Genomic DNA, 114,618 nt, shown 5'->3' on the forward strand with positions numbered 1-114,618 from the left:
TCGCCGTTCTCGCGCGGCACGAGGTAGAGCGGGCCGCCGCGCACCACGGCGCGCACGGTACGGGACAGGAACGGTACGCCGCCGGGCAGTCCGTCCGGCATCCGCAGCCGCAGCACCTGGCCCTTCACCGGACGGACCGGCGGCAGCACCTCCTCGGGAACGCCCGCCAGCTGCCCGCTCCGGCTGCCCGCGGCGAGCACGACCTGACCGGCCGCGATCCGGCTGCCGTCGGCCAGTTCGGCGCCGGTGGCGCGGCCCCGCCCGACGGTCAGCCGCTCGGCGGCGGCGCGGTGGAAGGCGACCCCGGCCCGCTCACAGGCGGCCAGCAGCGCGGCGGCCAGCCGGCGCGGGTCGACCTGGTGGTCCCCGTCCACGCGCAGCCCGCCGCGCACGCCCGGCGCGAGCATCGGCTCCAGGCGCCGGCACTCGCGCCCGGTCAGCCACTCGGACTCCAGACCGCTGCGGCGCTGGAGGGCGTGCAGATCGCGCAGGTGGGCACGGTCGTCGGCGTCCAGCGCGACGGCCAGCGTGCCGCACCGCCGGTACCCGAGGTCCAGACCGCTCGCCCCGGCCAGCTCGGCGGCGAAGTCCGGATAGCGGCGCGCGGAGGCCAGGTTGAGGCCGAGCAGCGTCTGCTCGCCGTAGTGCAGCTCGGTGACGGCGGCCAGCATCCCGGCCGCGACCTGGGCGGCGCCGCCCCCGGGGTCCGGGTCGGCGACGGCGGTGCGCAGCCCGCGCTGGGCCGCCCGCCAGGCGGTGACCAGGCCGATGATGCCGCCGCCGATGACCAGTACGTCCGGGCTTCCGCCGGGGGTTCCCGGCGTCTCCGCGGACGGCTGCGCGGCCGTCGGTACCGAGGATTCCGCTGGAGTTCGTGCCGATATCCGTACGGATGTCTGTGCAGGTGGATGCATGGGCGTCCAGCCCCTCCCTTCGCCGGCATGACCCGGATCAGGTTCGTACGGTCGGAGGCCGCGTCAGCCTCCCTCTCAGCCCGGTCGCGTCCGGGCTCCCGCGAGTGCGTTCACGGCAACCCTAGTACGGGCCGCCGACGCGCCGTAAGGGAGCGCCGGGACCGGGGACGGGCCCGGACCCGGCGGGTGACGGGCCGTGACGTTGTGTCATAGATCTCGTTGCGCGGTGCTGCTGGTCGCGAGACACGCCGTCCTACAGTGATCGGGTGAGCGAGCAGACCCAGCCCCAGGACCCTGACCGCGCGCGCCAGGACCGCGAACAGGCCGAGCGCGCCGCCGAACGCGCCCGGCGCGTCGTCATCGCCGGCGCCGGCCTGGCCGGTGTGCAGACCGCCGTCGCCCTGCGCGAACAGGGCTGGCGCGGCGCGGTCACGGTGCTCGGCGACGAGCCGCACCAGCCGTACGACCGCCCGCCGCTGTCCAAGGCGGTGCTGCTCGGCAAGGCCGACGGGTCCGCCTTCGACGTGGACTTCGAGGCGCTCGGCATCGAGCTGCTCCTGGGCCGGCGTGCCATAGGCCTCGCGGGCGCCTCCCGGGTGCTGGAGACCGACGCCGGGCCGCTCCCGTACGACCACCTGGTGATCGCCACCGGCGCCGAACCGGTCACCCTCCCCGGCTGCGACGGCCGGCCGGACGTCCACCTCCTGCGCACCCTCGACGACGCCGAGCGGCTGCGGCCCGTACTGACCGGGCAGCGCGAGGTCGTGGTCGTCGGCGCGGGCTGGATCGGCGCGGAGTTCACCACCGCGGCGCGCGAGGCGGGCTGCCGGGTGACGGTCGTCGAGGCCGCCGACCGGCCGCTGGCCGGCGCGCTGCCCGCCGAGGTCGCCGCTCCCATGGCGGCCTGGTACGCGGACAGCGGCGCCCGGCTGCGCACCGGCGCCCGGGTCGCCGCCCTCACCGACGGCGCGGTGACGCTCACCGACGGCACGACGCTGGCCGCCGACGCGGTCGTGGTCGGCATCGGCGCCCGGCCCGCGACCTCCTGGCTGGCCGGCTCCGGCGTCGAACTGTCGCCCGAGGACCGTTCCGTCCTGGCCGACGAGCGGCTGCGCACCACGCTGCCCGACGTGTACGCGGTCGGCGACTGCGTCTCCTTCCCGTCCGCCCGGTACGGCGGCCGCCTGCTGGTCCACCACTGGGACAACGCCCTGCACGGGCCTCGCACGGTCGCCGCCACCATCGTCCGCGGCGCCGCGGAGGGGCCGGTCTACGACCCGGTCCCGTACTTCTGGTCCGAGCAGTTCGGCCGCTTCGTGCAGTACGCCGGGCACCACGCGGGCGCCGACGAGACGGTCTGGCGCGGCGACCCGCAGAGCGCGGCCTGGTCGGTGATCTGGCTGCGCGAGGGGGTGCTCGTCGCGCTGCTGGCGGTCGGCCGGCCCCGCGACCTGGCCCAGGGGCGCAAGCTCATCGAGCGGGGCGCGGTGCTGGACCGGCGGCTGGCGGCGGACGCTTCGGTACCGCTGAAGTCGGCAGTGCTCTGACGTCCGTGCCACCTCTCCGGCGCGCTCGGGGGCGGTCCGCGCGCGGCGCTTCCGGGCGCCGTGGGCTGCGCCGATGGCGATGCCCGGGTACCGGCTGTCAGTGCGAGGTGGCAGGCTTGTCCTGTGACCGAGATTGACGCAAAGATCGATGGACTCGTCCCCGCCTGGCTCACCCTCCCCGACATCGCCGAGATGATCGGCGTGGAGGTGACGCGTGTGCGCCAGCTGGTGAAGGAGGGCCAGCTGATCGCGGTACGCCGTGGCGAGAACCGTGCCCTGCATGTGCCGGCCGACTTCATCAAGGACGGCAAGGTCGTCAAGGGCCTCGTCGGGACGCTCACGCTCCTGCGGGACGACGGCTTCGCCGACGAGGAGATGCTGGAGTGGCTCTTCACCGCCGACGAGACGCTGCCCGGCACCCCCGCCCAGGCCCTGCGTGAGAACCGCGGTACGGAGGTGAAGCGCCGGGCTCAGGCGCTCGCCGTCTAGACCCGCTCCCGGCTGCGGGGCGCGTCCGTGCGTTGTGCGTGTCCGCAGTCGTACCACCGTCGCGCTCGCACCCGCGGCCGCGACCGTCTTCGCACCACTGGCGTACGGGCCGGAAGGCCCGGCCCGTACGCCGCAGACCTGGGGGGACCCGCCCGATGACCACCGCACGCCACGCCCTGTCCGACGCCCGTCTCTACCTGTGCACGGACGCCCGCAAGCGCCAGGGCGACCTCGCGCAGTTCCTGGACGCGGTGCTCGCCTCGGGCGTGGACATCGTGCAGCTGCGCGACAAGGGCATGGAGGCTGCCGAGGAGCTGGCCCACCTGGAGGTCTTCGCGGACGCCTGCCGCCGGCACGGCAAACTGCTGGCGGTCAACGACCGCGCCGACGTCGCGCACGCCATCGGCTCGGACGTCCTGCACCTGGGCCAGGGCGACCTGCCCGTACCCGCCGTCCGCGCCATCCTCGGCGACGACGTGCTGATCGGCCGGTCCACCCACGCCGAGGCGGAGGTGGACACCGCGCTGGCCGAGCCCGGCGTGGACTACTTCTGCACGGGCCCCTGCTGGCCCACCCCCACCAAGCCCGGCCGCCACGCCCCCGGCCTCGGCCTGGTCCGCCACGCGGCCGCGCGCCGGCCCGAGCGCCCCTGGTTCGCCATCGGCGGCATCGACGCGTCCAACCTGGACCGGGTGCTGGAGGCGGGCGCCCGCCGGGTGGTCGTCGTCCGGGCGATCACCGAGGCCGAGGACCCGGGGGCCGCGGCCGCCGGCCTGGCGAAACGGGTACGCGCTCACGCGGAGTGAGGAGCGGATACGCGCTCGCGCGCAGTGAGCGGCGCGCCGTCTGAAGGCCGGATGTCCTGCCGGTGTCCGAGGCGTGGACCGGAACGCGGCTATCCGGGCATTTCGCCGGAGCCGGTTGGTGTGCGCGAGGCCGGTGGATAATCTGCACGTATGGCCCTAGGCACAGCTTCCACCAGGACTGATCGCGCACGGACCGTGCGCGACCTGCTCGCTTCCGGCAAGCAGTCGTACTCGTTCGAGTTCGCCGCCCCGAAGACGGAGAAGGGCGAGCGGACGTTGTGGAACGCCATTCGCCGGATCGAGGCCGTCGCGCCGACCTTCGTCTCCGTGACGTACGGTGCGGGCGGCACCTCCCGTGAGGGCACGGTGCGCGCGACCGAGCGGATCGCCACCGACACCACCCTGACCCCGGTCGCCCACCTGACCGCCGTCAACCACTCGCTGGCCGACCTGCGCAACATCATCGGCCAGTACGCCGACGCCGGCATCCGCAACATGCTCGCGCTGCGCGGCGACCCGCCCGGCGACCCGATGGGCGACTGGATCCAGCACCCCGAGGGCGTCCTGTACGCCGCCGAACTGGTCCGGCTCATCAAGGAGTCGGGGGACTTCTGCGTCGGCGTGGCGGCCTTCCCCGAGATGCACCCGCGCTCCACGGACTGGGACACCGACGTACGGCACTTCGTCGACAAGTGCCGGGCCGGCGCGGACTTCGCGATCACCCAGATGTTCTTCTACGCCGAGGACTATCTGCGGCTGCGCGACCGGGTCGCCGCGGCGGGTTGCGAGACCCCCATCATCCCGGAGATCATGCCGGTCACCAACGTCCGCCAGATCGAGCGGTTCGCGCAGCTCAGCAACGCGGCCTTCCCGCCCGAGCTGGCCGAGCGCATCCTCGCCGTCAGGGACGATCCGGCGGCTGTACGCTCCATTGGCATCGAGTATGCGACGGAGCTGTGTGCGCGCTTGATGGCCGAGGGAAGTCCCGGGTTGCACTTCATTACCCTGAACCACTCCACGGCGACGCTGGAAATCTACGAGAATCTGGGTCTGCACCAGCAGTCCTGACGGCGGTTTGCCGTACCACGGCGGCTGTGGGGCGGCGGAAGAGGGGCGTACATGGGCTGGGTGGTCCTCTACATCGCATTCGGCTGTGTTGCGCTCTGGCTCCTCGGCGAAGTGCTGCTCCAGTACAAGGCCAGACTGCGGTGGCGGCTGCTGGCCTTCACCGGCTTCCTCGGCGTGGTCGTCGGTGTCGTCATCCCGTCGATAGTCGTGATCGCGGTGGGCGCCATCGCCTTCGCGATCGGGCAGACCTATGTGACGCTCTCCTTCCGCAGCGGTTTCCAGTCCGGCTGGGCACTGCGCGGCAAGCGCCGGGACAGCGGAAAGCGCGGCGACAACCGGCGGCGCCGGGCCCGGGGCGGCGGCCGGGCGGCGGCCGCCGGGCCGACCCTCCAGGTCTCCGGTCTGGAAGCGGTCCCGGCCTCGGACGGCGCGGGAGCGGACTTCGAGGGAGGGAACTTCGCGGGTACGGACTTCGCGGGTACGGGCGGCACGCCGGCGGCCGGGACGGCCGCGTACGGCAGCACGGACCCCTTCACCTCGCAGGACCCCTTCGCTCCGCAGGACGGTTACGGGGGCGGGGCCCCCGCCGAGGTGTACGCCCCGCAGCCGATCCCCGAGGAGACCGGCCAGTACGGCATATACAGCTCCGACGCGCGCTCGGAGCAGCCCGGATATGCCGCGTACGACGGTTACGGGGGGTACGGGCAGGACGGTTACGGCTACGACGGTGGTTACGGCGCTGCCGCCCAGGGCGGGCAGGACGCTTACCCCGATCACTACAGCGCTTACGGCGCAGACCAGGGTCAGGGCCAGGAGCAGCATCAAGGCCAGGGCGGGCAGGCGCCCTACTCCGACCCGTACTCCGGCACACAGCAGTACGCCGCGCAGTACGACCCGTACGACCAGCCCGACGCCTTCGGCGGCACCCAGGCCTACCCGGCGCAGCAGTACACCGGCGTGCAGGACCCGTCGCAGGGCCAGGCACAGCCCTCGTACGGCGAGACGCCGCCCGGCGGGGTGTGGGTCCCCCAGCAGCGCGGCACCGAACCCGACGCGGACCCGGCGTACCCGCCCTACCAGCCACCGCAGAACCAGGGCTTCGACGGGCAGCAGTACCGCTACTGAGCGGCCGGGCCGGGTGAGGCCGAGTCGGGCAAGGCCGTACCGGACTCGGCACGGCCGGGTAAGGCCCGGCGCGGCCGGACAGGGCCCGGCCCGCTCCGGCCAGCACCGGCGCCCCCTCAGACGCCGGGGCGCCGGCGGCTCACTCGGAGCCGCGCCAGCCGTCCCCGTTCACGATCAGGCCCGCGACGAGGGCGCCCGACATCCCGGCGTGCGCCAGCCCGCCGCCCGGGTGCGCCCAGCCGCCGACGGCGTACAGCCCGGGTATGCGGGTGCGGTTGGCGGGGCGCAGGAAGCGGCCCCCGGCACCGGCCAGCGCCGGGCCCGGCACCGACTCGCCCTCGGCGGGCGGCAGTACGGCCCGCCACAGCACCCGCTCCCGCAGCCCCGGTATCGCCGCCTCGGCGGCCGCCACCAGCCGGTCGGCGGCCGCCGCCTGCACGGCCGTCTCCTCGGCGGGGCCGAAGCCTTCGCCGGGGCCGGACTCCCCGCCGGGTGTCCCGGCGGGCGGCAGGGCAAGCTCTCCGTACGGCGCGACCGCGGCGCTCAGCGTCACGGCCTCATGGCCGTCGTCGGGCCGGGACGACGGATCGTCCGGCCGCAGCACCGTCACCGTCGGACGGTCGCACAGCGCGTCCGGCCCCTCCCCGAAGACCGCCGCCAACTCCGCTGCCCGGTCGGCCGCGTGGACCACCGTGCGGTGTGCCGCGTCCGCCGGGCGGGCACCGCGCAGCGCGAGAGCGACCGTGAACCGCCCCGGCGTCCGGCGGCGCGCGTCGGCGTCGGGCCGTACGTCGTCCGCGCCCCACGGCTCCGCGCCCTTCAGCAGGGCCGCCAGCCGCTCCGGAGCCACGCCCGCGACGACCGTGTCCGCCTCGACGCACCCGCCGTCGCGCAGCTCCACGCCCGCCGCCCGGCCGTCCGCCTGGACGATGCGCGTCACCTCGGCGCCGAAGCTGAACTCCACCTTCCGCGCCAGGCAGCGCTCGTACAGCGCGTCGGCCAGCGCCCGGATACCGCCACGCGGATACCAACTTCCGAAAGTCTGCTCCATGTACGGCAGGACCGCGGCGCTCGCGGGGGCGGTGCGCGGATCGAAGCCGTACGCCAGGGCGTGGCTCTCCAGGAGGGCGGTCAGCCGGGGGTCCTTCAGCTCGTTGGCGGCGACCTCGGCGAGGGAGGCGTCCGCCACCGGCCTGCGCCGCCCGAACAGGCCGCGCTTCGGCAGCGCCGGATACGGATCGCGCCCGAGCACCTGCCAGTCGGGCCACAGCGGCTCCTCCAGCAGCGGCCGGCGCGAACGGTCCCAGGCGTCGCGGGCCCGGCCCAGGAACGCGCTCCAGCGCTCACCGGCACCCGCGCCCAGCGCGCCGTCCAGCGCCGCGAGGACACCGGCCCGCGACGCGTTCGGCAAGGAGACGGCCGTGCCGTCGGCGAAGACATGGCGGGCGGCCGGATCGACCTGCGACAGCTCGACGACGCTCTCCAGCGGCTCGCGGCCGGTCTTGACGAACAGGTCGCGGTAGACCGCGGGCAGATGCAGCAGCCCGGGGCCCGTGTCGAAGCCGAACCCCGCCCGCTCGAAGCGGCGCACCGCGCCGCCGTACGTCGCCCCGCGTTCGTACACCGCCACCCGGTGGCCCGCGACGGCCAGCCGGGCGGCGGCCGCCATCGCGCCCATCCCGGCGCCGATCACCGCAATCCGTGCCATGCCTGCGACTTTATCCGGTACCACTGACAACGCCGCTCCCGCCCGGCGGCGTAGGGCCGGGACCGCCGCGCACCGCGGCGGCCGGGACGCCCGGCCGGGCTCAGCCCACCGGCGCCGAGCCCTCCCGCGCCGCCGCCGGGTGCCGTTCCTCCCGCCGCTGCCGCCTGCGCCGCAGGAAGCGCCGTACCCGCGACCACAGGAACACCACCAGCACGATCCCGCCGGCCAGCAGCACACCGGCGATGACGGCCGCGGCCACGGGATGGAACACCGCGAAGACGATGATGCCCGCGACCCCGAGGTCCTCCAGGGTGCTCAGCACGAAGTTGCTGGCCGGTTCCGGCGAGGTGTTCACCGCCATCCGCGTGCCCGCCTTGACCAGGTGGCTGACCAGCGCGCTGGTGCCGCCCACCGCGCCCGCCGCGAGCTGCGGCAGCGACCCGTCGTGGCCCGCCAGCAGCGCCGCCACGACCCCGCCGGACACCGGCCGGATCACCGTGTGCACGGCGTCCCAGACGGAGTCCACGTACGGGATCTTGTCGGCGACCGCCTCACACAGGAAGAGCACCCCCGCGACGATCAGGACATCGGTGCGCTGCAACGAGGCGGGCACCTCGTCGGCGGCCCCGGTGGCGCCGAGCACGCCGAGGAGCAGCACGACGGCGTAGGCGTTGATGCCACTGGCCCATCCGCTGGTGAAGACAAGGGGGAGTACGGACACGCAGGAGATCGTAACCAGCCGCTGCGCGCCGGTGCTCAGGTTTGAGTATCCGTACTCAGTCGCCGAGATGAGTAGGTACGCGGATGGGCCGCGACCTGCGCGGACGGAAGAGTGGGGACCACGGAAGGGACGCCGGGCCGGCACCGCCGGCACGGGGCGGCGGAACGGCACGGCAGCCCGGACGTGACGGGGGAGCACGGGGGAAGCAAGGGGACTCCACGGGGGAAAGCACGGGGGTACGGAGTCCCACGGGGGAAGCGCTGTCCTGGACGGATCGCCGGGGGAACGATCCGGTCCGGGGCAGCGCGCCTGGTACGGATCAGCGGCGGCGGCCGGCTCGTGAAGCCGGCCGCCGCCGCTGTTTGCGCTCCGGGGCGCACGCACGGGCGCCCGTGCGGGGACGGGCTTCTACGGGTGCCCGCTCACCCGGCCCTGCAGGAGACGCGACAGGGACGCGTGCACGTCGTCGATCGACCGGTGCGGCTGGTACGACTGCCAGTCCAGCGCCGCCACCAGCACCATCCCGAACAGCGCGGACGCCGTCAGCGGGATGTCGATGTCCTCGCTCAGCTCGCCGTTCGCCACCGCCTCCCGGAGCACGCCCTCCACGACCGTGATGGCCCGTTCCCGCACCACCATCAGCGTCGACTGCCAGGCCCGGTTCGTGCGCCACAGTTCGGCAACGTACAGCTGGGTCAGCGCCGGGTAGCGGGCGATGAAGTCCAGCCCGGCCCGGATCATCGCGTCCAGCGCGTCCACCCGGGTACCGCCCCGGCCCGCCGTCGCGTCGGCGGCCTCCTGGAGGGAGGTGGCCAGCAGCTCGATGCCGTGCCGCAGCAGCTCCTCGAAGAGGTCGTTCTTGCTCGCGAAGTTGTAGTACACGGTGCCCTTCGCGACACCCGCGCGCTCGGCGATCTCGTCCACCGTCGTCGAGGAGAAGCCCTGTTCGGCGATGAGGGTGACGGCGGCCTCGAAAAGCTTGCGCCGGGTCGTCTGGCGGCGCGTGCTGGAGCTGTCCATGGGGGAGATTGTGCCGCCCCCGGCGGCCCGCGCGCTCACAGGCTCAGCTCCGGGTGGAGGTCCTTCATCCGGAGGACCTGCTTCCCGCGCGCCGCCCAGGCGGTCAGCGCGAGCGCGGCCGCGGTGAAGGCGAGCAGGACGACACCGCCCTGCCACACGGGCGCGAGGTCGCCGCCGGTGATGAGCCGCCGCAGCCCCTCGACGATGTACGTCATCGGCAGGAACGGATGGATGGCGTTGAAAAATCCGGGACTGGTCTGCACCGGGTACGTACCGCCCGCCGACGTCAGCTGGAGCATCAGCAGCGCCAGCACCAGGATGCGCCCGGCCGGTCCGAAGCGGGCGTTCAGCCACTGCACGATCGCCGCGAAGCACGCCGTGGCCAGCAGCAGGAACCCGACCGTGCCGGCCGGCCGTTCCATCTGGAGGCCGAGCCCGTAGTGCAGTACGGACATCAGCGCGGCCGTCTGGAGCACCCCGAGGGCGAACACCGGCAGCCAGCCGGCGACCGCGATCCGCCAGGCGCCCGCGCCCATGGCGAGCGCGCGCCGGTTGAGCGGCGGGATCAGCATGTACGCGACCATCGCGCCGACCCAGAGGGAGAGCGGGATGAAGTACGGGGCGAAGCCGGTGCCGTAGTTGGGCGCGCGGTGCGCCGCGTGGGAGGCGAGCTGCACCGGGTCGGACATCACCCGGGTACGGGCGTCCCGGTCCTCCTTGCCGTAATCGGGGATCTGCCGCACGCCGTCGTGCAGCCCGCCCGCCAGCTTCTGCGAGCCGTCGGACAGCTTGAACATGCCGCCGTGGAGGGTCTGCGCGCCGTCCTGCAGCTTGCCGACGCCCCGGTCGAGGTCGCCCGCACCGGACGCGGCGCGGCCTGCGCCGTCGTGCAGCTTCCGGGCGCCGTCGGCCGCCTGGTCCGCGCCGTCCGCCAGCTTCCCGGTACCGGCGGCCAGCTTGCCGGCGCCCGCGGAGACCTGGTGGGCGCCCGCGTTGAGCTGGTTGATCTTCTTGACCGCGGCGTCCATGTCGGCGCCGAGGGTCGGGCCGCGCCGCGCCAGTTCGCCCGCCAGCCGGTGCAGCGAGTCGAGATCGCGGCCGAGCTGGTCGAGGTTCTTCTGGTCGTGGACGTAGCCGCTGATCTCCTCGGCCTTGGCCGCGGCGGCGGCCGCCTGCTCCTTGAGCTGCTTCAGCTCGGCGCAGGAGGCGTCGGGCCGGGCGCCGTCGCCGCACCGCTGCCGGTAGAACGCCGCGAGGTGATCCGACATGCCCCGGGAGAGCCGGGCGCCCGCGTCGGCCGCGCGCGGCAGCTTGCCGAGGTTGTCGCGTACGGCCTGGGAGCCGTCGGCGACCACCTGGGCGATCCGGCCGATCTCCTTGCCGTGTGCCCGCACGAAGGGCCCCACCTCGCCGACCACGCCATTGACCGTGTCGGCGAGCTGCTGGGTGCCCTGGGCGACCTGGCCGGAACCGGAAGCCAGCCGGTCCGCTCCTCGGGACGCGGTGGACGCGCCCTTGGAGAGGTCGGCGGTGCCCGTGGCGAGCTTGCCGGCGCCCGCGTCGAGGTCCTTCAGACCGGCGGCCAGGGTGCCGCTGCCGTCCTTCGCCGTACCGAGCCCGTCCTTGAGCTTGCCGGTGCCGTCCTGGGCCTGTCCGATGCCGTCCTTGAGCCTGCCCGCGCCGTCCGCGGCCTGCTGCGTCTTGTCGTGCAGCGTCGAGAAGGAGACGAAGATGTTGTCGTAGAAGCCGCGCGAGGACTTCGCCGAGGCCGCCGAGCGCACCTCGGAGAAGACCGTGCGGGAGATCTGCCCCACGATGTAGTTGTTGGCGTCGTTCGTGCGGACCTGGAGGGCGCCGGTCTCCGGGTGGTCGCCGGAGCTGGACGCGATCCGCTTGCTGAAGTCCTCGGGCACGGTCAGCGACAGGAAGTACGTGCCGTCCTCGACACCCTGGCCGGCCTCCTGGGCGCTCACCTCGTGCCAGTCGAAGGTGTGGCTGTCGCGCAGGCCGTCGACGAGGCTGTCGCCCGCCGCGACCTTCCTGCCCTTGGCCTCGGCGCCCGCGTCCTCGTTGACGAGCGCGACGGGGATCTTGTCCAGGCGCCCGTACGGGTCCCAGAAGGAGAACAGGTACAGCGCGCCGTACAGGAGCGGCAGCAGGAGCAGGGCGATCAGCGCCGCCATCGGCAGCTTGCCCCTCCCGAACCGCTTCAGCTCAAGCGCGGCCAGCCTCGGCGAGCGCATCCGCCGCCCCCTTCCCGTCGTCGCGGGCGTCGGTGCCGCCGGTGCCTGCCGGGCCCTTGTCGCGCGAGGCGGTCCGGACCACGACCGCGCCGTCCGGTGCCTGGCCGCACACCGCGAGCACGGTCGTCCCGGACTCCGCCACGGTGCGCAGCGTCGTCCAGACGTCCGCGCGTTCGGCGTCGGAGAGCTTCATGTCGGTGTCGTCGACGGCGAGCAGCCGGGGCCGGCCGATCAGCGCCAGGGCGATCGACAGGCGCAGCGCCTCCGCCCGCTCCAGGTCGCGTACGGACGTCCGGTCGCCCTTGGGCAGGGTGTCCAGGTCCAGGCCGGCCGCCTCCAGGGCGGCGTCGATCCGGGCGCGGGCCGCCGCGGTACGCTCCCGGCGCGGGCGGAGCGGCGCGCTGAGGGCGCCTTCCAGCGGCAGCCGGGGGCGAGGCGCGAACCGGCGCTGGAGCAGGGTGTGTTCGCGCAGATGCTCGGCGACGGTCAGCGCGGGTTCGAGATCGGTGACACCGGGTACGTGCGCAAGTGCGGTGACCGCTCGTACCGCCGCCTTCTTCTTCGGCAGCGGCAGGCCCGCGACCTCGGCCGTACCGGCGGTGGTCGCCATCCGGCCGGTGAGCGCGAGCAGCAGGCAGGTACGTCCGGAGCCGGACGGGCCCTCGACGGCGATCAGCGAACCCTGCTGCGCCGCGAGGCCGACGTCCCGGAAGGCCCAGCCGCGAGGGCCCCGGAGGCCGTAGCCCGTGGCGGTGACGGCCGCCCCGTGCGAGGTGCTGTGCACGATCCCCTCCTTTGAACTGACCAGTCAGTTCAAAAAAGTATGCGCAGCCCTGTCACGCCTCCGCAAGGGGGTGCACGGGGTCCGCCCGCTTTCCGGCGAAAGAAAGGATCTTCCCGAATTACCCCGCCCTCTCGGGGAAAGGGCAGGTCAGAGCCGATTGTCAGTGGTGTGCCTCACGATGGCCCCATACGGTCCCGAACCGTCATGCGACGACAGGAGGTTCGTCATGGCAGCCAGTTCGGCCGCGGGCAGCTCCGCGGCGTACGGCCCTCCGGGCGATGTCCACCCCGTCCTGCGCCGGACGGCCGCGCCGCCCGCCGCCCTCGACCTGCTCGCCCAGGCGCAGCGCGGCATCGACGAAGCCCGCGGCCTGGAAACCCCCAACGAACGCTATGCCACCGCCCACCTCGCCGCGCTGCGCACGGCGGCCGCCGTCCTCGCCGTGCGCGGCCGCCCGGAGACCAGCCTCCGCCGCAGGCAGCGCATCCGCAGCGCCTGGGAGGTGCTCCCCGAAGTCGCTCCCGAACTCGCCGAATGGAGCGCGCTGTTCGCCTCCGGCGCCCAGCGCCGCGCCCGCGCCGAGGCGGGCATAACCGGCGCGGCCGGCCCGCGCGACGCCGACGACCTGATCCGCGACGTGGCCATGTTCCTGCGCCTGGTGGAACGGATGCTGGCCCTCCAGCCGGTGCTGCCGTCCCAGCGGGCGGGGTGAGGGGAGGCGCGCGCGTCCCCGCCGCCCGCCTCCTCGCCTGCCGTGGCGCGCCCGCACTGCGGCAGGGGTACGACGTGGAACGCAATAGGGTGGACCTCATCAGTTCATGCCCCCGTCGAGGAGCCACCCGCCGTGTCTGACCCGCTGCGCCCGCGCGCATCCCTTCGTACCGCCGTGGTCTGGGAGGTTCTCAAAGACGCCCTGGAGCGCCGGGCCGAAGCCGCCGGGCAGGACGCCCTCGACGTCCTGGACACCGGCGGCGGCACGGGCAACTTCGCCGTGCCGGTCGCGCTCCTGGGCCACCGCGTCACGGTGGTGGACCCCAGCCCCAACGCCCTGTTCGCCCTGGAACGGCGGGCCGCCGAGGCCGGCGTCGCCGATCGGGTGCGCGCGGTGCAGGGGGACGCCCACGGCCTGTTCGACGTCGTCGAGCCCGGCGGCTACGACGCCGTGCTCTGCCACGGCGTACTGGAGTACGTCGACGACCCGGCCGAGGGCGTACGCAACGCGGTCGGCGCGCTGCGCCCGGCCGGCACCCTGAGCCTGCTCGCGGCCGGACTCGGCGGCGCCGTCCTCGCCCGCGCCCTGGCGGGCCACTTCACCGAGGCCAAGAACGCCCTGACGGACCCGGCGGGCCGCTGGGGCGACGGGGACCCGGTGCCCCGGCGGTTCACCGCCGAGCAGCTCACCGGACTGGTCGCGGACACCGGCCTGAAGGTCGGCGCCGTGCACGGCGTACGCGTCTTCGCCGACCTGGTGCCCGGCGTGCTCGTGGACACCGAGCCCGGCGCCATGGACGCCCTGCTCAAACTGGAGGCAGCCGCCGCCGAGCAGCCCGCCTTCCACTCGGTCGCCACCCAGCTGCACGTGCTCGCCGAGCGCAGCTGACGTTCCCGGCCCGCACGTCCGGTGCGTGCAGTCGGCCACAGGCCACCCGATCAGCCCCTTCGCCCCGTATGATCGGAGTACAGCGTCCGGCATGACGGATCGGCGGGTGGGGAATGCAGGCTGCAAGCACCACCGACCGCCGTGGCGGCCCGGACAGTGAATTGGCGTAGAGGGGCGGGTTTCACGGGGGCGATTCCCTGCCTATCCTGAAAGGGTCGCACCCGGTCGCCCCCCGCGACCGACGAGTAGGAGGACTCCGTGCCGCTCTCGGAGCACGAGCAGCGAATGCTCGAGCAAATGGAGCGAGCGCTGTACGCCGAAGATCCCAAGTTCGCGACAGCGCTTGAGGGAAGCGGGCTGCGTACGTACACCCGGCGACGGGTCTACCAAGCGGTCGCGGGCTTCCTGGTGGGTATCGCGCTCCTCATGGCCGGAATGGTCGCACAGCAGATCTGGGTCAGCGTGGTGGGCTTCCTCGTCATGCTGGGCTGCGCGGTGCTCGCGGTCACCGGATGGCGCAAGGCTCCCAAGCCGGGCGAGCAGCAGGCCACCGCGGGTGGCCGTGCGAGCCCCGGGGGTTCCGGCGGCGCGTCCGCCCGCCGCCAGGCCAGGCAGCGCCGCTCGATGATGGACCGTATCGAGAGCCGCTGGCAGCGCCGCCGCGACGAACAGGGCCACTGACCGGCCCGCGGATCTCCTCCTCTTCCGCGCCCCCAACCCCACCGATGCGATGCGGCCGTCCGGACCCGGACGGCCGCTTTTCGCGCCCGCGCCGGGACCCGGACGTCCGGCCGTCTTCGGTCGCACGTCCTGGCCGTCCGTCTTCGCTCTTTGCATCCGCGAGAGCAAAACCGGACATCTTTGACGCCCCCTGATCTCGTCGGTCCGAGCCCTCGCCTACGGTCTGCCGCCGTCGGTGCCATGGCTCCACGGACGCACGGCTGGCGGACCTGCCACTTCCGGACCCGCAGGCCCCTGGGCGCACCCGGGTTCGGCCCCGGCGCTGCCGGACCCCACCCCAGCCATGTCACGGCTGGGCCGCCAGGGACCGCAACCCGCACCGGCCCTACATCCGCACCGGCCCCACGCCCGTACCCGCCCCACACCCGCACCGGTCCGACATCCGCCCGGGCCCTACCTCCGCGGCCTCACCTCCACCCGGAGCCCTACATCCGCCCCCGGGACACCCGCAGCGCGCCGGCCGCGCGGCGAAGCGCGGTGGCCGGGGGGCTTGTCGAGCAGCGGGCCAGGAAGGCGGACCAGCGGGCCGAGAGGGCCCAGAGGGCGCGGGCGGCAGAGCGGGGTGCCAGGAACGCGCGCAGCCGCAGGCGCCGGGACGCGGAGTCCCGCAGGCCGGTACGGACTCGCTGCACCTCGTCGGCCAGGCCGGACGCGGGGTGCGGTTCCGGTGCGTAGAGGACCTGTTCCACCGAGGCCGCGACCCGGTGGGCCGCGTCCGCCGCCGTGCCGCGCAGCTCACCTATGCGTACGATGCGCTCCGCCGCCTTGCGCGGGGTCAGCGAGTCGTCCGGCAGGATGCCGTAGTCCCAGCCGGAGTCGACCAGTTCCCGCCAGGCCGCGAGCGTGCGCGCGGTGCCGTACTGCCCGGGACGCGTACTGCCCTGAGACGTTTGGGGGCCGTCGGCGTCCCAGGCCGCGGAGCCGGCCGCTTCCGGGTGGGCCGTGAGCGTGTGCGCCGGGCCGTCCCGTCCCGGCCGGGCGCCGCGCAGGCGTCGGGAGCGGGCCCGCAACCGCCACAGGAGCGGCAGCACCGGCACTATAAGCAGCATCAGCACGCCGACGATGAGAGCCGTGACGGCCCAGGGCGAGGGCCCGTTGTCGGCCGGGGTGCTCGACGACTGCGCGGGCGGCGTCCAGCAGGGGCCGACGCGCCGCTCGGCGGGGGCGCAGCTCTGCGAGGGCGACGGCCCGACAGGAGCCGCCGCCGAACGTGACGGCTGCGGCGCCGGGGCGTTCGTCCCGCCGGTGGACGGGGTGTCGGCGAGGGTGTAGTCGGGCGGAGTGCCACGGCTCGGCGTCGGCTCGAAGCGCGTCCAGCCGGTCCCCTGGAAGTACAGCTCGGGCCAGGCGTGGGCGTCCTTCAGACCCACCGAGGTCGAGCCGTCGCTCTGCCGGGTGCCGGGTGTGAAGCCGACCGCGACCCGGGCCGGTATGCCCAGCGTGCGTGCCATCGCCGCCATGGAGAAGGCGAAGTGCACGCAGAAACCCTCCTTCTGCTCCAGGAACCGGGCGATGGCTTCCGTGCCGCTGCCGGCCCGCACCTCCGTGTTGTAGGTGAAGCCGCCGTTGAGCGAGAACCAGTCCTGGAGGCGGACCGCCTTGTCGTACGCAGACGCGGCGCCCCGCGTCACCTGCTTCGCGGTCTCGCGCACCACCGGGGGCAGCGAGTCGGGCACCTTCGTGTACTCGCGCACCAGCTCGGCGGGCGGCGCGGGCGCTGCTTCGAGCTGCCGTGCGGTGGGCCGCACCAGCAGGCTCTCGACCTGGTACTGCACGCCACGGGTGTTCTGCCCGCGGTCGCCGACCAGGGTGCGGCCCTCCGGCTCGAAGCGCCACCGTCCGCCGATGTCCACGCGGGAGACGGGGTAGGGCAGGGGCAGCCAGTTCTGGGCGTACCAAGGGGCGGTGGAGATGGAGGTGTTGACGGTGCTGACGTCCACCTCCGGGCTCAGCCCGGCGGGGTCGGGCAGCCGGTCGGGCACGTCCTTGACGGAGCGCTCGGACGGCTTCCACGCCGTACCGTCGAACTGGTCGAGCGCGACGATCCGCAGATACAGGTCACGGGTGTCGGAGGCGGTGGTGCGGTAGTTGAGGACTTGCCGGTCCTCCGGCTGGTTCAGGCTGTTCTGCAGGGACACCAGCGGGTTCACCGCGGAGATCGTGCCGCCGCCGCCCGGTCCGCGGCCGGCCACGGCCGGGCCCAGCAACCCGCCGCCGAGGGAAGGCAGTACCGCGGGCACCACCAGGGCGACGCCCAGCGCCAGCGCGCCGATCCGGCGGCCCGTACGGACCGGGGCGTGCGCCGGGCCGCCCACGGAGGAGGCATAGCTCTGCCCCTTGCCGACCGTCGGCCGCCCGGGGCCCGCGCTCCGGCCGCCGAACACGCGGCCCCACTGCGAGAGCCGGTCCCGGCCCTCGGCCAGGAGCAGCAGCAGATAGCCGGCTCCCGCGACCAGGAACCACAGCCAGCCGGCGCCGCCTTGGGAGAGGCCCGCCGCCACCGAATACAGCGCGAGGAGCGGTAGTCCGGCGGGCGCCGCGCTGCGGTACGTCACGGCCAGCGTGTCCACTACGAGGCCGACCAGCAGCACCCCGCCGACCAGCAGCAGACGGATGCCCGCCGTCACCGGGGCCGGTATGGCGTAGCGGCTGACGTCGGCGACGCCCTCCTGCGTCAGCTCGCCGAGCTCCCGGAAGGCGTCGGGCCCCGGCAGCACTGCGGCGATCGCCTGGTCGTGCGCGAAGAGCACGGTGAGCAGCAGCAGCGCCACCACGGCCTGCGCCACGACGGTCAGTGGCCGCGCCAGCGGCACCCGGCGGGCCAGCGCGCCCGTGCCGGACACGATCACCAGCAGGATCGCCGCCTGTATCATCCAGCCGACCGGCTCCACCAGCGGCAGCAGCGCGCTGGACGCACAGAGCGTCGCCACCGCCGCGCACACCGTCAGCCGTCCCCGCCCGCTCATGACTTCGCTCCGCTTCCGGGGGCCGCGACCGGCCCAGCAGCCCCCGGTTCCGCGACCGGCCCGGCTGGCCCCGAGCCTGCGGCACTACCGCTCGCCGCGGCCGGCCCACCGCTGCCCGAAGGTCCTTGTCGTACCCCGGCCACCCGATCCGCCTGCCGCCACAGCGCCGCCAGTGAAGCGCCCGGCGCCACTGGCAGTGCCTGCCAGCCCGCCTCACGGAGCAACCGCAGGCGCTCGTCGAGCGGCAGTCCCGCCTCGCCGCCGGTGGCCCGCGGACCGTCGGGGCTTCGCGACCAGGCTGCGCTGTCCAGTACGAACGCGACCGCCGCCCCGCTGCGCCGGCGCATCCGCCCGGCCACCGCCGTCTGTTCCTCGTCCAGATCGCCGAAGAAGGCGATCAGCAGCCCTTCGTTGCCGCCGCGCAGGACGTCGTATGCGCGGGCCAGGCCTGGTTCGCCGGAGTGCTCGACCACGGCCAGGGTGTCCAGCAGCAGCCCGGCGGTGTCGGCGGACTCGGTGCCGCCTGCCCAGCCGCCGGCCCCGTCGGGGCCCGGTACGGATGCGCCCGTGTCGGTCAGGAACCGCACCGAGAAGCCGCGTTCCAGCAGATGGACCGCCGTCGACGCGGCACCCGACACCGCCCATTCGAACGCCGAGTCCGGCCCGGAGCCCTGGTGGGCCGTGCGCCGGGTGTCCAGCAGGACCGTGCAGTGGGCCTTCTGCGGCTGCTCCTCCCGGCGGACCATCAGCTCGCCGTAGCGCGCGGTGGAGCGCCAGTGGACGCGGCGCAGGTCGTCGCCGTGGCGGTAGCCGCGCGGGATGACGTCGTCCTCGCCGGCCAGCGCGAGCGCGCGCTGCCGTCCGTCGCCGTACCCGGAAGCCTCGCCCGCGAGCCGCACCGGCGGCAGCGGCTCGACCCGCGGCACCACCGTCAGGGTGTCGTGGTCACTGAAGGAACGGGTCAGCTCGCACATGCCGAACGGGTCGGACAGCCGCAGCTGCAACGGCCCCAGCGGATACCGTCCGCGCAGGTCGGAACGGACCCGGTAGGACACCTCGCGGCGGCCGCCCGCCTCGACCCGGTCCAGCACGAACCGCGGCCGCGGCCCGAGCACGTACGGCACCCGGTCCTGGAGCATCAGCACCCCGGTGGGCAGCCGCGAGACGTTGTCCACACGCAGCAGCACCCGCGACTCGGCGGCGGCCGGGACCCGGGCGGGGGAGAGGGTCCGGCTGCCCGCGACGCGGTAGCGGGTGCGGTGCAGCACGACCGCGCACACCAGGGGCAGCGCGGCCAGCAGCAGCCCGACCCGGAGCAGGTCCGTCTGCCCGAGGGCGTACGCGCACACGGCGGCCGCCACGCCCGCCGCCAGGAAGGACCGGCCGCGTGTCGTCAGCCCCGCGAAGGCGGCCCGCAGCCCGTCGCGCTCCGGCGCCTCCTCTGTCCCCCCGGCGGTCATCAGTACCCCCGGACGCCGGGCGGCTGCTGCGGATGCGACCGGGGCCACTGCTGCGCCGAGGGGTCGGGCACCGGCGTACGGCGCAGGATCTCGGCGACGACCTGCTCGGCCGTATGGCGGTTCAACTGGGCCTGAGCGGTCGGCAGCAGCCGGTGGGCCAGCACCGCCACCGCGAGCGCCTGCACATCGTCCGGCAGGGCGTACTCGCGGCCGGCCAGCGCCGCCGCGGCCTTCGCCGCGCGCAGCAGGTGCAGCGTCGCCCGCGGCGAGGCACCCAGCCGCAGATCGGGGTGGTTGCGGGTGGCGGCCACCAGGTCCACCGCGTATCTGCGGACCGGTTCGGCGACATGGACCGTACGCACCGCGTCGATCAGCTTCAGTATCTCGTCGGCGTGCGCGACCGGCTGGAGTTCGTCCAGGGGGGAGGCGGCGCCGTGCACGTCCAGCATCTGCAGCTCGGCGTCCGGGCTCGGGTACCCGATCGAGACCCGCGCCATGAAACGGTCCCGCTGCGCCTCCGGCAGGGGGTACGTGCCCTCCATCTCGACCGGGTTCTGGGTGGCGACGACCATGAAGGGCGCGGGCAGCTGGTAGGTCTGCCCGTCCATCGTGACCTGGCGCTCCTCCATCGACTCCAGCAGCGCGGACTGGGTCTTGGGCGAGGCGCGGTTGATCTCGTCGCCGATCACGATCTGGGCGAAGACCGCGCCGGGCTTGAACTCGAAGTCCCGGCGCTGCTGGTCGAAGACGCTCACGCCGGTGATGTCCGACGGCAGCAGGTCGGGGGTGAACTGGATGCGCCGCACCGAGCAGTCGATGGAGCGGGCCAGCGCCTTGGCGAGCATCGTCTTGCCCACGCCCGGCACGTCCTCGATGAGCAGGTGGCCCTCCGCGAGCAGCACGGTCAGCGAGAGCCGTACGACCTCCGGCTTGCCCTCGATCACGCTCTCCACCGACCTGCGGACCCGCTCCGCCGTGGCGGTCAGATCTCCCCTTGCACCCGGCTCCGCCCGTGCGAGGGGACCCCCAAGGCTCGCTTGCTCGTCATAGGTCGTCACCCGGCCCTCCTCGGCCCTTGCCCCGCGCTCCGAGGAGCACGGGTACCCCATTGCAGGCGCACGTCCTCCGAACGGACCGGCCCTCCCCGCCAAGCGCCGCCCCGGCCGCACGGCCGTGACGACGTCACCCACGCATTCTCGCCGCCCACGCCGCTTCGCGTCATGGCCTGTGGATAACTCGCGCGCGCCGCACCGTCCGGCGGCCGTACCGCCCGCGAAACCACGCGGCCGGGCGGACGGACCGCCCGGCCACGTGTCCGCGGCACTGGGGCCGCGGACCGGGTGCGTACGCATCGGTGCCTAGCGCGGGTCGATCTCCCGCAGCAGGCCCGTCGTCACATCGAAGACGAAGCCGCGCACATCGTCGGTGTGCAGCAGGAAGGGCGAGGTGCGTACCCGCTGCATGGACTGCCGGACATCCTCGTCGAGGTCCTTGAAGGCCTCGACCGCCCAGGTGGGGCGCTGTCCGACCTCGGCCGCCAGGTCGTGGCGGAAGTCCTCGGTCAGGCTGAGCAGTCCGCAGCCCGTGTGGTGGATGAGGACGACCGAGCGGGTGCCCAGCGCCCGCTGGCTGATCGTCAGGGAGCGGATGATGTCGTCGGTGACCACGCCGCCCGCGTTGCGGATGGTGTGGCAGTCGCCGAGCTCCAGGCCCAGCGCGTCGTGGAGGTCGAGGCGCGCGTCCATGCACGCCACGACGGCGACCTTGAGGACGGGCCGGGCGTCCATGCCCGGGTCGGTGAAGGCCGCGGCGTATTTCCTGTTGGCCTCTACGAGGCGGTCGGTGACCGTGCCGCCCGTGGGGGCCACGGCGCTGTCGGCGGACGGGGGCAGCGGCTGCGAGGCAGGTATCGACATAGCAACACGGTAAGGGGCACCGGCCGGTAAGGCTGCACGTCGGGACGGGCATAGGGGGCACCACGGCGCCTTGTGAGGTTTTCCACACGCCCCTCCGGCTGCCGCCGATCGGGTGAAAGCGGTCTTTTCGCCCTGTTGGCGTGTCTCGGCCCGGCCCGTCCCACGGCTCTCCCGAGCCACTCGGAAACCTTCCGAAAACGCCCGGACGGCCGGTGCGGGACGCGCGGAACCGGTTGATTGACCCCGCGCGGCAGTGGACTAAAGTGACGCGAAGTGGGAGGCGTGACGCTCTCCTTGGATCCCGAATCTTTCGCGTGCGATCTGCACGTACGGCTCGGCCTCCTCCCGCTCCAACCGGTCCGCCGACGGCACTTCCCCGTCGTCGGAGGGCCACTTCCCCTTCAGAGCGGGCGGGGACCAAGCGGTACGTGCGGCATTCCCCCAGCCAGCGGCCGGGGGGACCCACCTGCCGACCACCCCATCGGAAGGCGCATGAGCAGCAACGATCGCCACGTACCCGTCATGCTCCAGCGGTGTCTGGACATGCTCGCCCCCGCGCTCGCCGAGCCTGGCGCGGTCGTCGTCGACTGCACGCTCGGCCTCGGAGGGCACAGCGAGGCGCTGCTCGCCACGTTCCCGGCAGCACGTCTGATCGCCCTCGACCGCGACCCGTCGGCACTGAAGCTGGCGGGGGAGCGCCTGGCGCCCTACGGGGACCGCGCCACCCTCGTGCACGCCGTCTACGACGAGCTGCCGCAGGTCCTGGACCGCCTCGGCGTCCCGCGCGTCCAGGGCGTCCTGTTCGACCTCGGCGTCTCCTCGATGCAGCTCGACGAGGCCGAGCGCGGTTTCGCGTACGCGCAGGACGCGCCGCTCGACATGCGTATGGACCAGACGACCGGCATGAGCGCCGCGGAGGTCCTCAACACCTACCCGCCCGGCGAACTGGTCCGCATCCTGCGCGCGTACGGCGAGGAGAAGCAGGCCAAGCGGATCGTCGAGGCGGTCGTACGGGAGCGCGCCAAGGAGCCCTTCACCCGCAGCGCGCGTCTGGTGGAACTGATCCGCGACGCCCTGCCGCAGGCCGCCAAGCGCACCGGCGGCAACCCCGCCAAGCGCACGTTCCAGGCGCTGCGCATCGAGGTCAACGCCGAACTGGCCGCCGTGGAGAACGCCGTGCCGGCCGCCGTACGGGCCCTCGCGGTGGGCGGCCGGATCGCCGTCCTGGCGTACCAGTCCCTGGAGGACCGGATCGTCAAGCAGGTCTTCGCGGCCGGCGCGGCCAACACCGCGCCGCCCGGCCTGCCCGTCGTCCCCGAGCAGTACCAGCCGCGGCTGAAGCTGCTCACCCGTGGCGCCGAGCTGCCGACCGAGGAGGAGATCGCCGAGAACCGGCGGGCGGCCCCTGCCCGGCTGCGCGGCGCCGAGCGCATCCGCGAGGACATCGCGTGACCCGGCCGGGGCGGACGCGACCGGGGCCGGGACGGCTCTCGGGCCTGTTCGCCTCCGGTACGGGGGGTACGGCGGCGCGTACGCCGTTCGTGCTCCTGGTGGTGGTGCTGCTCGGCTCCGGCCTGATCACGCTGCTGCTGCTGAATTCGGCGCTCAACCAGGGCTCCTTCGAGCTGAGCAAGCTGGAGAAGCGGACCAACGAGCTGACGGACGAGCAGCAGGCGCTCCAGCAGGAGGTGGACGCCTACTCGGCGCCGGGCGCGCTCGACGAGCGCGCCCGTGAGCTGGGCATGGTCCCGGGCGGCAGCCCGGCGTTTCTGGAGCCGGACGGCACCGTACGCGGCAAGCCCGGCGCGGCCCCGGGCGGCGCCGGGCCGATGAGCGCGCGCACCCCGGCACGGATCGCCGTGCCGGACCCCTGGCCGGCGCCGGACCACGCCGCCGGACCGGCCTCCGGTCCGCGGCCGTCCGCCGCGCCCGCCACCCCGGACGCGGGCCTGCCCGACGAGCCGCTGCCCGACCACCCGATGCCCGCGCTCTCCGCACCCGGCCGTCCCGTGCCCGGCGCGGCGGCCGGCTCCGCTCCGACGATCTCCGGCAGGTGAGCCCGTGACGTACGAGAACGCCGACACCCTGCCCGGGACCGCGCCCGGGACCGCGCCCGGGGCCGCCTCCAGGACCGCCGCCCCGGCCCGCCCCGCACCTCGGCGCGATGCCGAAGCCGCCGTACGTACGACCGCACCGGAGGAGGGCGCCGCATGACCGACCCCAAGGGCCCGCGCTCCGGCAGCGGCTCCGGTTCCGGTTCCGGTTCCGGTTCCGGTTCCGGTTCGCGAGGCTCCGGACCGAGAGGTTCCGGGTCCGCCGCCTCCGGTCCCAAAGCACCCAGCCCCAAGGCCCCCAGCCCCAAAGCCTCCGGCCCGAAGGCCGCCGCCAAGACGTCCGGCCCCAAGGCCCCAGGCCCCAAAACCCCCGGTTCGAAGGCACCCGGCCCCCAGGCGTCCGGCTCCAAAGCCACCGGCCCCAAGCCCGCCGGATCGAAGTCCACCGCCTCCCAGGGCCCCCGCAAGCCCGGCAGCGGCAACGGCAGCGGCTCCGGCTCCGCAGCAGGCTCGGCCTCCAGCTCCACCTCTCGCCCCGGCTCCAAGGCCACCGGCTCCCCGGCCGCCCGCGGCCGCGTCCCCCGCCCCACCCCGGCCGGCGGCCGTGCCGACCGGCCCCGCGGCGCCCCGAGCCGGAGCGGCGACGGCGGCCGCCCCCAGCGCGCTACGGCCCAAGGCCGCTCCGCCTCCCAGAGCCGCCCCGCCGCCGCGCGCCCCACGACCACCAAGCGCGCCCCCCGCCCCCGTACCGCCGCACGAACCCTGCGCCTCGGCAGCCCGCGCCCCCGGCTGCGCCTGGTCTCCCTCGGGCTGGCGCTGATCCTGCTGGTCTTCGTCGTCCGGCTGTTCCAGGTGCAGGCCGTGGACGCCGGTGCGTACGCGGCGAAGGCCAACGTCAACCGGTACGTCCCGGTCAAGCTGGCCGCCGAGCGCGGCGCGATCACCGACCGGGACGGCGTGGACCTGGCGACCACGGTCGACGCGTACGACATCACCGCCGACCCCAGCCTGCTCGCGCCCGACAAGATCAAGATCGACGACGCCCCGCAGCGGGCCGCCGCCCTGCTCGCGCCGATCCTCCACGAGGACCGGGCCGCGCTGGCCAAGAAGCTCGCCACGCCCGGCTCGCGCTACGTACGGCTGTCCCGGCAGCAGACCCCGCAGGTCTGGAAGCAGATCAAGGACCTGCGCAAGGACCTGGACGCCAAGGCGGCCAAGGCGCCCAAGAGCAGCCCGCGCCCCAACGTCCTGGTCGGCGTCTTCGCGGACAAGCACAGCAAGCGCGTCTACCCGAACAAGGACCTCGCCTCCGGGGTCCTCGGCTTCGTCAACAGCGAGGGCCGGGGCGGCGGCGGTCTGGAGGCCCGGCTGGACCGGCAGCTGGCGGGCAAGGACGGCAAGCTGGTCTACGCCCAGTCCGGCGGGCGGCGGGTGCCCACCGCGGGCACCCAGGAGCACCCGGCCGTACCGGGCACCGACGTCGAGCTGACCCTGGACCGCGACATCCAGTGGATGGCCCAGCAGGCCATCACCAAGCAGGTCGCCGAATCCCAGGCCGACCGGGGCTACGTCGTCGTGCAGGACACGAAGACCGGCGAGATCCTGGCCATGGCCAACGCTCCCGGCTTCGACCCCAACGACATCGCGAAGGCCGACCCGGAGGCGCTGGGCAACGCCGCCCTTACCGACGCCTTCGAACCCGGTTCCACCAGCAAGCTCATGTCGATGGCCGCGGTCCTGGAGGAGGGCGCGGCGACGCCCGCGACCCGCGTCACCGTCCCGAACCGGCTGCACCGCGGCGACCGCAACTTCTCGGACGACATCGACCACCCCACCTGGCACCTGACCCTCAACGGCGTGCTGGCCAAGTCCAGCAACATCGGCACCATCCTGGCCACCGAGCAGCTCGGCAAGACCCGTCCGGAAGCCAACCAGGTGCTCTACTCCTACCTGCGCAAGTTCGGCCTCGGACAGCCCACCGGGCTCGGCTTCCCCGGCGAGACCCCGGGACTGCTGGCCAAGCCGCAGAAGTGGAGCACATCGCAGCAGTACACGATCCCCTTCGGTCAGGGTCTGTCACTCAACGCCGTCCAGGCCGCCTCGGTCTACTCGGCCATCGCCAACGGCGGCGAGCGCATCGCCCCCACCCTCGTACGCGGCAGTACGGGACCGGACGGCCAGTACCGGCCGGCCCCGAAGCCGCCGAGGAACCGGGTGGTGAGCGAGAAGACCGCCAAGACGCTGGCCACCATGCTCGAATCGGTGGTCGACGACAAGGAGGGCACCGGAGCCAAGGCGAAGATCGACGGATACCGGGTCGGCGGCAAGACCGGCACGTCCAACCGGGTGGACCCCAAAACCGGCCGGTACCACGGTTACACCGCCTCCTTCGCCGGGTTCGCGCCCGCCGACCAGCCCCGTATCACCGTCTACTGCGCCGTCCAGAACCCGACCAAGGGGAGCTACTTCGGCGGCCAGGTGTGCGGCCCGATCTACCAGCAGGTCATGGAGTTCGCGCTCAAGACGCTCCAGGTCCCGCCGAGCGGCGCCCAGCCCCCGCGCCTGCCCGTCACCTTCAAGCCAGGCGAATGAAAACGAGGCAGCACCGCCGTGACGACCATCACCCCCGACCCCGGGAACCGCTCCAGCGCGCGGCCCTCACTTCGCCCCGAGGCCACCGCGCCCGGTACGCTCACCGCCGTGTCACACGCTGATCAGTCCCACCACGCCCAGAAGGACGCTCCCGGAAAGTTTCCGGGAGCGCCCCGCCCAGAGCGGGTCCGCGCCACCCCCCTCGCGGACCTCGCCGAGCAGTTGGGCACCACGGCGCCGGCCGCGGCAGACCCTGCCGGCACCGCCGTCACCGGCATCACCCACGACTCCCGGGCCGTGCGCCCCGGTGACGTCTACGCCGCGCTGCCCGGCGCCCGCTTCCACGGCGCCGACTTCGCCAACCAGGCCGCCGACCTCGGCGCCGCCGCGGTCCTGACCGACCCGGCGGGCCGCGAGCGCGCCGCCGCGACGGGCCTTCCCGTCCTGGTCGTGGACGAGCCGCGGGCCCGGATGGGAGCGCTCGCCGTCTCGATCTACGGAGACCCGGGCAAGGACCTCCTGCAGATCGGCATCACCGGCACCTCCGGCAAGACCACCACCGCGTACCTGATCGACGGTGGCCTGCGGGCGGCGGCCGAGAAGTCGGGCGGCGGCCTGACCGGCCTGATCGGCACGGTCGAGTCCCGGATCGGCGACGAGCGCCTGAAGTCCGAGCGCACCACGCCCGAGGCCACCGACCTCCAGGCGCTGTTCGCCGTCATGCGCGAGCGCGACGTGCGGTCGGTGACGATGGAGGTCTCCAGCCACGCGCTGGTCCTCGGCCGCGTCGACGGCTGCGTCTTCGACGTCGCGATCTTCAACAACCTCAGCCCGGAGCACATGGAGTTCCACTCCGGGATGGAGGACTACTTCCAGGCCAAGGCGCAGCTGTTCACCAAGGCGCGCAGCAAGGCCGGCGTGGTCAACATCGACGACGAGTACGGCAAGCGGCTGGCCGCCGGCGAGTCCGAGGTGCCGGTCACCACGTTCTCCGCCGAGGGCCACCCGGACGCCGACTGGCGCGCCGCGGACGTCGAGGTCGGCACGCTCGGCTCCACCTTCACCGTGCTGGGTCCCGAGGGCGTGTCCGTACGGGCCGCCTCGCCCATCGCCGGGCCCTTCAACGTCGCCAACGCGCTGGCCGCCATCACCGCGCTGGTCGTGGCCGGCGTGGACCCGCAGACCGCCGCCGACGGCGTCGCCGCGGTGCCCGGCGTCCCCGGCCGCCTGGAGCGGATCGACGCGGGCCAGGACTACCTGGCGGTCGTCGATTACGCCCACAAGACCGACGCGGTCGAATCGGTCCTGCGCGCCCTGCGCAAGGTCACCGAGGGCCGTATCCACGCCGTGCTGGGCTGCGGCGGCGACCGTGACCCGCACAAGCGCAAGCCGATGGGCGCGGCGATCGCCCGCCTCGCCGACACCGCCGTACTGACCTCCGACAACCCCCGTGGTGAGGACCCCCTCGCGATCCTCGCCACCATGCTCGCGGGCGCCGCCGAGGTGCCCGTCCACGAGCGCGGCACCGTGCTGGTCGAGGAGGAGCGGGCCACCGCCATCGCGGCCGCCGTCGCCCGTGCCGAGCCCGGCGACACCGTGATCGTCGCGGGCAAGGGCCATGAGCAGGGCCAGGACATCGCCGGAGTGGTCCGCTCCTTCGACGACCGTCAGGTGCTGCGCCAGGCCATCGAGGCTTCGATGACTCCGCAGCAGCCGAACCACCAGGGATGACACACCGCCATGCGCGCAAAACCCTTCGAACGGCACCACCTGCCCACGGCCGGGGGTGAGAAGTGATCTCCCTGTCCCTCGCCGAGATCGCGAACATCGTCGGCGGGCAGCAGCACGACATACCGGACCCGGACGCCCGGGTCACCGGCCCCGTCGTGATCGACTCCCGTGACGTGCGTCCCGGCAGCCTCTTCGCGGCCTTCGCCGGCGAACGCGTGGACGGCCACGACTACGCGCGCCGCGCCGTCGAGGCGGGCGCGGCGGCGGTCCTCGCCGTCCGTCCCGTCGGCGTGCCCGCGATCGTCGTGGACGACGTGGTCGCCGCCCTCGGAGCGCTGGCCCGCACCGTCGTCGGCCGCCTGGGCACCAGCGTCGTCGGGCTGACCGGCTCGGCCGGCAAGACCAGCACCAAGGACCTGATCGGCCAGCTCCTGGAGCGCCGAGGTCCGACCGTGTGCCCGGTGGGCAACCTCAACAACGAGATCGGGCTGCCGGTGACCGCGCTGCGCGCGGACGACGGCACCAAGTTCCTCGTCCTGGAGATGGGCGCCCGCGGCGTCGGCCACATCCGCTACCTCGCGGAGCTGATCCCGCCGCGGATCGGCGTGGTCCTCAACGTCGGCTCGGCGCACATCGGCGAGTTCGGCGGTCGCGAGCGGATCGCCCAGGCCAAGGGCGAACTGGTCGAGGCGCTGCCCACCGCGGACGAGGGCGGCGTCGCCGTGCTCAACGCGGACGACCCGTACGTACGCGCCATGGCCTCCCGTACGAAGGCCCGCACGGTCTTCTTCGGCGAGTCCGCGGAAGCCGCCGTACGTGCCGAGAATGTCCGGCTCACGGCGCTCGGGCAGCCGGCCTTCACGCTTCACACACCCTCCGGGTGCAGCGACGTGACCATGCGGCTGTACGGTGAGCACCACGTGTCGAACGCGCTTGCCGCGGCCGCCGTCGCCCATGAGTTGGGCATGCCCGTGGACGAGATCGCCGTCGCGCTCTCCGAAGCCGGCACGCTCTCCCGCTGGCGGATGGAGGTCACCGAGCGCGCGGACGGTGTGACGGTCGTCAACGACGCCTACAACGCGAACCCGGAATCCACACGGGCGGCGCTCCGCGCGCTCGTGGCGATGGGCGAAGCCTCCAAGGGAACGGGAGGCCGTACGTGGGCGGTGCTCGGTGAGATGGCCGAGCTCGGCGGGGAGTCACTCGCCGAACACGACGCGGTCGGACGCCTGGTCGTCCGGCTCAACGTCAGCAAGCTCGTGGCGGTCGGCGGCAGGGAAGCGGCCTGGCTCGACATGGGCGCCAAGAACGAGGGTTCGTGGGGTGAGGAGTCGGTGCACGTGTCCGACGCGCAGGCGGCGGTCGACCTGTTGCGCAGCGAGCTGCGGCCGGGTGACGTCGTGCTGGTGAAGGCGTCCAGGTCGGTCGGCCTGGAGCGGGTCGCCGCGGCATTGCTGAGCGACGACGGTGTCGAGGGCGGGGCCGCCACCCGATGAAGCAGATCCTCTTCTCCGGAATGATCGGACTCTTCCTGACGCTGATCGGCACCCCGCTGCTGATCAAGCTGCTGGCCAGGAAGGGCTACGGGCAGTTCATCCGTGACGACGGCCCGCGCGACCACCACAGCAAGCGCGGTACGCCCACCATGGGTGGTATCGCCTTCATCCTGGCCACGCTCATCGCCTACGCGCTGACCAAGGTCATCACCAGCAGCAACCCGAGCTTCTCCGGTGTGCTGGTGCTGTTCCTGATGGCCGGCATGGGCCTGGTGGGCTTCCTCGATGACTACATCAAGATCGTCAAGCAGCGTTCGCTGGGCCTGCGGGCCAAGGCCAAGATGGCCGGCCAGCTGATCGTCGGCATCGCCTTCGCGGTGCTCTCGCTCCAGTTCGCCGACATGCGCGGCCAGACCCCGGCCTCCGACCGGTTGTCCTTCACCCAGGACTTCGGCTGGCAGATCGGCCCGGTGCTCTTCGTCATCTGGGCGCTGTTCATGATCCTGGCGATGTCCAACGGCGTGAACCTCACCGACGGCCTCGACGGCCTGGCCACCGGCGCCTCGGTGATGGTCTTCGGCGCGTACACCTTCATCGGCATCTGGCAGTACCAGGAGTCCTGCGCCAACGCGATCAGCGCCGGACCCGCCTGTTACGAGGTCCGCGACCCGCTCGACCTCGCGGTCGTCGCCTCCGCCCTGATGGGCGCCTGCTTCGGCTTCCTGTGGTGGAACACCTCGCCCGCCAAGATCTTCATGGGCGACACCGGCTCGCTGGCCCTCGGCGGCGCGCTGGCCGGCCTGGCCATCTGCTCCCGTACGGAGCTGCTGATGGCCGTCCTCGGCGGCCTCTTCGTCCTGATCACCATGTCGGTGGTCATCCAGGTCGGCTCCTTCCGGCTCACCGGCAAGCGGGTCTTCCGGATGGCGCCACTCCAGCACCACTTCGAACTCAAGGGGTGGTCCGAAGTCCTTGTCGTGGTCCGCTTCTGGATCATCCAGGGCATGTGCGTGATCGTCGGTCTGGGCCTCTTCTACGGCGGCTGGCAGGCCGCCAAGTGACCGGCCTCGACCTCGCCGGACAGCACGTGACCGTGGCCGGTCTCGGCGTGAGCGGCGTACCCGCCGCCCGCGCCCTGGCCGGCCTCGGCGCCGTCGTCACCGTCGTCAACGGCAGCGACGGTGAGTGCGAGCGCGCCCAGGCCGCCCCCCTGGAGGAGCTGGGAGTCACCGTCCGCCTCGGCGACGGCGACACCCTTCCCGAGGGCACCGACCTCGTCGTCACCACCCCCGGCTGGAAGCCCGCCAGCCCGCTCTTCCAGGCCGCCGAGGCGGCCGGCGTCCCCGTATGGGGCGACGTGGAGCTGGCCTGGCGGCTGCGCGGCCCGGACTCCCCGCCCTGGCTCGCGGTCACCGGCACCAACGGCAAGACCACGACCGTACGGATGCTGGCCGCCATCCTGGAGGCCGAGGGACTGCGCACCGCCGCCGTCGGCAACATCGGGGTGCCGCTCGTGGACGTGGTGCTGGAGCCGTCCGGTACTTATGACGTTCTCGCCGTCGAGCTGTCCAGCTACCAGCTGCACTGGGCGCCCTCCGTACGCGCCCACTCCGCCACGGTCCTCAACCTCGCGCCGGACCACCTCGACTGGCACGGCTCCATGGAGGCATACGCCGCCGACAAGGGCCGCATCTACGAGGGCAACACCGTGGCCTGCGTCTACAACGTCGCCGACCGGGCGACCGAGGACCTGGTGCGGGAGGCCGACGTCGAGGAGGGCTGCCGCGCCATCGGCTTCACCCTCGGCACCCCGGGCCCCTCCCAGCTGGGCGTCGTCGAGGGCATCCTCGTCGACCGCGCCTTCGTCGAGAACCGGCAGAAGCAGGCCCAGGAACTCGCCGAGGTCTCGGACGTGACGCCCGCGGCCCCGCACAACATCGCCAACGCGCTCGCCGCCGCGGCCCTGGCCCGCGCCTTCGGCGTGAGCCCCAAGTCCGTACGCGACGGCCTGCGCGCCTTCCACCCGGACGCGCACCGCATCGAGCACGTCGCGGACGTCGGCGGGGTCGCGTACGTGGACGACTCCAAGGCCACCAACACCCACGCCACCGAGGCGTCGTTGGCGGCGTACGAACACATCGTCTGGATCGCCGGCGGCCTGGCCAAGGGCGCCACCTTCGACGAACTCGTCCGGAACTCCGCCGGCCGGCTGCGCGGCGCGGTCCTCATCGGCGCCGACCGGGCGCTCATTCGGGAGGCCCTGGCGCGACACGCCCCGGATGTCCCGGTGGTCGACCTCGCCCGGACCGACACTGGGGCGATGTCCGAGGCCGTACGGGAAGCGGCGCGCCTGGCCCGCCCGGGCGATACGGTCCTGCTGGCCCCGGCCTGCGCCTCGATGGACATGTACCTGAACTACAACAAGCGGGGCGAGGCCTTCGCCGACGCGGTCCGCTCGCTGGCCGCTCAGGAACAGTAGTCCGTACGTCCCCGCCGCCGTCGAGGACGCACGGCGCAGCGCACTTGTGGAGGGGACGAGGATGACGGCCCGATCGGCGAAGGCCGCGCCGCCGCGCCCGGCACGGCGCACCGGCCTCGGCCCGCGCCTGCCGCGCGGCGGCGCCCCCCGCAACCCGCGCGGCCTGTACACCCAGGTCCGCCGGGCCTGGGACCGGCCGCTGACCGCCTACTACCTGGTGGTCGGCGGCAGCCTGCTGATCACCGTGCTCGGCCTGGTGATGGTCTACTCGGCCTCCCAGATCAAGGCGCTCCAGCTCGGGCTGGCACCGACGTACTTCTTCCGCAAGCAGCTGCTCGCGGCGGTGCTCGGCGGCGTCCTGATGCTGGTGGCGGCCCGGATGACGGTACGGGTGCACCGGACGCTGGCCTACCCGCTGCTGGCCGTCTCCGTCTTCCTGATGACCCTGGTGCAGATCCCCGGGATAGGGGTCGCGGTCAACGGCAATCAGAACTGGATCAACCTGGGCGGCCCCTTCCAGATGCAGCCCAGCGAGTTCGGCAAGCTGGCGCTGGTCCTGTGGGGCGCCGACCTGCTCGCGCGCAAACAGGACAAGAAGCTCCTCGGGCAGTGGAAGCACCTGCTGGTGCCGCTGATCCCGCTGGCTTTCCTGCTGCTCGGCCTGATCATGCTCGGCGGTGACATGGGCACCGCGATCATCCTCACCGCGATCCTCTTCGGCCTGCTGTGGCTGGCCGGCGCCCCCACCCGGCTCTTCGTGGGCGTACTCGGCGCGGCCACCGTCATAGGGGCGCTGCTGATCAAGACCAGCGCCAACCGGATGGCCCGGCTCGCCTGCATCGGCGCGACCGATCCGGGGCCCCAGGACCAGTGCTGGCAGGCCGTACACGGCATCTACGCGCTGGCCTCCGGCGGATTCTTCGGTTCGGGACTCGGCGCCAGTATGGAAAAATGGGGTGAACTCCCTGAACCGCACACCGACTTCATCTTCGCCATCACCGGGGAGGAACTGGGGCTTGCGGGGACGCTGTCGGTGCTCGCCCTCTTCGCGGCTCTAGGCTATGCGGGTATCCGCGTGGCCGGACGCACGGAGGACCCCTTCGTGAGGTACGCAGCGGGAGGCGTGACCACCTGGATCACGGCCCAGGCCGTGATCAACATTGGTGCGGTGCTCGGCCTGTTGCCGATCGCCGGGGTCCCGCTGCCGCTGTTCTCCTTCGGGGGGTCCGCCCTGCTGCCGACGATGTTCGCCATCGGTCTGCTGATCGCCTTCGCGCGTGACGAGCCCGCTGCACGGGCGGCACTGGCCATGCGGCAGCCTGTTTTCGGCAGGAAACTGGCTGGGGTGAGACGGAAGACGATGAGACGGCGCGTCAAGAAGCGACCGTCCGGAGAGCGGTGAATTTCGGTGCATGTCGTACTCGCCGGTGGGGGGACCGCCGGCCACATCGAGCCCGCGCTCGCCCTCGCGGACGCCCTGCGCAGGCAGGACCCGACCGTGGGGATCACGGCACTCGGCACGGAGAAGGGGCTGGAGACCCGGCTGGTGCCGGAGCGGGGCTACGAGCTGGGACTGATTCCGGCCGTGCCGCTGCCGCGCAAGCCCACGCCCGAACTGATCACCGTTCCCGGGCGGCTGCGCGGCACGATCAAGGCCGCCGAGCAGATCCTTGAGCGCACGAAGGCGGACTGCGTCGTCGGTTTCGGCGGTTATGTCGCGCTGCCCGGCTATCTGGCCGCCAAGCGGCGCGGGGTGCCGATCATCGTGCACGAGGCCAACGCCCGCCCCGGGCTGGCGAACAAGATCGGCTCGCGCTACGCCAAGTACGTCGCGGTCAGCACCCCGGACAGCAAGCTGCGGGACGCCCGGTACGTGGGCATCCCGCTGCGCCGCACCATCGCGACCCTCGACCGGGCGGCGGTCCGTCCCGAGGCGCGTGCCGCCTTCGGGCTCGACCCCAACCTGCCGACGCTGCTGGTCTCCGGTGGCTCGCAGGGTGCCCGGCGGCTCAACGAGGTCATCCAGGCCGCCGTTCCGGCGCTTCAGCGCTCCGGCATCCAGGTGCTGCACGCGGTCGGCCCGAAGAATGAAATGCCGCATGTGGACAACATGCCCGGGATGCCCCCGTATGTACCGGTACCGTACGTGGACCGGATGGACCTCGCGTACGCCGCCGCCGACATGATGCTCTGCCGCGCGGGCGCGATGACCGTCGCCGAACTGTCCGCCGTCGGGCTGCCGGCCGCCTACGTACCGCTGCCCATCGGGAACGGCGAGCAGCGGCTGAACGCCCAGCCGCTGGTCAACGCCGGCGGCGGGCTGCTGATCGACGACGCGCAGCTGACGCCGGAGTGGGTGCAGGGCCAGGTGCTCCCGGTCCTCGCCGACCCGCACCGGCTGTACGAGATGTCCCGCGCGGCATCCGAGTTCGGCCGCCGCGACGCGGACGAGCTGCTGGTCGGCATGGTGTACGAGGCGGTCGCCGGCCGCTGACGGACGGTGTGGCCGTGGCGCCCCGGGGGACCATCCCGGGGCGGCGGCCGGAAGGAGAGGGAGCGTGGCCGGACCGACGACCGCCCGGCGCGGCGAGAAGAATTCCGCGCGCTCCGGCCCGCCCTCTTCCGGGAAGCCCGGGAAGTCCGGCGCCGGGGGCGGGCCCAAGAAGCGCGGTGAGCGGGGCGGATCCGGCGCGGGGGCGGACGGACCGGCCGGCCTGTGGGCCCGGTTCAGGGTTCCGTCCCGTCGCACTCTGATCATCACACTTGCCGGTGTCGTGCTGCTGTCCGGATTCGGTGCCTGGTCCCTCTACGGCTCCACCTGGCTGCGTACCGAACGGGTGGAAGTCAGCGGTACCGGCGTTCTGACGGCCGATGAGGTCGTACGGGCGGCCGCGGTGCCGATGGACGGCCCCCTTGTCTCCCTGGACAAGGGGGCCGTCGTCGACCGGTTGCGAGCGAAACTTCCGCGTATCAAGTCCGTTGTGGTCATGCGCTCCTGGCCGCACACGGTCAGCCTGAAAGTGACCGAAAGGCAGCCGGAACTCGTTATTCAAACGGGCGGAAAGTTCGTCGAAGTGGACGCCGAAGGGACGCGTTTCGCCACGGTCGCCACCGCGCCGAAGGGCGTGCCGCTTCTGGAAATGGCCGTACGGGACAGCCCGGGACTGCGGCGGTTCGGCGCCGACCGGCTCCGGCGTGCGGCCGGTACCGTCGTCACCGCCCTTCCGAAGGCGCTCCACCAGGATGTTCGCGCCGTCGAAGTGCGCTCCTTCGACTCCATCACCCTGAAGCTGACGGGTGGCCGTACCGTCGTATGGGGGAGTGATGAACGCAGTACGGCGAAGGCCAAGGTGCTCGCCGCGGCGCTGAAAGCGGCGCGTGACGCGCGCCACTTCGACGTGAGTGTGCCCACCGCACCCGCGGTGTCCGGGAGTTGACGTGTGTACCCGCAGGCCAGCACCCTGGATGGCTACCACTATGGGTGATCACATAGGGTGAAAAGAAAAACGGGAGGTTCGGCGTGTTCGTTGAACGTGCGCCACTTGTCGACTTAGTGTCTCGTTCCAAAGAGTCCCAGGAACACAGGCACTGGTAACCCTAAACTTCAGCGTTAGGGTTCGGGTCGGCACTACGAACCGTCCCATCGGCATCAGTCGGCGTCCGCACCCCGGTGCGGCGACGACACGTAACTCGAGGCGAGAGGCCTTCGACGTGGCAGCACCGCAGAACTACCTCGCAGTCATCAAGGTCGTCGGCATCGGCGGCGGTGGCGTGAACGCCATCAACCGGATGATCGAGGTCGGGCTCAAGGGCGTCGAGTTCATCGCGATCAACACCGATGCACAGGCCCTGCTGATGAGCGACGCCGACGTCAAGCTGGACGTCGGCAGGGAGCTCACCCGTGGGCTGGGCGCAGGCGCCAACCCCGACGTCGGCCGCAAGGCGGCCGAGGACCACCGCGAGGAGATCGAGGAGGTCCTCAAGGGGGCCGACATGGTCTTCGTGACCGCGGGCGAGGGCGGCGGCACCGGCACCGGTGGCGCGCCCGTCGTCGCCGACATCGCCCGTTCGCTGGGCGCCCTGACGATCGGTGTGGTCACTCGGCCGTTCACCTTCGAGGGCCGCCGCCGCGCCAACCAGGCCGAGGACGGCATCGCCGGCCTGCGGGAGAACGTCGACACCCTCATCGTGATCCCCAACGACCGACTGCTGTCCATCTCGGACCGTCAGGTGAGCGTGCTCGACGCGTTCAAGTCCGCGGACCAGGTACTGCTGTCGGGTGTCCAGGGCATCACCGACCTGATCACCACCCCGGGCCTGATCAACCTCGACTTCGCCGACGTCAAGTCCGTGATGTCGGAGGCCGGCTCGGCCCTCATGGGCATCGGCTCGGCGCGCGGCGACGACCGCGCGGTGGCCGCGGCCGAGATGGCGATCTCCTCGCCGCTCCTGGAGGCGTCCATCGACGGCGCCCGTGGCGTGCTGCTCTCCATCTCCGGCGGCTCCGACCTCGGTCTCTTCGAGATCAATGAGGCCGCGCAGCTGGTCAGCGAGGCGGCCCACCCCGAGGCGAACATCATCTTCGGCGCGGTCATCGACGACGCGCTCGGCGACGAGGTCCGGGTGACCGTCATCGCCGCGGGCTTCGACGGCGGCCAGCCGCCGGCCCGTCAGCAGACGGTGCTCGGCAGCCAGAACAACGGCAAGCGCGAGGAACCGGCCGCGGCCCCCAGCCGCCCGGCCCCGCAGGCCGAGCCCCGGTCGTCGTCCTTCGGCAGCCTGGGTTCGGTGCCGGTACGGGACGAGGAGCCGGCCCCGGCCGACCCGTCCCCGCTCAGTGAGGTGCCGCCGCCCCCGACCGCCTCGCCGCAGGTTCCGCCGGCCCGTCCGTACTCGGACACCGCGGCCGAGGAACTGGACGTCCCCGACTTCCTGAAGTGACCGAAGTCCCGACGTGATAGGGCCACAGCACCCGGTGCTGACGAACGACACGAGCGGCGCGCACTTCGCCTCCACCGACCGGTGGGGCGGGGTGAGCGCCGCTCCGTATGCCGAGCTCAACCTCGGGGGCGCGGTCGGCGACGACCCCGGCGCGGTCCGGACCAATCGCGAACTGGCGGCCAAGGCGCTGGGCCTGGACCCGGCCTCGGTCGTGTGGATGAACCAGGTGCACGGCCGGGACGTGGCCGTGGTCGACGGTCCCTGGCGCGACGGCTCCGAGATCCCCTGCGTGGACGCGGTGGTGACGGCCCGCCGCGGCCTGGCCCTCGCCGTCCTGACCGCCGACTGCACCCCGGTGCTCCTCGCCGACCCGGTCGCCGGGGTCACCGGTGCCGCGCACGCGGGGCGTCCCGGCCTGGTGGCCGGGGTGGTGCCGGCGACCGTCGAGGCGATGACCGCGCTCGGGGCCGACCCGGCCCGCATCCTTGCCCGTACCGGACCCGCGGTCTGCGGGCGCTGCTACGAGGTGCCCGAGGCGATGCGCGCCGAGGTCGCCGCGGTGGTGCCCGAGGCATGGGCCACCACCTCGTGGGGTACGCCCGCGGTGGACATGGCCGCCGGGGTCCGTGCCCAACTCGCCGCGTACGGCGTGCGGATGCGTGAACATTCCCACATCTGCACGCTGGAGTCGGCGGACCACTTCTCGTACCGGCGCGACCGCACCACCGGGCGGCTCGCGAGCTATGTATGGCTGGGATGCTGAGCTGTGACGGATCGTAGGACCGAACTGGCGGACAACCTGGCGCGCGTGGAGGAACGAATCTCCACCGCGTGCGACAAGGCCGGTCGCAAGCGTGAAGACGTGACCCTCATCGTGGTCACGAAGACCTACCCGGCGAGCGACGTCCGGCTGCTCGCGGAACTCGGCGTCCGTCAGGTGGCGGAGAACCGCGACCAGGACGCCGCACCGAAAGCCGCCGACTGCTCGGATCTGCCCCTTACCTGGCACTTCGTCGGTCAGTTGCAGACCAACAAAGTGCGGTCTGTGGCCAATTACGCCGATATTGTGCAGTCGGTCGACCGGGCCAAGTTGGTCACCGCCCTGTCGAAGGAAGCGGTGCGGGCCGGCCGCGAGCTGGGCTGCCTGGTCCAGGTGGCACTTGACGCCGAGTCGGGTGGCACCCGGGGGGAGGCCGGGGAGCGCGGCGGGGTGGCCCCGGCCGGGGTCGCGGCCCTCGCCGACACGATCGCGAACGCCGAAGGGCTGCGCCTGGACGGCCTGATGACGGTCGCTCCGCTGACCGGCCCCTATGCCGGCCGCCCGGCGGCCGCTTTCGAGCGTTTGATGGAAATCTCATCCGGCCTGCGCGCGAACCATCCTGCTGCGAACATGGTGTCAGCAGGGATGAGCGCGGACCTCGATGAAGCCGTGGCTGCCGGGGCGACACATGTGCGCGTCGGCACTGCGGTACTCGGAGTCCGACCACAGCTCGGGTAACGTCGCCAAGCAAGTCGGACCACAGCACAAAATATGGTCATTGCCCCCAAAAGGAGGGCAGACCGCGTGGATCCAAGGCACCCGGTGACGGAGCCGATCCACCACAGAGCGGAGGACGCAGAGAATGGCCGGCGCGATGCGCAAGATGGCGGTCTACCTCGGCCTCGTGGAGGACGATGGGTACGACGGCCGGGGCTTCGACCCCGACGACGAGTTCGAGCCCGAGCTTGACCCGGAGCCCGAACGGGGGCGGCGACAGCAGACCCAAGTACCCACCGAGCCGCACCCGGAACGGGACGAACCCGTCCGAGTCGCCCAGCCACCCGCGCAACGTGAGTCCGCACCCCTGGCTGCCGAAAGCGGACGACCCGCCCGAATCGCCCCCGTGGCGTCCATCACACCCGACCGTCCGAATCTGGAGAAGAACGCACCGGTGATCATGCCCAAGGTTGTGTCCGAGCGGGAGCCCTACCGCATCACCACGCTGCACCCCCGGACCTACAACGAAGCCCGTACCATCGGGGAACACTTCCGTGAGGGCACTCCGGTGATCATGAATCTCACGGAGATGGACGACACGGATGCAAAGCGACTTGTCGACTTTGCGGCCGGTCTCGTCTTCGGCCTGCACGGCAGCATCGAGCGGGTGACGCAGAAGGTGTTCCTGTTGTCGCCTGCTAACGTCGATGTCACGGCGGAGGACAAGGCCCGCATCGCAGAGGGCGGGTTCTTCAACCAGAGCTGAGACGCAACACCGGGCACACCGGGCGGAAACGCCCAACACGACAGCATCGCAAGGGGAGAGGGCACCGCGGATGGGCATCGCTGGACAGGTGATCTACATCGCGTTGTACTGCTTCCTCATCGTGTTGATCTTCCGGCTGGTGATGGACTATGTCTTCCAGTTCGCCCGTTCATGGCAACCCGGCAAGCCAATGGTGGTCGTTCTGGAGGCCACCTACACTGTCACTGATCCGCCACTCAAGCTCTTGCGGCGGGTCATTCCGCCGCTGCGTCTCGGGGGCGTGGCGCTCGACCTGTCCTTCTTCGTATTGATGATCATCGTCTACATCCTGATCACCGTCGTGAGGACGGTGTTGTTGGTGTGAACGATACGGTCTTGCCGATTGCCGACGACTACGTTGAGGTGAAGTAGAGATGCCGTTGACCCCCGAGGACGTGCGGAACAAGCAGTTCACGACCGTCCGCCTCCGAGAAGGCTATGACGAGGACGAGGTCGATGCCTTCCTCGATGAGGTCGAAGCCGAACTGACCCGACTGCTGCGGGAGAACGAGGACCTGCGCGCCAAGCTGGCCGCCGCGACGCGCGCCGCTGCGCAGAACCAGCAGCAGAACATGCGCAAGCAGCAGGACCAGCAGCAGCAGGACCAGCAGCAGCACCAGCAGGGCAGGCCCGGCGCCCCCGTGCCCGCCGCCATATCCGGACCGCAGCCGGTGCCGCCGCAGCAACAGCAGCAACAGCAGCAGTTGGGCGGCCCGCCGCAGCTGACCGGAGGAGCTCCGCAGCTCCCGGCCGGGCCCGGTGGCCACGGCCCCGGCCCCCAGGGCCCGCACGGCCCCGGCCCGATGGGCCCCGGCGGTCCGCTGGGCGGCCCGATGGGCGGTCCCGGTGGACACGGTGGCCCGCAGCTGCCGCAGCCGGGCCAGGGCCCGGGCGGTGACAGCGCCGCACGCGTGCTCTCGCTCGCGCAGCAGACCGCCGACCAGGCGATCGCGGAGGCCCGTTCCGAGGCCAACAAGATCGTGGGTGAGGCGCGCTCGCGTGCGGAAGGCCTGGAGCGGGACGCCCGCGCCAAGGCGGACGCGCTGGAGCGGGACGCGCAGGAGAAGCACCGCGTCGCTATGGGCTCGCTGGAGTCGGCCCGCGCCACGCTTGAGCGCAAGGTCGAGGACCTGCGCGGCTTCGAGCGCGAGTACCGTACGCGGCTGAAGTCCTACCTGGAGAGCCAGCTGCGCCAGCTGGAGAACCAGGCCGACGACTCGCTGGCGCCGCCGCGGACGCCGGCGACCGCCTCCCTGCCGCCGTCGCCGTCGATGGCGTCGGCCGGTGCGGGGTCCATGGGTGGCAACCACACCATGGGCGGCGGACAGTCGATGGGCGGTCACGGCGGTGGCTCGGGCAGCGCTCCGTCCTACGGCGGGCAGCAGCAGATGTCGCCGGCCATGACGCAGCCGATGGCTCCGGTGCGGCCGCAGGGGCAACAGCCCATGCAGCAGGCGCCGTCGCCGATGCGTGGGTTCCTCATCGACGAGGACGACAACTGAGCGGAGTCGCGCTTCGCGCGTAGTCGTCGCGTGTAGCGCGTGGTCGGCAATCAGGGCCGGGCCCCCGGGATTTCCCGGGGGTCCGGTTCTTTGTGTGTGCCCGGCTGGTGGGGGTGCGCGGGTGGCTTTCCATGCGATTTGGGCTGGTGCGCCACAGAAACGCCGCTTGTACGTACAGGAACGGCCCCCGACACAGGACGTGTGGGGGGCCGTTCCTGTACGTGCGTACCGTTACGCCTGCGTCTTCTTCAGGCGGAAGGCCAGCGTCAGAGCCTCGTCCTCGAACGCCGGGCCGTACGTGTCGTCGGCCTCGCCGTTGGCGAAGTCCGTGGCCAGGACTTCCTCGCTGATGAGGGACTGGTGGTCGGTCAGGGCCGTGCGGACCTCTTCGTCGGTGGTCTGCCAGCGGAGGGTGATCCGGTCGGCCACGTCCAGGCCGCTGTTCTTGCGGGCCTCCTGGATGAGGCGGATCGCGTCGCGGGCCAGGCCGGCCCGGCGCAGGTCCGGGGTGATCTCCAGGTCGAGGGCCACGGTGGCGCCCGCGTCGGAGGCCACTGACCAGCCCTCGCGCGGGGTCTCGGTGATGATGACCTCGTCGGGGGAGAGGGGGACCGTTTCGTCGTCGACGGTGACGGTCGCCGTGCCGTCGCGCAGGGCGAGGGAGAGCGCGGCGGCGTCGGCGGCGGCGATGGCCTTGGCCACTGCCTGGACGCCCTTGCCGAAGCGCTTGCCCAGGGCGCGGAAGTTGGCCTTCGCGGTCGTGTCGACCAGGCTGCCGCCCACCTCGGAGAGGGAGGCCAGGGTGGAGACGTTCAGCTCCTCGGTGATCTGGGTGCGCAGCTCGGGGGAGAGGGCTTCGAAGCCGGCGGCGGCGACCAGGGCGCGGGAGAGGGGCTGGCGGGTCTTGACGCCGGACTCCGCGCGGGTGGCGCGGCCCAGTTCGACCAGGCGCCGTACCAGGACCATCTGCTTCGACAGCTCCGGGTCGATCGCCGACCGGTCCGCCTCGGGCCAGGTGGAGAGGTGGACCGAGTCGGGGGCGTCGGGGGTGACCGGGACGACCAGGTCCTGCCACACGCGTTCGGTGATGAACGGGGTGATGGGGGCCATCAGGCGGGTGACGGTCTCGATGGCCTCGTGGAGGGTGCGCAGCGCCGCGGCGTCGCCCTGCCAGAAGCGGCGGCGGGAGCGGCGTACGTACCAGTTGGAGAGGTCGTCGACGAAGGAGGAGAGGAGCTTGCCGGCGCGCTGGGTGTCGAAGGTTTCGAGCGCGTCGGTGACGCCCTGGGTGAGGGCGTTCAGCTCGCTGAGCAGCCAGCGGTCCAGGAGCGGGCGGTCGGCCGGGGCGGGGTCGGCGGCGCTGGGGGCCCAGTTGGTGGTGCGGGCGTACAGGGCCTGGAAGGCGACCGTGTTCCAGTAGGTGAGCAGGGTCTTGCGGACGACTTCCTGGATGGTGCCGTGGCCGACGCGGCGGGCCGCCCAGGGGGAGCCGCCGGCCGCCATGAACCAGCGGACGGCGTCGGCGCCGTGCTGGTCCATCAGCGGGATCGGGTCGAGGGTGTTGCCCAGGTGCTTGGACATCTTGCGGCCATCCTCGGCGAGGATGTGGCCCAGGCAGACGACGTTCTCGTAGGACGACTTGTCGAAGACGAGGGTGCCGACGGCCATCAGGGTGTAGAACCAGCCGCGGGTCTGGTCGATCGCCTCGGAGATGAACTGCGCGGGGTAGCGCTTCTCGAACAGTTCCTTGTTCTTGTACGGGTAGCCCCACTGCGCGAACGGCATGGAACCCGAGTCGTACCAGGCGTCGATGACCTCGGGGACGCGCGTCGCGGTGCCCTGGCAGGTGGGGCAGGCGAAGGTGACGGCGTCGATGTAGGGGCGGTGGGGGTCCAGGCCCGACTGGTCGGTGCCGGTCAGTTCGGTGAGCTCGGCGAGGGAGCCGACGCAGGTGAGGTGGTCCTCGGCGCAGCGCCAGATGGGGAGCGGGGTGCCCCAGTAGCGGTTGCGGGACAGGGCCCAGTCGATGTTGTTGTTCAGCCAGTCGCCGAAGCGGCCGTGCTTGACCGACTCGGGGAACCAGCTGGTGCCCTCGTTCTCGCGCAGCAGGGCGTCCTTGACCGCGGTGGTGCGGATGTACCAGGACGGCTGGGCGTAGTAGAGCAGGGCGGTGTGGCAGCGCCAGCAGTGCGGGTAGCTGTGCTCGTAGGCGACGTGCCGGAAGAGCAGGCCGCGGGCGTCGAGGTCGGCGACGAGGTGTTCGTCGGCCTTCTTGAAGAACTGGCCGCCGACGAGGGCGAGGCCCTCCTCGAAGGTGCCGTCGGGGCGCACCGGGTTGACGACCGGCAGGCCGTAGCCGCGGCAGGTCTTGAGGTCGTCCTCACCGAAGGCCGGGGCCTGGTGGACCAGTCCCGTGCCGTCTTCGGTGGTGACGTAGTCGGCGTTGACGACGAAGTTGGCGTCTTCCAGCTCGACCAGGTCGAAGGGGCGGCGGTAGGCCCAGCGCTCCATGTCGCGGCCGGTGAAGGTCTGCCCGGTCGAGGTCCAGCCCTCGCCGAGGGCCTTTTCGAGCAGGGGCTCGGCGACGACGAGCTTCTCCCGGCCGTCGGTGGCCACGACGTAGGTGACGTCGGGGTGGGCGGCGACGGCGGTGTTGGAGACCAGCGTCCAGGGGGTGGTCGTCCAGATGAGGAGGGCCGCCTCGCCGGCCAGCGGGCCGGAGGTCAGCGGGAGGCGGACGAAGACGGACGGGTCCACGACGGTTTCGTAGCCCTGGGCCAGCTCGTGGTCGGAGAGGCCGGTGCCGCAGCGGGGGCACCAGGGGGCGACGCGGTGGTCCTCCGCCAGCAGGCCCTTGTCGAAGATCTGCTTGAGGGACCACCAGACGGACTGGATGTAGTCCGGGTCCATGGTGCGGTACGGGTCGTCCAGGTCCGTCCAGTACCCCATTCGGGTGGTGAGGTCGGCGAAGGCGTCGGTGTGGCGGGTCACCGACTCGCGGCACTTGGCGTTGAACTCGGCGATGCCGTACGCCTCGATGTCCTTCTTGCCGTTGAAGCCCAGTTCCTTCTCGACGGCCAGCTCGACCGGCAGGCCGTGGCAGTCCCAGCCGGCCTTGCGGCCGACGTGGTAGCCCCGCATGGTGCGGAAGCGCGGGAAGACGTCCTTGAAGACGCGGGCCTCGATGTGGTGGGCGCCGGGCATGCCGTTGGCGGTCGGCGGGCCCTCGTAGAAGACCCATTCGGGCCGTCCCTCGGACTGCTGGAGGGTACGGGCGAAGACTTTCTGCTCGCGCCAGAAATCGAGCACCGCGTGCTCAAGGGCGGGCAGGTCTACCTGGGCGGGTACCTGGCGGTACTGAGGCTGTGACATCGGGGCGTTCCTCCGGCGGACACCTGCTGCGTTCTCCGTCCGGAGGGACGAGAGCCTGGGCTCCCGCGGTACCACCCTCCTTGGCGGTGCGCGTTCCACCGCCCCCTCATTGGGGTCGCGAGGCCGGTTCTACTGACCTGCGGGCCGCCTGCCGGCCACCCGCGGGCTTTCTTCCGGCGGCTCCGGGCTGATCTTCACGTCGCGCACGCCTCCGGGCTCGCACCGTCCCCGGATCGCTCATGGCTGCGTACGACGCTACTCGTCCCATCCGCGCCTTTCGCTGGGCCCAGTGTACGGGGCACCGACGGTGCGGGCCGACCGGTTTTGCGGGCTGCGCCGAGTGAGGTAGCGGGCGCCGAGGGCGTGACCCGAATGGCGATACGCAGGGCGCGGGAGTTCGGTGCCCGCGCGGCGGGCAGCCGGTCCGGGTGCGCGCGCGGGCCGTGGGCTGGCGGATTACCGCGTCGGCAGGGGGGCACAACGGATGCAGACCCGGCTGCCGTGGGGGAGACCGGGCGGGAAAGGGCGGTGCGTCCCGTTGCCGCGTGCCTTGAGGCGATTTATCGTTCCGGTCACGATTCGCGAGCATGATCACATACGTGAAGGGGTCGCGGCCATGGTGGCGAAGAAGACCGCCGCGAAGAAGAGCACGGCGGATGCCGGGAAGGCCGCGGCCGACAAGCCGGGGCGCACGGCGAAGAAGCGGGTGTCCGCCGCCACGGCGATGAGCGCGGAGGCCGCCCCGGACACCCCGGCGGAGGAGCCGGAGCACCCGCCCGCGGCCGCGGAGACGGCGAAGAAGACGCCGGGGAAAACGCCGGGGAAGAAGGCCGCGGCGAAGAAGGATGCCGGAGGGGCTCCTCCGGAGGGCGGGGCCGCGGCCCGCAAGGCCGCGCCGAAGAAGGCGGCCAAGAAGACCGCACCTGCCGAGAAGGCGGTGCCCGCGAAGAAGACGGGAGCCAAGACGGTGGTGGAGAAGAAGACTCCGGGCGGGGCACCGACCGCCGAGGCGGAACAGGACCGGACGGGGAGCGCGGTGCCCAAGGCACGCGCCGCGGCCCCCGGTGAGCTGGCCGTACGGCCCGGGGAGGACCCCTGGACGCCGGCGGAGGTCGCCGAGGCCCGCGCGGAACTGCACGACGAGGTGGAGCGGCTGCGCGCGGAGATCACGGCGTCCGAGGACGCGCTCGCCGGACTGATGCGGGACACCGGCGAGGGCACCGGCGACGAGGCCGACACCGGCAGCAAGAACATCACCCGCGAGCACGAGATGGCGCTGGCCTCCAACGCGCGCGAAATGCTGCTCCAGACCGAGCGCGCGCTGGAGCGGCTCGACGCGGGCACGTACGGCCTGTGCGAGAACTGCGGCAAGCCGATCGGCAAGGCCCGGATGCAGGCGTTCCCCCGGGCGACACTGTGTGTGGAGTGCAAGCAGCGGCAGGAGCGGCGGTAGGGCCCCCGGGAGCCGGGAGCCGGGAGCCGGGAGCCGGGAGCCGGGAGCCGGGAGCCGGGCCCCCTGCGGCCCGGTGGGCGGGCCGAGGCCGTGTCTTCGGATCACCTGGGCTCGCGAACGCCCAGTCCGAGGGCATGCTCCGCCTCGCGATGCTCCCCCGCAGCCCTGGACGGGTGCGGGAGCTGCCCCCGCCCCCAGACGCCGCGGGCTGCTCCAGGCCGGTCCCGAAGGCACGACCCGGCCGGGCCGTGGGCGAATCGCCCGGCCCCCATGACACCCGTACCCGCGGCGTCCGTACGCCTGTGCCGTACCCTCGTGCTCAGCCGGGGGCGGCCTGGCGTGCGGGATTCGACGGGCTGAGGGGCTCACAACGTGGCAGAGGCGGAGCGCATCACCGGTACGCCGGAGACCGGGCCGGATTCCGAGCCGGGGGCGGCGGCGGTACCGGGGTCCGGGGGGAGCGCCGAAGGGACGGCGTCGCGGGAGCGGCGGCCGGACGAGGGCCGGGACGAGGACGTGGCCGGTGCCACCGCGGGCCGGGCCAAGGGCCGGGGCAAGCGGCGGATCGGCACGCTGTTCCTGGTCGCGGCCGTGGTCTACCTCCTGGACCTGGGCAGCAAGGCGCTGGTGGTCGCGAAGCTGGAGCACCACGCCCCCATCGAGGTGATCGGTTCGCTGCTGCGCCTGGAGGTGATCCGCAACCGCGGAGCCGCCTTCAGCATCGGCGAGGCGCTGACGATCTTCCTCACCATCATCGCGGCGATCGTGATCGTGGTGATCATCCGGATCGCCCGCAAGCTCTACAGCCTGCCGTGGGGCATCGCGCTCGGTCTGCTGCTGGGCGGCGCCTTCGGCAACCTCACCGACCGGATCTTCCGTACGCCGGGCGTCTTCGAGGGCGCGGTGGTGGACTTCATCGCCCCCGCGCACTTCGCCGTCTTCAACCTCGCGGACTCGGCGATCGTCTGCGGCGGCATCCTGATCGTGATCCTTTCCTTCCGCGGTCTGGACCCGGACGGCACGGTCCACAAGGACTGACGGCGACACCGTGCCGGGCCCGGTGCCGTGCGGGTACGGGGCCCGGACGACCGGGGCCGGCCGGAGTGTCACAGCGGACTGACATACTCGGTGATGTGAGCACGATTCCCGAGATCCGCACCCTGCCCGTACCGGACGGCCTGGAGGGCGAGCGCGTCGACGCCGCGCTGGCCCGTATGTTCGGCTTTTCCCGTACGAAGGCCGCCGAGCTGGCGGCCGGCGGGAAGGTCCGGGTGGACGGCGCCGAAGTCATGAAGTCCGAGCGGGTGCACGGCGGTGCCTGGCTGGAAGTGGAGATGCCGCAGGCCGCGCCGCCGGTGGAGATCGTCGCCGAGCCCGTCGAGGGCATGGAGATCGTCCATGACGACGACGACATCGTGGTGATCGTCAAGCCGGTCGGTGTCGCCGCGCACCCGAGCCCCGGCTGGACGGGCACCACCGTCATCGGCGGGCTGGCCGCGGCCGGCTTCCGCATCTCGACCTCCGGTGCCGCCGAGCGCCAGGGCATCGTGCACCGCCTCGACGTCGGCACCTCCGGCCTGATGGTGGTGGCCAAGTCCGAGCGCGCGTACACCCTGCTCAAGCAGCAGTTCCGGGAGCGTACGGTCGACAAGCGCTACCACGCCCTGGTGCAGGGCCACCCGGACCCGATGAGCGGCACGATCGACGCCCCCATCGGCCGGCATCCGCAGCATGACTACAAGTGGGCGGTGACGGCCGAAGGCAAGCCGTCGGTCACCCACTACGACCTCATCGAGGCGTTCCGGGCGGCCAGCCTGCTGGACATCAAGCTGGAGACGGGGCGTACGCACCAGATCCGGGTCCACATGTCCGCGCACCGCCACCCGTGCGTCGGCGACCTGACCTACGGCGCCGACCCGACGCTCGCCAAGCGGCTGGGCCTCACCCGGCAGTGGCTGCATGCGATGCGGCTGGGCTTCGAGCACCCGGCGGACGGGCAGTGGGTGGAGTTCGAGAGTGGCTATCCGGAGGACCTCCAGCGCGCGCTGGACCGGGTGCGGGCGGAGAGCGCCTGATCCGCCGGCCCTGAGTCGCGGGTGCTGAGGTAGGCCGGACGGCCGAGCGGTCGGACCGCTCGTCCGAGCGGTTTTTGCGCGCTTCATGGCAGGCTTGTGGCGGAACGTGATCGATTTCGACCCCGGAGCGCAGCCACCGTGGATCAGCTGGCCCTGATGTTCGTCCTACTTCTCGGGGCCGTGGTCATGGTCCCGGTCGGTGACCGGCTGGGCCTGCCGTCGCCGGTCCTGATGACGCTCGGGGGCGCGGTACTGGCGCTGCTGCCGTTCGTACCGAACGTGGAGATCCCGCCGGAGTTCATCCTCCCGCTGGTGCTGCCACCGCTGCTCTACGCCGCCGTGCAGCGCACCTCCTGGCGGCAGTTCACGGCCAACATCCGGCCCATCTTCCTGCTGGCGGTGGCCCTGGTCTTCGCGACCACGGCCGCCGTCGCCGCCGTCGCGCACGCCATCGTCCCCGGGATGCCGATCGCCGCCGCGGTGGTGCTCGGCGCGCTGGTCGCGCCGCCCGACCCGGTCGCCGCGACCGCGGTGGCGGGCAAGCTGGGGCTGCCCCGCCGCATGGTCTCCATCCTGGAGGGCGAGGGGCTGTTCAACGACGTCACCGCGATCGTGCTGTACCACGTCGCGCTCGCCGCGGCCGTCAGCGGCTCCTTCTCGGTGCCCGGCGCGGTCGGCTCGCTGGTGCTGTCCGCGGTGGTCGCCATAGCGGTCGGCCTGGTGCTGGGCTGGGCCGCCAACAAGCTGATGAACCTGCTGGGCGACCCGACGCTGCAGATCGGCCTGACGCTGCTGGTGCCGTTCGTCGCGTACGTCCTCGCGGAGGAGTTCGAGGGCTCCGGGGTGCTGGCGGTGCTGACCACCGCGCTGTTCCTCGCCGAGTACGCGGTCGACGCCGACGACGTGATGGGCCGGCTGGCCGGTTACACCTTCTGGGAGATCGTCGACACCCTCGTCACCGGTGTCGCCTTCGGACTGATCGGCCTGGAGCTGCACAACGTCATCAAGGTGGCGTCCGGCCGCTGGGGCGAGATGCTCGGCATCGGCGCGGCCGTCGTGGTGGTCGTGGTGGGCGTCCGGCTGCTGTGGCTGCTGCCCGCCGCCTGGCTGGCCAAGCGGATGCACAAGCGCCGGGACTTCGACGAGGACATCCCGCTGAGCTGGCGGGAGACCGTGATCATGTGGTGGTCGGGGATGCGCGGCGTGGCGTCGGTCGCGCTGGCGCTGGCCATCCCGTACGAGATCGACGGCGGCGGGGACTTCCCGGCCCGCGACGAGATCCTCTTCATCGCCTTCGCCGTGGTGCTCTCCGGCCTCGTCGTCCAGGGACTCTCGCTGCCCACCTTGGTCAAGAAGCTGCGGGTCCGGGCCGACTCGGAGGCCGAGGAGAAGCTGGAGCACGAGCTGGCGCTGCGGGTGATCAAGGCGTCCAAGCGGCGGCTGAAGGAGATCCTGGAGGTCGAGGAGCTGCCGGAGGAGATCAGCGAGCAGCTCGCCCGGCGCGCCTACGACATGGGCGCGCGCATCGCGCCGGACATCGTGGACGACGACCGGCGGGAGAACTTCGAGAAGCGCATCACCCGGATGAAGAAGGTGCAGCGCATCCAGAGCGAGATGCTCTCGGCGGCCCGCCACGAGGTGCTGGCGGCGCGCAGCGAGCCGGGCGCCGACCCGGAGATCGTGGACCGGGTGCTGCGCCAGCTGGACATGCGCAGCCTGCGGGGCGCGCCGCTGCCGTAGGGGGAGCGGGCCGCCGTACGACGGGGGCGCGGCGCCGCTCCGGCACCGCGCCCCGGTCGGGCGGCCCGCGCCACCCGGCGCCGTCAGCCGTCCAGTCCCGGCCCCTTGTCCAGCGTCCCCGGGTGCCGTTCCCCGCCCGTCTGCGCCAGCCGGGCGGTGTCCCCGGCGCCGTCGGGCGCGGCGGCGGTGACGACCCGCGGCAGCGCGTACGGGTGTTCCGCGCGCAGCCAGTCGATCATCCGCTCGCGGACCTCGCAGCGCACCGACCAGATGGCGTCCGAGTCACGGGCGGTGACCAGGGCGCGGACCTGGATCGTGGTCGGGGTGGTGTCGGTGACCACCAGGCTCCAGCCGCGGCCGTCCCAGTCGGCGCTGTTCTGCAGGATGTCGTGGAGCTTGTCGCGCATCTTCTCCACCGGCGCGGCGTGGTCCAGGTGGAAGAAGACCGTGCCGGTCATCTGCGCGCCGCCGCGCGACCAGTTCTCGAACGGCTTGCTGGTGAAGTACGAGACGGGCATCGTTATCCGCCGCTCGTCCCAGGTCCGTACGGTCAGGAAGGTCAGGGTGATCTCCTCGACCGTGCCCCACTCCTTGTCCACGACCACCGTGTCACCGATGCGGACCATGTCGCCGAAGGCGATCTGCAGCCCGGCGAAGAGGTTGCCGAGCGTGGACTGCGCCGCGACACCGGCCACGATGCCGACCAGGCCCGCCGAGGCCAGCATGGACTGGCCGACCGTCTGCATCTTGGGGAAGGTCAGCAGCATCGAGGCCGCGGCGACGACGATGACGATCGCCGTGACCACCCGCTGGATCAGGGTGACCTGGGTACGGACCCGCCGGACCCGGGCGGCGTCCCGCGCGCCCGCCGCGTACCGGGAGTACGAGGACTCCACGATGGCCGCCGACGCCCGGATGGCGAGCCAGGCGGTGGCCGCGATCAGGACCAGGGAGAGGGTCTGGCCGAGGCCCGCCTCGTGGTCCTCGATGAACGCCAGGCCGGTTCTGTCGTAGAAGCCGCGCAGCAGCGCGGTCACCAGCACCACCTGCAGGGGGACGCGGCAGCGCCGCAGCAGGCCCCACAGTGGCGTGTCCGGGCGGGCGGTGTCGGCCCGGCGCAGTGCCAGGTCGGCCAGCCAGCCCAGGAAGAGCGTCACGACTATCGAGCCGCCGACGACGATGAGCGGACGAAGCACGTCCTCCATGGACACTTCCGGTCCTCCTAGGTGTGGTCAGCTTCGTGCCGGTACCTACTGACCGTAACTGGCACGATGGTGGAAGTGCGATCCAATGACAGGGAAGTGAATCCAGTGGCCTCTTCGCCCGCCTCGCCGTCCGCGCCGTCCGCGAAACCTTCGACGGTTGTTCTGTTCCATTCGGTGTGCGGCCTGCGGCCCGCGGTGCACGCCGCCGCCGACCGGCTGCGCGAGGCCGGCCACGAGGTCGTCGTACCGGATCTCTTCGACGGGCGGACCGCCGAAACCGTCGAGGACGGTGTGCTGATCAAGGACGAGATCGGCAAGGACGAGCTGCTGCTCCGCGCGGTGACCGCCGCCGCGCCGTACTCCGACCGGGGCGTGGTCTACGCGGGGTTCTCCTTCGGCGGCGCGGTCGCGCAGAACCTCGCCCTGGGGGACGAGAAGGCGCGCGGGCTGCTGCTGATGCACGGCACCTCGGACATCGCGGACGACGCGGCGGTCGACGAGCTGCCCGTACAGCTGCACGTCGCCGACCCGGACCCGTTCGAGCCGCACGACTGGCTGAACGCCTGGTACCTGCGGATGGGGCGGGCCGGCGCGGACGTGGAGGTCTACCGCTACCCGGGGGCCGGGCACCTGTTCACCGACCCTGACCTGCCGGATTACGACGCGGAGGCCGCCGAGAGCGCCTGGAAGGTCGCTCTCGGCTTCCTCGACTCGCTGTAACGGGTACGGCCGGGTCCGGACCGGTCAGCGCACCGGCTGCCGCACCCGCTCCATCCGCTGGGTCCCCGAGAGGGTCCGGTAGGAGCGGGCCAGCGCGGTGGTGGCGTGCGGATCGGTCCGGTCCGAGACGGTGTAGTAGTCCATCTGCGTGCGCTCGGCGCTGACGTCCAGGACGCCGTAGCCGTGCGAGTCCATGTCCAGCCACTTCACATGGCGGTTGGCGGCCCGGATCGCGGCGACGCCGACCAGCGAGACGGTGTGCGGGGGGACGTGCAGGAAGTCGTCCACGTTGTCGGAGGTGACCGAGGTGACCACGAACTCGGTGGCGACCGGCGGCGTGGCCGGGTAGGTCGCGGCCTTCACCGGCACTTCGTTGGCCCATGCCATGTGGATGTCGCCGGTCAGGAAGACGGTGTTGTCGATCCCGCGGTCGCGCAGATGCGTCAGCAGCTCGCGCCGGTCGTCGGTGTAGCCGTCCCACTGGTCGGTGTTGGCCGCCAGGCCCTCCTTCGGCAGGCCGAGGATCTCAGCGAGCGGCTCCAGCAGATGGGCCGGTACGGAGCCGAAGGCGACCTGGGAGATCATCACGGAGGTGCCGACCAGCCGCCAGGTGGTGTCCGAGCGCTCCAGCCCGGCCTTGAGCCAGTCCAGCTGAGCCCGCCCGGTGATCGTGCGGTCCGGGTCGTCCACCTTCCCGCTGCCCGGTTTGGCCTGCTCGTCGCGGAAGGTCCGCAGGTCGAGCAGGTGCAGGTCGGCGAGCTTGCCGAAGCGCAGCCTGCGGTAGGTGGTGCCCGCGGTGGAGGTCCGTACGGGCATCCACTCGAAGTAGGCGCGCTTGGCGGCGGCCATCCGCGTGGCCCAGTCGCCCTCGGTGCCCGGTGTGTGGTTCACGGCCCCGCCGGACCAGGCGTTGTCCGCGAACTCGTGGTCGTCCCAGATCGCGATGACCGGGTGTGCGGCGTGCAGGGCCCGCAGGTCGGGGTCGGTCTTGTGGACACCGTGCCGGGTGCGGTAGTCGGCGAGGGTGATGATCTCGTGGGTGGGGGAGTGCTGCCGTACGGTCTTGCCCGAGGCGGGGAAGCCGCCGGTCGCGTACTCGTAGAGGTAGTCGCCGAGGTGCAGCACCGCGTCCAGGTCGCGGCGGGCCGCCAGGTGCCGGTACGGGGAGAAGTAGCCCGCCTCCCAGTTGGCGCAGGAGACGACGCCGAAGCGGATGCCGGGGGCCTTCGCGTCGTGCGCGGGTGCGGTGCGGGTGCGGCCGACGGGCGAGTGGGTGCCGTCGACGGTGAAGCGGTAGTAGTAGGTGGCGGCCGGCGCCAGGCCGCGTACGTCGGCCTTGACGGTGTGGTCGGCGGCGGCCGTGGTGATCGCGGTTCCCCGCGCGACCACCGTGCCGAAGTCCTGGTCGGCCGCGACTTCCCAGGCCACCGTGGTGTCCGGGCCGCGGCCGGAGCCGGGCACCGCCCCGGGCTCGGGGGTGACGCGGGTCCACAGCAGGATGCCGTCCGGGAGCGGGTCGCCGGAGGCCACGCCGTGCTGGAAGACCGGCGTGCTCGTACGGGCTTGGGCGGCGCGGGCGGGCCCGGCGGCGGCGAAGGGCAGCAGGGCGGCGGAGGCGGCTGCGGCCGTAACGGCGGTGCGACGTGATATCTGGTCATGATCGGTCACGGCCGATCACCATACTGTCGAGTAGGGCCCAACGGGAGGGCTCGCGCGTGAAGTTCGCCCTCCCGTAAACACCTGGCCGCCGAAGCGGGGGTGCCCGCCGTACGGCTACTTCTTCGCCGGTCCGAACTCGTCGTCGATCATCTTGTTGAAGTTGGCCGTGGCGAGTTGGTAGTACTGCTCCTTGGTCATCTGCTGCTGCGGGATCTGCGGCAGTTTGAGCTTCTTGTCGCCGTGCAGGAACGCCGGCGTCCCGGTCACGCCCTTACGGCCGAAGAGCGCCGTCATGTCCATCGTCCACCGGTCGTACGTGCCGTTCTTGACCGCCGTCCGGAACTTCTCGTTGTCCTTCAGCTCGGGCACCTGGTCGGCGACCTCGATCAGCTTCTTGTCCTTGGCGTACGCGTCGTCGGCCTCCTCGGGGTGGTTCTTCTCCGCGTACAGCGCGGTCTTGTACTTGAGGAACGCCTCCGGGCTGACGTTCAGGGCCGCGCCGAGCGCGCTGAGCGCGTTCTTGGAGCCCTCGCCGCCCTGCCCGCCGTCGATGAACGTGTACATGGTGAAGCGGATCTTGTAGCGGCCGTCCTCCATGCCCTTCAGCAGGGCCGGGCCGGTGCTCTGCTCGAAGCCCGCGCAGGCCGGACAGCGGATGTCCTCGAAGACCTCCAGGGTCTCCTTCGCCTCCGGCTTGCCGATGACGATCTCGGTGCCGTTCTTGCCGCCGGTGTGCGCGGGTTTGACCAGGTCGGCCTCCTTGGCCGCCTCCCAGCCGGTGGGCTCGTTCGCCTTCATGATCCCGAAGCCGATACCGCCGGCTATGACGAGGACGCCGACCACCGAGCCCGCCACGATCAGCTGCCGGCGGATCTTCTCCTTCTTCTTCTGCCGCTCGCGCTCGGCACGGATCCGCTCGCGGGCCGCCTGCTTGCTCGCCTGGCTGTTGCGGTCGCTCATGGTGCTTACCGACTCCCTGTCCCGATTCCCGTGGTACGTGCCGTGGTGAACCCCCGCTGTACGAGCACAGCGAGCAGGGGCGGGCCGCGCCGTACGACGCAGTGCCCGAGCCGGGGGAGCGGCCGGGGAAGGGGGAGAGGACTTACGGGCCGTACGCGGCGGTGCTCCGGGCCGGGACCCGGCCGCGTCCGCGGCGGCCACCAGCAGCAACGGGCGGAACGCGCACACCGGAACGGCGCGCAGCAGCCGCTCCAGCGCGGCGTCACCGCGCCACAGCCAGGCAGCGGCCAGCAACCCGACGGCGAGGTGCGCGGCGAGCAGCAGCCAGGGGCCCGCCGCCGAACCGGCCGGCGGCACGGGCAGCCCGGGGTGGGCCTCCCCGATAGCCCTAAGGGCATGGGCGATACCCCCATCCCGAACGAGCGGCGTGCCCAGCTCGCCGCCGCTGCACAGCAGGTCCACGCCGACCGAGCGCAGCGGCCCGGTCACCGGGCCGCCGGCCTGCCCATAACAGGTGTGCTGCCCGGTGGTGAAGACGGTGTCGGCGGCCAGTTCCACCGGGACGAGGAGCCCCGCGATGTGCCGGAAGCCGCGCTCGCGGTCCGCCAGGACGTACGCGAGGGCGAAGACCGCCGCGGCGACCGGGACGAGGGTGGACAGCGCCACCGGAGTGCGGGTGAGCAGAACGTGCGAGGTGGTGGACAGGGTCACGCACAGCGTGGTGAACACCGCCGCGCGCACCGCGTGCAAAGGAGCGCCCGCGGGCGCTCCCGGCCGTGCCCCGGTCCGCTCCATGCCCGGAGTCTGCCATGGGCACGACGACTTGCCGGGTCAAGATTTGGCATCGGCGGCACCCGCGGTCAGCACGTACGGCGACGGCCGGCGCGCGGTACGCACGCCGGCCGTTCGAACCGTCCGCCGGAGCCCCGGACCGGGGCTCCGGGAAGAGCTGCGTCAGCCCTTGATGGCCTTGTCGACATCCGCGTTGAACGCGTCCGGCGAGGACGGCGCGACCTTGCCGTTCGGGGAGTCGGTGCCCAGCACCGTGTCGTCCAGCTTGACCGTCGGCGTGCTCTTGACGTCCTTGAAGCCGTTGAAGGCCTCGGACATCTCCATCGCCCAGCGGTTGTACGTACCGGCCTTCACGGCGTCCTGGAACCCGGCGTTGCCCTTCAGGGCCGGCACGGTGTCGGCGACCTTGAGCAGGTAGTCGTTGTCGGCGAACTTGTCCTGCCGCTCGTCGGGGTGGAACTTCTTCGAGAACAGCGCTTCCTTGTACTTCAGGAACGCGTCCGGTCCCACGTTGAGCGCCGCGCCCATCGCGCTGAGCGCGTTCTTGGAGCCGGTGCCCTGGAGGTTGTTGTCCAGGAAGGTGCCCAGGTGGATGGTGGCCTTGTACTTGCCGTCCTTCAGGTCCTTCTGGATCGTCTCGCCGACGTTCTGCTCGAAGCCCGCGCAGCCCGGGCAGCGGGCGTCCTCGTAGAGCGACAGTGTGTGCTTGGCTTCCTTCTTGCCGACGGTGATCTCCGTGCCGTTCTTGCCGGAGGTGTTCGCCGGCTGGACCAGCTTGGCGCTCGACGCCTTGGCCCACTTGTCGGAGTCGCCACCGGAGTCGCCGCCGCCCGTCTTGGCCACCGCGACACCGATGCCGCCCGCGACGGCCAGCACGGCGACGATCGCCCCGCCGACGGTCAGCTGCCGGCGAACCTTCTCCTTCTTCTTCTGCCGCTCGCGCTCGGCGCGCAGCCGCTCGCGGGCTGCCTGCTTGTTGGCCTGGCTGTTGCGGTTGCTCATGACTGTCCTGCTCCTGGGAAAGGTGTGAACGGGTGCCTGTCCATGAGCCGCGGCCCGAAGGCTACGCGGCGAGGGAACAGGGCGGTCCACGCCGTACGACGCAGTGCCCGAGCAGCGGCACGGCCCGTGGGCCCGGCGCCGTACGCGCGGGCCGCGAGGCCGGGCGGTGCGGCACGGGCAGCGCCCGGACGACCGCCACCGCCAGCAGCAGCGGCCGGAACGCGAACGCCGTCACGGCCCCCAGCACCCGGGCCAGCGCCGCCTCGCCCCGCCGCAGCCAGGCCGCCGCGAGCAGGCCCACGGCGACGTGCACGGCGAGCAGCAGCAGCCAGGTCGCGGCGGGCGTACGGTCCTCCGCCGACAGATGCGCCAGGGGAGTGCCCACCTCACCGCCGCCGCACAGCAGATCCACACCGAGGGACCGCAGCGGGCCGGTGACCGGCCCGCCGGCCCGCCCGTAACAGGTGTGCTGGCCGGCGCTGAAGACCGTGTCGGCGGCCAGCTCCAGCGGAACGAGCAGCGCGGCGATGCGCCAGAAGCCGCGCTCCCGGCCGGCCAGCACGTACGAGACGGCGAAGACGGCGGCCGACAGGGCGGCGACGGTGGTCAGCGGCAGCGGCATCCGGGACAGCAGCACATGACCCGCGGCGGACAGCGTCACGCACAGCGCCGTGAAGAGCGCTGCGCGCAGTGCCCGCAGGTGTGCCGCCGAGATGTCCATTGCAGCGAGTCTGCCATGGCCCAAGGTAAGAGTGGACTAAGAGCCTGTCTTTGAACCCCCGCCTGCGCCCCGACGCCCGGCACGCACTCCCCCGAGCTCTTCGAGCAGGGGGGACCCCCATCGCACGCACCGACCGCCGCTGCGCCCGCCCTTCGGGCGGACGACGGGGGTTCAAAGACAGGCTCTTAAGAGGCCTGAACCCGTCGTCTCTTCGCCGTCCTCACCGGGTGGCCGGGCTCACAGGCCGGGGATGCGGCCGTTGCGGAAGAGGTCCACGAACGTCTGGTGGTCGGCGCGGGCCCGGGCGCCGTACGCGTGCGCGAAGTCCACCAGCAGCCGGCCGAAACCGTCCTCGTCGGCGGCGATGGCCGCGTCGATGGCCCGCTCGGTGGAGAACGGCACCAGCGAGTGGCCGCTCTCGTCGTCCGCGGCGGCGTGCATCGTCGCCGTCGCCCGGCCCAGGTCCGCGACGACCGCCGCGATCTCCGCCGGGTCGTCGATGTCCGACCAGTCCAGATCGACCGCGTACGGGGAGATCTCGGCCACCAGCTGGCCGGCGCCGTCCAGCTCGGTCCAGCCCAGCCACGGGTCGGCGTGGTCCTGGAGGGCGCGCTGCGAGATCACCGTACGGTGGCCCTCGTGCCGGAAGTAGCCACGTACCCGCGGATCGGTGATGTGCCGCGAGACCGCCGGGGTCTGCGCCTGCTTCATGTAGATCACGACGTCGTTCTCCAGGGCGTCGCTGTTGCCCTCCAGCAGGATGTTGTACGAGGGCAGGCCCGCCGAGCCGATGCCGATGCCGCGCCGCCCCACCACGTCCTTGACGCGGTAGGAGTCCGGGCGGGTCAGGCTGGACTCGGGCAGCGTCTCCAGATAGCCGTCGAAGGCCGCCAGGACCTTGTAGCGGGTCGCGGCGTCCAGCTCGACCGTGCCGCCGCCCGCGGCGAAGCGGCGCTCGAAGTCGCGGATCTCGGTCATCGAGTCCAGCAGGCCGAAGCGGGTCAGCGAGCGGGCCATGCGCAGCGCGCCCAGCAGCGGCCCGTCGGCGGTGTCCAGCGTGAACGGCGGCACGTCGTCGTCCTTGGCGCCGGTGGCCAGGGCGTGGATGCGCTCACGGTAGGCGGCGGCGTAGATCCCCACCAGCTCGCTGATCTGCTCGTCGCTCAGCGCCTTGGCGTAGCCGATCAGGGCGACGGAGGCGGCGAAGCGCTTCAGGTCCCAGGTGAAGGGGCCGACGTACGCCTCGTCGAAGTCGTTGACGTTGAAGATCAGCCGGCCGGTGGCGTCCATGTAGGTGCCGAAGTTCTCGGCGTGCAGATCGCCGTGGATCCACACCTGGCCGGTGCGCTCGTCCTCGTACGGACCGCTGCCCGGGCCACCGTCCTGGGCGTGGAGGTCGTGGTAGAAGAGGCAGGCCGTACCCCGGTAGAAGGCGAAGGCGGAGGCGGCCATCTTCCGGAACTTGACGCGGAAGGCCGCCGGGTCGGCGGCGAGCAGCTCTCCGAAGGCGGTGTCGAAGACGGCGAGGATCTCCTCGCCGCGCTGAGCGGCGTCCGGCGCCGGGACGAGCTGGGACGACATCGCGGGGTGCCTCCTGAGGCAAGTGATGCAGACGGGTGTGCCGCCTCTTCCAACGGCCGAGGCTCCTCATGAGTGCCCGCACGGCCGCGCGCGCCGACCGTGCTCCGCCCACCCGTCACCCGGCCCCCGCCCCTCTCGGAGGCGCTGCGCGCCGCCCACCTCTGGTTGTCGGTGGAGGGTCGTAGACTTCGAGACCGTCCGATCCCTCTCCACTGCCTTTCCCGGAGGTCTTCCGCCGTGGCCAAGCCGCCCTTCACGCATCTGCACGTGCACACCCAGTATTCGCTGCTGGACGGTGCCGCGCGGCTGAAGGACATGTTCGAAGCGTGCAACGAGATGGGGATGACGCACATCGCCATGTCCGACCACGGCAACCTCCACGGCGCCTATGACTTCTTCCACTCCGCCCAGAAGGCCGGCGTGACGCCGATCATCGGCATCGAGGCGTATGTGGCGCCCGAGTCGCGGCGCACCAAGCGCAAGATCCAGTGGGGCCAGCCGCACCAGAAGCGCGACGACGTCTCCGGTTCCGGTGGTTACACCCACAAGACGATCTGGGCGGCGAACAGCACCGGCCTGCACAACCTCTTCAAGCTGTCCTCCGACGCGTACAAGGAAGGCTGGCTGCAGAAGTGGCCCCGGATGGACAAGGAGACGATCTCCCAGTGGTCCGAGGGCCTGATCGCCTCCACCGGCTGCCCCTCCGGTGAGCTGCAGACCCGGCTGCGCCTCGGCCAGTTCGACGAGGCCCTGAAGGCCGCCTCCGAGTACCAGGACATCTTCGGCAAGGACCGGTACTTCCTGGAGCTGATGGACCACGGCATCGAGATCGAGCGCCGGGTCCGCGACGGCCTGCTGGAGATCGGCAAGAAGCTCGGCATCCCGCCGCTGGTCACCAACGACTCCCACTACACCTACGCGCACGAGGCGACCGCCCACGACGCCCTGCTGTGCATCCAGACCGGCAAGAACCTCTCGGACCCCGACCGCTTCCGGTTCGACGGCACCGGTTACTACCTGAAGTCCACGGACGAGATGTACGCCATCGACTCCTCGGACGCCTGGCAGGAGGGCTGCCGCAACACCCTCCTGGTCGCCGAGCAGATCGACACCACCGGCATGTTCGAGAAGCGCGACCTGATGCCGAAGTTCGACATCCCGGAGGGCTTCACCGAGGTCACGTGGTTCAAGGAGGAGGTCCGGCGCGGCATGGCCCGCCGTTACCCCGACGGGGTCCCCGAGGACCGGCAGCGGCAGGCCGAGTACGAGATGGACATCATTCTGCAGATGGGGTTCCCGGGGTACTTCCTCGTGGTCGCGGACTTCATCATGTGGGCGAAGAACAACGGCATCGCGGTGGGCCCGGGCCGAGGCTCCGCGGCCGGCTCGATCGTCGCGTACGCCATGGGCATCACCGACCTCGACCCGATCACCCACGGACTGATCTTCGAGCGGTTCCTCAACCCCGAGCGCGTCTCCATGCCCGATGTCGACATCGACTTCGACGAGCGCAGGCGCGTCGAAGTGATCAGGTACGTGACGGAGAAGTACGGCGCCGACAAGGTCGCCATGATCGGTACGTACGGCAAGATCAAGGCCAAGAACGCGATCAAGGACTCGGCCCGCGTCCTGGGCTACCCGTACGCCATGGGCGACCGCCTCACCAAGGCCATGCCCGCCGACGTCCTCGGCAAGGGCATCGACCTCTCCGGCATCACCGACCCCCAGCACCCGCGCTACAGCGAGGCCGGCGAGATCCGGGGGATGTACGAGAACGAGCCCGACGTGAAGAAGGTCATCGACACCGCCAAGGGCGTGGAGGGCCTGGTCCGGCAGATGGGTGTGCACGCGGCCGGCGTGATCATGTCCAGCGAGCCGATCGTCGACCACGCACCGCTGTGGACGCGGCACACCGACGGCGTGACCATCACGCAGTGGGACTATCCGCAGTGCGAGTCGCTCGGCCTGCTGAAGATGGACTTCCTGGGCCTGCGCAACCTCACCATCATGGACGACGCCGTCAAGATGGTGGAGGCCAACAAGGGCAAGAAGCTGGAGCTCCTGGATCTCCCGCTGGACGACCCCAAGACCTATGAGCTGCTCTGCCGCGGTGACACCCTCGGCGTCTTCCAGTTCGACGGCGGCCCGATGCGTTCGCTGCTGCGCCAGATGCAGCCCGACAACTTCGAGGACATTTCCGCCGTATCGGCCCTGTACCGCCCGGGCCCGATGGGCATGAACTCCCACATCAACTACGCCGAGCGCAAGAACGGCCGCCAGGAGATCACCCCGATCCACAAGGAGCTGGAGGAGCCGCTCAAGGAGGTCCTGGGCCTGACCTACGGCCTGATCGTCTACCAGGAGCAGGTCCAGAAGGCCGCCCAGATCGTCGCCGGGTACTCCCTCGGCGAGGCGGACGTCCTGCGCCGCGTGATGGGCAAGAAGAAGCCCGAGGAACTGGAGAAGAACTTCGTCCTCTTCCAGGCCGGTGCCCGGAAGAACGGCTTCAGCGACGAGGCGATCCAGGCCCTGTGGGACGTCCTGGTCCCGTTCGCCGGCTACGCGTTCAACAAGGCGCACTCCTCCGCGTACGGACTGGTCACGTACTGGACCGCCTACCTGAAGGCGAACTACCCGGCGGAGTACATGTCCGCGCTGCTCACCTCGGTGCGCGACGACAAGGACAAGTCGGCGGTCTACCTGAACGAGTGCCGCCGGATGGGCATCAAGGTGCTCCCGCCGAACGTGAACGAGTCGCTGGCGAACTTCGCCGCCCAGGGCGACGACGTGATCCTCTTCGGCCTCACCGCCGTCCGCAACGTCGGCCAGAACGTCGTCGACTCGATCATCCGCTGCCGCAAGGCCAAGGGGAAGTACACCTCCTTCCCCGACTACCTCGACAAGGTCGAGGCGGTCGTGTGCAACAAGCGCACCACCGAATCGCTGATCAAGGCGGGTGCCTTCGACGAGATGGGGCACACCCGCAAGGGCCTGACCGCGCACTACGAACCCATGATCGACAACGTGGTGCAGGTCAAGCGCAAGGAGGCCGAGGGGCAGTTCGACCTCTTCGGCGGGATGGGCGACGACAGCGCCGACGACGGCCCCGGCTTCGGCATGGACATCGAGTTCTCCGACATCGAGTGGGACAAGACGTACCTGCTCGCGCAGGAGCGCGAGATGCTGGGCCTGTACGTGTCCGACCACCCCCTGTTCGGTCTGGAGCACGTACTGTCCGACAAGGCGGACGCGGCGATCTCCCAGCTGACCGGCGGTGACTACTCGGACGGCTCGATCGTCACCATCGGCGGCATCATCTCCGGCCTCCAGCGCAAGATGACCAAGCAGGGCAATGCCTGGGCCATCGCCACCGTCGAGGACCTGGCCGGCTCCATCGAGTGCATGTTCTTCCCGGCCACCTACCAGCTGGTCTCCACCCAACTCGTCGAGGACACCGTCGTCTTCGTCAAGGGGCGCCTGGACAAGCGCGAGGACATCCCGCGGCTGGTCGCCATGGAGATGATGGTCCCCGACCTCTCGGAGGCGGGCGCCAACGCCCCCGTGACGATCACCATCCCCACGGTCAAGGTCACCCCGCCGCTGGTCGAGAAGCTGGGCGAGGTCCTCACCAGCCACCGCGGCGCGACCGAGGTACGGATCAAGCTCCAGGGGGCGCGCAAGACGACGGTGCTCCGGCTGGACCGGCACCGCGTGACACCGGACCCGTCGCTTTTCGGTGACCTGAAGGTGCTGCTGGGCCCGTCCTGCCTGGCGGGCTGAGCGGCTGGGCCGTCGCGTGAGCCGGTGGCCGCCGGTTGAGCCGGTGGGCTGCTGCTTGAGCTGGTGTGTACGTGTGCGTGCGTGGGTCCGTACGCCCGGTGTGGCGTGACGGCGTCGACCCTTTTGTTCGATTTGGGAACAAATCGGGTCCGGTGTTGTCGGCTCGTGGCGTGAATTCCGCCCTCGCCGGGTGGCGCACGGAGCGCAATAGGGGCGCACCCCAAACGGGTGCGCCCCTCGACTGCTGTGCGGCGACGGTCAGTTGTGACCGAAACGGCGCTGATGCTTACGGGCAACGTCGCGCGGAGTCGCCTCCACGGACTGGGCCGACGCCTGGGCCTCCATCGCCGACCGCTCGGCGTCCTGCCGGTTGTGCTCGGTGGTCTGGGCACCCTTTTGCTGACTTCGGTCGCGATTCCTGTTCTTGGCCATGACCGTGCCTCCTGAGGGGGATCCTGGGATCGGGGCCGTGACCAGGCTTACACGCGCCATTGATGCGCGCATTTCGGGCAATTACCGTGAGTAATGCGCTGCGCCACATGGCGTGTTCGCCCTCGGTACCGAAAACGCCACGCCGATGATCGAGTTCGGGCAGTTAACCCCCGTACGGTCGGGCAGACTCGAAGGAAAGCAGAAGGAAACCTCGTGCCACAGGCCGAGCCGGGGGGCGTCCGACTTCAGCACCTCAGGGAAGAGGGTGGAACGTGGATCGCTGCGTCGTCCTGGTGGACGCCGGATACTTGCTGGGCGCCGCCGCGAGCCTGCTCGCCGGAGAGCCCACCCGGTCCCGGATCACCGTTGATCACGCCGCCCTCATCCAGGGCCTGCGACAGCGCGCCGAGGCCGACACGGAACGGCCGTTGCTGCGCATCTACTGGTTCGACGGCGCGCCCGACCGCGTACCGCAGCCCGAGCACCGGCGGCTGCGCGTCATGTCCCGGGTCACCGTCCGGCTCGGCGCACTGACCCGCAGCGACGGCCGCTGGGCCCAGAAGGGCGTGGACGCCGCGATGCACGCGGAGTTGACCGAGCTGGCCCGCAACCGGGCCTGCTCCGACATCGTCCTCGTCACCGGCGACGGCGACCTGCTGCCCGGCCTGATGTCGGCCAAGGAACACGGCGTCGCCGTGCACCTGTGGGCCGTACAGGCCGCCGACGGGGATTACAACCAGTCCGAGGACCTGGTCGCCGAGGCCGACGAACGGCGGGTGCTCGACCGGGCGTGGATCACCCGCGCCGTACGGCTGAAGGAACTGGGCGGTCCCTGCGCGCCGCCGCCCGTACCGCGGCCGGAGATCGCCGCGATCCTCTCCGCGCCGCTGCCCGAATCCGCCGTCGCGGCCGCCGCGGCAGCGGCCTCCGCCGCGCACGACGCGGAGCGGGCCGCCGAACGCAACGGCGCGAACGGAAGCGCGCGCCCCGCCTCCGCGCCCGCCGGGCGGGCGGATTCCGCGGGCCCGTGCGCCCGGCCGGGGCCCGCGGCCGAACGGGACGGCGAAGGCGCCGCGGCGGGCGGCAGGGGCGCGCAGGTCCCCACCCCGAAGGATCTCGCCGACCTCAACCGTGGCCCCGGCGCCGGTACGGGCGGGGCCTCCGGTTCCCCGGCCCCCGTGCCCAGCGCGACCCTGCGCTGGTCCTCCGACAAGGGCTGGGTGGAGCGCGGCGGCCCGGTCGGCGAGCCTCCCGAAACCGCCTCGCTCCCGACCCTGGCCCAGCTCACCAGCGCGGAGCAGCGCTGGGCCGACCGCGAGGAGGACATCACGGCCGTCAGCGGCGACCCCTTCGAAGTGGGCCAGGTCTTCGCCCGCCGCTGGACGGAACGGCTCTCCGACACGGCCCACCTCCAGCAGATCTCCACGGAGTACCCCCGCATCCCGCACCGCATCGACGGTGAACTCCTCCGCTACGCCGCCCGCTTCGGCCTCCTCGCCCACAAGGACGACCAGATCGACGAACACGACCGCTATGCGATCCGTGCCGGCTTCTGGCGCGAGGTCGATCTCCGGACGGCGGCGTCCCACGTACCGGTGAGCGACTGAGCCGCGGGCGGTTCACACGGCGGCGTGCCGTGTGCCGGAAGGGGCGTCATCGGCGAGCCCGTGCTGCTCGTCCTCCAGGCGCCCCTGTTTGGGCAGCAGGAAGGAGACGGCGAGGAACGCGGCCAGCAGACACGCCTGGGCGATGAGCGCGTGGCGGAAGCCGCCGGTGAAGTCACCGGCCTCGGCCCGGGCGAAGAACAGGGAACCGAAGACCGCGATGCCGATGGAGCCGCCGACGGACTGCACCGCGGACAGCACGCCGGAGGCGGAGCCGACCTCGTCGTCGTCGACCGCGGCGAGGAGGAAGCCGAACTGGGCGGCGATCACCATGCCCGCGCCGATACCGCTGACCGCCACACCCGGGGTGATGTCCCAGATCGAGAACGACGCCGGGGCGAGGCCGTCCAGCTCGTACCAGAGCAGCGCCGCACCGGCGAGCTGGACCAGCGGGCCCACCTGCAGGACCGCACGGCCGATCCGGTGGGCGAGCACCGCGCCGCTGACCGCGCCGCCGATGGCCGTACCCACCGCCAGCGGCAGGTTGCCCAGCCCCGCGGCACCGGCCGAGAAGTGCCGCCCGACCTGCAAGAACAAGGTCAGCACCAGCTGGGCGCCCACGAACCCGCCGAAGAACAGGGCGATACCGCCGAGCCCGACGGTGAAGGCGGGCTTGCGCAGCAGGCCCGGAGTGAGCAGCGGCACACGGCCTGCCGCGGCCGTACGGCGCTGCTGCAGCGCGAACAGCCCGAAGCCGAGGGCCGAGGCGGCCATGCACCCCCATGTCCACAGCGGCCAGCCGTCCGCCTGGCCCTGGTTCAGCGGCAGCACCAGCAGCGCGCAGGACACCGCGATCAGTCCCGCGCCGGCCATGTCGACCTGTACCGTGCGGTCGCCCGGTTTCCTCGGTACGACCTTCGCGGCGATGATCAGCGCGGCGATGCCGATGGGCAGGTTGACCAGGAACACCGACCGCCATCCCAGGCCGAAGAAGTCCCCCTCGATGAGGAAGCCGCCCAGGACCGGGCCGATGATGCCGCCGAGGCCGAGGACGGGGCCGAAGACGCCGAACACCTTGGTGAGCTCGGGTCCGGGAAAGTTCTCCCGCAGCAGGCCCAGTCCCTGGGGGAGCAGCATCGCGCCGGCGATGCCCTGGAGCAGCCGGAAGACGATCAGCGAGGCGATGTCCGGGGCCAGTGCGCACAGCAGTGAACTGGCCGTGAAGGCGGCCAGGCCGATCAGGAACATGCGGCGGCGTCCGTGGCGGTCGCCGAGCCGGCCGCCGAGTACGAGCCCGGCCCCCAGGGTGAGGGCGTATCCGCCGATCACCCATTGCAGGCCCACGGAGCCCGCGCCGAGGGACTCCTCCAGCGCCGGACCGGCGACGTTGACGATCGAGGCGTCCAGGAGGTCCATGACCTCCGCGACGAGCGTCACCACCAGGATCAGCCACCGCCACCGGTGGGAAGTGGTCTCGTCGTTGGCGGGAGACGGGTCACGCATCCGCATTACCTCCATGGTGAAGTATTTCCATGATGAAGGTAAAGTGCAGTACCGTAGCGAAGCAAGCCGCCGGAACTGCGCGGCAGCAGAGGAAGGGGAAGCGGCCATGGGTGAAGGCCTGGCGGCGCAGCACGAGCGGCTGATGGAAGGGCTGCGCATCTACGGCGGCCACTACACCGAATTCGGCCGGCGCTTCGCCGCCTGGCTGGATCTGCACGCCACCGACGCGACCGCGGTCCTGGAGATCGCCGCCGCCGAAGAGCGCGGCACGCCGCTCTCGCCCGCCCGGCTGAGCGAACGCATCTCGCTCTCCACGGGCGCCACCACCGCCCTCCTGAACCGCCTCGAAGCGGCCGGACACCTCACTCGCACCCGCGAACACGCCGACCGGCGCGTCGTCACCCTGCGCAGCGGCTCCCACATCCAGGACCGCGCGGACGAGTTCTTCGGCCCCCTCGCCCGGCGCCTGGACGCCACGATGTCCCGCTACCCGCCGGAACTGATGGAACAGTTCGAGTCATTCGTGAACGACCTGAACGCCACCATGGACGCTCACCTCGCCGAGCGGGACGCGGACGCCTGACGGGCGCCGCACAGGGGGTGCGGACAGCCGCGGCCGCCGATGCGCGTACGCTCGTTGCTCGTGAGGATGGGTGCGAAGCGGGTGGAGTGCGGCGAGCCGGTGTGTGCCGTGCGGGACCTGGTCAAGACGTACCCCGCGGTACGCGGGCGGCGGGGGGCGGCGGGAGCGCCGGCCGTGCGGGCCAGTGACGGAATCAGCCTGGACGTGCGCCGCGGCGAGATCTTCGGGCTGCTCGGCCCGAACGGAGCCGGCAAGTCGACGCTGGTACGGCAGCTCACCGGGCTGCTGCGCCCCGACTCCGGCAGCGTCACCGTGCTGGGCCACGACCTCGTCCGCCACCCGGAGCGCGCGTCGCGCCTGCTCGGATACCTGGGGCAGGAATCGAGCGCCCTGGACGAGATGACGGTCGCGCTGGCCGTGGAGACCACCGGCCGCCTGCGCGGCCTGGCCGCCCGGGACGCCCGTGCCGAGCGCGACGCCGTCATGGCGGAGCTGGGGCTGGACGACATCGCCGGACGCCCCCTCAAGCGGCTCTCCGGCGGCCAGCGCCGCCTTGCCTGCTTCGCCGCGGTCCTGGTCGGCGAGCGGCCGCTGCTGGTTCTGGACGAGCCGACCACCGGCATGGACCCCGTGGCGCGCCGCGCCGTGTGGGCCGCCGTGGACCGGCGCCGGGCGGAACGCGGCGCCACCGTGCTGCTGGTGACGCACAATGTCATCGAGGCGGAGAGCGTGCTGGACCGGGTCGCGGTGATCGACCGCGGCAAGGTCATCGCCTGCGACACGCCCGGCGGGCTGAAGGACCTGGTGGGCGAGGAGGTCCGGCTGGAGCTGGTGTGGCGGGAACGCCCGCCGCTGGACGTGCCCGAGGTGGCCGCCCTGGGCGAGGCCGCCCGCGCCAACGGGCGGCGCTGGACGCTGCGGCTGGCACCGGACCGGGCGCGCGAGGCGGTGGCCGCCGTGACGGCCGGCCCGGCCTTCGCCGCCCTGGACGACTTCACGCTCGCGACGCCCAGCCTGGAAGATGTGTATCTCGCGCTGGGGGGCCGTACGGAGGAAGGCTTGGTGAAGGCGTGAGCGTGGTTCCCGCGGAGGCGCAAGCGCAGTCGCAGACGCAAACGGAGGTGGCGGCGCTGTCAGCCGCGCCGATCGGCACGGAGAACGCCCCGGGCGCCGCCGGCTCACGGCCGGCCCCGGACGGCCCGGCCGCCGCCCCGCTGGCGCCCGCCGCCCGCCTGCTGCCCGCGCTCGCCGCCGTGTACCGGGCCCAGCTGTCGCGCGCCCGCGTCGCCCGTATCCCGCTGCTGTTCGTGGCCACCTTCCAGTCGATCGGGATCATGATCCTGATGCGCGGCGTGGTCGACGGCGGCGACGCCGCGCGGGCCGTCGTCGCCGGTTCCAGCGTGCTGGTCGTGGCGTTCGTGGCGCTGAACCTGCTGGCCCAGTACTTCGGGCAGCTGCGCGCCAGCGGCGGACTGGACCACTACGCCACGCTGCCGGTGCCGCCCGCCGCCGTGGTGCTCGGCGCGGCCGCCGCGTACGCCTCCTTCACCGCGCCGGGGACGGTGGTCACGGCCGTGACCGGCTGTCTGCTGTTCCAGCTGCCGATGACGAACCTGTGGGTGCTGATCGCGGTCATCCCGCTGGCCGGAGCGGCCCTCGCCGGACTGGGCGCCGCGCTGGGCCTGCTCGCGCCGCGCCCGGAACTGGCCACGCTCTGCGGCCAGTTGGGCATGTCGGCGGCCCTGCTGCTGGGCGTGCTGCCGGCCGCCCGGCTGCCCGCGCCGATCTCGTACGCGCGGGATCTGCTGCCGTCGACCTACGGGGTCGAGGCCCTGGCGCGCGGCTTCGACGCCCACCCCGACTGGCTGGCGGTCCTCGCCGACCTGGGGGTCTGCGCGGCCGTCGGCGTCCTGTCGCTGGCCGTGGCGACGTGGGCGTACCGCCGGGCGGCCGTACGGTGACGGACCCGGCGGCGGACGGTGCCGGGCAGACCGGCCGGAACCGGCCGCGGAGCCGTCCTGCCGACACCGGCACCGCATCCACCTGGCACGATGACGGGGTGACCGCACCGCAGACGCCGCACGACAACCAACCGCACGACGACCGATCACCCGAGCACCCGTACAACCCCTGGGCCGGTCCGGCCGGGGCGTCGTCCGCCGATCCGACCTCCGGGGGGTCCGCCGTGCACGACCGGGCCGAACTCCGCCGTGAACTGCGCGAGGCGGCGCTGATCGCGCTCGTGGTGACGGTGTGCGGCGCGCTGCTGGGTGCCCTGTGGGCGTGGCTGGCGCCGCACGTCCCGCTGATCGCGGACGGCAGCGGCAACGTCTACCTCAAGAACATCGAGGGCGAGGAGGCCATCGGCGGGGACGGCACGTTCATCCTGCTGGCCCTCGGCTTCGGGGTGGTGTGCGCGGCCGGGGCGTTCCTGTTCCGCAGAGGCGGCGGCATTCCGCTGGTGGCGGCGCTGACGGTGGGCGGACTGCTCGGCTCCGTGGTGGCCTGGCGCCTGGGCATCTGGCTCGGGCCGGCGTCGGACCTGGCGGAGCGCGCGGCGGAGGTCGGCAAGGGCGTGCCCTTCGACGCGCCGCTGCGCCTCCAGGCCAAGGGCGCGCTGCTGGCCTGGCCGGCCGGCGCCATGATCACCCACCTGCTGCTGACCGGCCTCTTCGGCCCCCGCGACCCGGAGCCGCCGGAGCCGGAGTGGTTCCCCGGCGGGCAGCAGACCCCGCCGCCTTCGAACGGCTGACAGCTGACAGCCGACGGCTGACGGGGTCGCGCCACGCGCCGGTCCCACTCAGGTGAGCCGGTCTCGCTCGGTGGGGCCGGTCTCGCTCAGGCGGGCCGGCGCCCGTGGTTGGCCTTGCCCTTCTTGATGCGCCACTTCCGCTTGCGGGTCTTCTTCGACATGGGCGTACCTCCTCCATGGTCGTAGCGGAGGACGAGGCAGGCGTAAAGGCCCGGCGTCGTGACGACAGGGGCGTACGGGGCACATCCGGCCGCGCGGCGTACGGCGCGCGGCGCGTGGGGCGCTCTCCGTCGCACACGCATCGGGCAGCGCGCCGCCCTCAGTCCCGCGCGATCTCCGCGAGCGTCGCGTCCGTGAGCTGCTGGAGGTCGGCGGGGGCCAGTTCGACCTCCAGGCCGCGGCGCCCGGCCGACACGCACACCGTCGGGTGGGCGGCCGCCGACGCGTCGATCACCGTACGCAGCCGCTTGCGCTGGCCGAGCGGTGAGATGCCGCCGCGTACGTAGCCGGTGCTGCGTTCCGCCGCGGCCGGGTCCGCCATCGCGGCGCGCTTGCCGCCCGCCGCGGCGGCCAGGGCCTTGAGGTCGAGGGAGCCGGAGACCGGTACGACGGCGACGGTCAGCGCGCCGTCCACCTCGGCGAGGAGCGTCTTGAAGACCTGGTCGGGGGAGACGCCGAGCGCTTCGGCGGCCTCTTCGCCGTACGACGCGGCGGCCGGGTCGTGCTCGTACGCGTGGAGGGTGAAGCCGACGCCCGCCTCGGTGAGGGCGACCGTCGCCGGGGTGCCGCCGGCGCCGGCCGGCTGCTTCCCGTTCTTCGCCTGCTTGGTCCGCTTCGGCTTCTTGGACAAGATCGTCGCGCCTCGGCTCGCTCGTAAGGTCGTCGGTGTCTTCGGTACGGGGACGGAAGGGGCCGTGCCCCGGCCCTCAGTTGGGGCTCGTGGGGTGCCGGGTCAGGTCCACCGCGGGCAGCGACGGGAGCTTACCGATCACCGCGGTCTCCTGGCGAAGGAGTTTCAGCTCCTGCGTCAGCCGGGCCGCGGTGTCCGGTGCCTCCAGGAGCCGCTGCTTGGCCGGGATGTCGAGCACGGCGGCGGCCGCCACCAGGTACGACAGCACCGACGGCTCGTCGGGCAGGTCCTGACCACTGGAGAGCGTGCGCTCGTTCGCCCAGGCCAGCCGCTTCTGGTAGGTGCGAAAGGCCCGTACGACCCCGGAGGCCAGCGCGCCGGCGCCCTCGCCCTCGGTCTCCGCCAGCTCCTCGACCTCGCCCATCAGGTACGGGCCCGAGGCGTCCACCGACAGCAGGTTGAAGCGGGTGGTGCCGGTGGCCAGCACCTCGTACCCGGCGGGGCCGGACCCGGTGCCGGGGGAGAGCGCCGCCTCCGCGGCGGCCTCGGCGCCCTCGTCGGAGGCGAGGGCCGGACCGGAGGCGCCGCTCTTCTCGCGGATGGTGGCCGCGTCGGCCACGCACCCCACGGTGTGGAAGGCGCTGATCGGGTCGGGGCCGAAGCCCGCGCCCGGTCCGCCGGTGGGCAGCGCGGTGCTGTCCGGCAGGCCGGGGGCGGAGGGCGCCACCTCGCGGCCGTCGCGGATCGCGACGACCCCGAAACGGCGTTCGTCTTCGGGCAGGGCGAGGAGGTCGCGCATCATCGCCCGGTACCGCGCCTCGAAGACGTTGAGCGGGAGGACGAGTCCCGGGAACAACACCGAGTTCAGCGGGAAGAGCGGTAGGCGCACGGAGGTCACAGCCCGTAAGCCTAGAGCCTGTGGAGGCGGGAGTGGTTCGCGGCCCGCATTCCGGGACCCGGCGCGAGGGGACGGCAGGCCCGGATCCGGTGCCCCACGGCCCCGGAATCGGCCCGGATCGGCTCTGGCCCGGGCCCGGACCGGCCCCCGCGCGCGGAGGGGGCGCGCCTCGGGCCCCGCGCCCCCGCGCGCTTCTACTGCCGTCGCAGCAACCGCGACGCGCCCGCCGCGACCGTCGTCGCCAGGACCCACCCGGCCAGGATCATGACCGCGGCGACCCACTGGGAGCCGCCGTCCGGTTTCCACGACGAGCCCTGATACAGATCGATCACCGGCAGCAGCAGGTCGAGGGAGTAGAGGTACGGGTTCCAAGGCGGCGCCTCGCCGGGCTTGAGGGCCGGCGGCGGGGACTGGGCGAAATACACCGTGCCGAGGGCCCACAGGATCGCCATCCACACCGCGGCCCGCCCCGGCCGGTAGCCGTACGCCACCGTCCAGTCCTGGAGGAACCCCCACAGCTTGGCGGCCATCGGCAGCGTCTCGCGCCGCCGCCGCTGCTTGGCGAGCAGCACCTCGCGCGCGTCGGAGTCCTCACCGCCGCTGCGCAGCGCGGTGGCCAGCATCTCGTACGGCTCCGGCGCGTACTCCGGCGTGGCGGCGGCCACCCACTCCAGCCGCCGGGACAGCGGGAAGTGCCCGCGGGGGATGAGCGTCTCGTAGTTGAAGCCCGCCATCCACAGGCCGCCGAGTCCGGGCCAGCTCGCCGCCTTGTCGACCAGGTTGACGACCCGCGCGCCGGAGAGGATGACCCGCCCGCGCAGCGGCCGCTCGCCCAGGAAGCGCAGCTCCGGGGTCTGGATGCGGCGCAGCGACAGTTCCTGGTCGGCCTCCATGATGAAGCGCGCCTGCTCGAAGTCGACGGCGTCGCCGAAGCGCCCGTCGTCCAGCCGCATCCCGCCCTCGCACTCGAAGCGCTGCATGCGGGTGCCGCGGGTGGGGGTGTGGGCGATGCCGTACGGGGGAGTGGCGGTGGCGCTGGAGAACGGCGAGCTGGCCAGGCCGGCGCCGGTCAGGTACAGCGTGCGTTCGACCGTCATCTGCGGGGCGTTCAGGGCGCGGCGCCCGTACGGGTTGCTCAGCCGGCTGCCGCGCAGGCTCAGCGACACGCCGATGGTCGCGCCGCGCAGCGACAGCTCGCCGTACGACTCCATCATCTCGGCCTGGAGGTCCTGGGCGACGGTCAGTCCGTCCGCCATCACCGAGCGGCCCTGCCGGTCCTTGTGCACCACCGTCTGGTTGAGCAGCAGGTCCGTACCGATGTGCGCGTCCGTCAGGCGGATGCCGGAGCGGACGACGCAGCGCGGCAGGTGCAGGTCGCCCTCGGTGTGCAGCCGGGCCGCCTCGACCCGGGGTATCGCGCAGCCGACCATCCGCAGGGTGGTGAAGCGGCTCTCGGGCAGCACGACCTCGTTCTGGAAGCGGCAGTCGCGCAGCTCCACGAATGGCTTGATCGTGCCGCCCGCAAGGTCGAGAGTGTCGGTGATGTACGCACCTGCCAGTTTCAGCGCGGAGACCCGTCCCGGCTGCGCGGGCGGCCCCTCCAGCAGCAGGAGCGCGACGATCCGGGCGCGTACCCGGCGCTCGGGGCCCCAGCGGTACTGTCCGTGCGGGTCGTCCCTGGCCGGGTCGCCGGTGCGCAGGTCGCAGGTGCTGCCGTTGCGGAACGCCTGCCACAGGCTCCACTCGGCAGGGTTCAGCATCAGCGCCGCGGGTGCGTCGCCCTCCTCCGGCGTGGCCACGGTGCTCTCCCCCTTTCCCCGCTTCCCCGAGCGGGTCCGTACGGTCCCGCGTGCGCGGGGTTCGCGTCCAACCGTTTCTGCACCGTCGCTCCGTACGCCCGTACGACTCCCATTCCCGCTGTGTGACCGCCTGAACACGGGCGGTGAGGATCAGTTCGAGACGGTTTCCCGGCCGGGCACGGCCGCCGCCACGGTCGTGGCGGTGATCCACCGGCCGGTGCGGTCCCGCTGCCCGGAAGCGCCGACTGAGCTGTGTATCACCGACTGGTACGGGCGCTCGGGTCCGGGAACGGGTCTGAGACACTGGAGGGGTGATCTCCCGAATCGATCTGCGCGGTGCCGCCCTCCCCGAGGGCGGCGCCCTGCGCGACCTGCTGCCCCGTGCCGAGTTCGACGTGGAAGCCGCCCTGGAGAAGGTGCGGCCCATCTGCGAGGACGTGCGCCATCGTGGGACGGCCGCGCTGATCGAGTACGCCCATCGGTTCGACGGGGTGGCCATCGAGCGCGTACGCGTGCCCGTGGAGGCGCTTCAGCGGGCGCTCGCGGAGCTGGACCCGGCCGTCCGGGCCGCCCTGGAGGAGTCGATCCGGCGCGCCCGGATCGTCCACCGCGAGCAGCGCCGCACCGACGTCACCACCAAGGTCGTCCCCGGCGGCACGGTCACCGAGCGCTGGGTCCCGGTCGAGCGCGTCGGCCTGTATGTACCCGGTGGCCTGGCGGTTTACCCGTCCTCCGTGGTCATGAACGTGGTCCCCGCGCAGGAGGCGGGCGTCGAAGGCGTCGCCGTCACCTCCCCGCCGCAGGCGGAGTTCGGCGGCCTGCCGCACCCGACCATCCTCGCCGCCTGCGCCCTGCTCGGCGTGGACGAGGTGTACGCGGCCGGCGGCGCCCAGGCGATCGCCATGTTCGCGTACGGCACCGGGGAGTGCCGCCCGGTCAACCTGGTCACCGGCCCCGGCAACATCTACGTCGCCGCCGCCAAGCGCCTGCTCAAGGGCCGCATCGGCATCGACGCGGAGGCCGGGCCCACCGAGATCGCGGTCCTCGCGGACGCCACCGCCGACGCCGCGCACGTCGCCGCCGACCTGATCAGCCAGGCCGAGCACGACACGCTGGCCGCCGCCGTCCTGGTCACCGACTCGGCCGAACTGGCCGCCGCCGTCGAGGCCGAGCTGAAGACCCAGGTGGCCGCCACCAAGCACACCGAGCGGATCGGCACCGCGCTGGCCGGCCGGCAGTCCGCGATCGTCCTGGTGGACGGTGTGGACGAGGGCCTGAAGGTCGTCGACGCGTACGGCGCCGAGCACCTGGAGATCCAGACCGCCGACGCGACCGCCGTCGCCGCCCGCGTGCGCAACGCCGGCGCGGTCTTCGTCGGCCCGTACGCGCCCGTCTCCCTCGGCGACTACTGCGCCGGCTCCAACCACGTCCTGCCCACCGGCGGCTGCGCCTGCCACTCCTCGGGCCTGTCCGTCCAGTCGTTCCTGCGCGGCATCCACGTCGTGGACTACAGCCGCGACGCGCTGGCCGAGGTCGCCCACCATGTGGTGACCCTCGCCGAGGCCGAGGACCTCCCGGCCCACGGCGCGGCGCTGAAGGCCAGGTTCGACTGGAAGATCCCGCAGGGCGAGTGAGCGAGCACGTGACGAAGATCGACGACCTTCCCATCCGGGACGAGCTGCGCGGCAAGTCCCCGTACGGCGCGCCGCAGCTGGACGTCCCCGTACGCCTGAACACCAACGAGAACCCGTACCCGCTGCCCGAGCCCCTGGTACGGCGGATCGCCGAGCGGGTCACCGAGGCCGCCCGCGAGCTGAACCGCTACCCCGACCGGGACGCGGTGGAGCTGCGCACCGAACTGGCCGCCTACCTGACGCGCACCGGCGGCCACGAGGTCACCGCGGCCCACGTGTGGGCGGCCAACGGCTCCAACGAGGTCATCCAGCAGCTGCTGCAGACCTTCGGCGGGCCCGGCCGCACCGCCATCGGCTTCGAGCCCTCGTACTTGATGCACGGCCTGATCTCCCGCGGCACCGGCACCGGCTGGCTCTCCGGCCCGCGCAACGACGACTTCACCATCGACGTCGAGGCCGCCGTCGCGGCCATCGGCGAGCAGCGGCCCGACGTGGTCTTCGTCTGCTCGCCCAACAACCCCACCGGCACCGCCGTCGCCGCCGAAACGGTTCTCGCGCTGTACGAGGCCGCGCAGGCCGCCCGCGCCGACACCGGCGGCGCGCTGGTCGTCGTGGACGAGGCGTACGGCGAGTTCAGCCACCGCCCCTCGCTGCTCCCGCTGATCGAGGGCCGCCCCAACCTGGTCGTCTCGCGCACCATGTCCAAGGCGTTCGGCGCCGCCGGGCTCCGCCTGGGCTACTTGGCCGCCGACCCGGCCGTGGTCGACGCCGTCCAGCTCGTCCGCCTGCCGTACCACCTCTCGTCCGTCACCCAGGCCACCGCGCTCGCCGCCCTGGAGCACACCGATACGCTCCTGAAGTACGTCGACCAGCTCAAGGCCGAGCGCGACCGGCTGGTGGACGAGCTGCGCGCGGCCGGCTGCGAGGTGGTCGACTCCGACGCCAACTTCGTCCAGTTCGGCTCGTTCGAGGACCAGCACGCCTTCTGGCAGGCGCTCCTCGACCACGGCGTCCTGGTCCGTGACAACGGCGTACCGGGCTGGCTGCGGGTCACCGCGGGAACCCCCGCCGAGAACGACGCGTTCCTCGACGCGGTCCGTGCAGTACTGAAGGAGAACCGATGAACCGCGTTGGGCGCGTGGAGCGCACCACGAAGGAGACCTCGGTGCTGGTCGAGATCGATCTCGACGGCACGGGGCAGGTCGATGTGTCGACAGGCGTCGGCTTCTACGACCACATGCTCGACCAGCTCGGCCGGCACGGCCTGTTCGACCTCAAGGTCAAGACCGACGGCGACCTGCACATCGACACCCACCACACCATCGAGGACACCGCCCTCGCGCTGGGCGCCGCCTTCAAGCAGGCCCTCGGCGACAAGGTCGGCATCTACCGCTTCGGCAACTGCACCGTCCCGCTGGACGAGTCGCTGGCCCAGGTGACCGTCGACCTCTCCGGGCGTCCCTACCTGGTGCACACCGAGCCCGAGAACATCGCGCCGATGATCGGCACGTACGACACGACGATGACCCGGCACATCCTGGAGTCCTTCGTCGCGCAGGCGCAGATCGCCCTGCACGTCCACGTCCCGTACGGCCGCAACGCCCACCACATCGTGGAGTGCCAGTTCAAGGCGCTGGCCCGCGCGCTGCGCTACGCCAGCGAGCGCGACCCGCGCGCCGCCGGCATCCTCCCGTCCACCAAGGGAGCCCTGTGAACGGCCTGTCCACCGTCTTCATCGTGCTCGGCCTCTTCCTGCTCGGCGGGCTCTACTCCTTCTGGAAGCAGGGGATGGGCAAGAGCGTGCTCGTCCTGCTGGGCATCGGCTCGGCCATGTGCCTGGTCGCCGGCGTGCTCCGTCTGGATGTGTGGAATTGAGTACCGCACCCGCGAAGAAGGTCGTCGTCTTCGACTACGGCTTCGGCAATGTCCGCTCCGCAGAGCGCGCCCTCGCCCACGTCGGCGCGGATGTGGAGATCACCGGTGACTACGACAAGGCGATGAACGCCGACGGGCTGCTCGTCCCCGGCGTCGGCGCCTTCGCCGCCTGTATGAAGGGCCTGCGCGAGGCCCGCGGCGACTGGGTCATCGGCCGCCGGCTGTCCGGCGGACGCCCGGTCATGGGCATCTGCGTCGGCATGCAGGTCCTCTTCTCCCGCGGCATCGAGCACGGCGTGGAGACCGAGGGCCTGGACGAGTGGCCCGGCACGGTCGGCCCGCTCAAGGCCGATGTCGTCCCGCACATGGGCTGGAACACCGTCCGGGCACCGGAGGACACTCGGCTCTTCGACGGCCTGTCCGCCGACGCCCGCTACTACTTCGTGCACTCCTACGCCGTGGGCGCCTGGGAGCTGGAAGTCGGCAACCCGCACATCCGCGCACCCCAGGTCACCTGGGCCACGCACGGCGAGCCGTTCGTGGCCGCCGTCGAGAACGGCCCGCTGTGGGCCACCCAGTTCCACCCCGAGAAGTCCGGCGACGCCGGCGCCCAGCTGCTGTCCAACTGGACCAAGACCCTCTAGGACCTTCCGCGATGAGCAAGCTCGAACTCCTCCCCGCCGTCGACGTCCGCGACGGCCAGGCGGTCCGCCTCGTGCACGGCGAGTCCGGCTCCGAGACGTCCTACGGTGACCCGCTGCAGGCCGCACTGGCCTGGCAGCGGTCCGGCGCCGAGTGGCTGCACCTGGTCGACCTCGACGCGGCGTTCGGCACCGGCGACAACCGCGCGCGGATCGCCGAGGTCGCCCAGCGCATGGACATCAAGGTCGAACTCTCCGGCGGCATCCGCGACGACGCCTCCCTGGAGGCCGCGCTGGCCACCGGCTGCAAGCGCGTCAACCTCGGTACGGCCGCGCTGGAGACCCCCGAGTGGGTCGCCAAGGTCATCGCCGAGCACGGCGACAAGATCGCGGTCGGCCTGGACGTCCGCGGCACCACCCTGCGCGGCCGCGGCTGGACCCGCGACGGCGGCGACCTCTACGAGACGCTGGCCCGCCTGGACTCCGAGGGCTGCGCCCGCTACGTCGTCACCGACATCAACAAGGACGGCACCCTCCAGGGCCCCAACCTGGAACTGCTGCGGGGCGTCTGCGCCGCGACCGACAAGCCGGTCGTCGCGTCCGGCGGCGTCTCCTCCCTTGACGACCTCCGCGCGATCGCCACCCTGGTACCGGAAGGCGTCGAGGGCGCCATCGTCGGCAAGGCGCTCTACGCCAAGGCATTCACCCTGGAAGAGGCATTGGAGGCCGTTTCGTCATGACCATCGAGCGCGCGCAGACCGACAGTCCCTGGGAAGAGATCATCGGCTTCGCGCGCGCCGTGGCGGCCGGCGACCGCGTCCTGGTCGCCGGCACGATGCCACTGGTCGACGGCGTGCTGTACGGGGAGGGCGACCCGTACGAGCAGACGAAGGTCGCCTTCACCAGCGCGCTGGAGGCCCTGGAGCCGTTCGGGCTCGGGGCCGGTTCGGTCATCCGCACCCGGATGTACCTGACCCACGCACGGGACGTGGACGAGGCGGCCCGCGCCCACAAGGAACTCTTCGACGCCGTACGGCCCGCCGCGACCCTGGTCGTGGTCTCCGGCTTCGCCGACTCGCGCGTACTGGTCGAAGTCGAACTCGAAGCATTCAGAGAGGCCACGAGCACATGACCCTGGCGGTCCGAGTCATCCCCTGCCTGGACGTCGACAACGGCCGGGTCGTCAAGGGCGTCAACTTCAAGAACCTCCGCGACGCCGGCGACCCCGTCGAAATGGCCAAGGTCTACGGTGCCGAGGGCGCCGACGAGCTGACGTTCCTGGACATCACGGCCTCCTCCGGCAACCGCGAGACGACGTACGACGTGGTCCGCCGCACCGCCGAACAGGTCTTCATCCCCCTCACCGTCGGCGGTGGCGTCCGCGCACCCGAGGATGTCGACAAACTCCTGCGCGCCGGCGCCGACAAGGTCGGCGTCAACACCGCCGCCATCGCCCGCCCCGACCTGATCCGTGAGATCGCCGAACGCTTCGGCAGCCAGGTCCTGGTCCTGTCCGTCGACGCCCGCCGCACCGACACCGGCTCCTTCGAGGTCACCACGCACGGCGGCCGCCGCGGCACCGGCATCGACGCCGTCGAATGGGCGCACCGCGCCGCCGAACTCGGCGCCGGCGAGATCCTGCTGAACTCCATGGACGCCGACGGCACCAAGGACGGTTACGACACCGAGATGATCGCCGCCGTCCGCAAGCACGTCACGGTCCCGGTCATCGCCAGCGGCGGCGCGGGCCGCCTCACCGACTTCCCGCCGGCCGTCGAGGCCGGCGCCGACGCGGTCCTGGCCGCGTCCGTCTTCCACTTCGGAGATCTGCGGATCGGTGAGGTGAAGGAGACGTTGCGGGGGGCTGGGCATCCGGTGAGGTGAAGGGCGCGCGGGGGGGGCGGCGCACTTCCGGTTCACCCCTGGTAGTGAATGTGGTAGTGATCAAGGTGGTGCCGGGTCTAGCCTGCGCATATGCCTGGAATCACGATTGAGTTCACCGAGGAAGAGCTGGCCGAACTGCGCGCCGAGGCCAAGGAGCAGGGCGTCGCGATCAAGCGGCTGGCGCACGGAATACTGACCGAGAGCGTGGTGCGGCGGCGGCAGAAGCAGCGGTTCGTCGAGGGAGCCACGAAGAAGGCGCTGGAGTACAAGGCCGAATTCGAGCAGGTCTTCCCGGAAGGCCTGCGGTGATCCTCTACGTCGACGCCGGGTGGATCCTCAACGTACAAATCGAGGTCTCGCCCGAGAACACCCCCGTACGGGACTGGGGTGCTCTGTACTGCATGGCCCAGCGTCATCAGTACGAACGCTTCGCGGGAGAGGCGTACTACGAGGAAACGGCCACCCGGGCCGCCAGCTTCCTGCACACGGCGCTGCTCCTGCAGCCGTTCTCGGACTACAACGCCGCGATCGGGGCGGCCTGTGCCGAGACATACATGGCGGACTCCGGCGAACCGGTTGCTCCGCCGCTGGGTGCGATGGCGCATCTGGTGCGCGAGTTGCGCAGCGGTGAAGCCGGTCTGCTGGAAACGGCACTGCGCCTGCGTGACTGGAAAGTGAAGTAGGACGTAACCAGGTGCGGCCCGCGCGGTAAGTGACCACGCGGGCCCCGGCGCGTAACGGGCCTATCGGGACAGCCGCTGACCGATTCGCCCATGGTGCTTGTGTTCATGGCCGGGGGCTCCATACCGTGCTGGCGTTCGGATCCCGGATGCCCACCGGAAGGACGCCCCGCCATGATGTTCTCCCCGACCGGCCGTCACCGAGCCCCCCGTCGCCGCAGTGGTGCGGGGCGATTACTCACCCGCGCCTCGACCGCGGCCGCCACCCTCGCGCTGCCGGTCGTCGGCGCGTCCGTCGCCTCCGCCGCGGACGGCGGGACGTACACCGTCGCCCCCGGTGACAGCCTCTCCGAGATCGCCGCGAAGCAGGGGGTCAAAGGCGGCTGGACCACGCTCTACGCACGCAACCGGTCCGTGGTCGGCGGCAATCCGAACCTGCTCAGGGTCGGCGCCGAGCTGAAGGTCAGCGGGACGGTCCCCCAGCTGCGGCGTACCTCCCGCGCCGCCGAGCGGTCCACCGTGCGCGCCGCGGCCGGTGACGCCGTACGGCCCGTCAGAGGGGGCACGCTCACGGCCGGCTTCGGGGCCGGTGGCGGCCACTGGGCGCACGGGCACACCGGGCAGGACTTCGCCGTGCCGGTGGGCACCGCCGTACGCGCCGCCCGGGGCGGGACCGTGGTGAAGGCCGGCTGGGGCGGCGCCTTCGGGTACGAGGTCGTCGTACGGCACCACAGTGGGTCGTACACGCAGTACGCGCACCTCTCGCAGATCCGGGTGCCGGTGGGGGCCACCGTCGGCGCCGGTGAGCGCATCGGGCGGTCCGGTTCCACCGGCAACGTCACCGGACCGCATCTGCACTTCGAGGTACGGTCGACCCCCGCCTACGGGTCGGCGGTCGACCCGATGGCGTGGCTGCGCAGGCACGGCGCGTTCGATTAGGCGGTGGCTTTCGCGTCACCGCCTGCCCTTGCGGGCCGCCCGTACGTACTCCCGGTTCATCTTCGTGATGCTGAACAGCGGGATGCCCTTCGGGCAGGCGGTGGCGCACTCCCCGGCGAGGGTGCAGCCGCCGAAGCCCTCGTCGTCCATGGTGGCCACCATGTCCAGGACCCGCGTCTCGCGTTCCGGCGCGCCCTGCGGCAGCACGTTGAGGTGGTTGACCTTCGCCGAGGTGAACAGCATCGCCGAGCCGTTCGGGCAGGCCGCCACGCACGCGCCGCAGCCGATGCACTCCGCGTGCTCGAAGGCGAAGTCGGCGTCCGGCTTCGGTACGGGCGCGGCGTGCGCCTCGGGTGCGGCGCCGGTCGGCGCGGTGATGTAGCCGCCGGACTGGATGATCCGGTCGAAGGCGGACCGGTCGACGACCAGGTCCCGTACGACGGGGAAGGCCGAGGCGCGCCACGGCTCGACGTCGATCGTGTCGCCGTCCCGGAAGGACCGCATGTGCAGCTGGCAGCTGGTGGTGCGCTCCGGGCCGTGCGCGTCGCCGTTGATGACGAGGCTGCACGCGCCGCAGATGCCCTCGCGGCAGTCGTGGTCGAAGGCGACCGGGTCGTCGCCCTTGAGGATGAGTTCCTCGTTGAGGGTGTCGAGCATCTCCAGGAAGGACATGTCGGGGGAGATGCCGTCCACGTCGTAGGTGGACATGCCGCCGTCGGCGTCGGCGTTCTTCTGCCGCCAGACGCGCAGGGTGAGCTTCATGCGTAGCTCCGCTGGGTGGGGTGGACGTACTCGAAGACCAGGTCTTCCTTGTGCAGGACGGGAGCGGTGCCGGTGCCGGTGAACTCCCAGGCGGCGGCGTAGGAGTACGCCTCGTCGCGGCGCTCGGCCTCTCCGTCGGGGGTCTGCGACTCCTCGCGGAAGTGGCCGCCGCAGGACTCGGCGCGGTGCAGCGCGTCGAGGCACATCAGCTCGGCCAGCTCCAGGTAGTCGACGATGCGGTTGGCCTTCTCCAGCGACTGGTTGAACTCCTCGCCGGTGCCGGGCACCTTGATGCGGCGCCAGAACTCCTGGCGGATCTGCGGGATGCGGTCGAGCGCCTTGCGCAGGCCGGTCTCCGTACGGGCCATGCCGCACAGCTCCCACATCAGCTCGCCCAGTTCGCGGTGGAAGGAGTCGGGGGTGCGGTCGCCGTCGACGGACAGCAGGAGGTTGAGCTGGTCCTCCGTCTCGGCGAGGGCTTCCTGGACGGCGGGGTGGCCGGCGGTGATCTCGTCGTGGTGGGGGTGGCGGGCCAGGTAGTCGTTGATGGTCGAGGGCAGGACGAAGTACCCGTCGGCGAGGCCCTGCATGAGGGCGGACGCGCCGAGCCGGTTGGCGCCGTGGTCGGAGAAGTTGGCCTCACCGATCGCGAACAGGCCGGGAACGGTCGTCTGGAGGTCGTAATCGACCCACAGGCCGCCCATCGTGTAATGCACGGCGGGGTAGATCCGCATCGGGACCTCGTACGGGTTCTCGGCGGTGATCCGCTCGTACATGTCGAAGAGGTTGCCGTACTTCTCCTCGACGGCCTTGCGGCCCATCCGGGCGATGGCATCCGCGAAGTCCAGGTAGACGCCCTGGCCGCCGGGGCCGACGCCGCGTCCCTCGTCGCACACGTTCTTGGCGGCGCGGGAGGCGATGTCGCGGGGGACGAGGTTGCCGAAGGAGGGGTAGATCCGCTCCAGGTAGTAGTCGCGTTCGGCCTCGGGGATCTCGGCGGGCGGCCGCGTGTCGCCCTGGGCCTTCGGGACCCAGATGCGGCCGTCGTTGCGCAGCGACTCGCTCATCAGCGTCAGCTTGGACTGGTGGTCGCCGGTGCGCGGGATGCAGGTGGGGTGGATCTGGGTGAAGCAGGGGTTGGCGAAGTACGCGCCGCGCCGGTGGGCGCGCCAGACGGCGGTGGCGTTGGAGTTCATGGCGTTGGTCGACAGGTAGAAGACGTTGCCGTAGCCGCCGGAGGCGAGCACGACGGCGTCTGCGAAGTACGTGTCGATCCGGCCGGTGACCAGGTCGCGGGCGACGATGCCGCGCGCCCGGCCGTCGACGACGATCAGATCCAGCATCTCGGTGCGCGGGTGCAGTTCGACGTTGCCGGCGGCGATCTGGCGGGAGAGTGCCTGGTAGGCGCCGAGCAGCAGCTGCTGTCCGGTCTGGCCGCGGGCGTAGAACGTACGGGAGACCTGGACGCCGCCGAAGGAGCGGGTGTCGAGCAGGCCGCCGTACTCCCGGGCGAATGGCACGCCCTGGGCCACGCACTGGTCGATGATCTCGACGGAGATCTGCGCCAGGCGGTGCACGTTGGATTCGCGGGCGCGGAAGTCGCCGCCCTTGACGGTGTCGTAGAACAGGCGGTGTACGGAGTCGCCGTCGTTGCGGTAGTTCTTGGCGGCGTTGATGCCGCCCTGCGCGGCGATGGAGTGGGCGCGGCGCGGCGAGTCCTGGTAGCAGAACTGCACGACGTGGTAGCCCTGCTCGGCGAGCGTGGCGCCCGCCGAGCCGCCCGCCAGGCCGGTGCCGACGACGATGACGGTGTGCTTGCGGCGGTTGGCCGGGTTGACCAGCTTCGCCTGGAAGCGGCGGGTGTCCCAGCGGTCGGCGACCGGGCCCTCGGGCGCCTTGGTGTCGGCGACCGGTTCCCCGGTCGCGTACTCGGTGTAGGAGGTCATGGTCAGCTCACTGCTCCGGTCACGACGGCCACCGGTACGGCGACGAAGCCCGCCGTCAGCACCAGGGCGAGGAGGTTGGCGACGGTCTTGAGCACCCGGTCACGGGCGGCGCTGCCGACGCCCAGCGTCTGCGCGGCGCTCCAGAACCCGTGCCGCACGTGCAGGCCGAGGGCGAGCATCGCCACGATGTAGAGGGTGGTGACGGGCCAGCGGTCGAAGGAGGCGATCAGGTTCTGGTACGGGTGCCCGGCCTCGGCCCGCGGGTTCACCGTCAGCGTCGTCAGGTCCAGGATGTGCCAGATGATGAACAGGGCCAGGATGACGCCGCCCCAGCGCATGGTGCGGGTGGCGTAGCTCGTGCGCTGCTTCTTGTGCACGTACTTGCTCGGCCGCGCCTTGAGGTCGCGGCGGCTGAGCTGGAAGGCGGCCACGGCGTGGGTGAGGACGGCGGCCAGCAGCACCACCCGCGCGAGCCACAGGAACCACTCATGGTGCAGGAACGGTTCGCCGACGGTCCGCAGCCAGTGCGCGTAGCCGTTGAACTCGTCGGAACCGAAGAAGATCTTCAGATTGCCCAGCATGTGCGCGACCAGGTACAGCAGCATCACCACGCCGCTGACCGCCATCGCGGTTTTCTTGCCGACGGTCGAGCGCCACAGCAGGCCCGCGAAGGACGGCCGTCGTTCCGTCCGGGTGTCCAGTGCCATGAGTCCTGACGTTAAGGACCGGCCGGCCCATCAGTCCAAGACATGGTGCGGCTCATCTCCATAGCCATTCCCTATCTACGCCTATCATCGGAGCCATGCAGCTCCAGCAGCTCCGCTACTTCGCGGCGGTCGCCGACACCCGTCACTTCACCCGCGCCGCCGAACGCGAGCACGTCGCACAGCCCTCCCTCTCGCAGCAGATCAAGGCCCTGGAACGGGAGCTGGGCGCCGATCTGTTCCACCGGGCGCGCGGCCACATCACCCTCACCGACGCGGGCCGGACTCTGCTGCCGCTGGCCCGGCGCATCCTCGCCGACACCGACACCGCCCGGCGCGAGGTCCAGGAGGTCGCCCAGCTGCGGCGCGGCCGGTTGCGGCTCGGCGCGCCGCCCAGCCTGTGCGCGAGCCTCGTCCCGGACGTACTGAGCATCTTCCACACCGCCTATCCGGGGGTGGAACTGGTCGTCCACGAGGACGGGTCGCAGGATCTCGTACGCGTCCTGGCGGACGGCGAACTGGACCTCGCGCTCATCATCACGCCGCTCCCGGAACAGGCCCCGGCCCTGGCCACCGCCGAACTGCTGCGCGAGGAGCTGGTCGTGGTCTCCGCGCCGGACCGTCCGGCCCCGGTGGGCGGCGGCCGGCGGATGCGCGTCGAGGACCTTCAGGACCGTCCGCTGGCGATGTTCCGGCGCGGCTACGACCTGCGGGAGTTCACCACGGCCGCGTGCCGGGCGGCCGGGTTCGAGCCGGTCTTCACCGTGGAGGGCGGTGAGATGGACGCGGTCCTGGGGTTCGTACGGGCCGGGCTGGGTGTCGCGGTCGTGCCCAGCATGGTGGCCGAACGCTCCGGGCTGCGCGTCACCCGATTCGCCACCCCGGACATGCACCGGGTGATCTCGGTGGCACACCGGGGGGACGTCTCGCCGCCGCGGGCCGCCCGGGAACTCCGGCGGATACTGCTGGCACACCTGGGGCTGGAGCGGTCGGATGCGTGACGGATCCCGGCGCGCCGACGGCCCCGGGCGGGCCCCGGCGAACGGTGATTTCCGGCCACACGGTCGCGCCGGCGCGTGCCCTCGGCCGGGCCGCCGCCCAGGTGGCAGGGGGCGTGAACCGGCGCGAGGCACAGTGGTCCCAAGGTGAACAGGCTGTTTCCAGGCAGAAGCCAGGGCGGCCATTGCCTTTTCTACTTTTGGGGCGGTAAAAAAGGCTGCACTCGCCGAATGACGGCACAGCATTGGGCGCCACGGGGGAAAGGCAAGGAATGCCGATGTTGCTCGAAGAGGTTTACGCGGGAGCGCCGACCGTCAAATCCGGACGCCACCTCACCACGGTGAATGAATTTACCGACCAATCACCCGCACTCCGCCCGGAAGTACTCGCGGAAGCGACCAGCCGGCTGGTCGAACTGGGCGCCTTCGAGGCCGGGAAGATCCTGGTCGAGGAGGACAAGGGAGCGATTCTCGGCAGCGCGGTCTCGCTGGCCGTCGGACTGCCGCTCGCCGTCGCCCGCTGGTACACCTACGACCTGGGCGGCCACGGCATCTCGGTGCCGATCGACAGCGAGTACTTCGCGGGCACGCTCTTCATCAACGGCGTCGAGCCGGGCGACCGGGTGACCATCGTCGACGACACCATCAGCACCGGCGGCACCCTGATCGCCCTGATCGAGGCCGTCCGGGCAGCCGGTGCCCGCGTCGAGGAAATCCTGGTGGCGGTGGAGAAACCGGAGAACGGCGGCCGGCAGCGGGTCGCCGAACGGTTCGGCATCGAGGTCCGCTCCGTCATCCGGATCGCCGTCGACCCGGACTCCGGGCGCGTGGCCGTCCTGGGCTGACCGCCGCAGGGGAAACGGCGCCGCACGCCCTCGCGCCGCGCGTTTCCGCGGATCCGCGCATGCCGGATCACACCCGTTCACACCCGCCCGAGGAGTTCTGTGTGAGCACGACCAGCCCCGGCGCCGAGACCGGTGGCACACAACTGTACGAACTGCGTCACATTGCCGAGCCCGGAGCCGCCCGGATATTCGCGAAATGCGAATTCCGCAATCCCACCGGAAGTCACAAGGACCGCGTCTTCTCCTACATGATCGATGAACTGGAGAAGGCCGGCACGATCAGCCCCGGCATGACCTTGGTCGAATGTTCGACCGGAAATGGCGGCGCCGCACTGTCCCGCGTCGGCGCACAGCGCGGATACCGCATCGTCATCATCATGCCGGAAGGCATGACCGAAGAACGCCGGAAACAGATCGCGTCCTGGGGCGGAACGGTCGTCGAGACCTCCGCACACGGCTTCCTCCTGGAAGGCGAGGAGACCGCCCGGCGGTACGTGGCCGAGAACGCCGGCAGCCACTTCCTCGACCAGTCCACCAATGAACTGAACTGGCGTGCCTGGCGCTCCTGCGGCCAGGAGATCGTCGCCGACCTGCGCGCGGCGGGCGCGACCCCCGGCCACTTCATCTGCTCCATCGGCACCGGCGGCACCTTCACCGGAATCGCCGACGTCCTCAAGGACGCCCACCCCGGCCTGCGCACCTGGGCCGTCGAAGTGGACCGCTCGGCCGCCCTGTACGCCAAGCGCAACGGCCTGCCCTTCGAGCACCACACCCACAACCTGATGGGCCTGGGCCCCGGCAAGGTGCCGTCCAACCTGCGCGAAGAACTCGTCGACGAGGTCGGACTGATCACCGGCGACGACGGCTGGACCACCATGAAACGCCTCATCTCCGAGGAGGGACTGCCCGTCGGGCCCACCGCCGGCGGCAACATCTTCGCCGCCCAGCGGCTGGCCAGGACCCTGCCGCCCGAAGAGGTCGTGGTCACCGTGCTGTTCGACTCGGCCTGGAAGTACCTCAGCATCTGGGACGGCCGGTACGAGCAGTACGGGACGGAGGCGGGCTCATGACCGCCGAACACCCGGCCACGGCGGAGCCGGATCTCGCGGAGCCGGACCTCGCGGAGCGCCTGGCCGCCGTCACCGGCCGCCTCGCCCTGGCCTGCGCGCGGGCCGGGGTGCCGCCCCGGGACGTACGGTTCGTCGCCGTCAGCAAGTTCCACGGCCCGCCCGCGCTCACCGCCGCCCTGGAGGCCGGGCAGCGCCACTTCGGCGAGAGCCGGGTGCAGGAGGCGCAGACCAAGTGGCCGCCGCTGCGGGAACGCCACCCCGGCACCCGGCTGCACCTCATCGGCCCGCTGCAGACCAACAAGGCCACCGCGGCCGTCCGCGCCTTCGACGTCCTGCACAGCCTGGACCGGCCGCGCCTGGCCGCGGCCCTGGCCACCGCCATGGACCGCACCGGATGCCGCCCGGACTGCTTCGTCCAGGTCAACACCGGCGACGAGCCGCACAAGAGCGGCGTGCCCGTCGCCGGGGCGGCCGCGTTCGTCAAGGAGTGCGTGGACACGTACGGGCTGCCCGTCGTCGGTCTGATGTGCATCCCGCCCTACGGGGGCGATCCCCGCCCGCATTTCCGCACGCTGCGCGCGCTGGCCGAGGCGTCGGGCCTGCGGCAGCTCAGCATGGGGATGAGCGCCGACTTCGAGACCGCGGTGGCCGAGGGCGCCACCACGGTCCGGGTCGGCGAGGCGGTCTTCGGCCCGCGCCCGCGGCACTGAGGGGGCGCCGTGCTCGCGCTGTTCGTCTTCAGCCTGTTCTCCGCCCTGGTGGACGTCTTCGCCTCCGAACGCCTGCAGCACGTGGACCCGGGGAGTGTGGCCGCGGTCGCCTTCACCCTCACCGGAGCGTTCTTCTGCCTGCTCACCGTCGTCCGGCTGCGCCCGGCCCGGCTCCTCGCGGTCGTCCGGGCGCACGCCGTCGACCTGCTCGTCCTCAACGTCACCACCGCCGTGACCTGGCTGACCCTGCTGTACGCCCTCAGGCTCATGGAACCGGCCGTCACCAACGTGGTGTCGATAGCCATCGGCCCCGCCTTCACCGTCCTGCTCCAGGCCCTGTGGTGGAAACGGGACCGCGTACTGCCCGGCGAGATCCTCTCCGCGGCCGGCATCCTGCTCACCCTGGCCGGACTGGTCTGGGCGTCGCTGGACGGCCGCAGCGGGGTGGGCGACCGCGCCGCCCTGGCCATGACGCTGGGCCTGTGCGCCGCGGTCGCCTCCGGCGCGGGCGGGGCCGCCAACGTCGTCTTCTCCGCCCGCCTGGGCGCGGCCGGCGTGGACGTACCCACCGTCATGGGCCTGCGGTTCGGCCTGGTCGCGGCCGTCGGCTGGACGCTGGCCGGCTTCTCCGGCGCCGAGCAACTGGGCCACGCGCTGGTGCCGGGTGCAGTGGTGGCCGTCATCGGCGTCTCGATCCCCGCCTATCTGGTGCAGATCGGGGTGCGCAAGGTGACCCCGATGACCGCCTCCATGATCTGCGCGCTCGCGCCCGCCATGACCCTTCTCGTCCAGCTGGCCGACTCCCGGCTGACGTTCTCGGTGCCGTCGACCCTCGGCATCGCCGTGATCACCGTCTTCATCGCGATCGGGCTGCTGGCCCGCCGGGGCGCGCCCCCGGCCGCGGTGGCGCAGGAAAGCAGGACCCATGCAGTGTCTGATCGTTGACGCCTACTCCACCGGCCGTTTCCTGCCCGCCGCCCTCGCCGAACGCGGGGTCAAGTGCGTCCATGTGCAGAGCACCCCGGCCATCCCCGACTACCTGCGACGCACCTTCCCGCAAGGAGCCTTCACCGAGACCCTGGTGCACGACGGCGACCTGGAGGCGCTGCTGGAGGCGGTGCGCCCGGCCGCCCCCGCCTTCGTCCTCCCCGGCAACGAGACCGGCGTCGACCTCGCCGACACCCTCGCCCGCCGCCTCGACCTGCCCGGCAACGCCCCGGACGAGCGGCGGGTACGGCGCGACAAGTACGACATGGCCATGGCCGTACGGGCCCACGGCCTGCGCGCCCCCGACACCCTGCGCACTTCCCGCTTCGACACCGCCCTCTCGTGGGCCCGGGCCCACGGCCGCTGGCCGCTGGTGGTCAAACCCGCCGACAGCGCGGGCACCGACAATGTCTTCTTCTGTGCCGACCCGGTCGAACTGTGCACCTCCTTCGGCCACATCCTCAGCTCGTCCAACATCCAGGGGAACCGCAACAAGACCGTCGTCCTCCAGGAGCGCCTGACCGGCACCGAGTACTTCGCCAACACCGTCAGCGTCGGCGGGCGCCACCACATCGCGGAGATCTGGCGCTACCACAAGCGGCGCGGCCGCAACGGGGCGTCGATCTACGACTACGAGGAGCCGCTGACCGCGCACGACCCCGCGGCCGCCGCCCTCAAGCCGTACCTCCTGGGCGTCCTGGACGCGCTCGGCGTCCGCCACGGGCCCGCCCACTCGGAGGTCATGCTGACCGACGAGGGGCCCGTTCTGATCGAGACCGGCGCGCGGCTGGCCGGCAGCATCCTGCCGCACGTGGTCAGCCGCTGCTTCGGCACCAACCACGTGGAGCTGACGGCCCTGGCGGCCAGCGACCCGGCCGCCTTCGCCGCCCGCGCGGCGATCCCGGCCGAGCCGCGCACCGGACTGCGCTATGTCTCGCTGATCTCCCCGTTCGCGGGGCGGCTGACCTCCCTGGACGGGTTCGAGCGGCTGCGCGAGCTGCCGTCGTACGCCGATCACTACCTCGGCGTACGGGCCGGTGCCTACCTCAGCCCCACGGTGAACGCCGCGACGTCACCCGGCGTCTGCTACCTCCTGCACGAGGACGAACGGCAGATCGAGGCGGACTACCGGCAGCTGCGCGCGCTGGAACTCCAGGAGCCGGGCGGGCTCTACGAGATCGAGCGGACGCGGTGAGCGCCCGGGGGCAGCCGGTCCGGGCCGGCTGCCCCCGGGCCCGCGGGTCTACAGGCCGAGCTGGGCCTCCAGCGCCTTGGCCACCGCGTCCTTGTCCCCGTCCAACTGCACATCGGCCACCGTCTGCCGCCCGAAGGTGAACAGGAGCAGCTCACCCGGCTCGCCGGTGACCGTGACGACCGGCGTACCGCGGCGTGCGACCGCCGTCCGGCCGTCCGGGCGGCGCAGCACCAGCCCCACCGGCGACTTGCGTCCCAGCAGCCGCGTCATCTTCTCCAGGCGCGACCACAGCACGTCCGAGAACACCGGGTCCAGCTCGCGCGGCGTCCAGTCGGAACCGGCCCGCCGCACGTCCTCGGAGTGGACGAAGAACTCCACGGTGTTGGCCGCCTCGTCGATCTGCTTGAGCGCGTACGGTGACAGCCGGGGCGGACCGGACCGGATGAGCCGCAGCAGTTCCTCGTACGGCTTCTCGGCGAACTCCCGCTGCACCCGCTCCAGGCGGCCCGCCAGCGGCTTGAGGACCAGGCCCCCGGCGGCGTCCGCGCGCCGCTCGCGCACCACCACGTGTGCGGCGAGGTCCCGGGTGGTCCAGCCTCCGCACAGCGTCGGGGCATCGGGCCCGGCGCCCTCCAACAGGTCGGCAAGGAGCAGCCGTTCACGCTTCGCATGGGTCGACATGCGACCACCCTACGACCGGGGCGCGGCGGGTGCCACGGCGCCACGCGCCGCGTATGCCACCGGCGCCGCGACCGCCGTACGCGATCAGCTCCGCAGCAGCAGTACGGCGGCGACCAGCAGCCCCGCGACGAAGATCGCGAGCAGTACCGCCGCCGCGACCTTCGCCGTGCGGTCGGCGTCCGGAGGCGGCGGCTGGCGGGTCATGGGTGCAGGATGCCGTACGCCCTCCGCTCCGCGCGCGCCGTCCGCGGAGCACCGGCCGTCCGGGGCACCGGGCGCACCGGCCGTCCGCACCACCCGGCGCACGGCACAATGGACCCATGAGCAGCCGCGTCCCGAATTCCCAGCTCGACCCGGCCGTCGCCGCCCGCCTCAAGCGGGACGCCGACGGTCTGGTCCCCGCCATCGCCCAGCAGTACGACACCGGCGAGGTGCTGATGCTCGGCTGGATGGACGACGAGGCGCTGCACCGCACGCTCACCACCGGCCGCTGCACGTACTGGAGCCGCAGCCGCCAGGAATACTGGGTCAAGGGCGATACGTCCGGACATATCCAGCACGTGAAGTCCGTCGCCCTGGACTGCGACGCGGACACCATCCTGGTCAAGGTCGACCAGGTCGGCGCGGCCTGCCACACCGGCGCCCGCACCTGCTTTGATGAGGATGTGCTCACCGAAGGGCAGTAGGCTCCGCGCCATGACCTCGGGAACCACCGGCACCGCCACACCGGACCTGGAGAACTTCCGTACGCTCGCGAAGGACCGCCGGGTCATCCCCGTCACCCGGCGCCTGCTCGCCGACGGCGACACCCCGGTGGGCCTCTACCGCAAGCTGGCCGCCGAACGCCCGGGCACCTTCCTGCTCGAATCGGCCGAGAACGGCCGCACCTGGTCCCGGTACTCCTTCGTCGGCGTCCGCAGCGCCGCCACACTGACCGTGCGCGACGGGCAGGCCCACTGGCTGGGCGCCCCGCCGGTCGGCGTGCCCACCGACGGCGACCCGCTCGCCGCGCTGCGCGCCACCGTCGAGGCCCTGCACACCCCGCGCGACCTGATCGAGGGCCAGGGCCTGCCGCCCTTCACCGGCGGCATGGTCGGCTACCTCGGCTACGACATCGTGCGCCGGCTGGAGAAGATCGGCGACAGCACCACGGACGACCTCGGGCTGCCCGAGCTGACCATGCTGCTCACCTCCGACCTGGCCGTACTGGACCACTGGAACGGCACGGTCCTGCTGATCGCCAACGCCATCAACCACAACGACCTGGAGACGGGCGTGGACGAGGCGTACGCGGACGCCGTCGCCCGCCTGGACAGCATGGCCTACGACCTGGCCCGCCCGGCCCCCGCGAGCGCCGCGGCCCTGCCGCCCTCCGAACTGCCCCCGTACACCGCGAAGTGGGGAGGCCCCGCCTACCAGGACGCGGTCGAGGACGTGAAGGAGCGCATCCGCGCGGGCGACGCCTTCCAGGTCGTGCCCTCGCAGCGCTTCGAAACCGGGTGCACCGCCTCCGCGTTGGACGTCTACCGGGTGCTGCGGGCCACCAACCCCAGCCCGTACATGTACCTGCTGCGTTTCGAGGACGGCGTCGACATCGTCGGGTCCAGCCCCGAGGCACTGGTCAAGGTCGAGAACGGGCAGGCCACGCTGCACCCCATCGCGGGCACCCGGCCGCGCGGCGCGACCGTCCCCGAGGACCAGGCCCTCGCCGACGAGCTGATGGCCGACCCCAAGGAACGCGCCGAGCACCTGATGCTCGTCGACCTCGGCCGCAACGACCTGGGCCGGGTCTGCGAACCCGGCAGTGTCGAGGTCGTCGACTTCATGTCCGTCGAGCGCTACAGCCATGTCATGCACATCGTCTCCACGGTGACCGGCCAGCTGGCGCAGGGCCGCACCGCCTTCGACGTGCTCACCGCCTGCTTCCCCGCGGGCACCCTCTCCGGCGCCCCCAAGCCCCGCGCGATGCAGATCATCGAGGAGCTGGAGCCGACCCGGCGCGGCCTGTACGGCGGCTGCGTCGGCTACCTCGACTTCGCCGGCGACTCCGACACCGCCATCGCGATCCGCACGGCACTGCTGCGGGACGGCACCGCGTACGTCCAGGCGGGCGCGGGCGTCGTCGCGGACTCCGACCCGGTGGCGGAGGACACGGAGTGCCGCAACAAGGCCGCCGCCGTGCTGCGGGCCGTGCACACGGCCAACGGGCTGGGGGCCTGAGCAGGGTCTCCGGGAGGACCGGATGCCGCGGGCGGGAGACGGCTTGAGCAGGGCGTCCGCCAGGTAGGGGTACCGCGGACGGCGGCTGGAGGCACCGCCTCCGTACAGTGGTAGGCGTGACTGCCGTAGACCACCCCCGCACCGGCGCGACGGTGTCCCCGTCGTCTCCGCCGCCCAAGCCCGCACGCAGCGGAAAGAGCCTGGCGCTCGCGCTGATCGCCGGCGCGGCCGGCGCTGCCGTCGTGCTGCTGGCCTCCGGCCGCACCTGGGCCAAGGCCACCGCCGTCGTCGCCCAGGGGCAGCTGCCGCAGACCGCCTCGGGCCAGGACGTCACGGGCGTGCCCGGTGCCCTCGCCATCGTCGGGCTCGCCGCCCTGGTAGCCCTCTTCGCCGTACGCGGGGCAGGCCGGGTGGCGGTCGCCGCGCTGCTCGCCCTCAGCGGCCTGGGCACCGTCGTCGGCGCGTACCTCGGCATCTCCGACACCGCGGCGCTCCGCGAGAAGGCGGCCACCGCCACCGGACTGTCCGACGCCGGCGTACAGGACGTCTCGCACACCTTCTGGCCCTGGGCTGCGGTCGTCGGCGGCCTCCTGCTGCTGGTCGCGGGAGTGCTGGCCCTGCTGTACGGGCGCCACTGGCCCGCCATGTCCGGGCGCTACGAGCGCGCCGGCGCGGCCCCCCGCAGCCCGCGCCGCTCCGCCGCCGCCGACCCGGAACGCCCGGAAGAGATGTGGAAGTCCCTGGACCGGGGTGAGGACCCGACCCGGTAGTGGCCGCACCCCGGCCATCGGGGACAATGGACCACGAGGGATCACCGCGCCCCGACTCAGGCGCGAAAAAGCTACGAGGAGCACTCATGTCGAGCAGTGGCCACGGACACACTCCCGCCGCCTGGACCGGCGTCATCATCTCGTTCATCGGCTTCTGCGTCGCCGGCGCCTTCATCGTGCTGGCGAACGTGACCGGGTTCTGGGCGGGCATGGTCCTGATCGGCCTCGGTGCCGTGGTCGGCGGCGTCATGCGCGCGGCCGGCATGGGCCAGGGCGGCAAGAAGGGCGCGACGGCCCACGGCCAGGCCAAGGCCCGGCCCCAGGAGGGCTGAGCCCTCGCCGGGCCCGGCCCGGCGGCAACGGATCCTGCGACGGCGCGGTGGCGCGGCCTGTACGGCGAGGGTGCTTGGCGGCATCCCGCGTACGGTGGCCGCGGCCGCGCCGTTGTCCGTTGGGGGATGGGTGGGGGAATCCGGTGGGGGCGTCGTTCGTACGGCGGTCGGTGAGCTGCGGTCCTGCCCGTACGGCAGCACGATCGTCGTGTGGGTGAACCCGTGGGCCCGGTCGGTGGGCCGGTTTCCGTATCCGGATCTGCGTCCGGGCCCGAGTCCGGACTCGTACCGGACTCGTATCGGTCCGGGTACGGGCCCGAGTCCGGACCCGTACCAGGGCCTGCGGCTGGGCCTGTGTCCGGTGCCGCGTCCGGGGAAGGGTGTGGGTTGAAGCGTGATGCCGTCGGTGGGAGCGCTCGCCGCCTCGGCCCGCACGGCTTCGCCTTCGCCTTCGCCCGGCGGATGGCGGCGCCGTTCGGCGTCCTGGCGGCCGTCGCCGCCTCCTTCGTCTTCGTGGGACTCGTCGATCCGAACGAACCCGGCCATTACCCGGCCTGCCCCCTGCTTGCCCTCACCGGCATCTACTGTCCGGCCTGCGGCGGGCTGCGCGGCGCGCACGCCGTCGCGCACGGTGACTTCGCCACGGCGGCGGGAGCCAACATTCTGGCGATGGCCGGTTACGCGGCTTTCGCGGTATTCTGGGCGGCCTGGGCCGTACGGGCGGCCCGCGGACTCCCTACGGCGGGCCCGCGGCCCGGAGCGGTGCACTGGTGGGCGTTGGGCGGGCTGCTGCTCGTCTTCACGGTCGTACGCAATCTTCCGTTCGGGGAAGGGTTGACTCCGTAGCGAATCAAGGGTTCGCGGGCCGGGTCATACCGGGCCCGGAGTGAGGTCGGGGGGCGCGTCGGGGCAGGTGGGCCAAGGTCACGGAGATCCGTGCCACGGGAGGCCATGAAGTGCGGAAACGCCTCCTGACCTGCGGTTTCCTTGCTCGGTGCGCGGTGCGGCCGTCCACCTGGTGGGACCGGCGTCAACCGGATGTGAGACCTTTGCCCCTCGCCGGATACCATCGGAGAGCCTGACGGGGTGACACTGGCCCCGAGGGCGACTGTCACCCTCCACCGCTCAAGAAGGAGGCCGCTCGCGTGAGTGTGCTCGACGAGATCATCGAGGGAGTCCGCGCCGACCTCGCCGAGCGGCAGGCGCGCGTGGGCCTCGACGAACTCAAGGAGCGGGCCCTCAAGGCGCGCCCGGCCAAGGACGGGGTCGCGGCCCTCAAGGGCGACAGCGTCACGGTGATCTGCGAGGTCAAGCGCTCCAGCCCCTCCAAGGGCGCGCTCGCCGCCATCGCCGACCCGGCCGGCCTCGCCGCCGATTACGAGGCGGGCGGCGCGGCGGTCATCTCCGTACTGACGGAGCAGCGCAAGTTCGGCGGCTCGCTCGCCGACCTGGAGGCCGTCCGGGCCAAGGTCGACATCCCCGTCCTGCGCAAGGACTTCATCGTCACCGCCTACCAGCTGTGGGAGGCCCGCGCGTACGGCGCCGACCTGGCGCTGCTGATCGTCTCCGCGCTGGAGCAGGAGGCCCTGGTCTCGCTGATCGAGCGGGCCGAGTCGATCGGGCTGACGCCGCTGGTCGAGGTGCACGACGAGGAAGAGGTCCAGCGGGCCGTGGACGCCGGTGCGCGGATCATCGGGGTGAACGCCCGCAACCTGAAGACCCTTGAGGTGGACCGCGGGAACTTCGCGCGGATCGCGCCGGAGATCCCGGACCACATCGTCAAGATCGCCGAGTCCGGCGTGCGCGGGCCGCACGACCTGATCGCGTACGCCAATGACGGCGCCGACGCCGTGCTGGTGGGCGAGTCGCTGGTCACCGGCAAGGACCCGAAGACCGCCGTCGCCGACCTGGTCGCGGCCGGTTCCCACCCTGCCATCCGGCACGGACGGGGCTGACTCCCTCCATGGCCACCGCCCGCCTCCACCGCCCCGGCCCGGGACCCCTCCCGGGACCGGCCGGCGTGCTCGCCGCGGCCGGTGCCGCGCGCGATCCGCACGCGGCGCTGGGGCGCGGGTGCCGGCCGCGTGGCTGCCGGGCGCCGGCCCGCCGGGTGCGCGGGCGGCGGGTCAGGTACCACATCGGTGCGGAGCCGGGCCAGATCAACGGCCGGCGATGGCGCCGTAACGGCGCGCTGTAGCCGCTCGTTGCCGGGCCCGGGTGATTGATCCCCGTACGGGGGTTCCGTCCCCGGTGTCCACTCGTTCGCGCCTTGTCGGCCTGTGAGCCGTTCCGTCCCGTTCCCCGCCTGCCCGGCGAGGCGCCCCGGACGGGCTGTCCGCAGGCCGTGGCGCGAGCTCCGCCTTCGCGACTCCGGCTCCCGCTCCCGCTTTCCCTTCGCCTTTTCGTATCCGCTTCCTCGCGGCACGGTCGCGGCCGCCGTTGCCGACGCCGCGCGGGGAGTGCGTGGGGCGTGTCGGGCGAGTGGGGGAGCGCGTCGGGCGCGAGACGCACCGAGCGCGAGGCGCACCGCATACCGTGATGCCCGCATATCCATACTTCCGGGGCAGTTGCCCCGATCGAGGAGTACGTCGGATGTCTTCTGACTTCTTCATCCCGGACCCGGAGGGTCAGGTCCCGAACGCCGGAGGCTACTTCGGCGACTTCGGCGGCAAGTTCATCCCCGAGGCGCTGGTCGCCGCGGTGGACGAGGTGGCCGCCGAGTACGAGAAGGCCAAGGCGGACCCGGCCTTCGCCGCCGAACTGAACGACCTGATGGTCAACTACACCGGCCGGCCCAGCGCCCTGACCGAGGTGCCGCGGTTCGCCGAGCACGCCGGCGGCGCCCGGGTCTTCCTCAAGCGCGAGGACCTGAACCACACCGGCTCGCACAAGATCAACAACGTGCTGGGCCAGGCGCTGCTCACCCGGCGCATGGGCAAGACCCGCGTCATCGCCGAGACCGGCGCGGGCCAGCACGGCGTGGCCACCGCCACCGCCTGCGCCCTCTTCGGCCTCGAATGCACCATCTACATGGGCGAGATCGACACCGAGCGGCAGGCCCTGAACGTCGCCCGGATGCGGATGCTCGGCGCCGAGGTCATCGCCGTGAAATCCGGCAGCCGCACCCTCAAGGACGCCATCAACGAGGCGTTCCGGGACTGGGTCGCCAACGTCGACCGCACCCACTACCTCTTCGGCACGGTCGCAGGTCCCCACCCCTTCCCGGCCCTGGTCCGCGACTTCCACCGGGTCATCGGCGTCGAGGCGCGCCGCCAGCTCCTGGAGCGCACCGGGCGCCTCCCGGACGCGGCGGTGGCCTGCGTCGGCGGCGGGTCCAACGCCATCGGCCTCTTCCACGCGTTCCTCCAGGACGCCTCCGTACGGCTCGTCGGCTGTGAGCCCGGCGGCCACGGCGTCGAGACCGGCGAACACGCCGCCACCCTCACCGAGGGCACCCCCGGCATCCTGCACGGCTCCCGGTCCTACGTCCTGCAGGACGAGGACGGCCAGATCACCGAGCCGTACTCGATCTCCGCCGGACTGGACTACCCGGGCATCGGGCCCGAGCACTCCTACCTCAAGGACACCGGCCGCGGCGAATACCGGGCCGTCACCGACGACGCGGCGATGCAGGCCCTGCGGCTGCTGTCGCGGACCGAGGGCATCATCCCGGCCATCGAGAGCGCCCACGCGCTGGCGGGCGCGCTGGAAATCGGCCGCGAACTGGGCAAGGACGGGCTGATCCTGGTCAACCTCTCCGGACGCGGCGACAAGGACATGGACACCGCGGCCCGCTACTTCGGGCTGTACGGGGCGCCCGCCGACGACGCGGTGGAGGCCGACGACACCGACGCCACGGACACCGCGCTCGGCGCGCACGACGAGGGGAGCAAGTGATGGCGGGCAACGTCCAGCTGCTCGGCAGCACCCTGGCCGCGGCCAGGGAGGAGAACCGGGCCGCGCTGGTCGGATATCTGCCGGCCGGCTTCCCGACCGTGGACGGGGGTGTGCGGGCCGTCACCGCCATGATCGAGGGCGGCTGCGACATCGTCGAGATCGGGCTGCCGCACAGCGACCCGGTCCTGGACGGCCCGGTCATCCAGACCGCCGACGACATCGCGCTGCGTGGCGGCGTCAAGATCAAGGACGTCATCCGTACGGTCGGCGAGGTACACGCGGCGACCGGCGCGCCGGTGCTGTGCATGACGTACTGGAATCCGGTGGACGCATACGGCGTCGAGCGCTTCGCCGCCGACCTGGCCGCCGCGGGCGGGGCCGGCTGCATCCTGCCCGACCTGCCGGTCGAGGAGTCCGGGGTGTGGCGCGCGGCGGCCGGGCAGCACGGCCTGGCCACCGTGTTCGTGGTCGCGCCGAGCAGCCGGGACGAACGCCTGGCGAAGATCACCGAGGCGGGCAGCGGCTTCGTGTACGCGGCCTCGCTGATGGGTGTCACCGGCACCCGCGAGTCGGTCGGCCGCGAGGCGCAGGACCTGGTCGAGCGCACCCGGGCCACCACCGACCTGCCGGTCTGCGTCGGCCTCGGCGTCTCGAACGCCGAACAGGCCGCCGAGGTGGCCCGGTTCGCTGACGGGGTCATCGTCGGATCGGCCTTCGTCAAGCGGCTGCTGGACGCCGGGGACGACCTGGAGGCCGGTCTCGCGGGCGTCCGCGAACTCGCGGGCGACCTGGCGGCGGGCGTACGCAAGCGCGGGTGACACGCGGGCCCCACGGCACGGGCACGGCCGCGGAACCGGCCCCGGAGGGTGTGCGGTCGCACGTCTGATTGGGGTGCCCGCGTGTGTCCGGGCCGGTGCCCGGCGGGGCTGTCCCTCGTTAGGACGAAGAACGCGGCGGAGGGGTGCGAGGGCGCCCCTCCGCTTCGTTGTTCAGGGGCGTGAGCCAGAACAATCAAGACAAAAAGAACAGTGCCCGTGAGCGGCTGCAGGCCCAGCGGGTGAAGGAGAAGGCGCGCGAACGGCGCGGCCGCCAGCTGAAGGTCGCCGCGGCGGTGGTGGCGGTGCTGGCCATCGCCGGTGGCGTCGGCGTCTGGGCCGCCTCCTCGGGCGACGACTCGGGCGGCAGCGACAAGGTGGCGCTTCCCAAGGGGACCCAGGACAGCGACAAGCCCGCGGTGCCGGTCGGCAAGAAGGAGGCCCCGTCCACGCTCACGGTGTGGGAGGACTTCCGCTGCCCCGCCTGCGCCCAGTTCGAGAAGGGGTTCCGCGGCGCCATCCACGAGCTGGAGGACTCCGGGCTGCTGAAGAGCGACTACCACCTCGCGACGATCATCGACGGCAGCATGCACGGCAAGGGCTCGGTCACCGCCGCCAACGCCGCGCTCTGCGCCCAGGACGCGGGCCGCTTCCGCGAGTACCACGACGTGCTGTACGACAACCAGCCGCCGGAGCAGCAGGACCGGTTCGCGGACAAGAAGTACCTCATCCAGCTGGCCGGAAAGGTGAACGGGCTGATCAGCGACGCCTTCACGCAGTGCGTCAACGACGGTAAGTACACGGACTTCGTCCACAAGTCCAACTCCGCCTTCACCAACTCCGGATACCAGGGCACCCCGACCGTCCTGCTCAACGGCAAGAACCTCGCCGAGGAGAAGAACCTCACCCCCGACGGGCTCAAGCAGAAGGTGCGGGACGCCGCCAAGGACAAGAAGGCGGGCGGCGGATCCTCCGAGAACAAGCCGCCCGGCGCGAAGCCCGGCAACGCTAAGACGGAAAAGGCGAAGAAGGCGGAGAAGGCGGAGACCGGGGCCACGACGGTCGGGGCCTCGGCGGGCAGCGGTGCCGGACATTCGGCGGGCGCGGGCAGCACGGCCGGTGCGGGACACAGCGCCGGAGCCGGGCACGGTGCCGCGCAGGGACAGAGCGCCGGTTCCGGCGCGGGCGCCGAGCACTCGGGCGGCAGCGCGGACCGGGTCCCGGCCCCGGCCCCGTGAGGAGGCGGCCTGGCGCGGTACTGGATCGGAGCGGTGGCCTACCGGGTGGGTGTGGTGGCGTACCGGGCCGGTCCGGCGGGCTGCCGGGTGGAGCTGGTCGCGTACCGGGTGGGCCCGGTGGAGCGTTGGGTCGGATCGGTGGGGTACCGGACGGGCCCGAAGGGATGCCGGACGGGCCCGGAGGGGCATCGGGCGGGGCCGGTGGGGTATCGGGCGGGCCCGGTGTGACGCCGCACCGGCCCGGTGCCGTGCCAGGGCGCTCCCGTATCGGAGCGGCGATTCAGGTTCCGTTCCGGGTGCCGCTCCGGGCTCCACTCCGGGCGCTGCTCGGGGCTCCGTTCCTGGCGTCGTTCCGGGCCCCGACCGTGGCCGTAATCGACCGCCGGCAGTGACGGTCGTTACACAGCCGTAGCCGGGTGGGTTGTCGCCGCGCCCATCCGGCGCGGTAGCGTCGTCCCTGCCATGGACCTCGCATTCATTCCCAGCCCCTCCACGGGTGTCGTTCACCTCGGCCCGATCCCGTTGCGCGGCTACGCCTTCTGCATCATCATCGGCGTCTTCATCGGCGTCTGGCTCGGCAACAAGCGCTGGATCCAGCGCGGCGGCCGCTCCGGGACCGTCGCGGACATCGCCGTGTGGGCCGTGCCCTTCGGGCTCGTCGGAGGCCGCCTCTACCACGTCATCACGACGTACGAGCCGTACTTCGGCAAGGACGGCCACCCCCTCAACGCCTTCAAGGTCTGGGAGGGCGGCCTCGGCATCTGGGGCGCCGTCGCGCTCGGCGCGCTGGGCGCCTGGATCGGCTGCCGCCGCCGCGGTATCCCGCTGCCCGCGTACATGGACGCGCTGGCGCCCGGCCTGGCCCTGGGCCAGGCGATCGGCCGCTGGGGCAACTGGTTCAACCAGGAGCTCTACGGCCGCGCCACCGACCTCCCGTGGGCGCTGGAGATCAGCGACGATCCGTCCATCGGCCGGGTCGGCGGCACCTACCACCCGACGTTCCTGTACGAGTCGCTGTGGTGCATCGGCGTCGCGCTGCTCGTGATCTGGGCGGACAAGCGCTTCAAGCTGGGCCACGGACGGGCGTTCGCGTTGTACGTGGCGTCCTACTGCGCCGGCCGCGCCTGGATCGAGTACATGCGGGTCGACGAGGCCCACCACATCCTGGGCCTGCGCCTGAACGTGTGGACCGCGCTCATCGGTCTCGTCGTGTCCGTCGTCTACATCGTGGTCTCCGCGAAGAAGATCCCGGGCCGCGAGGAGGTCGTCGAGCCGGCTGCGCTGGACGCGGCCGCGGACGGGACCGACGAGCGCGGCAAGTCCCTCAAGGGTGCCAAGAGCACCAAGGACGCCGAGGAGACCACGGAGGCCAAGGCGGCTCCCAAGGCCGCGGGCAGCGGTAAGGAGAGCGTGGCCAAGGGCGCCGCGAAGCTGACGAAGGACGCCGGTTCCGGGAGCCGGACCGGCAAGGAGTCCTGACGCCCGGCGTCGCACCGACCGAGCTTGACGGAGGCCGTCCGGACCCAACGGGGTCGGGGCGGCCTCCGCCGTTTCCGGCGGGCTCACCGTTCCTCCCCGCATCGGACCCCGCGGGCCGCCAGCGCGAGGACCCGGCGGGCGGCGGCGACCACGGCCGGATCGACGAAGCGGCCGTCGGGCAGGGCACAGGCACCGGCCCGGGCGGCCGCCGCCTGAACCGTCTCCACGGCTCTCTCGATCTCCTCGGCGGTGGGCAGGTAGGCCCGTTCGATCACCGGCAGTTGGCGTGGGTGCAGCGCCGCCCGGCCGAGGAAGCCCAGGTCCCGGCCCCGGGCGCACGACAGTGCCAGTGCCTCCGTGTCGCGCAGGTCGGGGAACACCGACTGCGGTGGGGGCGGCAGCCCGGCCGCGCGGGCGGCGATCACCGTACGGCCGCGTGCCCAGCCGAGCCCGTTCTCGTCCCGTACACCCAGCTCGGCCCGCAGGTCGGCCTCGCCCAGGGAAAGTCCGTGCAGCGCCGGGTGCGCGGTGGCGACGGCGAAGGCGTTCTCCACACCCAGGGCGGATTCGAGCAGCGCGTACAGCGGCGGCACGTCCGCCGCTTCCTCGTGGGCATGGGCATGGGCATGGGCGTGGGCCGCGCCGGCGGGGCCCACGTTCCCGCTGCCGGCCGCGGCCGCCCAGGCCGCGGCGCGGCGGATATCGGCGGCCCCGCTCACCTTGGGAAGCCGCAGCCCGGCCAGCGCGGGGAGAGCCGCAAGGGCCCGGATCTCCGTCGGGGCGTACGGACCGGTGAGCGCATTGACCCGGACGTGGACGGCGGGCCCGGAGGAGGAACCAGGGGGCGCGGGCCGTCGAGCGATGAGCAGCTCGACGGTGGCCCGAAGGGCGTACGGCTTGCGGTCGGCGGCGACCGCGTCCTCCAGATCGATCACGATCGCGTCGGCCCCGGACACCAGTGCCTTGGCGACCACCGCCGGACGGTCACCCGGTACGTACAGCCAGGTCAGCGGCGGGACGGCGAACGGGGCAGCGGCAGCGGCAGTGACGGCGGCGGTCATACGACACCGTCCGCACGCAGCGCGGCGATCCGCGCCGCCGACAGCCCGAGCAGACCGGACAGCACCGCGTCCGTGTCCGCGCCGTGCGGACGGCCCGCCCACCGGATGGCGCCGGGCGTCGTGGAGAGGCGGAAGAGCACGTTCTGCATCCGGACCGTGCCCAGCTCGTCGTCCGGTACCTCGGTGATCGAACCCAGTGCCCGGTACTGCTCGTTGTCCATCACCCCGCGGATGTCACAGACCGGCGCGACCGCCGCCTCGGCCCGTTCGAACGCGGCCACCACCTCGTCCCGGCCGTGCCGCGCTATCCAGCCGCCCACCGCCGCGTCCAGCTCGTCGGCGTGCCGGGCCCGCCCCGAGCCGGTGGCGAACCACGGCTCGGAGACGAACTCCGGGTGGCCGACCAGACGCAGCACCCGCTCGGCGACCGACTGGGTGGAGGCGGAGACGGCGAGCCAGTCACCGTCGGCGGTTCGGTAGGTGTTGCGCGGCGCGCTGTTGACGGAGCGGTTGCCCGTACGGGGCTGGACGTGGCCGAGCTGGTCGTACCAGACGGGCTGCGGACCGAGGACCGTGAGCATCGGCTCGATGATCGCCAGGTCCACCACCTGGCCCCGGCCGGTGGACTCGCGCCCGCGCAGCGCCGCCATCACCGCATACGCGGTGGTCAGCGCGGTGACGGAGTCGGCGAGCCCGAAGGGCGGCAGCGTCGGTGGACCGTCCGGCTCGCCGGTGAGCGCGGCGAACCCGCTCATCGCCTCGGCCAGGGTGCCGAAGCCGGGACGGTGCGCGTACGGCCCGAACTGGCCGAACCCGGTGACCCGGACCAGCACCAGCCCCGGATTGACGGCGGCCAGCTCCGCCGGGCCCAGGCCCCACTTCTCCAGGGTGCCCGGACGGAAGTTCTCGATCACGACGTCCGCGGTGCCGGCCAGTTCCAGCAGGACGTCCCGGCCGTCCGGGACGGCGAGGTCCAGGGTGACGGTCTTCTTGTTGCGGCCGAGCAGTTTCCACCACAGGCCGACACCGTCCTTGGCGGGCCCGTGCCCGCGGGACGGGTCCGGACGCCTGGGGTGCTCGATCTTGATGACCTCGGCCCCGAAGTCGCCGAGCAGTGTGGCGGCCAGCGGCCCGGCGAACAGCGTGGCCAGATCGAGCACCCGCAGTCCGGCGAGCGGCCCGGCGGTGAGAGCGGGGGAGGGAGGGCGGTCAGGGCGGTCTTCCGGCGGTGGTGGAGGTTGTTGCTGACGCATGGTGTGCCTCGATTCTTGGGGGAGTGGTGGGTTGGGCTGGGGTGAGTCGGGGCGGACGGAGGGGTCAGTTGCCGGTGTCTCGCTGTTCTCGGGTGGGGGTACGGCTGACGACCAGCTCCGCGGTGCGGGCCGCGAGTGTGTCGAAGCCGATGCCGTTCAGGTCGCCGACGGTGGTGGCGAGGCGGTTGCGGAGCGGCGCCGTCCAGCGGGAGGGCAGCGCGCCGGGGGACCCGGCCAGGAGCCCGGCGATCGAACCGGCCGTCGCGCCATTGGAGTCGGTGTCCCAGCCCCCGGACACCACACGGCATATGGAGCCGGAGAAGGAGCCGTCCGCGTGGGTGAGGGCGGCGGCCAGCAGCGCCGCGTTGGGCACGACGTGCACCCAGTGGTAGCGGCCGAACGCGCGGTGCAGCCGGTCGACGACCTGCTCGAATCCGGCGTCGGACCCGGTCGGCTCGGCGTGTGCGGCCTCGATGCCGAACCGTACGGCCCGGGCCAGCCGCGACCGGTGCGGTACGGCGGTGAGCCCGGCCCGCAGGCACCCGTGCACGTCCGTGTGCCCGCCCGCCGCCTCGGCGATGGCGGCCGCCGCGAACATCTCGCCGTACACACCGTTGGCGGTGTGCGTGAGCGTCGCGTCCCGCCAGGCGGCTTCCGCCGCTCCGGCCGGGTCGCCGGGACAGGTCCAGCCGAAGATGTCCGCCCGGATCAGCGCGCCGATCCACTCCCGGAACGGGTTGCGCCAGGAGGCCGTGTACGGGGGCTCGATGCCGTCCAGGAGGTTGCGGTACGCCACCCGTTCCGCGGTGAACGTCCGGCCCGCGGGCAACTCGTCGAGCCAGAGCCGGGCCACGTCGGTGGTGCGGAAGCCGTGGCCGTGACGCTGGAGGAGCAGCAGCCCGAGCACCGGGTGGTCGAGGTCGTCGTCCTCGGGCATACCGTCGATGTTCTCGGCCAGCGAGGTGGCACGGCTGCGGGTGTTCCAGGGGTACCGGGCGGCGATCGCCGGGTCCAGGCCGGCCTCGGTGAACCAGCCGCGCAGTGGCCAGTTGCCGGTGCCCCGGGCGAGTGCGCGGATCCCGGCGAGCGGCAGCTTCTCGACCGGTTTGCCGAGCAGACACCCGGCCGCCCGCCCCAGCCAGGCGGCCTCCAGGCGAGGACGGAGCGAACCGGGGGCGGGCCGGGGTCCAGGAGCCTGGGCGGGCGTGGATGGCCACTCGGTGCAGGCCGCTTTGATCGCGGGGAGGTCGGTGGGCTCGTCATCGGCCAAGGGGGAGGGGAGCGCGGCCAGTTCGTCGAGTAACCGGCCTGCCAGCTCGCGCAGGCGCGGGTCGGCCGGGCGTGGGGAGGCGCCGGACCGTTCGGGCGCGGGGTGGCCGCCCGCCGCGCGCCAGCGGTGTTCGACGGCCGAGGCGTCGCGCCCATCCTCGGCGGCCTGCCGCAGCTCGTGTCCGATCAGGTCCTCGGGCTGTACCCAGGTCACGCGCAGGGCTCCGGGGCGCTGGTCCGGGGACTCGCCCGGCTGGCGGCGCGGCATCACGCACCCGCGATCGTGACGAAGGCGTGCTCATGGTCGAGCCGGCGCTGCCGGTCCCTCGCGAAGACCTCACGGGCGACCCGGGCGAGCGCCAGGGCCGGGGCGCGCAGATTGAGCCGGCTCGCGCGGGAGACGCCCTCGCCCCACTCCACGGGGATCGTGCGCTCACCGTGCAGGGCCCCGGCCACCGCGCCGCTCATGGTGGCGATGGAGTCGCAGTCGCGGCCGTAGTTGACCGAGCCCAGAACCGTACGGCGGAAGTCACCCGCACCCACCAGCAACATGCCCAGGGCGATCGGCAGTTCCTCGATGGAGTGCAGCCGGGACGGGCGGCGTGCCCCGAGGGAGGGTTCCCGGTAGGCGGGGCCCACGGTGTCGAAGGGCGCGACGGCCGTACGCAGCGGCTCCCACGCGGACTCGAAGTCCGTGTACCGGCCGGCCACCGCGCAGACGGCCTCTATGGCGGCGCGAGTCCCGTCCTTCGCGAGGCGCAGCGCGTCCTCGACCACGGAGGCAGGCGTGGCCCCCGGCTTGAAGGCGGCGGCCACCGCGGCCGCGAAGACGCCGGCGGCCTCCCGCCCGTACGAGGACTGGTGGGCACCGGCGATGTCCACGGCCTCCGTGTAAGCGCCCTCGGGGTGACCGGCGTTGACGATGCCGACCGGCGCCATGTACATCGCCGCACCGCAGTTGACGATATTGCCGACACCCGCTTCGCGCGGGTCGACGTGCCCGTAGTGGAGCCGGGCCACGAGCCACTTCTCGGCGAGGAAGAGGCGGTGCAGCGGCAGTGCCTCGGCCTCCAGCTCCGGAATCCAGCGGGGCGCGCCGATCAGGTCGGGCACGAGGTGCTCGGCGACGGCGTAAGCGTCCAGGTGGTCGCGGACCTTCTCGTAGACCCGTACCAGCGCATGGGTCATGAGGGTGTCGTCGGTGACGTGCCCGTCGCCCTTGTGATACGGCGCGATGGGACGCGCGGTGCGCCAGTCGTCGTGGAAGGGGCCGACGATGCCGGTGACGCGGCCGCCGTGCCGCGCCGTGATCTGTTCCGGTGTGCAGCCCTCGACGGGTCCGCCGAGAGCGTCACCGACCGCGGCCCCGGTCAGGCAGCCGACCGCCCGGTCCTCCAGGGAGGGGGTGGCGGGCGTCGCCGCGGGGGAGTGCGGCTGCGCCTGGGATCGCGGCTGTTCCGGTTGTGGTGGGGGAGGAGCGGGATACGTCATGACCGGTCAGTCCTTTCGGGACGGGACGGGGATTCCGACGTACGGGGGCGGGGACGGGACGGGGCCCGGGGGCGGGCTCAGGGGCCCGGGCGGGCAGTTGTTCAGCTCGGGTGCGGTCAGGTCCGTACGGGCGAGCTGTGCGGCCAGTTCGACGAGGTCGGTCCCCGCAAGCCGTGGCAGTGCGCAGCCCGAGAGAGTCCGGCAGGCATCGCGCCAGCTGCCGGGGACACCGGACGCCCCGCTGATCGCGCCGGTCAGCGCGCCCGTGAGCGCGGGGGCCGAGTCGGCGACGCGGGACAGGCAGGCGGCGGCCGGTACGGCCTCGGCAGGCCGCCCGCCGCCCGCGACGGCGAGAGCGAGCGCCACGGGGACGGTCTCGGCCGCGGCGATGCCGTAGCTGTAGACGTGGTCGACGATCTCGTGCTCCAGAGTGGGCACGAGGGCGAACGCGTCACCGGAACGGTGGAAACGGCCGGACTGCCCGGGGCCGTCGCAGTAGCCGGGCCGGTCTGCGGGCTGGGCTTGGGGCTGGCCTGAGGGGTCGGGTCGGTCTGCGGAATCGGGCTGATCTGTGGGCTCGGGCCGGTCTGCGGGGCCCGACCGGCCAACGCATTCGGACCGGCCAACGGGCCCGGGCCTGTCTGCGGGTTGTGGCCGGCCTTCGGAGCCGGGGTGGTCCCCGGCCACGGCGCGGGCGAGGCGCACGGCGTGCAGGGTGTTGCGGCGGATTTCCGTGCCCTCCGGCAACTGGGCCAGCGCCACGTCGGCGCAGGCGTCCGCCGTGGCGCCGCCCAGTGCCGCCGCGACGGCGGCGGCCATGGCACGGGCGCCGTACACGCCGTCACCGTCCTGGGTGTACCGGGCGTCGAACTCCGCCAGTTCCGCGGCGGCCAGTGGATCGCCGGGGTGGACGACGGCCAGCACGCAGGCCCGTACGCATGCGGCGTCGTCGAAGAAGTGCGGATTGTCGTGGCCGGTGGCGGGCGGGCGGAGCCCGGCGGCGAGGTTGCCCAGCCCGGCCCGGACGGAGATACGGGCCCGCAGGGGCAGCACCGCCGACTCCACCTCGGGCGCCTGCTCGGCGGCCGCGGCGATCTCGTCGGCCAGCGCGTTCCACGCGAGGTCGATGGAGGTACGCATGCGGCGGTCCCGGCCGAGGTCGCCGAGCGGGGAGCCCGCCGCGGTCAGCACGGCCTCCGCGGTGAAGGCCGCCCACTCGGCGTCGTCCGACGGGCCCAGGCGCAGCGGCTCGGGCGGCTGGTTGAGGGCGATCGGCACGGGCAGGGTGGTCGTCGCGTTCTGCTCGGCGAAGGTGTCCAGCTCGCGGGTCAGCCGACGGGTCCACTCGGGCATCCGCGCCGCCCGGTGCCGCGCCGCCGGCCACCCGGCGGCGTCCCCCGCCGCCAGCCCGAGCAGCAGCCCTTCGATGCGGCGGGGTACGGCGGACGCGTCGGAGTACGGGGGACCGGCGCCCGGGAACGGCGCGGCGCCCTGGTCCGCGGCGATGACGGGGGGCGGGGGACGGGTGACGGCGACCGGCGGAGCGTCCGCACCGGACCGAACCGGTGGCGACGCGTTGGTGGCACCGGTAAGTCCGGGTGTACTGAGGTCAGTTGGGGTCGGGCCCGGCCCCGGGAGTTCTCCGACACGGCGTGACTCGCGGGTCATGACGCCGTCACCTCGTCCGGAAGGGGAGTGAGCAACTCCGCGATGTTCAGGACGTGGTAGCCGGCCATGGACGGCAGGCAGCTGCCGCGGGCCGGGCCGATGGCCCCCGCCCAGTCCGCCGGGATGGCCTTGGTGCCGCCCAGCGCGCCCGCGAGGGCGCCCGCGACTGCCGCCGTCGTGTCGGCGTCCCGGCCCATGTTGACCGCCGTCAGTACCGAGGCGGTGAAGTCGCCACGGGCCGCCGCGAACGCGCCGAAGGCCAGCCCCACCGCCTCGGGCGCCAGGTCGGTCCACGGATAGCCGCCGATGACGACGGCGGAGCGGACCGCGCGCTCGGTGCCGAGCTGGGTGGTGCCCGGGGTGAGCCGGGAGCGCTGGGCGGCGGCGACCGCGCGGCGCAGCGAGCGGGCGGTCCAGGAGTCCTCGGGCACCACGGACAGTGCCGCGGCGATGACGGTGTCCGTGGACCCGGCCACCATCGCCGCGGCGACACCGGCGGCCACCGCCCGGCCTCCGTAGATGCCTTCGCCCTCGTGGCTGACCGTGCCGTCCACGGCGACGAGCCGGGCGGCCTCGGCGGGGCGGCCGGCGGCGAAGACGCCGAAGGGTGCGGCACGCATGGCCAGGCCGTCGCTCCAGGCGTGCCGGTGCTGGGCGGAGATGGGGGCGGCCAGCCCGCGGCGCAGATTCTCCAGGGTGCCGCGTTCGCTGAAGCCTGCGCCGCGGAACGGGCCCTCGTCGAGGTCGGCGATCCACTGGTGCCAGGCTGCCTCGACGTGCGCGACGGTGAGCGACGAGCCGTGCTCGGCCAGCATCAGGCCGGAGAAGATGGCGTACTCGGTGTCGTCCGTGCCGACCGGGTCGTCCGTCACGAAACCCTCGATACGGCCCCAGCGTTGGCGGATCTGCGACGGCTTCATGTTCTCGGCGGGCGCGCCGAGCGCGTCTCCGACGGCGAGACCGAGCATGGCGCCACGTGCGTGCTCCCGCAGGCCGGCGGGGCACTCGGGCCGGGGTGACGGGACAGGGCGCAGCAGCGGGCGCCGGGCCGACGGGGGGTTCGGGAGCGGAAGGTGCAGTGCGCTCATGTGCGTGCCGATCTGTTGAGCGGTGTGCGGGTGGAGTGGGGGGAGTCAGGGCCGGGGGCGGGAGTAGGGGCGAGGGCGAGTGTGGGTGTGGGGGCCGGCGCGGGGGGGCGGTGTGTGTCCGGGGCGTCAGGGCTGATCCGGGGCGTCGGTCGAGTGGTCGACGGTTCGGGTGCGGGGCATCCGGCCGAGGCGGCACACCCCGGCCGGATGTCATATGGAGGCGGCCGGTGCGGAGGAGGCGCGGACGATCAGGCGGGGTATGACGGTTTCGCGGCGGGCCGGTGCGCGGGGCGTCCCGGCGGGCTCGCGCAGCCGGTCCAGCATCATCTGGGCCGCGATCCGGCCGCGCTCGCCCGAGCCGAGATCCACGCTGGTCAGTGGCGGCCGGCCGGCCCGGGCAAGGAGCGTGTCGTCCATGCCGACCACCGCGACGTCGCCGGGAATGGACAGACCGCGGGTGTGCAGTGTCTGTGAACTGCCCAGCGCCAGCTGGTCGTTGGCGCAGAGGACGGCGTCGATGTCGGGCCGGGCGTCGAGCAGGCCGTGCAGCGCGGCACCGCCTGCCTCGACGGTGAAGTCCGTGGTCGCCGTCAGGCCGTGGTCGAGTTCGATGCCGCAGGATTCCAGCGCGGTGCGGTAACCGAGGGCGCGGTGGTGGCCGGGCACCGTGTCGGCGGGGCCGTTGATGAACGCGATGCGACGTCTGCCGGTCTCGACGAGGTGGCGTACGGCCGCTGCGGCGCCGGTCACGGAGTCGGCGCGGACGCTGTCCACAAGCGGGCCGTGCGGGGTGTCGTCGGGGAGCGAGCCGATGACGACGACCGGGCGGGCGGCCTGGGCGACGGCCTCCAGATGCCGGGGTGTGATGCGGATCGGGCACAGGATCAGCCCGTCGCTCGTACGGTCGGCGAGGCTGCGCAGGACGGCGAGTTCGTCCTCCACGACGGCGTCGGTGGAGTGCAGCAGCAGGCGGTAGCCCGCCGGTTTCATGACGGCCTGTATCTCGCGGACCATGGAGACGTACGCAGGGTTGCCGATGTCCTGCATGGCGAACGTGAGCTGCATGGAGCGGCCGCCCTTGAGGGAGCGGGCCACCGCGTTGGCGACGTAACCCAGTTCGGCGGCGGCCCGCTCGACCCGGGTGACCGTGTCGGGGCGTGCCCCGTGGCCGTTCAGCACCCGCGACACGGAGGCGATGGAGACCCCGGCCCGGACCGCGATGGTCTCCACGGTGGGCGCCCCACCACTCCCGTGCTCCCGCTTTCCCGCTGTCGGTCCCATCCCCGCCGCCCCCTCGACTTCGTCTACTGGAAACGTTTACAGATTCCCGCGCCGGTACCCCCGCGCGCACTGAGGTTTTCCGCAGTCTTGAATGCGGCTTTCCGCACCCCGCTGTCCCCGCTGCCTGTGATCCACCCCTCACTCCCGCCCAACCCGCCCGCAAACTCGCAGGTCAGCGCAGTAAGTTCGGCCTTCCTTGCTAGCGCGGCGGGACGCGTGAGGCATAGCTTCGAGGTGTTGGAGGGGGAAGCGCCGGCATCGGCCCACACCTCGCGAGAAGGGAACGGGTCCCCATATGTCCGTCATGGATGTCATGGACGCTTCGGCGCCCACGCACATAGCCCACCGCGACAACCACACGCACCGCGATGTGAACGGCGGCTGGCTGCGCCCCGCCGTCTTCGGCGCGATGGACGGGCTGGTGTCCAACCTCGCCCTGATGACCGGTGTCGCCGGCGGCGCGGTCTCGCAGCAGACCATCATCATCACCGGCCTCGCGGGCCTGGCCGCCGGCGCCTTCTCGATGGCGGCCGGTGAGTACACCTCGGTGGCCTCCCAGCGGGAGCTGGTCCTGGCCGAGCTGGACGTGGAGCGGCGTGAGCTGCGCAAGCACCCCAAGGACGAGCTAGAGGAGCTGGCCGCGCTCTACGAGTCGCGGGGCGTGGAGCCGAAGCTGGCCCGTGAGGTGGCCAGGCAGCTGTCCAAGGACCCGGAGCAGGCGCTGGAGATCCACGCCCGCGAGGAGCTGGGCATCGACCCGTCCGATCTGCCCTCGCCGACGGTCGCCGCCGTCTCGTCCTTCGGCTCCTTCGCGCTGGGCGCCCTGCTGCCGGTTCTGCCGTACCTTCTGGGCGCCTCCCAGCTGTGGCCTGCGGTGCTGCTGGCGCTGGTGGGGCTCTTCGGGTGCGGGGCCGTCGTGGCGCGGGTGACGGCGCGGTCCTGGTGGTTCAGCGGTCTGCGGCAGCTGGCCCTCGGCGGCGCCGCGGCGGGTGTGACCTACGTCCTGGGCGCAATGTTCGGTACGGCCGTAGGGTGACCCTTCGTGCAGCGCTATGCGGGCAACCGCATAACTAAAGCATTACTAGGCGGTTTCGTTTGGTTGGGGGCCGGGCATAAGGCCCAAGCGTTGCGGGCAATGTCGCCTGCTCGAAAACGACGCACACGACGCCGGTGGAGGCCGATCCGTCCGCCCGCGTCCCCGGTCCACCGCCACGAGTGGTGTCCGCATTCTGGAAGGCTCTATCCGCTTTTCGAGAAGCGAGCCATCCTGTAACCTGCACGAAATTTCGCGGAGGGCCAACGTCGTCCCTCGGCACCTCACATGCCACGACGACGTTGGGAGAGCCGATGCGTTCCGCGTCCACGCACTCCGCGACCACCGGCAGCGCCAGCGCCGCCGCCTGGTCGCCCATGGACGGGCGCCCCGCCCGGCAGGGGATGTACGACCCCCGCAACGAGCACGACGCCTGCGGCGTCGGCTTCGTGGCCACCCTCACCGGCGAGGCCAGCCACGCACTGGTCGAACAGGCCCTCACCGTCCTGCGCAACCTTGAGCACCGCGGCGCGACCGGCTCCGAGCCCGACTCCGGTGACGGCGCCGGCATCCTCCTCCAGGTCCCGGACGCCTTCCTGCGCGAAAGCGTCACCTTCGCCCTGCCTGCCGCCGGCGCCTACGCCGTGGGCATCGCCTTCCTGCCGTCCGTGGCCGAGGACGCCGCGGCCGCCGTCTCACGTATCGAGACGATCGCGTCCGAAGAGGGCCTGGAGGTCCTCGGATGGCGGGTCGTCCCGGTCGCCCCGCAGCTGCTCGGCAACGGCGCCCGCGCCACGATGCCCGCCTTCTCCCAGCTCTTCGTGACCGACAAGCACGGCAAGGACACCGGCCTCGCCCTGGACCGCAAGGCCTTCGCGCTGCGCAAGCGCTCCGAGCGCGAGGCGGGCGTCTACTTCCCCTCGCTGTCGGCGCGCACCGTCGTCTACAAGGGAATGCTGACGACCGGGCAGCTGGAGCCGTTCTTCCCGGACCTCTCCGACCGCCGGTTCGCCACCGCCATCGCGCTGGTGCACTCCCGCTTCTCCACGAACACCTTCCCGAGCTGGCCGCTGGCCCACCCGTACCGCTTCGTCGCCCACAACGGTGAGATCAACACCGTCCAGGGCAACCGGAACTGGATGCGGGCCCGCGAGTCGCAGCTCGCCAGCAAGCTCTTCGCGGACGCCACCGGCAACAGCGAGAACCTGGAGCGCCTGTTCCCGGTCTGCACGCCGGACGCCTCCGACTCGGCCTCTTTTGACGAGGTCCTGGAGCTGCTGCACCTCGGCGGCCGTTCGCTGCCGCACTCGGTGCTGATGATGGTCCCGGAGGCGTGGGAGAATAGCGCCTCCATGGACCCGGCGCGGCGCGCTTTCTACGCGTACCACTCCACGATGATGGAGCCCTGGGACGGCCCGGCCTGTGTCACCTTCACCGACGGCACCCAGGTCGGCGCGGTCCTGGACCGCAACGGCCTGCGCCCCGGCCGCTACTGGGTCACCGACGACGGCCTGGTGGTCCTCTCCTCCGAGGTCGGCGTGCTGGACATCGACCCGGCCAAGGTCGTGCGCAAGGGCCGCCTGCAGCCCGGCCGGATGTTCCTGGTGGACACCGCCGAGCACCGCATCATCGAGGACGACGAGATCAAGGCGCAGCTCGCCGCCGAGAACCCGTACCAGGACTGGCTGGACGCGGGCCTGATCGAGCTGGCCGACCTCCCCGAGCGCGAGCACATCGTGCACACCCACGCCTCGGTCACCCGCCGTCAGCAGACCTTCGGCTACACGGAGGAGGAGCTGCGCGTCATCCTGGCGCCGATGGCCAAGGCCGGCGCCGAGCCCATCGGCTCGATGGGTACGGACTCGCCGATCGCCGCCCTCTCCGAGCGCCCGCGGCTGCTGTTCGACTACTTCACCCAGCTGTTCGCGCAGGTCACCAACCCGCCGCTGGACGCCATCCGCGAGGAGCTGGTCACCTCGCTGATCTCCTCGCTCGGCCCGCAGGGCAACCTGCTGGAGCCGACCGCGGCCTCCTGCCGCAGCGTCATGCTGCCCTTCCCGGTGATCGACAACGACGAGCTGGCCAAGCTCGTCCACATCAACGCCGACGGCGACATGCCGGGCATGAAGGCCGTCACCCTGTCCGGCTTGTACCGGGTATCCGGCGGTGGCGAGGCACTGGCCGACCGGATCGCGGAGATCTGCGCCGAGGCCGACGCCGCCATCGAGGACGGCGCCCGCCTGATCGTGCTCTCCGACCGGCACTCGGACGCCGAGCACGCGCCGATCCCGTCCCTGCTGCTGACCGCCGCGGTGCACCACCACCTCATCGGCACCAAGCAGCGCACCCAGGTCGGCCTGCTCGTCGAGGCCGGTGACGTGCGCGAGGTGCACCACGTCGCGCTGCTCATCGGGTACGGCGCCGCGGCCGTCAACCCGTACCTGGCGATGGAGTCCGTCGAGGACCTGGTCCGCGCCGGTACGTTCCTGCCGAAGGACACCGACCCCGAGCCCGCGATCAGGAACCTGATCAAGGCGCTCGGCAAGGGCGTCCTGAAGGTGATGTCCAAGATGGGCATCTCCACCGTCGCCTCGTACCGGGGCGCGCAGGTCTTCGAGGCCGTCGGCCTGGACCAGGGCTTCGTGGACGCGTACTTCCACGGCACCACCACGAAGATCGGCGGCGCCGGCCTCGACGTGATCGCCAAGGAGGTCGCCGCCCGGCACGCCAAGGCGTACCCGGCCACCGGCATCGCCGCCACCCACCGCGCGCTGGACATCGGCGGCGAGTACCAGTGGCGCCGCGAAGGCGAGCCGCACCTGTTCGACCCGGACACGGTCTTCCGCCTCCAGCACTCCACCCGCTCGCGCCGCTACGACATCTTCAAGCAGTACACGGACCGGGTGAACGAGCAGTCCGAGCGCCTGATGACGCTGCGAGGCCTGTTCTCCTTCAAGTCGGACCGCCCCTCGGTGCCGCTGGAGGAGGTCGAGCCCGCCTCCGAGATCGTCAAGCGCTTCTCGACGGGCGCGATGTCGTACGGCTCCATCTCCCAGGAGGCGCACGAGACCCTCGCCATCGCCATGAACCAGCTGGGCGGCAAGTCCAACACCGGTGAGGGCGGCGAGGACCCGGAGCGCCTGTACGACCCGGCGCGCCGCTCCTCGATCAAGCAGGTCGCCTCCGGCCGCTTCGGCGTGACCAGCGAATACCTGGTCAACTCCGACGACATCCAGATCAAGATGGCGCAGGGCGCCAAGCCCGGCGAGGGCGGCCAGCTGCCCGGCCACAAGGTCTACCCGTGGGTCGCCAAGACCCGGCACTCGACGCCCGGCGTGGGCCTGATCTCCCCGCCGCCGCACCACGACATCTACTCCATCGAGGACCTCGCCCAGCTCATCCACGACCTGAAGAACGCCAACCCGCAGGCCCGCATCCACGTGAAGCTGGTCTCCGAGGTCGGCGTCGGCACGGTCGCCGCGGGCGTCTCCAAGGCACACGCGGACGTGGTCCTGATCTCCGGCCACGACGGCGGTACGGGCGCCTCGCCGCTGACCTCCCTGAAGCACGCGGGCGGCCCCTGGGAGCTGGGCCTGGCCGAGACGCAGCAGACGCTGCTGCTCAACGGCCTGCGCGACCGGATCGTCGTGCAGACCGACGGCCAGCTCAAGACCGGCCGCGACGTGGTCATCGCCGCCCTGCTGGGCGCCGAGGAGTACGGCTTCGCGACCGCGCCGCTGGTGGTCTCCGGCTGCGTCATGATGCGCGTCTGCCACCTGGACACCTGCCCGGTCGGCATCGCCACCCAGAACCCGACGCTGCGCGAACGGTTCAGCGGCAAGGCCGAGTACGTCGTCAACTTCTTCCAGTTCATCGCGGAGGAGGTCCGCGAGATCCTCGCCGAGCTGGGCTTCCGTTCGCTGGAGGAGGCAGTCGGCCACGCCGGCCTGCTCGACACCTCCAAGGCCGTCAACCACTGGAAGGCGCAGGGCCTGGACCTGGCACCGCTGCTGCACGTGCCGGAGCTGCCCGAGGGCGCCGTACGCCACCAGGTCACCGTCCAGGACCACGGTCTGGCGAAGGCGCTCGACAACGAGCTGATCAAGCTGTCCGCCGACGCGCTGTCCGCGGACACCGCCGAGGCCGCGCAGCCCGTACGGGCGCAGGTCGCGATCCGGAACATCAACCGGACCGTCGGCACCATGCTCGGGCACGAGGTGACCAAGAAGTTCGGCGGCGCGGGCCTGCCCGACGACACCATAGACATCACTTTCACCGGCTCGGCCGGCCAGTCCTTCGGCGCGTTCCTGCCGCCCGGCGTCACGCTGCGCCTGGAGGGCGACGCCAACGACTACGTCGGCAAGGGCCTGTCGGGCGGCCGGGTCGTGGTCCGCCCGGACCGCGGCGCCGACCACCTGGCCGAGTACTCGACCATCGCGGGCAACACCCTCGCCTACGGGGCCACCGGCGGCGAACTGTTCCTGCGCGGCCGCGTCGGCGAACGGT

General features: G+C 72.2%; 100 protein-coding genes and 1 riboswitch (2 of these 101 cut by a window edge). Of the genes, 66 read left to right on the forward strand and 34 right to left on the reverse strand.

Features of this window, described 5'->3' with window-relative positions; genetic code table 11:
- Positions 1–914, reverse strand: the 5' portion of a protein-coding gene (gene thiO / locus ACZ53K_RS02390; RefSeq protein ID WP_468830985.1) for a glycine oxidase ThiO. Its footprint begins 418 nt before the window's first position; 914 of the gene's 1,332 nt are visible here — the first part of the coding sequence; it begins with the start codon at positions 912–914; its stop codon lies off the left edge, out of view.
- Positions 912–1,026: riboswitch (TPP riboswitch) on the reverse strand. Its footprint overlaps the gene before it by 3 nt.
- Before the next feature lie 154 nt (positions 1,027–1,180).
- Here thiO and ACZ53K_RS02395 point away from each other — a divergent pair.
- The 5 genes from ACZ53K_RS02395 (at position 1,181) to ACZ53K_RS02415 (ending at position 5,949) form a co-directional block, all read left to right on the forward strand.
- On the forward strand, positions 1,181–2,461 hold the full coding sequence (locus ACZ53K_RS02395; protein WP_468830988.1) for an NAD(P)/FAD-dependent oxidoreductase: 1,281 nt from the start codon (positions 1,181–1,183) through the stop codon (positions 2,459–2,461).
- A gap of 123 nt (positions 2,462–2,584) precedes the next feature.
- The gene (locus ACZ53K_RS02400) at positions 2,585–2,950 is read left to right on the forward strand and encodes an Rv2175c family DNA-binding protein (RefSeq protein WP_030020891.1); all 366 of its coding nucleotides are present in this window, start codon (positions 2,585–2,587) and stop codon (positions 2,948–2,950) included.
- Between the two features lie 155 nt (positions 2,951–3,105).
- A complete protein-coding gene (gene thiE, locus ACZ53K_RS02405; protein ID WP_468830991.1) occupies positions 3,106–3,756 on the forward strand; it encodes a thiamine phosphate synthase in 651 nt (216 codons plus the stop codon).
- Between the two features lie 150 nt (positions 3,757–3,906).
- Complete coding sequence (gene metF / locus ACZ53K_RS02410) at positions 3,907–4,824, forward strand: methylenetetrahydrofolate reductase [NAD(P)H] (protein WP_468830995.1); 918 nt, start codon at positions 3,907–3,909, stop codon at positions 4,822–4,824.
- 51 nt (positions 4,825–4,875) lie between these two features.
- Complete coding sequence (locus ACZ53K_RS02415) at positions 4,876–5,949, forward strand: hypothetical protein (RefSeq protein WP_468830998.1); 1,074 nt, start codon at positions 4,876–4,878, stop codon at positions 5,947–5,949.
- 139 nt (positions 5,950–6,088) lie between these two features.
- Here the strand turns inward: ACZ53K_RS02415 and ACZ53K_RS02420 are convergent, their stop codons facing one another.
- From ACZ53K_RS02420 to ACZ53K_RS02440, 5 genes are all read right to left on the reverse strand, one after another.
- A complete protein-coding gene (locus ACZ53K_RS02420; protein ID WP_468831001.1) occupies positions 6,089–7,657 on the reverse strand; it encodes a phytoene desaturase family protein in 1,569 nt (522 codons plus the stop codon).
- Positions 7,658–7,757: 100 nt separating this feature from the next.
- Positions 7,758–8,378 (reverse strand): DUF4126 domain-containing protein, encoded by a 621-nt coding sequence (locus ACZ53K_RS02425; protein ID WP_468831004.1) that lies wholly within the window; start codon positions 8,376–8,378, stop codon positions 7,758–7,760.
- A gap of 408 nt (positions 8,379–8,786) precedes the next feature.
- Entirely contained in the window at positions 8,787–9,398 is a 612-nt protein-coding gene (locus tag ACZ53K_RS02430) for a TetR/AcrR family transcriptional regulator (protein ID WP_468831007.1), read from the reverse strand.
- 35 nt (positions 9,399–9,433) lie between these two features.
- Positions 9,434–11,641, reverse strand: coding sequence for a YhgE/Pip family protein (locus ACZ53K_RS02435; protein WP_468831010.1), 2,208 nt, complete (start codon positions 11,639–11,641; stop codon positions 9,434–9,436).
- Entirely contained in the window at positions 11,613–12,425 is an 813-nt protein-coding gene (locus ACZ53K_RS02440; protein WP_468831013.1) for an ATP-binding cassette domain-containing protein, read from the reverse strand. Before ACZ53K_RS02440 ends, ACZ53K_RS02435 begins: the two co-directional genes overlap by 29 nt.
- Before the next feature lie 226 nt (positions 12,426–12,651).
- On the opposite strand from ACZ53K_RS02440, the gene ACZ53K_RS02445 reads away from it, so the two are divergent.
- From ACZ53K_RS02445 to ACZ53K_RS02455, 3 genes are all read left to right on the forward strand, one after another.
- On the forward strand, positions 12,652–13,137 hold the full coding sequence (locus tag ACZ53K_RS02445; protein ID WP_468831016.1) for an SAV_6107 family HEPN domain-containing protein: 486 nt from the start codon (positions 12,652–12,654) through the stop codon (positions 13,135–13,137).
- A gap of 132 nt (positions 13,138–13,269) precedes the next feature.
- On the forward strand, positions 13,270–14,025 hold the full coding sequence (locus ACZ53K_RS02450) for a methyltransferase (RefSeq protein WP_468831018.1): 756 nt from the start codon (positions 13,270–13,272) through the stop codon (positions 14,023–14,025).
- 258 nt (positions 14,026–14,283) lie between these two features.
- Positions 14,284–14,706, forward strand: coding sequence for a DUF3040 domain-containing protein (locus tag ACZ53K_RS02455; protein WP_468831021.1), 423 nt, complete (start codon positions 14,284–14,286; stop codon positions 14,704–14,706).
- Positions 14,707–15,191: 485 nt separating this feature from the next.
- On the opposite strand, the gene ACZ53K_RS02460 is transcribed toward ACZ53K_RS02455, so the two are convergent.
- The 4 genes from ACZ53K_RS02460 to ACZ53K_RS02475 form a co-directional block, all read right to left on the reverse strand.
- Positions 15,192–17,732: a transglutaminase TgpA family protein gene (locus tag ACZ53K_RS02460; RefSeq protein WP_468831024.1), complete on the reverse strand. Its 2,541-nt coding sequence runs from the start codon at positions 17,730–17,732 to the stop codon at positions 15,192–15,194.
- Positions 17,729–19,192, reverse strand: coding sequence for a DUF58 domain-containing protein (locus ACZ53K_RS02465; RefSeq protein WP_468831027.1), 1,464 nt, complete (start codon positions 19,190–19,192; stop codon positions 17,729–17,731). Before ACZ53K_RS02465 ends, ACZ53K_RS02460 begins: the two co-directional genes overlap by 4 nt.
- Positions 19,192–20,250, reverse strand: a complete 1,059-nt coding sequence (locus ACZ53K_RS02470) for an AAA family ATPase (RefSeq protein ID WP_468831030.1) — start codon at positions 20,248–20,250, stop codon at positions 19,192–19,194. The genes ACZ53K_RS02465 and ACZ53K_RS02470 overlap by 1 nt, the downstream gene beginning before the upstream one ends.
- A gap of 300 nt (positions 20,251–20,550) precedes the next feature.
- Complete coding sequence (locus ACZ53K_RS02475) at positions 20,551–21,108, reverse strand: beta-class carbonic anhydrase (RefSeq protein ID WP_468831033.1); 558 nt, start codon at positions 21,106–21,108, stop codon at positions 20,551–20,553.
- A 492-nt stretch (positions 21,109–21,600) separates the two neighbouring features.
- Between ACZ53K_RS02475 and rsmH the strand changes: the two genes are divergently transcribed.
- From rsmH to ACZ53K_RS02560, 17 genes are all read left to right on the forward strand, one after another.
- Entirely contained in the window at positions 21,601–22,560 is a 960-nt protein-coding gene (rsmH, locus tag ACZ53K_RS02480; RefSeq protein WP_468831035.1) for a 16S rRNA (cytosine(1402)-N(4))-methyltransferase RsmH, read from the forward strand.
- The gene (gene ftsL, locus ACZ53K_RS02485; RefSeq protein WP_468831037.1) at positions 22,557–23,165 is read left to right on the forward strand and encodes a cell division protein FtsL; all 609 of its coding nucleotides are present in this window, start codon (positions 22,557–22,559) and stop codon (positions 23,163–23,165) included. The genes rsmH and ftsL overlap by 4 nt, the downstream gene beginning before the upstream one ends.
- 4 nt (positions 23,166–23,169) lie before the next feature.
- Positions 23,170–23,322 (forward strand): hypothetical protein, encoded by a 153-nt coding sequence (locus ACZ53K_RS02490; RefSeq protein ID WP_468831039.1) that lies wholly within the window; start codon positions 23,170–23,172, stop codon positions 23,320–23,322.
- On the forward strand, positions 23,319–25,754 hold the full coding sequence (locus ACZ53K_RS02495) for a peptidoglycan D,D-transpeptidase FtsI family protein (protein WP_468831041.1): 2,436 nt from the start codon (positions 23,319–23,321) through the stop codon (positions 25,752–25,754). The genes ACZ53K_RS02490 and ACZ53K_RS02495 overlap by 4 nt, the downstream gene beginning before the upstream one ends.
- Before the next feature lie 18 nt (positions 25,755–25,772).
- Positions 25,773–27,485: a UDP-N-acetylmuramoyl-L-alanyl-D-glutamate--2,6-diaminopimelate ligase gene (locus tag ACZ53K_RS02500; protein ID WP_468831043.1), complete on the forward strand. Its 1,713-nt coding sequence runs from the start codon at positions 25,773–25,775 to the stop codon at positions 27,483–27,485.
- Between the two features lie 62 nt (positions 27,486–27,547).
- A complete protein-coding gene (locus ACZ53K_RS02505) occupies positions 27,548–28,981 on the forward strand; it encodes a UDP-N-acetylmuramoyl-tripeptide--D-alanyl-D-alanine ligase (RefSeq protein ID WP_468831046.1) in 1,434 nt (477 codons plus the stop codon).
- Positions 28,978–30,042, forward strand: coding sequence for a phospho-N-acetylmuramoyl-pentapeptide-transferase (gene mraY, locus ACZ53K_RS02510; protein ID WP_468831049.1), 1,065 nt, complete (start codon positions 28,978–28,980; stop codon positions 30,040–30,042). The genes ACZ53K_RS02505 and mraY overlap by 4 nt, the downstream gene beginning before the upstream one ends.
- A complete protein-coding gene (murD, locus tag ACZ53K_RS02515; protein WP_468831052.1) occupies positions 30,039–31,460 on the forward strand; it encodes a UDP-N-acetylmuramoyl-L-alanine--D-glutamate ligase in 1,422 nt (473 codons plus the stop codon). Before mraY ends, murD begins: the two co-directional genes overlap by 4 nt.
- Positions 31,461–31,521: 61 nt before the next feature.
- On the forward strand, positions 31,522–32,862 hold the full coding sequence (gene ftsW / locus ACZ53K_RS02520; protein ID WP_468831055.1) for a putative lipid II flippase FtsW: 1,341 nt from the start codon (positions 31,522–31,524) through the stop codon (positions 32,860–32,862).
- A 6-nt stretch (positions 32,863–32,868) separates the two neighbouring features.
- On the forward strand, positions 32,869–33,954 hold the full coding sequence (gene murG / locus ACZ53K_RS02525; RefSeq protein WP_468831058.1) for an undecaprenyldiphospho-muramoylpentapeptide beta-N-acetylglucosaminyltransferase: 1,086 nt from the start codon (positions 32,869–32,871) through the stop codon (positions 33,952–33,954).
- A 64-nt stretch (positions 33,955–34,018) separates the two neighbouring features.
- Positions 34,019–34,897: a cell division protein FtsQ/DivIB gene (locus ACZ53K_RS02530; RefSeq protein WP_468831061.1), complete on the forward strand. Its 879-nt coding sequence runs from the start codon at positions 34,019–34,021 to the stop codon at positions 34,895–34,897.
- 274 nt (positions 34,898–35,171) lie between these two features.
- Entirely contained in the window at positions 35,172–36,401 is a 1,230-nt protein-coding gene (gene ftsZ, locus ACZ53K_RS02535) for a cell division protein FtsZ (RefSeq protein WP_468831064.1), read from the forward strand.
- Positions 36,402–36,414: 13 nt separating this feature from the next.
- The gene (gene pgeF / locus ACZ53K_RS02540; RefSeq protein ID WP_468831067.1) at positions 36,415–37,164 is read left to right on the forward strand and encodes a peptidoglycan editing factor PgeF; all 750 of its coding nucleotides are present in this window, start codon (positions 36,415–36,417) and stop codon (positions 37,162–37,164) included.
- 3 nt (positions 37,165–37,167) lie between these two features.
- Positions 37,168–37,899: a YggS family pyridoxal phosphate-dependent enzyme gene (locus tag ACZ53K_RS02545; RefSeq protein ID WP_468831070.1), complete on the forward strand. Its 732-nt coding sequence runs from the start codon at positions 37,168–37,170 to the stop codon at positions 37,897–37,899.
- Between the two features lie 124 nt (positions 37,900–38,023).
- Positions 38,024–38,644 carry a cell division protein SepF gene (locus tag ACZ53K_RS02550; protein ID WP_030024677.1) on the forward strand — a complete coding sequence of 207 codons (621 nt, stop codon included), beginning with the start codon at positions 38,024–38,026 and terminating at the stop codon, positions 38,642–38,644.
- Positions 38,645–38,714: 70 nt separating this feature from the next.
- Positions 38,715–39,008: a YggT family protein gene (locus ACZ53K_RS02555; protein ID WP_468831074.1), complete on the forward strand. Its 294-nt coding sequence runs from the start codon at positions 38,715–38,717 to the stop codon at positions 39,006–39,008.
- A 49-nt stretch (positions 39,009–39,057) separates the two neighbouring features.
- The gene (locus ACZ53K_RS02560) at positions 39,058–40,185 is read left to right on the forward strand and encodes a DivIVA domain-containing protein (protein WP_468831077.1); all 1,128 of its coding nucleotides are present in this window, start codon (positions 39,058–39,060) and stop codon (positions 40,183–40,185) included.
- 231 nt (positions 40,186–40,416) lie between these two features.
- On the opposite strand, the gene ileS is transcribed toward ACZ53K_RS02560, so the two are convergent.
- Positions 40,417–43,557 carry an isoleucine--tRNA ligase gene (gene ileS / locus ACZ53K_RS02565; RefSeq protein ID WP_468831080.1) on the reverse strand — a complete coding sequence of 1,047 codons (3,141 nt, stop codon included), beginning with the start codon at positions 43,555–43,557 and terminating at the stop codon, positions 40,417–40,419.
- 616 nt (positions 43,558–44,173) lie between these two features.
- Between ileS and ACZ53K_RS02570 the strand changes: the two genes are divergently transcribed.
- The 4 genes from ACZ53K_RS02570 to ACZ53K_RS02585 all read left to right on the forward strand — a co-directional run bounded on the left by ACZ53K_RS02570 (position 44,174) and on the right by ACZ53K_RS02585 (position 48,825).
- Entirely contained in the window at positions 44,174–45,010 is an 837-nt protein-coding gene (locus ACZ53K_RS02570; RefSeq protein ID WP_468831083.1) for a TraR/DksA family transcriptional regulator, read from the forward strand.
- A 372-nt stretch (positions 45,011–45,382) separates the two neighbouring features.
- Positions 45,383–46,048, forward strand: a complete 666-nt coding sequence (gene lspA / locus ACZ53K_RS02575; RefSeq protein ID WP_468831086.1) for a signal peptidase II — start codon at positions 45,383–45,385, stop codon at positions 46,046–46,048.
- A gap of 95 nt (positions 46,049–46,143) precedes the next feature.
- Positions 46,144–47,085, forward strand: a complete 942-nt coding sequence (locus ACZ53K_RS02580) for an RluA family pseudouridine synthase (RefSeq protein ID WP_468831089.1) — start codon at positions 46,144–46,146, stop codon at positions 47,083–47,085.
- Between the two features lie 138 nt (positions 47,086–47,223).
- Entirely contained in the window at positions 47,224–48,825 is a 1,602-nt protein-coding gene (locus ACZ53K_RS02585) for a Na+/H+ antiporter (RefSeq protein WP_468831092.1), read from the forward strand.
- A gap of 83 nt (positions 48,826–48,908) precedes the next feature.
- Here ACZ53K_RS02585 and ACZ53K_RS02590 read toward each other — a convergent pair whose 3' ends face one another.
- Complete coding sequence (locus ACZ53K_RS02590; protein WP_468831095.1) at positions 48,909–50,030, reverse strand: mechanosensitive ion channel family protein; 1,122 nt, start codon at positions 50,028–50,030, stop codon at positions 48,909–48,911.
- Positions 50,031–50,135: 105 nt separating this feature from the next.
- Between ACZ53K_RS02590 and ACZ53K_RS02595 the strand changes: the two genes are divergently transcribed.
- Positions 50,136–50,750 (forward strand): dienelactone hydrolase family protein, encoded by a 615-nt coding sequence (locus ACZ53K_RS02595; RefSeq protein ID WP_468831098.1) that lies wholly within the window; start codon positions 50,136–50,138, stop codon positions 50,748–50,750.
- 24 nt (positions 50,751–50,774) lie between these two features.
- Here ACZ53K_RS02595 and ACZ53K_RS02600 read toward each other — a convergent pair whose 3' ends face one another.
- The 5 genes from ACZ53K_RS02600 to ACZ53K_RS02620 all read right to left on the reverse strand — a co-directional run bounded on the left by ACZ53K_RS02600 (position 50,775) and on the right by ACZ53K_RS02620 (position 57,465).
- The gene (locus ACZ53K_RS02600) at positions 50,775–52,418 is read right to left on the reverse strand and encodes an alkaline phosphatase D family protein (protein WP_468831100.1); all 1,644 of its coding nucleotides are present in this window, start codon (positions 52,416–52,418) and stop codon (positions 50,775–50,777) included.
- A gap of 105 nt (positions 52,419–52,523) precedes the next feature.
- Entirely contained in the window at positions 52,524–53,369 is an 846-nt protein-coding gene (locus ACZ53K_RS02605) for a thioredoxin domain-containing protein (RefSeq protein WP_468831881.1), read from the reverse strand.
- Positions 53,370–54,323: 954 nt separating this feature from the next.
- Positions 54,324–55,163 (reverse strand): thioredoxin domain-containing protein, encoded by an 840-nt coding sequence (locus ACZ53K_RS02610; protein WP_468831103.1) that lies wholly within the window; start codon positions 55,161–55,163, stop codon positions 54,324–54,326.
- A gap of 61 nt (positions 55,164–55,224) precedes the next feature.
- A complete protein-coding gene (locus ACZ53K_RS02615; RefSeq protein WP_468831106.1) occupies positions 55,225–55,884 on the reverse strand; it encodes a hypothetical protein in 660 nt (219 codons plus the stop codon).
- A gap of 237 nt (positions 55,885–56,121) precedes the next feature.
- Positions 56,122–57,465 carry a DUF2252 domain-containing protein gene (locus ACZ53K_RS02620; RefSeq protein WP_468831109.1) on the reverse strand — a complete coding sequence of 448 codons (1,344 nt, stop codon included), beginning with the start codon at positions 57,463–57,465 and terminating at the stop codon, positions 56,122–56,124.
- A gap of 237 nt (positions 57,466–57,702) precedes the next feature.
- On the opposite strand from ACZ53K_RS02620, the gene dnaE reads away from it, so the two are divergent.
- A complete protein-coding gene (gene dnaE, locus ACZ53K_RS02625) occupies positions 57,703–61,245 on the forward strand; it encodes a DNA polymerase III subunit alpha (RefSeq protein WP_468831112.1) in 3,543 nt (1,180 codons plus the stop codon).
- Between the two features lie 258 nt (positions 61,246–61,503).
- Here the strand turns inward: dnaE and ACZ53K_RS02630 are convergent, their stop codons facing one another.
- Complete coding sequence (locus ACZ53K_RS02630; RefSeq protein WP_468831115.1) at positions 61,504–61,677, reverse strand: hypothetical protein; 174 nt, start codon at positions 61,675–61,677, stop codon at positions 61,504–61,506.
- Positions 61,678–61,949: 272 nt separating this feature from the next.
- Between ACZ53K_RS02630 and ACZ53K_RS02635 the strand changes: the two genes are divergently transcribed.
- Positions 61,950–63,284 carry an NYN domain-containing protein gene (locus ACZ53K_RS02635; protein WP_468831118.1) on the forward strand — a complete coding sequence of 445 codons (1,335 nt, stop codon included), beginning with the start codon at positions 61,950–61,952 and terminating at the stop codon, positions 63,282–63,284.
- 12 nt (positions 63,285–63,296) lie between these two features.
- Here ACZ53K_RS02635 and ACZ53K_RS02640 read toward each other — a convergent pair whose 3' ends face one another.
- Positions 63,297–64,784, reverse strand: a complete 1,488-nt coding sequence (locus ACZ53K_RS02640; RefSeq protein WP_468831121.1) for an MFS transporter — start codon at positions 64,782–64,784, stop codon at positions 63,297–63,299.
- 106 nt (positions 64,785–64,890) lie between these two features.
- Between ACZ53K_RS02640 and ACZ53K_RS02645 the strand changes: the two genes are divergently transcribed.
- From ACZ53K_RS02645 to ACZ53K_RS02660, 4 genes are all read left to right on the forward strand, one after another.
- A complete protein-coding gene (locus tag ACZ53K_RS02645) occupies positions 64,891–65,367 on the forward strand; it encodes a MarR family winged helix-turn-helix transcriptional regulator (protein ID WP_468831124.1) in 477 nt (158 codons plus the stop codon).
- A gap of 66 nt (positions 65,368–65,433) precedes the next feature.
- The gene (locus ACZ53K_RS02650) at positions 65,434–66,441 is read left to right on the forward strand and encodes an ABC transporter ATP-binding protein (protein WP_468831883.1); all 1,008 of its coding nucleotides are present in this window, start codon (positions 65,434–65,436) and stop codon (positions 66,439–66,441) included.
- A gap of 71 nt (positions 66,442–66,512) precedes the next feature.
- Positions 66,513–67,328: an ABC transporter permease gene (locus ACZ53K_RS02655; protein ID WP_468831885.1), complete on the forward strand. Its 816-nt coding sequence runs from the start codon at positions 66,513–66,515 to the stop codon at positions 67,326–67,328.
- A 98-nt stretch (positions 67,329–67,426) separates the two neighbouring features.
- Positions 67,427–68,119, forward strand: a complete 693-nt coding sequence (locus ACZ53K_RS02660) for an ABC transporter permease (protein WP_468831127.1) — start codon at positions 67,427–67,429, stop codon at positions 68,117–68,119.
- A gap of 86 nt (positions 68,120–68,205) precedes the next feature.
- Here ACZ53K_RS02660 and ACZ53K_RS02665 read toward each other — a convergent pair whose 3' ends face one another.
- The 4 genes from ACZ53K_RS02665 to ACZ53K_RS02680 all read right to left on the reverse strand — a co-directional run bounded on the left by ACZ53K_RS02665 (position 68,206) and on the right by ACZ53K_RS02680 (position 71,627).
- Positions 68,206–68,421, reverse strand: coding sequence for a hypothetical protein (locus tag ACZ53K_RS02665; protein ID WP_468831130.1), 216 nt, complete (start codon positions 68,419–68,421; stop codon positions 68,206–68,208).
- Positions 68,422–68,438: 17 nt separating this feature from the next.
- Positions 68,439–68,969: a Cys-tRNA(Pro) deacylase gene (gene ybaK, locus ACZ53K_RS02670; protein WP_468831133.1), complete on the reverse strand. Its 531-nt coding sequence runs from the start codon at positions 68,967–68,969 to the stop codon at positions 68,439–68,441.
- 76 nt (positions 68,970–69,045) lie between these two features.
- Complete coding sequence (locus ACZ53K_RS02675) at positions 69,046–69,867, reverse strand: LON peptidase substrate-binding domain-containing protein (RefSeq protein WP_468831136.1); 822 nt, start codon at positions 69,865–69,867, stop codon at positions 69,046–69,048.
- 194 nt (positions 69,868–70,061) lie between these two features.
- Positions 70,062–71,627: an oxidoreductase gene (locus tag ACZ53K_RS02680; protein WP_468831887.1), complete on the reverse strand. Its 1,566-nt coding sequence runs from the start codon at positions 71,625–71,627 to the stop codon at positions 70,062–70,064.
- A gap of 350 nt (positions 71,628–71,977) precedes the next feature.
- Between ACZ53K_RS02680 and hisD the strand changes: the two genes are divergently transcribed.
- The 11 genes from hisD to ACZ53K_RS02735 all read left to right on the forward strand — a co-directional run bounded on the left by hisD (position 71,978) and on the right by ACZ53K_RS02735 (position 79,319).
- On the forward strand, positions 71,978–73,300 hold the full coding sequence (hisD, locus tag ACZ53K_RS02685) for a histidinol dehydrogenase (protein ID WP_468831139.1): 1,323 nt from the start codon (positions 71,978–71,980) through the stop codon (positions 73,298–73,300).
- A gap of 8 nt (positions 73,301–73,308) precedes the next feature.
- Complete coding sequence (locus ACZ53K_RS02690) at positions 73,309–74,424, forward strand: histidinol-phosphate transaminase (RefSeq protein ID WP_468831142.1); 1,116 nt, start codon at positions 73,309–73,311, stop codon at positions 74,422–74,424.
- A complete protein-coding gene (hisB, locus tag ACZ53K_RS02695) occupies positions 74,421–75,014 on the forward strand; it encodes an imidazoleglycerol-phosphate dehydratase HisB (RefSeq protein ID WP_003984418.1) in 594 nt (197 codons plus the stop codon). The genes ACZ53K_RS02690 and hisB overlap by 4 nt, the downstream gene beginning before the upstream one ends.
- Entirely contained in the window at positions 75,011–75,175 is a 165-nt protein-coding gene (locus ACZ53K_RS02700) for a hypothetical protein (protein ID WP_030020918.1), read from the forward strand. The genes hisB and ACZ53K_RS02700 overlap by 4 nt, the downstream gene beginning before the upstream one ends.
- Positions 75,172–75,819, forward strand: a complete 648-nt coding sequence (hisH, locus tag ACZ53K_RS02705; RefSeq protein WP_468831147.1) for an imidazole glycerol phosphate synthase subunit HisH — start codon at positions 75,172–75,174, stop codon at positions 75,817–75,819. The genes ACZ53K_RS02700 and hisH overlap by 4 nt, the downstream gene beginning before the upstream one ends.
- 11 nt (positions 75,820–75,830) lie before the next feature.
- On the forward strand, positions 75,831–76,556 hold the full coding sequence (gene priA / locus ACZ53K_RS02710; RefSeq protein ID WP_468831150.1) for a bifunctional 1-(5-phosphoribosyl)-5-((5-phosphoribosylamino)methylideneamino)imidazole-4-carboxamide isomerase/phosphoribosylanthranilate isomerase PriA: 726 nt from the start codon (positions 75,831–75,833) through the stop codon (positions 76,554–76,556).
- Positions 76,553–76,948 (forward strand): RidA family protein, encoded by a 396-nt coding sequence (locus tag ACZ53K_RS02715; RefSeq protein WP_468831153.1) that lies wholly within the window; start codon positions 76,553–76,555, stop codon positions 76,946–76,948. Before priA ends, ACZ53K_RS02715 begins: the two co-directional genes overlap by 4 nt.
- The gene (gene hisF, locus ACZ53K_RS02720; protein WP_468831156.1) at positions 76,945–77,700 is read left to right on the forward strand and encodes an imidazole glycerol phosphate synthase subunit HisF; all 756 of its coding nucleotides are present in this window, start codon (positions 76,945–76,947) and stop codon (positions 77,698–77,700) included. Before ACZ53K_RS02715 ends, hisF begins: the two co-directional genes overlap by 4 nt.
- 90 nt (positions 77,701–77,790) lie before the next feature.
- The gene (locus ACZ53K_RS02725; protein ID WP_030375788.1) at positions 77,791–78,009 is read left to right on the forward strand and encodes a hypothetical protein; all 219 of its coding nucleotides are present in this window, start codon (positions 77,791–77,793) and stop codon (positions 78,007–78,009) included.
- Positions 78,006–78,383 (forward strand): hypothetical protein, encoded by a 378-nt coding sequence (locus ACZ53K_RS02730; protein ID WP_468831159.1) that lies wholly within the window; start codon positions 78,006–78,008, stop codon positions 78,381–78,383. Before ACZ53K_RS02725 ends, ACZ53K_RS02730 begins: the two co-directional genes overlap by 4 nt.
- 171 nt (positions 78,384–78,554) lie before the next feature.
- The gene (locus tag ACZ53K_RS02735) at positions 78,555–79,319 is read left to right on the forward strand and encodes a LysM peptidoglycan-binding domain-containing M23 family metallopeptidase (RefSeq protein ID WP_468831162.1); all 765 of its coding nucleotides are present in this window, start codon (positions 78,555–78,557) and stop codon (positions 79,317–79,319) included.
- Between the two features lie 15 nt (positions 79,320–79,334).
- Here the strand turns inward: ACZ53K_RS02735 and ACZ53K_RS02740 are convergent, their stop codons facing one another.
- Genes ACZ53K_RS02740 through ACZ53K_RS02750 form a run of 3 tightly spaced genes read right to left on the reverse strand, consistent with a single transcriptional unit; the run spans position 79,335 to position 82,734 of the window.
- The gene (locus ACZ53K_RS02740) at positions 79,335–80,081 is read right to left on the reverse strand and encodes a succinate dehydrogenase/fumarate reductase iron-sulfur subunit (RefSeq protein WP_468831165.1); all 747 of its coding nucleotides are present in this window, start codon (positions 80,079–80,081) and stop codon (positions 79,335–79,337) included.
- The gene (locus ACZ53K_RS02745; RefSeq protein WP_468831168.1) at positions 80,078–82,027 is read right to left on the reverse strand and encodes a fumarate reductase/succinate dehydrogenase flavoprotein subunit; all 1,950 of its coding nucleotides are present in this window, start codon (positions 82,025–82,027) and stop codon (positions 80,078–80,080) included. Before ACZ53K_RS02745 ends, ACZ53K_RS02740 begins: the two co-directional genes overlap by 4 nt.
- A gap of 2 nt (positions 82,028–82,029) precedes the next feature.
- Positions 82,030–82,734, reverse strand: coding sequence for a succinate dehydrogenase cytochrome b subunit (locus tag ACZ53K_RS02750; RefSeq protein ID WP_468831171.1), 705 nt, complete (start codon positions 82,732–82,734; stop codon positions 82,030–82,032).
- Between the two features lie 95 nt (positions 82,735–82,829).
- Here ACZ53K_RS02750 and ACZ53K_RS02755 point away from each other — a divergent pair, with 95 nt between their 5' ends.
- The 6 genes from ACZ53K_RS02755 (at position 82,830) to ACZ53K_RS02780 (ending at position 88,536) form a co-directional block, all read left to right on the forward strand.
- Positions 82,830–83,732 (forward strand): LysR family transcriptional regulator, encoded by a 903-nt coding sequence (locus ACZ53K_RS02755; protein ID WP_468831174.1) that lies wholly within the window; start codon positions 82,830–82,832, stop codon positions 83,730–83,732.
- A gap of 275 nt (positions 83,733–84,007) precedes the next feature.
- Positions 84,008–84,574, forward strand: a complete 567-nt coding sequence (locus ACZ53K_RS02760) for a phosphoribosyltransferase family protein (RefSeq protein WP_468831177.1) — start codon at positions 84,008–84,010, stop codon at positions 84,572–84,574.
- Positions 84,575–84,675: 101 nt separating this feature from the next.
- Positions 84,676–85,644 carry a PLP-dependent cysteine synthase family protein gene (locus ACZ53K_RS02765; RefSeq protein WP_468831180.1) on the forward strand — a complete coding sequence of 323 codons (969 nt, stop codon included), beginning with the start codon at positions 84,676–84,678 and terminating at the stop codon, positions 85,642–85,644.
- Entirely contained in the window at positions 85,641–86,354 is a 714-nt protein-coding gene (locus ACZ53K_RS02770) for a YggS family pyridoxal phosphate-dependent enzyme (RefSeq protein ID WP_468831183.1), read from the forward strand. The genes ACZ53K_RS02765 and ACZ53K_RS02770 overlap by 4 nt, the downstream gene beginning before the upstream one ends.
- Positions 86,355–86,363: 9 nt before the next feature.
- Positions 86,364–87,299 (forward strand): EamA family transporter, encoded by a 936-nt coding sequence (locus ACZ53K_RS02775; RefSeq protein ID WP_468831186.1) that lies wholly within the window; start codon positions 86,364–86,366, stop codon positions 87,297–87,299.
- Positions 87,280–88,536, forward strand: coding sequence for an ATP-grasp domain-containing protein (locus ACZ53K_RS02780; protein WP_468831189.1), 1,257 nt, complete (start codon positions 87,280–87,282; stop codon positions 88,534–88,536). The genes ACZ53K_RS02775 and ACZ53K_RS02780 overlap by 20 nt, the downstream gene beginning before the upstream one ends.
- 48 nt (positions 88,537–88,584) lie before the next feature.
- Here the strand turns inward: ACZ53K_RS02780 and ACZ53K_RS02785 are convergent, their stop codons facing one another.
- Positions 88,585–89,217, reverse strand: a complete 633-nt coding sequence (locus ACZ53K_RS02785; protein ID WP_468831192.1) for a TIGR03085 family metal-binding protein — start codon at positions 89,215–89,217, stop codon at positions 88,585–88,587.
- A gap of 320 nt (positions 89,218–89,537) precedes the next feature.
- Here ACZ53K_RS02785 and hisI point away from each other — a divergent pair, with 320 nt between their 5' ends.
- The 11 genes from hisI to lgt all read left to right on the forward strand — a co-directional run bounded on the left by hisI (position 89,538) and on the right by lgt (position 99,968).
- Entirely contained in the window at positions 89,538–89,903 is a 366-nt protein-coding gene (gene hisI, locus ACZ53K_RS02790; protein ID WP_468831195.1) for a phosphoribosyl-AMP cyclohydrolase, read from the forward strand.
- A 10-nt stretch (positions 89,904–89,913) separates the two neighbouring features.
- Positions 89,914–91,437 carry an anthranilate synthase component I gene (locus ACZ53K_RS02795; RefSeq protein ID WP_468831198.1) on the forward strand — a complete coding sequence of 508 codons (1,524 nt, stop codon included), beginning with the start codon at positions 89,914–89,916 and terminating at the stop codon, positions 91,435–91,437.
- Between the two features lie 116 nt (positions 91,438–91,553).
- Positions 91,554–92,207 carry a TIGR02234 family membrane protein gene (locus ACZ53K_RS02800; protein ID WP_468831203.1) on the forward strand — a complete coding sequence of 218 codons (654 nt, stop codon included), beginning with the start codon at positions 91,554–91,556 and terminating at the stop codon, positions 92,205–92,207.
- Positions 92,208–92,293: 86 nt separating this feature from the next.
- Positions 92,294–92,539: an HGxxPAAW family protein gene (locus tag ACZ53K_RS02805; protein WP_468831206.1), complete on the forward strand. Its 246-nt coding sequence runs from the start codon at positions 92,294–92,296 to the stop codon at positions 92,537–92,539.
- Between the two features lie 462 nt (positions 92,540–93,001).
- Positions 93,002–93,385 (forward strand): DUF2752 domain-containing protein, encoded by a 384-nt coding sequence (locus ACZ53K_RS02810; protein WP_468831889.1) that lies wholly within the window; start codon positions 93,002–93,004, stop codon positions 93,383–93,385.
- Between the two features lie 299 nt (positions 93,386–93,684).
- Positions 93,685–94,494: an indole-3-glycerol phosphate synthase TrpC gene (trpC, locus tag ACZ53K_RS02815; protein WP_360134509.1), complete on the forward strand. Its 810-nt coding sequence runs from the start codon at positions 93,685–93,687 to the stop codon at positions 94,492–94,494.
- A gap of 8 nt (positions 94,495–94,502) precedes the next feature.
- Complete coding sequence (trpM, locus tag ACZ53K_RS02820) at positions 94,503–94,736, forward strand: tryptophan biosynthesis modulator TrpM (protein WP_468488110.1); 234 nt, start codon at positions 94,503–94,505, stop codon at positions 94,734–94,736.
- A 395-nt stretch (positions 94,737–95,131) separates the two neighbouring features.
- Positions 95,132–96,436 (forward strand): tryptophan synthase subunit beta, encoded by a 1,305-nt coding sequence (gene trpB / locus ACZ53K_RS02825; RefSeq protein ID WP_468831210.1) that lies wholly within the window; start codon positions 95,132–95,134, stop codon positions 96,434–96,436.
- Positions 96,436–97,254 carry a tryptophan synthase subunit alpha gene (gene trpA, locus ACZ53K_RS02830; protein ID WP_468831213.1) on the forward strand — a complete coding sequence of 273 codons (819 nt, stop codon included), beginning with the start codon at positions 96,436–96,438 and terminating at the stop codon, positions 97,252–97,254. The genes trpB and trpA overlap by 1 nt, the downstream gene beginning before the upstream one ends.
- 179 nt (positions 97,255–97,433) lie before the next feature.
- A complete protein-coding gene (locus ACZ53K_RS02835) occupies positions 97,434–98,489 on the forward strand; it encodes a DsbA family protein (protein WP_468831216.1) in 1,056 nt (351 codons plus the stop codon).
- Positions 98,490–98,951: 462 nt separating this feature from the next.
- Positions 98,952–99,968, forward strand: a complete 1,017-nt coding sequence (gene lgt, locus ACZ53K_RS02840) for a prolipoprotein diacylglyceryl transferase (protein ID WP_468831219.1) — start codon at positions 98,952–98,954, stop codon at positions 99,966–99,968.
- 83 nt (positions 99,969–100,051) lie between these two features.
- On the opposite strand, the gene ACZ53K_RS02845 is transcribed toward lgt, so the two are convergent.
- The 7 genes from ACZ53K_RS02845 to ACZ53K_RS02875 all read right to left on the reverse strand — a co-directional run bounded on the left by ACZ53K_RS02845 (position 100,052) and on the right by ACZ53K_RS02875 (position 109,079).
- Entirely contained in the window at positions 100,052–101,029 is a 978-nt protein-coding gene (locus ACZ53K_RS02845) for an HpcH/HpaI aldolase/citrate lyase family protein (protein WP_468831222.1), read from the reverse strand.
- Positions 101,026–102,282 carry a CaiB/BaiF CoA transferase family protein gene (locus tag ACZ53K_RS02850; RefSeq protein ID WP_468831225.1) on the reverse strand — a complete coding sequence of 419 codons (1,257 nt, stop codon included), beginning with the start codon at positions 102,280–102,282 and terminating at the stop codon, positions 101,026–101,028. The genes ACZ53K_RS02845 and ACZ53K_RS02850 overlap by 4 nt, the downstream gene beginning before the upstream one ends.
- Before the next feature lie 64 nt (positions 102,283–102,346).
- Positions 102,347–103,819, reverse strand: coding sequence for an ADP-ribosylglycohydrolase family protein (locus tag ACZ53K_RS02855; RefSeq protein WP_468831228.1), 1,473 nt, complete (start codon positions 103,817–103,819; stop codon positions 102,347–102,349).
- On the reverse strand, positions 103,819–105,042 hold the full coding sequence (locus tag ACZ53K_RS02860; RefSeq protein ID WP_468831231.1) for an ADP-ribosylglycohydrolase family protein: 1,224 nt from the start codon (positions 105,040–105,042) through the stop codon (positions 103,819–103,821). The genes ACZ53K_RS02855 and ACZ53K_RS02860 overlap by 1 nt, the downstream gene beginning before the upstream one ends.
- A gap of 6 nt (positions 105,043–105,048) precedes the next feature.
- Complete coding sequence (locus tag ACZ53K_RS02865) at positions 105,049–106,710, reverse strand: ADP-ribosylglycohydrolase family protein (RefSeq protein WP_468831234.1); 1,662 nt, start codon at positions 106,708–106,710, stop codon at positions 105,049–105,051.
- The gene (locus tag ACZ53K_RS02870; RefSeq protein ID WP_468831237.1) at positions 106,707–107,798 is read right to left on the reverse strand and encodes an ADP-ribosylglycohydrolase family protein; all 1,092 of its coding nucleotides are present in this window, start codon (positions 107,796–107,798) and stop codon (positions 106,707–106,709) included. The genes ACZ53K_RS02865 and ACZ53K_RS02870 overlap by 4 nt, the downstream gene beginning before the upstream one ends.
- A gap of 210 nt (positions 107,799–108,008) precedes the next feature.
- Positions 108,009–109,079, reverse strand: coding sequence for a LacI family DNA-binding transcriptional regulator (locus tag ACZ53K_RS02875; RefSeq protein WP_468831240.1), 1,071 nt, complete (start codon positions 109,077–109,079; stop codon positions 108,009–108,011).
- A gap of 304 nt (positions 109,080–109,383) precedes the next feature.
- On the opposite strand from ACZ53K_RS02875, the gene ACZ53K_RS02880 reads away from it, so the two are divergent.
- Positions 109,384–110,115 (forward strand): VIT1/CCC1 transporter family protein, encoded by a 732-nt coding sequence (locus ACZ53K_RS02880; protein WP_468831891.1) that lies wholly within the window; start codon positions 109,384–109,386, stop codon positions 110,113–110,115.
- Positions 110,116–110,426: 311 nt separating this feature from the next.
- A protein-coding gene (gene gltB, locus ACZ53K_RS02885) for a glutamate synthase large subunit (protein WP_468831243.1) crosses the window boundary here: on the forward strand, positions 110,427–114,618 show its 5' portion. 440 nt of this gene lie beyond the right edge of the window; only the first 4,192 of its 4,632 coding nucleotides appear in the window; the start codon lies at positions 110,427–110,429; the stop codon falls past the right edge of the window.

Source organism: Streptomyces sp. NPDC033221 (assembly GCF_055577005.1).

Bases quoted from the DNA above. Each gene is read 5' to 3' on its own strand.
- thiE (WP_468830991.1), top strand. From the start codon at position 3,106: ATGACCACCGCACGCCACGCCCTGTCCGACGCCCGTCTCTACCTGTGC.
- metF (WP_468830995.1), top strand. From the start codon at position 3,907: ATGGCCCTAGGCACAGCTTCCACCAGGACTGATCGCGCACGGACCGTG.
- ACZ53K_RS02415 (WP_468830998.1), top strand. From the start codon at position 4,876: ATGGGCTGGGTGGTCCTCTACATCGCATTCGGCTGTGTTGCGCTCTGG.
- ACZ53K_RS02420 (WP_468831001.1), bottom strand. From the start codon at position 7,657: ATGGCACGGATTGCGGTGATCGGCGCCGGGATGGGCGCGATGGCGGCC.
- ACZ53K_RS02430 (WP_468831007.1), bottom strand. From the start codon at position 9,398: ATGGACAGCTCCAGCACGCGCCGCCAGACGACCCGGCGCAAGCTTTTC.
- ACZ53K_RS02435 (WP_468831010.1), bottom strand. From the start codon at position 11,641: ATGCGCTCGCCGAGGCTGGCCGCGCTTGAGCTGAAGCGGTTCGGGAGG.
- ACZ53K_RS02445 (WP_468831016.1), top strand. From the start codon at position 12,652: ATGGCAGCCAGTTCGGCCGCGGGCAGCTCCGCGGCGTACGGCCCTCCG.
- ACZ53K_RS02460 (WP_468831024.1), bottom strand. From the start codon at position 17,732: ATGAGCGGGCGGGGACGGCTGACGGTGTGCGCGGCGGTGGCGACGCTC.
- ACZ53K_RS02465 (WP_468831027.1), bottom strand. From the start codon at position 19,192: ATGACCGCCGGGGGGACAGAGGAGGCGCCGGAGCGCGACGGGCTGCGG.
- ACZ53K_RS02475 (WP_468831033.1), bottom strand. From the start codon at position 21,108: ATGTCGATACCTGCCTCGCAGCCGCTGCCCCCGTCCGCCGACAGCGCC.
- rsmH (WP_468831035.1), top strand. From the start codon at position 21,601: ATGAGCAGCAACGATCGCCACGTACCCGTCATGCTCCAGCGGTGTCTG.
- ACZ53K_RS02495 (WP_468831041.1), top strand. From the start codon at position 23,319: ATGACCGACCCCAAGGGCCCGCGCTCCGGCAGCGGCTCCGGTTCCGGT.
- mraY (WP_468831049.1), top strand. From the start codon at position 28,978: ATGAAGCAGATCCTCTTCTCCGGAATGATCGGACTCTTCCTGACGCTG.
- ftsW (WP_468831055.1), top strand. From the start codon at position 31,522: ATGACGGCCCGATCGGCGAAGGCCGCGCCGCCGCGCCCGGCACGGCGC.
- ACZ53K_RS02550 (WP_030024677.1), top strand. From the start codon at position 38,024: ATGGCCGGCGCGATGCGCAAGATGGCGGTCTACCTCGGCCTCGTGGAG.
- ACZ53K_RS02555 (WP_468831074.1), top strand. From the start codon at position 38,715: ATGGGCATCGCTGGACAGGTGATCTACATCGCGTTGTACTGCTTCCTC.
- ACZ53K_RS02560 (WP_468831077.1), top strand. From the start codon at position 39,058: ATGCCGTTGACCCCCGAGGACGTGCGGAACAAGCAGTTCACGACCGTC.
- ileS (WP_468831080.1), bottom strand. From the start codon at position 43,557: ATGTCACAGCCTCAGTACCGCCAGGTACCCGCCCAGGTAGACCTGCCC.
- ACZ53K_RS02570 (WP_468831083.1), top strand. From the start codon at position 44,174: ATGGTGGCGAAGAAGACCGCCGCGAAGAAGAGCACGGCGGATGCCGGG.
- ACZ53K_RS02590 (WP_468831095.1), bottom strand. From the start codon at position 50,030: ATGGAGGACGTGCTTCGTCCGCTCATCGTCGTCGGCGGCTCGATAGTC.
- ACZ53K_RS02605 (WP_468831881.1), bottom strand. From the start codon at position 53,369: ATGAGCGACCGCAACAGCCAGGCGAGCAAGCAGGCGGCCCGCGAGCGG.
- ACZ53K_RS02610 (WP_468831103.1), bottom strand. From the start codon at position 55,163: ATGAGCAACCGCAACAGCCAGGCCAACAAGCAGGCAGCCCGCGAGCGG.
- ACZ53K_RS02615 (WP_468831106.1), bottom strand. From the start codon at position 55,884: ATGGACATCTCGGCGGCACACCTGCGGGCACTGCGCGCAGCGCTCTTC.
- ACZ53K_RS02620 (WP_468831109.1), bottom strand. From the start codon at position 57,465: ATGTCGTCCCAGCTCGTCCCGGCGCCGGACGCCGCTCAGCGCGGCGAG.
- ACZ53K_RS02630 (WP_468831115.1), bottom strand. From the start codon at position 61,677: ATGGCCAAGAACAGGAATCGCGACCGAAGTCAGCAAAAGGGTGCCCAG.
- ACZ53K_RS02640 (WP_468831121.1), bottom strand. From the start codon at position 64,784: ATGCGTGACCCGTCTCCCGCCAACGACGAGACCACTTCCCACCGGTGG.
- ACZ53K_RS02645 (WP_468831124.1), top strand. From the start codon at position 64,891: ATGGGTGAAGGCCTGGCGGCGCAGCACGAGCGGCTGATGGAAGGGCTG.
- ACZ53K_RS02650 (WP_468831883.1), top strand. From the start codon at position 65,434: ATGGGTGCGAAGCGGGTGGAGTGCGGCGAGCCGGTGTGTGCCGTGCGG.
- ACZ53K_RS02665 (WP_468831130.1), bottom strand. From the start codon at position 68,421: ATGCGTGTGCGACGGAGAGCGCCCCACGCGCCGCGCGCCGTACGCCGC.
- ACZ53K_RS02680 (WP_468831887.1), bottom strand. From the start codon at position 71,627: ATGCTGAACCCTGCCGAGTGGAGCCTGTGGCAGGCGTTCCGCAACGGC.
- hisB (WP_003984418.1), top strand. From the start codon at position 74,421: ATGAACCGCGTTGGGCGCGTGGAGCGCACCACGAAGGAGACCTCGGTG.
- priA (WP_468831150.1), top strand. From the start codon at position 75,831: ATGAGCAAGCTCGAACTCCTCCCCGCCGTCGACGTCCGCGACGGCCAG.
- ACZ53K_RS02715 (WP_468831153.1), top strand. From the start codon at position 76,553: ATGACCATCGAGCGCGCGCAGACCGACAGTCCCTGGGAAGAGATCATC.
- hisF (WP_468831156.1), top strand. From the start codon at position 76,945: ATGACCCTGGCGGTCCGAGTCATCCCCTGCCTGGACGTCGACAACGGC.
- ACZ53K_RS02725 (WP_030375788.1), top strand. From the start codon at position 77,791: ATGCCTGGAATCACGATTGAGTTCACCGAGGAAGAGCTGGCCGAACTG.
- ACZ53K_RS02735 (WP_468831162.1), top strand. From the start codon at position 78,555: ATGATGTTCTCCCCGACCGGCCGTCACCGAGCCCCCCGTCGCCGCAGT.
- ACZ53K_RS02740 (WP_468831165.1), bottom strand. From the start codon at position 80,081: ATGAAGCTCACCCTGCGCGTCTGGCGGCAGAAGAACGCCGACGCCGAC.
- ACZ53K_RS02745 (WP_468831168.1), bottom strand. From the start codon at position 82,027: ATGACCTCCTACACCGAGTACGCGACCGGGGAACCGGTCGCCGACACC.
- ACZ53K_RS02750 (WP_468831171.1), bottom strand. From the start codon at position 82,734: ATGGCACTGGACACCCGGACGGAACGACGGCCGTCCTTCGCGGGCCTG.
- ACZ53K_RS02755 (WP_468831174.1), top strand. From the start codon at position 82,830: ATGCAGCTCCAGCAGCTCCGCTACTTCGCGGCGGTCGCCGACACCCGT.
- ACZ53K_RS02760 (WP_468831177.1), top strand. From the start codon at position 84,008: ATGTTGCTCGAAGAGGTTTACGCGGGAGCGCCGACCGTCAAATCCGGA.
- ACZ53K_RS02770 (WP_468831183.1), top strand. From the start codon at position 85,641: ATGACCGCCGAACACCCGGCCACGGCGGAGCCGGATCTCGCGGAGCCG.
- ACZ53K_RS02780 (WP_468831189.1), top strand. From the start codon at position 87,280: ATGCAGTGTCTGATCGTTGACGCCTACTCCACCGGCCGTTTCCTGCCC.
- ACZ53K_RS02785 (WP_468831192.1), bottom strand. From the start codon at position 89,217: ATGTCGACCCATGCGAAGCGTGAACGGCTGCTCCTTGCCGACCTGTTG.
- hisI (WP_468831195.1), top strand. From the start codon at position 89,538: ATGAGCAGCCGCGTCCCGAATTCCCAGCTCGACCCGGCCGTCGCCGCC.
- ACZ53K_RS02795 (WP_468831198.1), top strand. From the start codon at position 89,914: ATGACCTCGGGAACCACCGGCACCGCCACACCGGACCTGGAGAACTTC.
- ACZ53K_RS02805 (WP_468831206.1), top strand. From the start codon at position 92,294: ATGTCGAGCAGTGGCCACGGACACACTCCCGCCGCCTGGACCGGCGTC.
- ACZ53K_RS02810 (WP_468831889.1), top strand. From the start codon at position 93,002: ATGGCGGCGCCGTTCGGCGTCCTGGCGGCCGTCGCCGCCTCCTTCGTC.
- trpM (WP_468488110.1), top strand. From the start codon at position 94,503: ATGGCCACCGCCCGCCTCCACCGCCCCGGCCCGGGACCCCTCCCGGGA.
- trpB (WP_468831210.1), top strand. From the start codon at position 95,132: ATGTCTTCTGACTTCTTCATCCCGGACCCGGAGGGTCAGGTCCCGAAC.
- trpA (WP_468831213.1), top strand. From the start codon at position 96,436: ATGGCGGGCAACGTCCAGCTGCTCGGCAGCACCCTGGCCGCGGCCAGG.
- lgt (WP_468831219.1), top strand. From the start codon at position 98,952: ATGGACCTCGCATTCATTCCCAGCCCCTCCACGGGTGTCGTTCACCTC.
- ACZ53K_RS02845 (WP_468831222.1), bottom strand. From the start codon at position 101,029: ATGACCGCCGCCGTCACTGCCGCTGCCGCTGCCCCGTTCGCCGTCCCG.
- ACZ53K_RS02850 (WP_468831225.1), bottom strand. From the start codon at position 102,282: ATGCGTCAGCAACAACCTCCACCACCGCCGGAAGACCGCCCTGACCGC.
- ACZ53K_RS02855 (WP_468831228.1), bottom strand. From the start codon at position 103,819: ATGCCGCGCCGCCAGCCGGGCGAGTCCCCGGACCAGCGCCCCGGAGCC.
- ACZ53K_RS02860 (WP_468831231.1), bottom strand. From the start codon at position 105,042: ATGACGTATCCCGCTCCTCCCCCACCACAACCGGAACAGCCGCGATCC.
- ACZ53K_RS02865 (WP_468831234.1), bottom strand. From the start codon at position 106,710: ATGACCCGCGAGTCACGCCGTGTCGGAGAACTCCCGGGGCCGGGCCCG.
- ACZ53K_RS02870 (WP_468831237.1), bottom strand. From the start codon at position 107,798: ATGAGCGCACTGCACCTTCCGCTCCCGAACCCCCCGTCGGCCCGGCGC.
- ACZ53K_RS02875 (WP_468831240.1), bottom strand. From the start codon at position 109,079: ATGGGACCGACAGCGGGAAAGCGGGAGCACGGGAGTGGTGGGGCGCCC.
- ACZ53K_RS02880 (WP_468831891.1), top strand. From the start codon at position 109,384: ATGGATGTCATGGACGCTTCGGCGCCCACGCACATAGCCCACCGCGAC.